At 54.2% G+C, this 115,343-nt stretch carries 102 protein-coding genes, 1 tRNA gene, 1 pseudogene, 3 riboswitches and 2 other annotated features; of the genes and pseudogenes, 31 read left to right on the plus strand and 73 right to left on the minus strand.

Going from position 1 to position 115,343, the window contains the following annotated elements:
- Positions 1-150 precede the first annotated feature (150 nt).
- The 7 genes from AC58P5_RS23405 to AC58P5_RS23435 all read right to left on the minus strand — a co-directional run bounded on the left by AC58P5_RS23405 (position 151) and on the right by AC58P5_RS23435 (position 6,881).
- The gene (locus AC58P5_RS23405; RefSeq protein ID WP_497390896.1) at positions 151-795 is read right to left on the minus strand and encodes a DUF4352 domain-containing protein; all 645 of its coding nucleotides are present in this window, start codon (positions 793-795) and stop codon (positions 151-153) included.
- 167 nt (positions 796-962) lie between these two features.
- Positions 963-1,094: a hypothetical protein gene (locus AC58P5_RS23410; protein ID WP_497390898.1), complete on the minus strand. Its 132-nt coding sequence runs from the start codon at positions 1,092-1,094 to the stop codon at positions 963-965.
- Between the two features lie 346 nt (positions 1,095-1,440).
- Positions 1,441-2,634 (minus strand): metal-dependent hydrolase family protein, encoded by a 1,194-nt coding sequence (locus tag AC58P5_RS23415; RefSeq protein ID WP_497390900.1) that lies wholly within the window; start codon positions 2,632-2,634, stop codon positions 1,441-1,443.
- A gap of 1 nt (position 2,635) precedes the next feature.
- Positions 2,636-4,117 (minus strand): sodium:solute symporter family protein, encoded by a 1,482-nt coding sequence (locus AC58P5_RS23420; RefSeq protein WP_497390902.1) that lies wholly within the window; start codon positions 4,115-4,117, stop codon positions 2,636-2,638.
- Positions 4,117-4,326 carry a DUF3311 domain-containing protein gene (locus AC58P5_RS23425; protein WP_009675199.1) on the minus strand — a complete coding sequence of 70 codons (210 nt, stop codon included), beginning with the start codon at positions 4,324-4,326 and terminating at the stop codon, positions 4,117-4,119. The genes AC58P5_RS23420 and AC58P5_RS23425 overlap by 1 nt, the downstream gene beginning before the upstream one ends.
- A 37-nt stretch (positions 4,327-4,363) precedes the next feature.
- The gene (locus AC58P5_RS23430; RefSeq protein WP_497390904.1) at positions 4,364-5,605 is read right to left on the minus strand and encodes a metal-dependent hydrolase family protein; all 1,242 of its coding nucleotides are present in this window, start codon (positions 5,603-5,605) and stop codon (positions 4,364-4,366) included.
- A 142-nt stretch (positions 5,606-5,747) separates the two neighbouring features.
- On the minus strand, positions 5,748-6,881 hold the full coding sequence (locus AC58P5_RS23435) for an aminotransferase class V-fold PLP-dependent enzyme (RefSeq protein ID WP_497390906.1): 1,134 nt from the start codon (positions 6,879-6,881) through the stop codon (positions 5,748-5,750).
- A gap of 41 nt (positions 6,882-6,922) precedes the next feature.
- Between AC58P5_RS23435 and AC58P5_RS23440 the strand changes: the two genes are divergently transcribed.
- Complete coding sequence (locus AC58P5_RS23440) at positions 6,923-7,627, plus strand: Crp/Fnr family transcriptional regulator (RefSeq protein WP_497390908.1); 705 nt, start codon at positions 6,923-6,925, stop codon at positions 7,625-7,627.
- Between the two features lie 230 nt (positions 7,628-7,857).
- Here the strand turns inward: AC58P5_RS23440 and AC58P5_RS23445 are convergent, their stop codons facing one another.
- From AC58P5_RS23445 to AC58P5_RS23500, 12 genes and pseudogenes are all read right to left on the minus strand, one after another.
- On the minus strand, positions 7,858-8,241 hold the full coding sequence (locus AC58P5_RS23445; RefSeq protein ID WP_497390910.1) for a hypothetical protein: 384 nt from the start codon (positions 8,239-8,241) through the stop codon (positions 7,858-7,860).
- Between the two features lie 88 nt (positions 8,242-8,329).
- Entirely contained in the window at positions 8,330-8,530 is a 201-nt protein-coding gene (locus tag AC58P5_RS23450) for a hypothetical protein (protein WP_497390912.1), read from the minus strand.
- 84 nt (positions 8,531-8,614) lie between these two features.
- Positions 8,615-9,229 (minus strand): suppressor of fused domain protein, encoded by a 615-nt coding sequence (locus tag AC58P5_RS23455; protein ID WP_497390914.1) that lies wholly within the window; start codon positions 9,227-9,229, stop codon positions 8,615-8,617.
- Between the two features lie 76 nt (positions 9,230-9,305).
- Positions 9,306-9,887: a hypothetical protein gene (locus AC58P5_RS23460; protein WP_497390916.1), complete on the minus strand. Its 582-nt coding sequence runs from the start codon at positions 9,885-9,887 to the stop codon at positions 9,306-9,308.
- A gap of 325 nt (positions 9,888-10,212) precedes the next feature.
- Positions 10,213-11,841, minus strand: a complete 1,629-nt coding sequence (groL, locus tag AC58P5_RS23465; RefSeq protein WP_497390918.1) for a chaperonin GroEL — start codon at positions 11,839-11,841, stop codon at positions 10,213-10,215.
- A gap of 137 nt (positions 11,842-11,978) precedes the next feature.
- Positions 11,979-12,260: a co-chaperone GroES gene (gene groES / locus AC58P5_RS23470; RefSeq protein WP_009675186.1), complete on the minus strand. Its 282-nt coding sequence runs from the start codon at positions 12,258-12,260 to the stop codon at positions 11,979-11,981.
- A gap of 409 nt (positions 12,261-12,669) precedes the next feature.
- Complete coding sequence (gene tatC, locus AC58P5_RS23475; RefSeq protein WP_497390920.1) at positions 12,670-13,425, minus strand: twin-arginine translocase subunit TatC; 756 nt, start codon at positions 13,423-13,425, stop codon at positions 12,670-12,672.
- A 43-nt stretch (positions 13,426-13,468) separates the two neighbouring features.
- Positions 13,469-13,774: a twin-arginine translocase TatA/TatE family subunit gene (locus tag AC58P5_RS23480; RefSeq protein ID WP_497390922.1), complete on the minus strand. Its 306-nt coding sequence runs from the start codon at positions 13,772-13,774 to the stop codon at positions 13,469-13,471.
- 30 nt (positions 13,775-13,804) lie between these two features.
- Positions 13,805-14,866, minus strand: coding sequence for a molybdopterin-binding protein (locus AC58P5_RS23485; protein ID WP_497391296.1), 1,062 nt, complete (start codon positions 14,864-14,866; stop codon positions 13,805-13,807).
- Entirely contained in the window at positions 14,856-15,356 is a 501-nt protein-coding gene (gene mog, locus AC58P5_RS23490) for a molybdopterin adenylyltransferase (protein WP_497390924.1), read from the minus strand. The genes AC58P5_RS23485 and mog overlap by 11 nt, the downstream gene beginning before the upstream one ends.
- A gap of 37 nt (positions 15,357-15,393) precedes the next feature.
- Positions 15,394-15,888: a cyclic pyranopterin monophosphate synthase MoaC gene (gene moaC / locus AC58P5_RS23495; RefSeq protein WP_497391298.1), complete on the minus strand. Its 495-nt coding sequence runs from the start codon at positions 15,886-15,888 to the stop codon at positions 15,394-15,396.
- Positions 15,889-16,002: 114 nt separating this feature from the next.
- Positions 16,003-16,686: pseudogene (locus AC58P5_RS23500) on the minus strand (5-formyltetrahydrofolate cyclo-ligase); the annotation flags it as partial.
- A gap of 330 nt (positions 16,687-17,016) precedes the next feature.
- Between AC58P5_RS23500 and abc-f the strand changes: the two are divergent.
- Positions 17,017-18,972, plus strand: coding sequence for a ribosomal protection-like ABC-F family protein (gene abc-f, locus AC58P5_RS23505; RefSeq protein WP_497390926.1), 1,956 nt, complete (start codon positions 17,017-17,019; stop codon positions 18,970-18,972).
- A gap of 182 nt (positions 18,973-19,154) precedes the next feature.
- On the opposite strand, the gene AC58P5_RS23510 is transcribed toward abc-f, so the two are convergent.
- The 3 genes from AC58P5_RS23510 to AC58P5_RS23520 form a co-directional block, all read right to left on the minus strand.
- Positions 19,155-20,906: a methyl-accepting chemotaxis protein gene (locus tag AC58P5_RS23510; RefSeq protein ID WP_497390928.1), complete on the minus strand. Its 1,752-nt coding sequence runs from the start codon at positions 20,904-20,906 to the stop codon at positions 19,155-19,157.
- A gap of 46 nt (positions 20,907-20,952) precedes the next feature.
- Positions 20,953-22,704: an alpha-glycosidase gene (locus tag AC58P5_RS23515; protein ID WP_497390930.1), complete on the minus strand. Its 1,752-nt coding sequence runs from the start codon at positions 22,702-22,704 to the stop codon at positions 20,953-20,955.
- 305 nt (positions 22,705-23,009) lie between these two features.
- Positions 23,010-24,560 carry a 2-isopropylmalate synthase gene (locus AC58P5_RS23520; protein ID WP_497390932.1) on the minus strand — a complete coding sequence of 517 codons (1,551 nt, stop codon included), beginning with the start codon at positions 24,558-24,560 and terminating at the stop codon, positions 23,010-23,012.
- A 114-nt stretch (positions 24,561-24,674) separates the two neighbouring features.
- Positions 24,675-24,962, minus strand: a binding site (T-box leader).
- A 254-nt stretch (positions 24,963-25,216) separates the two neighbouring features.
- Positions 25,217-25,564, minus strand: a binding site (T-box leader).
- Between the two features lie 348 nt (positions 25,565-25,912).
- Here AC58P5_RS23520 and AC58P5_RS23525 point away from each other — a divergent pair.
- Positions 25,913-26,869 (plus strand): macrolide 2'-phosphotransferase, encoded by a 957-nt coding sequence (locus AC58P5_RS23525; protein ID WP_497390934.1) that lies wholly within the window; start codon positions 25,913-25,915, stop codon positions 26,867-26,869.
- A 219-nt stretch (positions 26,870-27,088) separates the two neighbouring features.
- Here AC58P5_RS23525 and tsaD read toward each other — a convergent pair whose 3' ends face one another.
- The 6 genes from tsaD to AC58P5_RS23555 all read right to left on the minus strand — a co-directional run bounded on the left by tsaD (position 27,089) and on the right by AC58P5_RS23555 (position 31,566).
- Positions 27,089-28,114: a tRNA (adenosine(37)-N6)-threonylcarbamoyltransferase complex transferase subunit TsaD gene (gene tsaD, locus AC58P5_RS23530; protein WP_497390936.1), complete on the minus strand. Its 1,026-nt coding sequence runs from the start codon at positions 28,112-28,114 to the stop codon at positions 27,089-27,091.
- Between the two features lie 51 nt (positions 28,115-28,165).
- Positions 28,166-28,609, minus strand: coding sequence for a ribosomal protein S18-alanine N-acetyltransferase (rimI, locus tag AC58P5_RS23535; protein ID WP_497391299.1), 444 nt, complete (start codon positions 28,607-28,609; stop codon positions 28,166-28,168).
- A 70-nt stretch (positions 28,610-28,679) separates the two neighbouring features.
- Complete coding sequence (gene tsaB / locus AC58P5_RS23540; RefSeq protein ID WP_497390938.1) at positions 28,680-29,687, minus strand: tRNA (adenosine(37)-N6)-threonylcarbamoyltransferase complex dimerization subunit type 1 TsaB; 1,008 nt, start codon at positions 29,685-29,687, stop codon at positions 28,680-28,682.
- On the minus strand, positions 29,684-30,157 hold the full coding sequence (gene tsaE / locus AC58P5_RS23545) for a tRNA (adenosine(37)-N6)-threonylcarbamoyltransferase complex ATPase subunit type 1 TsaE (RefSeq protein WP_497390940.1): 474 nt from the start codon (positions 30,155-30,157) through the stop codon (positions 29,684-29,686). Before tsaE ends, tsaB begins: the two co-directional genes overlap by 4 nt.
- A gap of 15 nt (positions 30,158-30,172) precedes the next feature.
- Positions 30,173-31,204: a thiamine-phosphate kinase gene (gene thiL / locus AC58P5_RS23550; RefSeq protein ID WP_497390942.1), complete on the minus strand. Its 1,032-nt coding sequence runs from the start codon at positions 31,202-31,204 to the stop codon at positions 30,173-30,175.
- Positions 31,205-31,368: 164 nt separating this feature from the next.
- Entirely contained in the window at positions 31,369-31,566 is a 198-nt protein-coding gene (locus AC58P5_RS23555; RefSeq protein ID WP_497391301.1) for a hypothetical protein, read from the minus strand.
- Between the two features lie 191 nt (positions 31,567-31,757).
- On the opposite strand from AC58P5_RS23555, the gene ku reads away from it, so the two are divergent.
- Positions 31,758-32,624 (plus strand): non-homologous end joining protein Ku, encoded by an 867-nt coding sequence (ku, locus tag AC58P5_RS23560; RefSeq protein ID WP_497390944.1) that lies wholly within the window; start codon positions 31,758-31,760, stop codon positions 32,622-32,624.
- Positions 32,625-32,691: 67 nt separating this feature from the next.
- Here the strand turns inward: ku and AC58P5_RS23565 are convergent, their stop codons facing one another.
- Positions 32,692-33,108, minus strand: a complete 417-nt coding sequence (locus AC58P5_RS23565; protein ID WP_497390946.1) for an ATP dependent DNA ligase — start codon at positions 33,106-33,108, stop codon at positions 32,692-32,694.
- A 146-nt stretch (positions 33,109-33,254) separates the two neighbouring features.
- The gene (locus AC58P5_RS23570) at positions 33,255-34,205 is read right to left on the minus strand and encodes an ATP-dependent DNA ligase (RefSeq protein WP_497390948.1); all 951 of its coding nucleotides are present in this window, start codon (positions 34,203-34,205) and stop codon (positions 33,255-33,257) included.
- A gap of 697 nt (positions 34,206-34,902) precedes the next feature.
- Here AC58P5_RS23570 and AC58P5_RS23575 point away from each other — a divergent pair.
- Together AC58P5_RS23575 and AC58P5_RS23580 are read left to right on the plus strand one after the other, a co-directional pair.
- Complete coding sequence (locus tag AC58P5_RS23575) at positions 34,903-35,817, plus strand: phosphotransferase (RefSeq protein WP_068531634.1); 915 nt, start codon at positions 34,903-34,905, stop codon at positions 35,815-35,817.
- 544 nt (positions 35,818-36,361) lie between these two features.
- A complete protein-coding gene (locus AC58P5_RS23580; protein ID WP_497390951.1) occupies positions 36,362-36,742 on the plus strand; it encodes a hypothetical protein in 381 nt (126 codons plus the stop codon).
- A 125-nt stretch (positions 36,743-36,867) separates the two neighbouring features.
- Here AC58P5_RS23580 and AC58P5_RS23585 read toward each other — a convergent pair whose 3' ends face one another.
- Positions 36,868-37,071: a hypothetical protein gene (locus AC58P5_RS23585; protein WP_497390953.1), complete on the minus strand. Its 204-nt coding sequence runs from the start codon at positions 37,069-37,071 to the stop codon at positions 36,868-36,870.
- Between the two features lie 183 nt (positions 37,072-37,254).
- On the opposite strand from AC58P5_RS23585, the gene ligD reads away from it, so the two are divergent.
- On the plus strand, positions 37,255-38,148 hold the full coding sequence (ligD, locus tag AC58P5_RS23590; RefSeq protein WP_497390955.1) for a non-homologous end-joining DNA ligase: 894 nt from the start codon (positions 37,255-37,257) through the stop codon (positions 38,146-38,148).
- Between the two features lie 203 nt (positions 38,149-38,351).
- Complete coding sequence (locus AC58P5_RS23595; RefSeq protein ID WP_497390957.1) at positions 38,352-38,759, plus strand: hypothetical protein; 408 nt, start codon at positions 38,352-38,354, stop codon at positions 38,757-38,759.
- Positions 38,760-38,837: 78 nt separating this feature from the next.
- Here the strand turns inward: AC58P5_RS23595 and cls are convergent, their stop codons facing one another.
- The gene (gene cls, locus AC58P5_RS23600) at positions 38,838-40,268 is read right to left on the minus strand and encodes a cardiolipin synthase (protein WP_497390959.1); all 1,431 of its coding nucleotides are present in this window, start codon (positions 40,266-40,268) and stop codon (positions 38,838-38,840) included.
- 203 nt (positions 40,269-40,471) lie between these two features.
- Here cls and AC58P5_RS23605 point away from each other — a divergent pair, with 203 nt between their 5' ends.
- Positions 40,472-41,218 (plus strand): HAD family hydrolase, encoded by a 747-nt coding sequence (locus tag AC58P5_RS23605; RefSeq protein WP_497390961.1) that lies wholly within the window; start codon positions 40,472-40,474, stop codon positions 41,216-41,218.
- A 42-nt stretch (positions 41,219-41,260) separates the two neighbouring features.
- Here the strand turns inward: AC58P5_RS23605 and AC58P5_RS23610 are convergent, their stop codons facing one another.
- The 3 genes from AC58P5_RS23610 to AC58P5_RS23620 form a co-directional block, all read right to left on the minus strand.
- Complete coding sequence (locus tag AC58P5_RS23610) at positions 41,261-42,745, minus strand: glutamate synthase subunit beta (protein ID WP_497390963.1); 1,485 nt, start codon at positions 42,743-42,745, stop codon at positions 41,261-41,263.
- A 43-nt stretch (positions 42,746-42,788) separates the two neighbouring features.
- Entirely contained in the window at positions 42,789-47,378 is a 4,590-nt protein-coding gene (gene gltB, locus AC58P5_RS23615; RefSeq protein ID WP_497390965.1) for a glutamate synthase large subunit, read from the minus strand.
- A gap of 383 nt (positions 47,379-47,761) precedes the next feature.
- Complete coding sequence (locus AC58P5_RS23620) at positions 47,762-48,391, minus strand: YdcF family protein (RefSeq protein WP_497390967.1); 630 nt, start codon at positions 48,389-48,391, stop codon at positions 47,762-47,764.
- Positions 48,392-48,641: 250 nt separating this feature from the next.
- Here AC58P5_RS23620 and AC58P5_RS23625 point away from each other — a divergent pair, with 250 nt between their 5' ends.
- The 6 genes from AC58P5_RS23625 (at position 48,642) to AC58P5_RS23650 (ending at position 54,499) form a co-directional block, all read left to right on the plus strand.
- Positions 48,642-49,220: a thymidine kinase gene (locus AC58P5_RS23625; RefSeq protein ID WP_497390969.1), complete on the plus strand. Its 579-nt coding sequence runs from the start codon at positions 48,642-48,644 to the stop codon at positions 49,218-49,220.
- A gap of 106 nt (positions 49,221-49,326) precedes the next feature.
- Complete coding sequence (locus AC58P5_RS23630; protein WP_497390971.1) at positions 49,327-50,427, plus strand: MGDG synthase family glycosyltransferase; 1,101 nt, start codon at positions 49,327-49,329, stop codon at positions 50,425-50,427.
- Between the two features lie 249 nt (positions 50,428-50,676).
- Complete coding sequence (locus AC58P5_RS23635; protein WP_497390973.1) at positions 50,677-51,660, plus strand: peptidoglycan DD-metalloendopeptidase family protein; 984 nt, start codon at positions 50,677-50,679, stop codon at positions 51,658-51,660.
- Between the two features lies 1 nt (position 51,661).
- Positions 51,662-52,102, plus strand: coding sequence for a bactofilin family protein (locus AC58P5_RS23640; protein WP_497390975.1), 441 nt, complete (start codon positions 51,662-51,664; stop codon positions 52,100-52,102).
- A gap of 84 nt (positions 52,103-52,186) precedes the next feature.
- Positions 52,187-53,065 carry a DUF2935 domain-containing protein gene (locus tag AC58P5_RS23645; protein WP_497390977.1) on the plus strand — a complete coding sequence of 293 codons (879 nt, stop codon included), beginning with the start codon at positions 52,187-52,189 and terminating at the stop codon, positions 53,063-53,065.
- Positions 53,066-53,149: 84 nt separating this feature from the next.
- Entirely contained in the window at positions 53,150-54,499 is a 1,350-nt protein-coding gene (locus tag AC58P5_RS23650; protein WP_497390979.1) for a hydroxysqualene dehydroxylase, read from the plus strand.
- Between the two features lie 397 nt (positions 54,500-54,896).
- On the opposite strand, the gene AC58P5_RS23655 is transcribed toward AC58P5_RS23650, so the two are convergent.
- The 9 genes from AC58P5_RS23655 to AC58P5_RS23695 form a co-directional block, all read right to left on the minus strand.
- Positions 54,897-55,946, minus strand: a complete 1,050-nt coding sequence (locus AC58P5_RS23655) for an ABC transporter substrate-binding protein (protein ID WP_497390981.1) — start codon at positions 55,944-55,946, stop codon at positions 54,897-54,899.
- A 36-nt stretch (positions 55,947-55,982) separates the two neighbouring features.
- A complete protein-coding gene (locus AC58P5_RS23660; RefSeq protein ID WP_497390983.1) occupies positions 55,983-56,747 on the minus strand; it encodes an ABC transporter permease in 765 nt (254 codons plus the stop codon).
- Complete coding sequence (locus AC58P5_RS23665; RefSeq protein ID WP_497390985.1) at positions 56,680-57,519, minus strand: ABC transporter ATP-binding protein; 840 nt, start codon at positions 57,517-57,519, stop codon at positions 56,680-56,682. Before AC58P5_RS23665 ends, AC58P5_RS23660 begins: the two co-directional genes overlap by 68 nt.
- Positions 57,520-57,931: 412 nt before the next feature.
- On the minus strand, positions 57,932-60,289 hold the full coding sequence (locus AC58P5_RS23670; protein ID WP_497390987.1) for a histidine kinase: 2,358 nt from the start codon (positions 60,287-60,289) through the stop codon (positions 57,932-57,934).
- Between the two features lie 498 nt (positions 60,290-60,787).
- Positions 60,788-61,405: a potassium-transporting ATPase subunit KdpC gene (gene kdpC / locus AC58P5_RS23675; protein WP_497390989.1), complete on the minus strand. Its 618-nt coding sequence runs from the start codon at positions 61,403-61,405 to the stop codon at positions 60,788-60,790.
- Between the two features lie 111 nt (positions 61,406-61,516).
- Positions 61,517-63,562, minus strand: a complete 2,046-nt coding sequence (kdpB, locus tag AC58P5_RS23680) for a potassium-transporting ATPase subunit KdpB (RefSeq protein ID WP_497390991.1) — start codon at positions 63,560-63,562, stop codon at positions 61,517-61,519.
- 20 nt (positions 63,563-63,582) lie between these two features.
- A complete protein-coding gene (gene kdpA / locus AC58P5_RS23685) occupies positions 63,583-65,262 on the minus strand; it encodes a potassium-transporting ATPase subunit KdpA (protein ID WP_497390993.1) in 1,680 nt (559 codons plus the stop codon).
- Positions 65,263-65,322: 60 nt separating this feature from the next.
- A complete protein-coding gene (gene kdpF, locus AC58P5_RS23690; protein ID WP_103997486.1) occupies positions 65,323-65,400 on the minus strand; it encodes a K(+)-transporting ATPase subunit F in 78 nt (25 codons plus the stop codon).
- A 187-nt stretch (positions 65,401-65,587) separates the two neighbouring features.
- Positions 65,588-66,028: a hypothetical protein gene (locus AC58P5_RS23695; RefSeq protein WP_497390995.1), complete on the minus strand. Its 441-nt coding sequence runs from the start codon at positions 66,026-66,028 to the stop codon at positions 65,588-65,590.
- A gap of 117 nt (positions 66,029-66,145) precedes the next feature.
- Positions 66,146-66,325: riboswitch (cyclic di-AMP (ydaO/yuaA leader) on the minus strand.
- Between the two features lie 108 nt (positions 66,326-66,433).
- Positions 66,434-66,627, minus strand: a riboswitch (cyclic di-AMP (ydaO/yuaA leader).
- Positions 66,628-66,889: 262 nt separating this feature from the next.
- Here AC58P5_RS23695 and AC58P5_RS23700 point away from each other — a divergent pair.
- Complete coding sequence (locus AC58P5_RS23700) at positions 66,890-68,980, plus strand: carbon starvation CstA family protein (protein WP_497390997.1); 2,091 nt, start codon at positions 66,890-66,892, stop codon at positions 68,978-68,980.
- Positions 68,973-69,176, plus strand: coding sequence for a YbdD/YjiX family protein (locus AC58P5_RS23705; RefSeq protein ID WP_497390999.1), 204 nt, complete (start codon positions 68,973-68,975; stop codon positions 69,174-69,176). The genes AC58P5_RS23700 and AC58P5_RS23705 overlap by 8 nt, the downstream gene beginning before the upstream one ends.
- Before the next feature lie 103 nt (positions 69,177-69,279).
- Here AC58P5_RS23705 and AC58P5_RS23710 read toward each other — a convergent pair whose 3' ends face one another.
- From AC58P5_RS23710 to AC58P5_RS23790, 17 genes are all read right to left on the minus strand, one after another.
- Entirely contained in the window at positions 69,280-70,170 is an 891-nt protein-coding gene (locus AC58P5_RS23710) for a YitT family protein (protein WP_497391303.1), read from the minus strand.
- 268 nt (positions 70,171-70,438) lie between these two features.
- Positions 70,439-70,828, minus strand: coding sequence for an MmcQ/YjbR family DNA-binding protein (locus AC58P5_RS23715; RefSeq protein ID WP_497391001.1), 390 nt, complete (start codon positions 70,826-70,828; stop codon positions 70,439-70,441).
- 183 nt (positions 70,829-71,011) lie between these two features.
- A complete protein-coding gene (gene ptsP, locus AC58P5_RS23720) occupies positions 71,012-72,730 on the minus strand; it encodes a phosphoenolpyruvate--protein phosphotransferase (RefSeq protein WP_497391003.1) in 1,719 nt (572 codons plus the stop codon).
- Complete coding sequence (locus tag AC58P5_RS23725) at positions 72,723-72,995, minus strand: phosphocarrier protein HPr (protein ID WP_217560415.1); 273 nt, start codon at positions 72,993-72,995, stop codon at positions 72,723-72,725. Before AC58P5_RS23725 ends, ptsP begins: the two co-directional genes overlap by 8 nt.
- A gap of 95 nt (positions 72,996-73,090) precedes the next feature.
- Positions 73,091-75,151: a glucose-specific PTS transporter subunit IIBC gene (gene ptsG / locus AC58P5_RS23730; protein ID WP_497391005.1), complete on the minus strand. Its 2,061-nt coding sequence runs from the start codon at positions 75,149-75,151 to the stop codon at positions 73,091-73,093.
- 577 nt (positions 75,152-75,728) lie between these two features.
- On the minus strand, positions 75,729-76,130 hold the full coding sequence (locus AC58P5_RS23735; RefSeq protein WP_497391007.1) for a 4Fe-4S binding protein: 402 nt from the start codon (positions 76,128-76,130) through the stop codon (positions 75,729-75,731).
- Entirely contained in the window at positions 76,127-77,827 is a 1,701-nt protein-coding gene (locus AC58P5_RS23740; RefSeq protein ID WP_497391009.1) for an FAD-dependent oxidoreductase, read from the minus strand. Before AC58P5_RS23740 ends, AC58P5_RS23735 begins: the two co-directional genes overlap by 4 nt.
- Before the next feature lie 56 nt (positions 77,828-77,883).
- The gene (locus AC58P5_RS23745) at positions 77,884-78,900 is read right to left on the minus strand and encodes an ABC transporter substrate-binding protein (RefSeq protein ID WP_497391011.1); all 1,017 of its coding nucleotides are present in this window, start codon (positions 78,898-78,900) and stop codon (positions 77,884-77,886) included.
- 85 nt (positions 78,901-78,985) lie between these two features.
- Positions 78,986-79,837: an ABC transporter permease gene (locus tag AC58P5_RS23750; protein ID WP_497391013.1), complete on the minus strand. Its 852-nt coding sequence runs from the start codon at positions 79,835-79,837 to the stop codon at positions 78,986-78,988.
- A gap of 15 nt (positions 79,838-79,852) precedes the next feature.
- The gene (locus AC58P5_RS23755; RefSeq protein WP_497391015.1) at positions 79,853-80,725 is read right to left on the minus strand and encodes an ABC transporter permease; all 873 of its coding nucleotides are present in this window, start codon (positions 80,723-80,725) and stop codon (positions 79,853-79,855) included.
- Positions 80,726-80,743: 18 nt separating this feature from the next.
- The gene (locus AC58P5_RS23760) at positions 80,744-81,520 is read right to left on the minus strand and encodes an ABC transporter ATP-binding protein (protein ID WP_497391017.1); all 777 of its coding nucleotides are present in this window, start codon (positions 81,518-81,520) and stop codon (positions 80,744-80,746) included.
- A gap of 351 nt (positions 81,521-81,871) precedes the next feature.
- Positions 81,872-82,774, minus strand: a complete 903-nt coding sequence (glcT, locus tag AC58P5_RS23765; RefSeq protein WP_497391018.1) for a glucose PTS transporter transcription antiterminator GlcT — start codon at positions 82,772-82,774, stop codon at positions 81,872-81,874.
- Between the two features lie 88 nt (positions 82,775-82,862).
- Positions 82,863-84,530, minus strand: coding sequence for a polysaccharide deacetylase family protein (locus tag AC58P5_RS23770; RefSeq protein WP_497391019.1), 1,668 nt, complete (start codon positions 84,528-84,530; stop codon positions 82,863-82,865).
- Positions 84,523-85,737 carry an MFS transporter gene (locus AC58P5_RS23775; RefSeq protein ID WP_497391020.1) on the minus strand — a complete coding sequence of 405 codons (1,215 nt, stop codon included), beginning with the start codon at positions 85,735-85,737 and terminating at the stop codon, positions 84,523-84,525. The genes AC58P5_RS23770 and AC58P5_RS23775 overlap by 8 nt, the downstream gene beginning before the upstream one ends.
- Before the next feature lie 5 nt (positions 85,738-85,742).
- A complete protein-coding gene (locus AC58P5_RS23780; RefSeq protein ID WP_497391022.1) occupies positions 85,743-86,891 on the minus strand; it encodes an MGDG synthase family glycosyltransferase in 1,149 nt (382 codons plus the stop codon).
- A 64-nt stretch (positions 86,892-86,955) separates the two neighbouring features.
- Entirely contained in the window at positions 86,956-88,125 is a 1,170-nt protein-coding gene (locus AC58P5_RS23785) for an MGDG synthase family glycosyltransferase (protein WP_497391024.1), read from the minus strand.
- 281 nt (positions 88,126-88,406) lie between these two features.
- Entirely contained in the window at positions 88,407-89,264 is an 858-nt protein-coding gene (locus AC58P5_RS23790; protein ID WP_497391026.1) for a glycosyltransferase family 2 protein, read from the minus strand.
- 337 nt (positions 89,265-89,601) lie between these two features.
- Between AC58P5_RS23790 and AC58P5_RS23795 the strand changes: the two genes are divergently transcribed.
- Positions 89,602-90,300: a response regulator gene (locus AC58P5_RS23795; protein WP_497391028.1), complete on the plus strand. Its 699-nt coding sequence runs from the start codon at positions 89,602-89,604 to the stop codon at positions 90,298-90,300.
- A gap of 79 nt (positions 90,301-90,379) precedes the next feature.
- On the opposite strand, the gene AC58P5_RS23800 is transcribed toward AC58P5_RS23795, so the two are convergent.
- Positions 90,380-92,230: an ATP-binding protein gene (locus AC58P5_RS23800; protein ID WP_497391030.1), complete on the minus strand. Its 1,851-nt coding sequence runs from the start codon at positions 92,228-92,230 to the stop codon at positions 90,380-90,382.
- 234 nt (positions 92,231-92,464) lie between these two features.
- On the opposite strand from AC58P5_RS23800, the gene AC58P5_RS23805 reads away from it, so the two are divergent.
- Positions 92,465-92,704: a hypothetical protein gene (locus AC58P5_RS23805; protein WP_497391032.1), complete on the plus strand. Its 240-nt coding sequence runs from the start codon at positions 92,465-92,467 to the stop codon at positions 92,702-92,704.
- A 333-nt stretch (positions 92,705-93,037) separates the two neighbouring features.
- A complete protein-coding gene (locus AC58P5_RS23810) occupies positions 93,038-93,697 on the plus strand; it encodes a thiamine diphosphokinase (protein ID WP_497391034.1) in 660 nt (219 codons plus the stop codon).
- Between the two features lie 250 nt (positions 93,698-93,947).
- Here AC58P5_RS23810 and AC58P5_RS23815 read toward each other — a convergent pair whose 3' ends face one another.
- The gene (locus tag AC58P5_RS23815; RefSeq protein WP_497391036.1) at positions 93,948-94,478 is read right to left on the minus strand and encodes a YfiT family bacillithiol transferase; all 531 of its coding nucleotides are present in this window, start codon (positions 94,476-94,478) and stop codon (positions 93,948-93,950) included.
- A 233-nt stretch (positions 94,479-94,711) separates the two neighbouring features.
- Positions 94,712-94,812: riboswitch (purine riboswitch) on the plus strand.
- Positions 94,813-94,998: 186 nt separating this feature from the next.
- Here AC58P5_RS23815 and AC58P5_RS23820 point away from each other — a divergent pair.
- Positions 94,999-95,610 (plus strand): xanthine phosphoribosyltransferase, encoded by a 612-nt coding sequence (locus AC58P5_RS23820; RefSeq protein ID WP_497391038.1) that lies wholly within the window; start codon positions 94,999-95,001, stop codon positions 95,608-95,610.
- Positions 95,594-96,928, plus strand: a complete 1,335-nt coding sequence (locus AC58P5_RS23825; protein ID WP_497391040.1) for a nucleobase:cation symporter-2 family protein — start codon at positions 95,594-95,596, stop codon at positions 96,926-96,928. Before AC58P5_RS23820 ends, AC58P5_RS23825 begins: the two co-directional genes overlap by 17 nt.
- A 42-nt stretch (positions 96,929-96,970) precedes the next feature.
- On the opposite strand, the gene AC58P5_RS23830 is transcribed toward AC58P5_RS23825, so the two are convergent.
- Positions 96,971-97,231, minus strand: a complete 261-nt coding sequence (locus AC58P5_RS23830; RefSeq protein WP_497391042.1) for a hypothetical protein — start codon at positions 97,229-97,231, stop codon at positions 96,971-96,973.
- Between the two features lie 117 nt (positions 97,232-97,348).
- On the opposite strand from AC58P5_RS23830, the gene AC58P5_RS23835 reads away from it, so the two are divergent.
- Positions 97,349-98,932: an S-layer homology domain-containing protein gene (locus AC58P5_RS23835; RefSeq protein ID WP_497391044.1), complete on the plus strand. Its 1,584-nt coding sequence runs from the start codon at positions 97,349-97,351 to the stop codon at positions 98,930-98,932.
- 236 nt (positions 98,933-99,168) lie between these two features.
- Here the strand turns inward: AC58P5_RS23835 and AC58P5_RS23840 are convergent, their stop codons facing one another.
- The 4 genes from AC58P5_RS23840 to AC58P5_RS23855 form a co-directional block, all read right to left on the minus strand.
- Entirely contained in the window at positions 99,169-99,624 is a 456-nt protein-coding gene (locus AC58P5_RS23840) for a MarR family winged helix-turn-helix transcriptional regulator (RefSeq protein ID WP_497391046.1), read from the minus strand.
- A 22-nt stretch (positions 99,625-99,646) separates the two neighbouring features.
- The gene (locus AC58P5_RS23845; protein WP_497391048.1) at positions 99,647-100,126 is read right to left on the minus strand and encodes a glutathione peroxidase; all 480 of its coding nucleotides are present in this window, start codon (positions 100,124-100,126) and stop codon (positions 99,647-99,649) included.
- A 246-nt stretch (positions 100,127-100,372) separates the two neighbouring features.
- Positions 100,373-101,110, minus strand: a complete 738-nt coding sequence (gene pyrH / locus AC58P5_RS23850; protein WP_497391050.1) for a UMP kinase — start codon at positions 101,108-101,110, stop codon at positions 100,373-100,375.
- 210 nt (positions 101,111-101,320) lie between these two features.
- On the minus strand, positions 101,321-101,764 hold the full coding sequence (locus AC58P5_RS23855) for an Lrp/AsnC family transcriptional regulator (protein WP_497391052.1): 444 nt from the start codon (positions 101,762-101,764) through the stop codon (positions 101,321-101,323).
- Positions 101,765-101,917: 153 nt separating this feature from the next.
- Here AC58P5_RS23855 and AC58P5_RS23860 point away from each other — a divergent pair, with 153 nt between their 5' ends.
- Both AC58P5_RS23860 and AC58P5_RS23865 read left to right on the plus strand, forming a co-directional pair.
- The gene (locus AC58P5_RS23860; RefSeq protein ID WP_497391054.1) at positions 101,918-102,478 is read left to right on the plus strand and encodes a cysteine hydrolase family protein; all 561 of its coding nucleotides are present in this window, start codon (positions 101,918-101,920) and stop codon (positions 102,476-102,478) included.
- 208 nt (positions 102,479-102,686) lie between these two features.
- Positions 102,687-103,154: a DUF2691 family protein gene (locus AC58P5_RS23865; protein WP_497391056.1), complete on the plus strand. Its 468-nt coding sequence runs from the start codon at positions 102,687-102,689 to the stop codon at positions 103,152-103,154.
- Between the two features lie 180 nt (positions 103,155-103,334).
- On the opposite strand, the gene AC58P5_RS23870 is transcribed toward AC58P5_RS23865, so the two are convergent.
- Positions 103,335-104,528 carry an MFS transporter gene (locus AC58P5_RS23870; protein WP_497391058.1) on the minus strand — a complete coding sequence of 398 codons (1,194 nt, stop codon included), beginning with the start codon at positions 104,526-104,528 and terminating at the stop codon, positions 103,335-103,337.
- A 135-nt stretch (positions 104,529-104,663) separates the two neighbouring features.
- Positions 104,664-104,735 (minus strand) — tRNA-Thr (locus tag AC58P5_RS23875).
- A gap of 249 nt (positions 104,736-104,984) precedes the next feature.
- Between AC58P5_RS23875 and AC58P5_RS23880 the strand changes: the two genes are divergently transcribed.
- The 4 genes from AC58P5_RS23880 (at position 104,985) to AC58P5_RS23895 (ending at position 109,777) form a co-directional block, all read left to right on the plus strand.
- On the plus strand, positions 104,985-106,217 hold the full coding sequence (locus AC58P5_RS23880) for an SPL family radical SAM protein (RefSeq protein WP_497391060.1): 1,233 nt from the start codon (positions 104,985-104,987) through the stop codon (positions 106,215-106,217).
- A 305-nt stretch (positions 106,218-106,522) separates the two neighbouring features.
- Positions 106,523-107,185: an NUDIX hydrolase gene (locus AC58P5_RS23885; protein WP_497391062.1), complete on the plus strand. Its 663-nt coding sequence runs from the start codon at positions 106,523-106,525 to the stop codon at positions 107,183-107,185.
- A gap of 72 nt (positions 107,186-107,257) precedes the next feature.
- Positions 107,258-108,157 carry an SDR family oxidoreductase gene (locus tag AC58P5_RS23890; RefSeq protein ID WP_497391064.1) on the plus strand — a complete coding sequence of 300 codons (900 nt, stop codon included), beginning with the start codon at positions 107,258-107,260 and terminating at the stop codon, positions 108,155-108,157.
- Between the two features lie 147 nt (positions 108,158-108,304).
- Positions 108,305-109,777 (plus strand): basic amino acid/polyamine antiporter, encoded by a 1,473-nt coding sequence (locus AC58P5_RS23895; protein ID WP_497391066.1) that lies wholly within the window; start codon positions 108,305-108,307, stop codon positions 109,775-109,777.
- A gap of 380 nt (positions 109,778-110,157) precedes the next feature.
- Here AC58P5_RS23895 and AC58P5_RS23900 read toward each other — a convergent pair whose 3' ends face one another.
- The 3 genes from AC58P5_RS23900 to AC58P5_RS23910 all read right to left on the minus strand — a co-directional run bounded on the left by AC58P5_RS23900 (position 110,158) and on the right by AC58P5_RS23910 (position 113,828).
- On the minus strand, positions 110,158-112,161 hold the full coding sequence (locus AC58P5_RS23900; protein WP_497391068.1) for a methyl-accepting chemotaxis protein: 2,004 nt from the start codon (positions 112,159-112,161) through the stop codon (positions 110,158-110,160).
- Positions 112,162-112,366: 205 nt separating this feature from the next.
- Complete coding sequence (locus AC58P5_RS23905; RefSeq protein ID WP_217560384.1) at positions 112,367-112,693, minus strand: DMT family transporter; 327 nt, start codon at positions 112,691-112,693, stop codon at positions 112,367-112,369.
- A 139-nt stretch (positions 112,694-112,832) separates the two neighbouring features.
- Positions 112,833-113,828, minus strand: coding sequence for a metallophosphoesterase family protein (locus AC58P5_RS23910; RefSeq protein ID WP_497391070.1), 996 nt, complete (start codon positions 113,826-113,828; stop codon positions 112,833-112,835).
- 882 nt (positions 113,829-114,710) lie between these two features.
- Between AC58P5_RS23910 and AC58P5_RS23915 the strand changes: the two genes are divergently transcribed.
- Both AC58P5_RS23915 and AC58P5_RS23920 read left to right on the plus strand, forming a co-directional pair.
- A complete protein-coding gene (locus tag AC58P5_RS23915) occupies positions 114,711-114,911 on the plus strand; it encodes a cold-shock protein (RefSeq protein ID WP_372009506.1) in 201 nt (66 codons plus the stop codon).
- Between the two features lie 128 nt (positions 114,912-115,039).
- Complete coding sequence (locus AC58P5_RS23920; protein ID WP_009674668.1) at positions 115,040-115,246, plus strand: cold-shock protein; 207 nt, start codon at positions 115,040-115,042, stop codon at positions 115,244-115,246.
- The last annotated feature ends 97 nt before the right edge of the window (positions 115,247-115,343 follow it).

Consider the following 115,343-nt stretch of genomic DNA (forward strand, 5'->3'; position numbering starts at 1 on the left):
ACCAACACCGTCCGTTCTAAAAAGAGATACCTATATTATACAACATTAACGCGGTGTCGCATTAAATGTATTCCATATAAAAATAGCTGTCGAGACTTTCTCGACAGCCTGCAGTTCCTGAAAAGGAACTGTCTTTCACTTTTTCTACGACTACTCCACTTTCAACTTGATTTTCTTGCCGGTAAACCCGCCGCTTGCTTCCAGAACAAAGCCTTTGGCATCTGCAGGTACGTCAAACACTACATAACCGGTAGCGGAAAGACCCGGGTTCAGCTTTTTCAAAAAGAAAGAGTCTTTTTTATCTTTAAGGGAAGATTCCAAAGCAATTAGTGCTTCCGTGGAGTAAGAAAACTCACGTTTTTGATCATCAATCAGTTTAAAGCTGTTGCCATCGATCGTAATGGCGTCTTTTTGATTATTTGTAAGGGTAACTTTCACAATTTTAAAAGCACCTTGCGCTTTAGCTTTACTGAATTCGTTATCCCCAACTTCAGCTTTCGATTCGAAACCGTCTACTACGATTTTGACATCAGAAGAAACGCCCTCTTTGGACAATTCCTGCTGAGCCGGTGCAGCATCCTTTTTAGTCTCTGTGCCCGTTTTCGTAGCGGCTTCCGTAGCCGGCTTATCCTTACCCATATTTGCAAAGATCGCTATGACGATAATAAAACCTACTACACCAAGGATAGCCTTCTTAAAAAAACCGGCCTTTAATTTCGCACCGCATCCCGGACAAACCTTCGCCGAATTTGCAACCTCTTTCGAACATGTCTTGCAAGTAACCATCTTTGCCATTTCTTTACGCCCCTTTTGTACAGTTAAAATTTACCTCCTTCATTATAACACTTACAAAATATTACACCATTCTTTTTTTTACGACTTTAAGGCACATAATAGGTTCTCGAAAGTCATTTTTATAGGTCTATAGACACAAAAAAAAGACCGCCTCTTTATCCGGCAGTCTAACTCGCGTTTTCTTCTCGCTGGGGCACTTTCCAATCGGTCTTGTCGATCTTCTTCTGCAAAAAGAAATGGCCTACGGCCAGAAGCAGATTACTAATCAAGGGAATCATTCCTTTGATGATTTCCGTCATCCTTAAGCGCCTCCTTTGCTTTCTTATTCTTTTATTATACCAGAAAAAACCAGATAAAATTCAATGAAAAGCTGCTGTCTGCTTTAAGCTCTTTTATTCCATACGAGAAATCTCCCGTTTTCGTTCCGTTTTCGGCGACGAAGAACCGCGAGCTTAACAAAAAAACAGACTTCCCGATTCCTCGGAAAGTCTGCTCCGGACCTCAACCCATAATTCAGCGGAAGGCTGAATTACCTCCTGCCGCCCAAGAGGTACACGAATGCCGCAATCATGGGCACAGAAATAAATGGATACGTCCGATGGGTTCGTGATCAAATGTTGGCCAAAGTGTGATCAGCCTCTATCACTAAACTCCCCTAGCAAGCATGTACATGCTTTCTCCGCTTTTAAAAACATGGGTCACTCGACGAAAAGCAGAGAAATCTGCTTCGGGATCACCATCGAGGAGAATGACATCTGCCCATTTCCCGATCTCTAAGCTGCCGGTCTCCTGTTCGATGCCGAGCGCTTCGGCAGCCATGTAGGTAGCGGCGTATATGACTTCCTGCAGGGACATGCCTTCTTCTTTCATGAGCTCAAGCTCCGTTGCAAAATCTCCATGCAGGTTAAACGGGGTACCCGCATCCGTACCGGCAGCAATTTTCACTTTCTCCTTATGTGCCTTGCGAAAGCTCTCACGATGGGGAATCATGGCTTCCTCATTTTTTTTTACCGCGAACTCCGGTATGCCGGCAGCCGTTCCATTCTTTACAATCTGATAGGGAGCGGCCAGTGTCGGGACGAGATACGTGTTTCGGTCTTTCATTAATCGGATCGCTTCATCATCCAGCTCGACTCCGTGCTCAATCGTTGTCACGCCTGCACGAATCGCATTTTTGATCCCCTCGCCGCCTTGGGCATGTGCGGCTGTCCGTTTTCCGGCCTCTCTGGCAACTTGGCAAGCGACAGTTAATTCCTCTTCAGTTAGCTGGGAAGCTCCTGCCTTTACCCCGGGCGTTAATCCACCGCCTGTAGCCATGAGCTTAAGAAAGTCGGCCCCTTCTTTTATCTTGCTCCTCGCTGCTTTTCGAACTTCCTCGATGCCATCTACCTCTGTACCGAACATATGGCAGTGGCCGCCTGTCATGGTAATCGGTTGACCGCAAGCAAAGATCCGTGGGCCTTTTACAATCCCATCTGCAATCGCTTTGCGCAGTTCAATATCCACGTTGTATTTCGAACCGCAATTTCTAACGGTGACTACGCCTGATTGAATCTGTTTCATTGCACTAGCAAGTGCGCGATAGGCGGCAACACCAGCCGAATCCGCTATTGTTTTGCCCATGGAATCGGGACTGCCATCCATTGTCAAATGAACATGCAAGTCAATGAGACCAGGTAGTGCGGTTAATCCTGTGCCATCAATGACCCGATCAGCTTGACTCGTCAGATCATAGGTACCTAATCCAAGAATTCCGGTTTCATCAAAAAGGATATTGGCGCCTTCCGTTTTGTTGCCTCGTCCGTTATATAAAGTAACGTTCCGAATGTAGGTTTTCATGTTAAGCCCCCTTCTCTAATCCAGCGTTATTCATATGAATAGTTTGTTTGCGTGTAAACATACTGACGAGGATTAACGCTGCAGTATTTAGAAGTACGGCGATGAACCCGATATTTAATTCTTGAATGGCTTGCGGCAGACCCGGGAATAGCTGAGCTATCGTAAGGTCGTTCAGTGTAATAACGATGACAGTGAGAACACCGACGAGCATTCCAGCTGCAGCGCCTTGCTTGGTGAAGAATCTCTTATTGACCAGAGAAGCGAGTAAGGGCGGGAATAATTGGGTTACAAAATTATAGCCCATCAGGAGCAGGGTCATGATCGTGCTGCTGTTGAAAATGGCGTAAAACATGCAAACGAGAGCGATAATGGGAACGATCAGCTTGGCAACCCTGCTAAGCCCCGCATCTGTGGTTGCAGGAAAGATTACTTGGTAGATGTTTTTCGCGATAGCTGTAGAAGCGGCCATGAGCAGCAAGGAGCCGGGAACGACCCCTGTTAACAATCCTGCAGCTCCGATTAACCCAACGAGCCAAGGGTCGAAAGTTTGGATCGATATTTTTAACAACGCCAAATCTCCATTGGGACCGGTTAATCCGGGGACCTGTAAGATAGCCGTGAACCCAACGATTAATACGAATGGCAGCATCAGTGTATAAAGAGGCATGATGATCGTATTTTTCTTAAATACGTTCGTGCTTTTCGCGGAAAAATAAGCTGCGAAAGTATGGGGCCACATGCTGAAGCCGATCACAGTGAGCAAGGTTGTCGAAATGAACCAAGAGAAGGATAACCCCTTTTCAGGAACGAGCAGAAAGTTCGGTTTCGCTTCATTCACTGCCTCAAACATCGATTGAATACCGCCATAATAGTGGTAAGGGAGATAAATACCTAAAAAGAGAACGATTATAAAGATTAATATATCTTTGATGACTGCCGTCCAAGCCGATCCATGAATACCGGAAACGCTTACATAAACCGTGATGACGAGGGTAGAGATGACAATGGCAAGAGAGGGCGAAATTGAACCATATGAAGCTGCGGATACGATAATCCCCAATCCTTTAAATTGCAAGATCAGATACGGTATGAGTGCCAAGACTCCTACAATCGCTACCAATACACCTAAGCCTTTGCTTTTGTATTTGATAGCAAAGAAATCAGATTGTGAAACGAGTTTGTGCTCTTTTGCATATCTCCAAATCGGCGGCAGCAGCCAGTACCCAATTAAATAGCTTAAGGAAGAGGTACATAGAATATAAAATGCGGGTCCGCCTTTGGAGTAGGACCAACCGCTTGTCCCAAGGAAAGTAGAAGTGGTGTAAATCTCCCCGGCGAGCAATAGAAAAACGAATACGGTGCCAAATCCTCGTCCGCCTACAGCCCATTGTTCCATATTCATATCTTTTCCTCTTCTCGCCATTAACCCGAGAAAGAGACACAGCAAAAGAAACCCAAGCATAATGAACAGAGCCGTATTCATTAGTCATCGCCCTCCTTATCGAGCAATCCGTTTGATTTATCCAGCTGATAAATAACCAACATCGTAAGCGAAGAGAGAACAATCCACAGCAAAATCCAAAAGAGCAGGAAAGGCAATCCTAATACGTAAGGAGTAACTTGATTAAAGACAACGGCACCTCCGAGCATTCCAATAAACGGAATGATAACCAGCCAATAATAATTTCTCATTCTAGTTAACCCCCTCAAGCTTTTTCCATGATCCGAATCAGCATTCCGCAGAATTGGTATGAACGAGTTGTCCTCCTTTATAGACCCGCTTGATTCTCGCTTTATCTTGAAGGATTTTGATATCATGCAGCGGATTTCCGTCGACGACGATCATATCTGCGATTTTCCCCGTCTCAATGACCCCTAGCTCCGTTAAACGAAGGGCTTCTGCGGCTACTTGCGTAGCACTTTTAATCGCATCCATTTCAGATAACCCATTTCTCACGAGACATTCCAGTTCATACGCATTTTCCCCGTGATAATTAAAAGGAGTTCCCGCATCCGTACCGGCGACAATCTTGACGCCTGCTGCAATCGCCTTTTGTAAATTGGCTTCATGGGCAGTTTGGTAGTATTCCACTTTTTTAATATGGTGTTCAGGGACTCCACCCGCTCTGCCGTATTTAATCGTTTTAAAAGCAGACAGAGTAGGAACGAGATAAGCGTTTTTCTCCAAAAAGAGTTCAATCCCTTGATCATCTAAGAACGTTCCATGCTCAATGGTTCGAACACCGGCTTTCAAAGCATTATGAATTCCCTCTACACCAATGGCATGGGCGGCTGTGACTTTCTCGAATTTCACCGCTTCTTCTACGGCAGCTTGCATTTCCTGAACGGTTAATTGGGCGATCGTTCCCGGACCAGGCGACATTCCTCCGCCTGTAGCCATCATTTTAATGTTGTCGGCACCCAGCTTTAACTGCTCTCGAGCAGCTCTTCTTGCTTGGTCAACACCGTCCAAGACGATGCCGATTCCATCTATATTTACGCCTTCGGGAAACATATCTCCGTGTCCGCCTGTTATGGTCAAGGCTTTTCCGCTGGCAAAAATGGTCGGTCCGACGATGATTCCTTGTTCGACTGCCTTTTTAATGGCGATATCAATATGTCCCTTTTCGCCCATGGTGCGAAGTGTCGTAAATCCTGCTTCGAGCGAGCGTTTGGCTCTTTCTACACCTTTAATTGCGGCGAACGCCGGTGTATCCATGACCATGTCGGTGAAGGTGCTCGGCTCACCTGCCATACACAGATGGACGTGTGTATCAATCATTCCCGGCATCAAGGTCATGCCTTTTAGATCGAACAGCTCCGCATCACCGGCTTGCTGCACGATGGTTTCATCGTATAAGCCGACATACGTGATTCTCTCGTTTTCCACAATGATTAGAGCTTCTTTTTGTACAGTGTTACTTTTTCCATCTATGAGCAAGGCGTTCTTGAAAATTTTCTTGTTAGCCATCTAGCCATTCTCCCTTTTTCTCTATCATTAAGATTGGATTGTTTTTTAAAAGTAAGCGCATACAATTTAGAAATAAATGACTTTTCTCAGCCTGATTGACCCCACAGGCAATAGCCGTTGCACCTGTTGAGCCGCCTGCAAATTACGATTTTAGTTCAACCAGCATATCAATTGCAAGGGCCACTTCTTCTTTTGTATTATAAAAATGAGGTGCCATCCGAATGACGTCATTGCGCGCTGACACAATAACTCCTCTTTCCCTCATTTTCATTTCGATCCGTGAGGCGTTCGGGCATTGAAATGCCGTATTAGCTGCTTTTCGCTTGAGATCTAGCGGGCTTGCGATGGTTAGTCCCTTTTCTTGTCCATAAGAAATGGCAAAGCTTGATAATTCCTTAAGATAGGATTCAATTCGATTTACACCTATCTGATTAATCAGTTCCAGCGCCGCATGAGCGGCGTAAGCGTTGATCATTGGAGGAGTTCCCGTATCAAAACGCCTTGTTCCTTCCGCATAATCCAGTGATTTAACATCAAACGAAAAAGGATCTATTCGGCCGAACCAGCCGGTAATGGAAGGCTGCAATTCATTGGCAAGTTCTTTCTTCACATATAGGAAGGCGATTCCCGGTATCCCGAGCAAATACTTTTGAGCTCCTGCTGCAAGAAAATCTACGTCCATCTCCTTAACATCTATAGCAACACAACCGGCTGACTGATACGCATCAACAAATAGCCGTGCCCCTTTATCGTGCACAAGGGAGGAAATTTGTTTTAAATCTTGTTGAAGTCCATTATAATAAGCAACATGCGACATGGAGACGATCAAAGTTTGTTCATCCACACATTGATCGTAAAATTCAATGGGAATCTCGTTGTTTTCACTCGGAACGAATGCGATTTGGGCCCCCCGAGATTGTTGAGCCAACCAGACGTGCCCGATTGAAGGGAAATCCATTTCGGTGGTCACGATTTTATTCCTGCGAGATGTAAATTGCAGCGCCGATGCAACTGCCGCCGCCGCTAATGAAACGGACGGAAGCACCGCAATTTCATCGGGTGACGCATTAATCAGTGTGGCAAAAGATTGTTTAGCCATCTCTACCCGGTCCACCCAGGCCGTCCAGTCCATGCCTTCTGTTAACCAACCGTCGGTATACTCTTTCATGGCCGCTTCCACTTGAAGGCTCATCGCGCTTTGCGAACAACTGGACAGCTGAATCTTATTTTTCAATATCGGAAAATATTGTCTTTCCTTAGCAAAAGGATATTCCACAAAAATCGCTCGCTTTCAATTTATATTTGAGGAGAATGACTATGACCAAGATAGAAAGCGCTATCAATTCTTCGGTAACCTCTTCATCTTGGCTGGAGAGCTTGGCTTTTCATTGGCATCCGCTCCCTCAACTTGGACAAAAACTCGTTTTACAAAAAAATGCTTTTATCTTTCTTGAAAATCAACCGAATGATTTTGTCTATCTGGTTCTGAACGGACGTATTCGATTATATGCGACCTCCCTTAATGGCGTCGAAAAAACGATCGCAATCATTGGAAAAAACGGAATGATTGGTGAAAACGGCATTTTTGAACACGTTGCCTCGTACAACCATAGCGCTATTGCTGCCAGTAAAGCCACATTAATTAAAATTGATCGAAAAAAATTGGAAGAAACGTTGAAAGACAATTTTGAACTCATGCGACAAGTTTTGCTTTTGGTAAACTTAAAAATGAGAATAATGTCCTCCCAATTGCTGCAACTAAGCTCTTCTTCTGCCATCCAGCGAATTTGTCACACGCTTTTACAGTTAGTTGATACGTATGGGTTAAAAAGCGGCGAAAAAGAGTTCATTGGAATCGGCTTTACACACCAAGAATTGGCCAATCTAGTGAGCACATCGAGGGTGACAGCGGCAAACACCCTAAAAAAATTGGAACTAACCGGCGTCATTTCCAAACAAAACGGCAAGTACGTGATTGAAGACAAGGCGCGCCTGATTTCATTGGGAACCAATCACAATTAATTGGGTATGCATTCATTTTATTAATTGCTTGCTAAATATTCTGTAAAGTACTTTACAATCTATAAAATTTCTCACATCTGATAAACATTTTTTAAAACCTTATCCATACAGGATGAAAAAGACGCACGCAAAAGGCCTCTCAGATATGAACTCTGAGAGGCCTTATTAACAGATCTGGTCAAACGGTCTTCCCCTTTACGGGAAACCTTAATGCACAAGGCTTTGAAGTATTAGATTTTGGGTATGTCGAGACATAATCGTAGACCTGCTAACTGGCCAGGCATATTTTTTAGAGGTAATTGCAGCTCGGTCAATAGCATGGCCCATTGCGAAGGGTGTTGAAACGGGTAAAATCCGGCAACGCCTCCACGAACGATTATTTCATCGCTCGCTCCTCCAATGCGGGTGAATGCCGCAATGGCGAGACCTGCTATGCCAAAAATATTGGAAGCTGCATGATTTAGCCTGTTATCACCAAATTGTGTAAGGCAGATATCATCGGATAAATCTCGTGATGGAATTTCTTCTCCACAAATGAATAAATTATTCTTGAACTCCTTGGAGACATACTCCCACTCGAAATCCCATGGCATTCTATACCCGGTTTTTTCCAAAAAAGACTTTGCTTCTTGTAAGTTAACATAGGCGGGGAATGGGCCGTCTTCGCTATAAAAATCAGGCCGTTCTTCATCGTTTGATAGATTAATATTCTCCTCTAATACCCACTCGTAAACAGGGTATTTCTATTTCTTTACCATTTTGAGGATTTTTTATTAGATATGGTTTAGCGAGTTTGAATCTTCCCGGTAACTTATTGATTATCGAATGGCAAATATCTTCGCGGCGTTCACGTGAAGCATTTTGCCAATTTTCTAGGCTATTGATTTCCGGAATGTTGGTCATTGGGTGCACCATCCTCTTCAGCTTATTTTCCTCGACCCCTTATTGCCGTTCACTGGCGCTGGAGACCGAAATATATGGAACTGCTTATGAATAAGGACGAGTGGGATCTATTATTGAATACGGAGACTTTTCTATGTACATATCAAAAGCATCTATACCTTCTTGTAAAATTATATGTGCTTCTTTATGAGTAATGGGTACAACCCACAAGACACTAATTGTTTCTTCGCCTATTTTTATTTCTTCTAAATCCTCGCTCTCTCCTCTTAGTTCATCAATCAAAAGGGCTTTTGTAGTCCAGTTCTCTGGTGCGAGTGCGCTCTCTGTCATTACTCGCGGGGCTTCCGAAGATTTTATATTTTCAATATTATGGGCAATCAGGTCGCAGAAATAGGAGAATATACGATCCATGCTTTCTTGTCCCAAATCGGGTTCTAAAGCTAGCATCCATTCAGTCTCAGTAGGTTTTCCGGTTTTTCGAATGGAATTAGATAGGCCGACTGTTGCGAATCTTGCAGGAATTTTATCATTAATTGATGGGAAATAATAGATCTCAATATATAGGCCAATCTCCGGTTTTGTCATTATGACTCTATATTCTGGCATAGACCATTCTTTAATATATAAATTAAGAATGATTGTTCTTCTGATGTCGAAGTTCAGAATTTTTTCTTTGCTTGACTCTCTATTGATTTGCACATCCATCACCTCTTTTTTTATTGGTTTTCTCGGTTTAAAGTTTGGGCCGGTCTAGAGTGTTTATATACGAAGTTACTTAGTTTCCTTTCGATGATTGGTGCTTCCTAACAGCTTCTTTTGCTCTAAGGACAACATCATCCACATCGGAAAACTGACGCTCAATAGATGCTAGCGCCTTCAGTAAAAAAAGGCCAAGATTTTTATCTCCTAAGCATAATTCCGTTTCGGCGAAAAATTCGATGTCTTCGAGTTTTTCTATATTTTTTTTATTATTGATGTTTTCAGGGAATTCGATGTATTTATAGAGGGTTAAGACTGCATCTTCGCCCTTGGTTTTAAAATCGCAAACAATTCCATTGAATAGGGTGTCTTTGAATCCTTCCTTGAGCCTGCCTTTTTCATTCAATACATCCGGATGAAAGGTCGCCAAATATTTTTCGTTTCTTATGGCTTGATCATTAACGATGTAGGATATTTTTTCTTCGTCAAGAATCTTTATTATTTCATCAATTGACTTAAACTTTAGTCTTGCAAATCTTGCCGGAGAAAATTGCTTGCGCAAAGAATCTTCATTTTTTGAAAGATATGCCCTAAAAGAAATTTGAGAGTTTCCTTCCAAGAGTTCTTTGAAATAAACAAGATGCCTTTCATCTACCATATCTGCCTCCTGCAATGAGCTTTTGGGTAATAGTATGGTCACGCATCATTTTTTTGATCTGGGATTGGGGATCTGATTGAAAAAGTCGGGGGGCGCACTAAGTTAATAAAATAGGCTTTTCACAAGTTCGATTTGAACTCGTGAGAAGCCTATTTTTATTTCTATGTGGTCAAAATGTGGTCAAACGGCGTTTCCGCAAGCGGAAACCCTTGATGTTACAAGCTTTCGCCTGATTACCGCACTGGACGCTCTCCGTCCAGTCGGCAACGAAATCTACGGTTTAAGCGCGGTTGTTCATCATCGAATTACTTCGACAATGATTTCATTACATCATGCCGCCCATACCGCCCATGCCGCCCATGTCAGGCATAGCAGGTTTGTCTTTTTCAGGCTTGTCGGCGATAACCGCTTCGGTTGTCAGGAACATAGCCGCAACGGATGCCGCGTTTTGCAGGGCGGAACGCGTTACTTTCGCCGGATCGACGATACCGGCTTCGATCATGTTCACCCACTCGCCAGTAGCGGCGTTGTAGCCGATACCGATTGTTTCTTTCTTCAGACGCTCGACGATTACGGAGCCCTCTTGGCCGGCATTCGCGGCGATCGTGCGAACCGGCTCTTCCAGAGCGCGCAGAACGATGTTGACGCCTGTTTTCTCGTCGCCATCGGAGCCTACAGCGGCAACGGCATTGTACACGCTCACGAGAGCTGTACCGCCGCCTGCTACGATACCTTCTTCAACCGCGGCGCGAGTAGCGTTCAGTGCGTCTTCGATACGCAATTTGCGCTCTTTCAGCTCGGTTTCGGTAGCGGCGCCGACTTTGATTACCGCAACACCGCCGGCAAGTTTAGCCAGACGCTCTTGCAGTTTTTCTTTATCGAACTCGGAAGTGGTTTCTTCCAGCTGTGCTTTGATTTGGGAAACACGCGCATTGATGTCTTCTTTAGCGCCAGCGCCGTCGACTACGATCGTGTTTTCTTTGGTTACACGGATTTGACGAGCCGTACCCAGTTGTTGTACCGTAGCGGATTTCAGCTCAAGGCCGAGTTCCTCGGTGATCACTTGGCCGCCTGTCAGGGCAGCGATGTCCTGCAGCATAGCTTTGCGGCGGTCGCCGAAGCCAGGAGCTTTGACAGCCACGCAAGTGAACGTACCGCGCAGACGGTTAACGACCAGCGTAGCCAGCGCTTCGCCTTCTACGTCTTCAGCGATGATCAGGAGCTGTTTGCCTTGTTGGACCACTTTTTCAAGAACCGGAAGGATTTCTTGGATGTTCGTGATCTTCTTGTCTGTGATCAGAACGTAAGGGTTCTCCAGAACGGCTTCCATTTTGTCCGTGTCCGTGATCATGTACGGGGAGATGTATCCGCGGTCGAACTGCATGCCTTCAACCACTTCAAGCTCAGTCGCGAATCCTTTGGATTCTTCAACGGTGATAACGCCGTCTTTGCCGACTTTCTCCATCGCTTCGGCGATCAGTTCGCCAACTTCGTCGTCAGCAGCGGAGATAGCCGCTACTTGAGCGATGCTTTGCTTGCCTTCGATAGGCTTCGCAATGCTTGCAAGCTCTTCGACAGCCGCGCGAACGGCTTTGTCGATGCCTTTGCGGATAACCATCGGGTTAGCGCCCGCGGTTACGTTTTTCAGACCTTCGCGAATCATCGCTTGAGCCAGAACCGTAGCCGTAGTCGTACCGTCACCGGCAACATCGTTAGTTTTGGTCGCGACTTCTTTTACAAGCTGTGCGCCCATGTTCTCGAAAGCGTCTTCGAGTTCGATTTCTTTCGCGATCGTCACACCGTCATTGGTGATGAGCGGGCTTCCGAATTTTTTCTCAAGTACTACGTTGCGGCCTTTTGGTCCGAGTGTTACTTTAACTGCGTTCGCCAGAGCGTCCACACCACGAAGCATTGCGCGGCGCGCGTCTTCACTAAACATAATGTCTTTTGCCATCGTTAAAACCCTCCCTGAAATGTTGATTCTGCTTACCTGTTTATGTGCATCTATATCGATTCCGATAACCGGCCTTCAGCCGAGGCGTCAGGCGGTAAGTATTCAAATGAGTCGCTTAAGTATGTGAATCCGCTAAATTAGGCTAAGATAGCGAGGATATCGCTCTCACGCATAATCAACAGCTCGCGGCCTTCGTATTTCACTTCAGTCCCTGCGTATTTGGAGAAAATAACGCGGTCGCCTTCTTTAACTTCCAGCTCAACGCGCTCGCCGTCTTTCAGCGTGCCGCTTCCAACTGCTACAACTTTGCCTTCCTGCGGCTTTTCTTTAGCTGTGTCCGGAAGCACGATGCCACTAGCAGTCGTCTCCTCTTTCGCAATGGCTTCAATGATAACGCGATCACCCAACGGTTTGATCATGGATAAATAGCCTCCTTCAGTTTGTAGTCAATGGATTTTTAGATTTTAGCACTCAAACATCTTAAGTGCTAACAACACTTTTAATGATAATGATTTTGCCATCGTTTTGCAAGTGGGTTTTGTTAAATTTTATTGTTTTTGCCGCAAAAAGCAGAATGGAAGACATTCCCAAGGAAGCGCCTCCCCCATTGTTCCCCGGCCAGCGGAATTTCATTCGTCTTGCAATCCATTTTCCCGGCTCCGGGCGAAAAAACGGTTTCAACTCCGTATCCTATGCGCTGCAGTCTCTCTTAAGACGAGGCGTTCGACACTTTCAAGCGGCAGCATACGGTCTTTTTCTAAGAACAGCCCAAGCTATCTGTCTCATTGCCCGTTCCGAAAAAAAAAGGGGCCGTCTTCCGACAGCCCGTTACTTTGGTTCCCCGTATTCCGCTTCCCAGGCCGCATCCTGGACAAGCTGTTTGCGATAAATAAACCCCGAAAGCAGCACGCTGAACTCATACAGCACAATCATCGGTACCGCCACAAGAATAGCGGATATCGCATCCGGCGGCGTGATGACGGTCGAGAGGATGACCAGAACCATATAAGCGTAACGCCGCATTTTGGCCAGCCGCTTGGGGTTCAGAATGCGCAGTTTAGTCAGAAACATCACCACGATCGGAAGCTCGAACAGAACCGAAAGCGGCAAAATAATGTTAAACATGAACGAAAAATACTGGGCTGCCCCGTAGAGCTCGGTAATTCCCATGGAGCGGCTGATAGCCGTCGTAAAGTAAAAAGCCATCGGAAACACGACAAAATAGCCGAAAGCAAGACCCGCCAGGAACAAGACAACCGCTCCCGGAATGTAAAGAATCGACGCTTTCTGCTCGGTTTCCCGGAGACCCGGACTTACAAACGCCCAAATGTGGTAAAGGATCACCGGCAGTGTAATAAGCAGAGCGACGACAAAGCCGAAATTCATGTATAGACGGAGCGCATCCCACGGTGAAAATACATGCCAAGCGATTGTATCGGCCGGAGGCACGGATTTCAGAAAGAGGATGACGTTCTTGGCGAAAACAAGGCCGATGACGAGGCCGATGATCAGGACTCCCAGCACCCAGAAGATCCGCTTGCGCAGCTCCGCCAGATGCTCGACCAAAGGTTGTTCTTTATCCATGCAGCACCAACCTATCTACGTATAGCTTCACTGAACCGGAACCTTAGTCCGGAAGCCGGCGGGGGTTGTCCGAAACCGCCCGTTCACTGCTCGCCGCCGGCGCGGGAGGGGCTTGCGTCAAAGAGGCCGGCGCCGGAACTTCTTCGGGCGCTGCGGCGGCATGTTTGACCTCGGGTGCTTTCTTGTCCGCCTGGTCATGCTCGGACATCATATCGCGCGCACCCTTCTTGAACTCGCTCAAAGTACGTCCGAAAGCTCTCCCGAGTTCGGGAAGCTTGCTCGGTCCGAACAGCAGCAGACACACGACCGCAACCAGCAAAATTTCGGTAAAACCTATATTTTGAAACATCGGGAATGTTCCCTCCTTCAAAATTTGTAATCAGCAGCCGAGCAGGCCGCCGTATCCCATCTCCGTAATGTCTTCGCGGAAAATCTCTTCTCCGGCGCAGATACGCGGGAGAAGCACATCGAAGGACGTGTACGGGTCATGCATCACGCAGCCCGGCAGCCCCATGACAGGGACGCTGCCGATATAAGCCATCATCAGCATCGATCCGGGCAGCATCGGCGTCCCGTAGCTGACGATGCGGGCTCCCGCCCGGGATATGGCCCCGGGCGTGCGGTCGTCGGGATCGACCGACATGCCGCCGGTGACCAGGATGAGATCCGCACCGAGTCCGAGGAAATGCCGGATCTCGGTTACGATCGCATCCATGTCGTCCGGCGTGAACCGCTGGTCGATCACCCGCGAGCCAAGCGCCTCGACTTTGGCTCGCACGACAGGGCCGAATTTGTCTTGGATTCGGCCCTTGAACACTTCGCTGCCGGTGGTGATCAGCCCCACCCGCAGGCTGCGGAACGGCTTCACGGCGACAAGCCCCGTTTCCGCAGCCGGGCTGCCGCCGGGCGGCTCCAGGCCCCCGGCATGGCTGGCCGGACCGCTTCCGCGCAGGGCAGCCAGCCGCTCCACGCGGGCTACGGGCTCTTCCTCAATGACGAGCGGAATGACCCGGGTGCCTGCCAGAGGCTGCCCGGGTTTTACGACCGCATTCGTTCGTATGGTCGATAAGACGATGCGGCCTATGCCGTTGACTTGATCGACGAACGTTCTGTCGATCTTGGCCAGGCCGTGAATCGCCGATTTCAGCGTCACCTTGCCTTCATGCGGTTCCGTCCGTTCGGTATTCGCCCCGCGCACCGCGCGGGCCAGACGAAGAGCCGCCTCATCCTCGTGAAGGTAGCCTTCGGCAAGCTCCAGCACGTAAATATGCTCCTTGCCGATGCTCAGCAAAGCGGGAATATCCTCTTCCGAAATCTGGTGGCCTTTGCGGAACAAGCGGCCCTTGAACTCCCCCGGGATAATCTGGGTCATGTCGTGAGCGAGGACCAGACCGACCGCATCCTCCACTTTCACTTCACGAAGCATGGGGTCAGCTTTCATCCGCATGCTCCTGCTCCCGGCCCGTTAGGATCGACAACGCATGAGGAAGCACGTCAATAATGGCCATGAGATTTTCATGGACACCCTTGGGGCTTCCCGGCAGGTTAATGATCAGCGTAGAGCCCCGGATTCCGGTCACGGCTCGGGAAAGCATAGCCCGAGGAGACTTCTCGATCGATTTCATCCGCATGGCTTCGGCAAAACCGGGTGCCGAACGGTCGATGACGCTCAAGGTCGCTTCCGGGGTAACGTCCCGGGCCGCAAGACCCGTTCCGCCTGTCGTCAAGATGAGATCCGCCTGAAAGTAGTCGGTCATTTCTATAAGAGCCGCCATAATTTCGTCCATTTCATCCGGTACGACGCGGTATTCAATGATATCTCCTTGAATCTCTTCCTCTACCAGCTCGCGTATGACTTGGGCGCTCGTATCTTCCCGTTCTCCCCTCGATCCGCGGTCACTGGCAGTTAGAATCGCAACTTTCCAGCGCATTTCCTCTCACCTCTTCCTCTACTGTAACAAAATTTGATTAAGAATGGGTATCAAATCTGTGAAAATCTCCATTTTTACCGCCGGTTTTGGATACGAGCATCGTAGGCCCGATCACCATGTCCTTCTGGAGGGCTTTGCACATATCATACACGGTCAGGGCCGCGGCGGATACGGCCGTCAGCGCCTCCATTTCCACGCCGGTAGGACCGGTTGTCCGCACTTCGGCTTCGATGCCGAGCTCCGTCCCGCTTTCGTATACGAAGCGGATGTCCACCCCGGACAGCGCAAGCGGATGACACATCGGAATCCAGTCGGCGGTTTTCTTCGCCGCCATGATGCCGGCCACCTGGGCGACAGCTAGCACATCGCCTTTGGCGAGACGGCCTTCACGGATGCGCAGCAGCGTTTCCGGCAGCATCGTGACGCTGGTACGGGCGACCGCCGTCCGTCGGGTTTCCTTTTTTTCGCCGATATCGACCATTCTGGCCCGGCCTTGTTCATTAAAATGAGTCAGTTTGTCCGACTGCTCCATCCGATCCTCTCCCCTCTTCCGGTCCGCTGCCGGATCCCGGATATATGCGGCGCTCTCCGTAATCAGCACGTCCAGACGGATATCGTGCGGTTCCACGGGAAGGCGCTCTGCAAGCTGCACGTCAAAAGCCGCCGCCGCAAAAAGGGGCGCATCCCGCCCTTCCTCGCGGGCGGTTCTCAACAGTTTTTCAAGAAAGCGGTCGTAATAGCCGCCCCCGTATCCGAGCCTTCCGCAAGCGGTATCAAAAGCAAGCCCGGGCACGAGAACAGCGAAAGCGGCAAGGGGATCCTGCAAAGCTGGGCTCAGGGGGTCCGGCTCCATTATGCCGTGCATCCCTTTCTGCAGGTCTTCCCATTGTCTTATCTCGTGAAAAAGAAGCTCTCTCGACGCATGCAGCGAACGCGGCACGTAAACGCGGATGCCCGATTCCCAGCAGGATTCGATGGTCCTGTGAATCCCGCATTCCGTGCGAAAGGGAACATAAGCCAAAATAATCGGGCTGTCCGAAGTGCCGCAGCTTCCGGCCGCTTCCCGGCTCGCGGACAATCTTGTGCCGGTATATTCGTGACCCGGACAGTCTTCTTCTGAAAGAGCCGTTTCTTGCGGCTGTTTCAACGGCAAAGGCGCCGTGCCGCCGGAGGTATCGGGTGAAAGCTCCCGGCTGGCGATTACGCCTTTCAACCAGGCGGTCAGTCTTTCGTTGACTCGGCGCTCACGGCTAGCTCTTTCCTCAGGCGTTAATTCCGCCCGGAGCCGTTCGATGTGCCGGCGGATTTCTTGTTTATCGGAACCGTTCATGTATGAAGCTGCAACCTCTTTCCGGCTGGGGCTGTTATTTTGGACTGACTGGCAGGAATTCGTAGATGTTTGTCTGCCTGCGGGGCAAAGGGCCTTTTTTATATAGAAGGCATGTGCAGACAGTAGTATACATTATTTTATCACATTGCCGGGAAGTTTGAAAAAAATGTGTTCAGTTTTCCTCGAGGCGTTTTTCCTGTACACTAAAAAGAGCCTTTCTTATCCGCGGCAGAACCCGCTTGCAGAAATTCCGCCAGGTTATTTGCCGGGACTTTACGAAGCAGCCGTATAATGAAGAAAATCGTGCAATCATGGAGGTAATAACGAAAGATGCTTCTCCAAGTGAACGGAATCGGTAAAAGCTACGGCACCTCGTCCGTGCTTTCTAACATATCCCTGCAAATCGAAGACCGCGAAAGAATCGGACTCGTCGGGGTGAACGGAGCCGGCAAGTCTACTCTGCTGCAAATTGTTGCAGGCGACCTTTCTTACGATGAAGGCGACATTTTTAAAGCCAAAGAAACCCGGATCGGCTATCTCCGCCAGAACGGCGGCCTTCAGACGGACAAAACGATCATCGAGGAAATGCGCACGGTCTTTACGGCGCTTTATGCCGTCGAGAGAGAATTACGCGAGCTGGAGCAGCAAATGGCGGATCCGAAGCTGATCGATAACGCCAAGGCGTACGAGGACACGATGAACCGGTATGCCGCCAGGTCCGAGTGGTTCCGTGAGCGCGGCGGTTACGAAATCGAAGCCAGAATACGCGGAATCCTGCACGGTATGGGTTTTGGGGAGTTCCCGCCCGATACGCTGATCCAGACGCTGAGCGGCGGTCAGAAAACCCGTCTCGCGCTCGCCAAAATGCTTCTGGAAGAGCCGGACCTGCTTCTTCTCGACGAGCCGACCAACCATTTGGACATCCGCACGCTGACATGGCTGGAGTCCTACCTGCGCGGGTATCCCGGCGCTATTCTGGTCGTATCCCACGACCGCTATTTCCTCGACTCGCTCGTAACGGCGATTTACGAAATCGAGCGGACGTCCTCCAGGCGCTACACGGGCAACTATTCCCGTTTCGTCGAACTGAAGGAGGCGGACTACGAAATCCGCATGAAGCAGTTTGAGAAGCAGCAGGAAGAGATTGCCCGCATGGAGGACTTCGTGCAGAAAAACATCGTCCGCGCCACGACGACCAAACGCGCGCAGAGCCGCCGCAAAGCGCTGGATCGGATGGAACGGATCGACAAGCCTCTCGGCGATCTCAAGCGAGCCAGCTTCTCCTTCCAGATCGATCAGACATCCGGCAAGGAAGTTTTGCAGGTCAGGGATCTGGCGCTGTCCGTGGGAGAAGGCAAACGCCTTCTCGATTCCGTCTCGTTCGAGTTGAGGCGCGGCGAAACGGCCGCTCTGATCGGCCCGAACGGAATAGGCAAGACGACCCTGCTGAAAACTCTGATCGGCAAGCTGCCCCCCGATACCGGAACCATCCGCTGGGGAACCAACGTCAAGATCGGCTACTACGATCAGGAACAAACGACCCTGAACCCGCAGAAAACGATCCTGGAAGAGGTCTGGGACACGTTCCCTACTATTGAAGAAGCGCGCATCCGCTCCGTGCTCGGCAACTTTCTTTTCAGCGGCGAGGATGTGTTCAAAAAGATCGCGTCCCTAAGCGGCGGTGAGAAAGCGCGCGTAGCGCTTGCCAAGCTTATGCTGCTCAACGCGAATATGCTCATTCTCGATGAGCCGACCAACCATCTGGACTTGTACAGCAAGGAAGTGCTCGAATCGGCTCTGCTCGATTACGAAGGCACCCTGCTCTTCATTTCCCATGACCGTTATTTCCTGAACAAAATGGCGGAAAGCATGCTGGAACTGGAGCGCCGCGGCGTGACCCATTATCTCGGCAATTACGACGATTATGTCGAGAAGAAAGCGGAACTCGCCGAAATGGAAGCCGAGCGCGCCCGTGAACAGGCGGCCCGCGACAGCAAGGCTAAAGCCTCCTCCGCATCTTCCGCGGCGCAGCAGGCCGACAAACCTTCGTCTTACGAAGCGGACAAGCAGGCCAAGCGGGAAGAGCGCAACCGTCAGCGGCGGGTCGAGCAACTCGAGGAGGATATCGCCCGGCTGGAAGAGGAAGTGACGGCTCTTGAGGAGGAGCTGGCCGATCCGGCTGTCTACAACGATTATGTGCTCGTCCAGGAGAAGAACGGCCTCATCGATCAGAAAAAAGGCAGCCTGCAGGCGTGCTACGAGGAATGGGAGACTCTTGTGGGCTGAAATCAGCCCCGGACGGCTCTAAAGTGAATACATGCAAAAAAGAGGCCAAACGGCCTCTTTTTTTGTACCTGTGGTTAGGATTCTTAACCTAAGCTTTATAAGCGGTGATTCGCTCCCCGTTACCGCGCCAGGCGAATCCGATGAATCCTTCGGTCAACCATCTTCCGCCCGAGCCCCGCCGATTACAGCTTAAACCGGCTGATGCTCTGCTTAAGCTCCCGGGACATATCGCTCAGCGCACCGGCCGAAGCGGAAATATCCTCCATGGAAGCGAGCTGCTCTTCCGAAGAAGCGGCGACGGTCTGGGAGCTTTCCACCGTCTGCTGGTTCGTGTGGGACAGCTCCGAGATGGACGCGGCTACTTCTTCCGTTCCCGCGGACATCTGCTGCGAGGACGAGGAAACCTCCAAAATCTGCTTCGCCAGCTCGTCCATATGATTGACAATGCGCTGGAAAGCTTCCCCGCTCTCGGACACGAGCTTCGTCATCTCCGTCACTTCTTCGGCCGTATGGTTCATCGCGCCCACGGCTTGACCCGTACCGGTGCGGATCGTGACGACCAGCTCGGCGATTTTATCCGAGGACTGCTTGGACTGCTCGGCAAGCTTGCGGATTTCATCGGATACGACCGAGAAGCCGCGTCCGTGTTCCCCTGCCCGCGCAGCTTCGATTGCCGCATTCAGCGCCAGCAGGTTCGTCTGATTCGCAATATCCGAGATCAGCGCCGTAATGCCGCCGATCTCCTCGGACAGCTGCGCAAGCTGGTTCATCGATTCCACCGAATGCTGCACCGTTTCGTTCATCCGGCTCATCTGCTTCACGTTGTGCTGAATCATCCCGTTGCCGCGCGCCGCCTCTTCGGAAGCGGATTCGGAAGACTGCGCCGCATAGCCCGCGGATTCGGCAATCCGCTGAATGCCCGTCGCCATCTCTTCCATGGCGTTCGAGCTTTCCTGCGTGCTCTGCAGCTGGCGCTCCGCTCCGGACGCTACCTGCTCGATCGCCGTTGCGATTTGATGCGTGGCCTGCGTCGTCTGTTTCGCGTTGGTGTCCAGCACCTCCGCGGCATGACTAACCTGGTCGGAAGACTCCCGGATGCCCAGGATAAGGCTGTGGATGCTTGCGGTCATCGCGTTGAAGTTCCGGGCAAGAATACCGAACTCGTCTTCGCTGCGGACCGGAATGGAGACCGCCAGATTGCCTTCCGCCACTTCCAGCGACAAACGGGAAAGCTCCCCGATCGGCTTGAGAATCCTGCGGGTGAATAAACCCAGGAGAAAGGCGAACAGCAGAGCGGCGCCCAAATAAAAGGCCAGGCTCATGAGCAGTCTTTTGTTCAAATCCCAGGATAGCGTATCATAGTCGAAGTCAATCCCGACATAAGCCATTGTTTTGCCGGCCTCGTCCGCAATGGGGCTCAGAATGGTCACCCATTCCCCCGCCTGATCGGCATATACCGGCGTTACGCCCTGGCCTCCGGTCTTTTTAACTTCCTCGAAGGCTTTCGTGTACTGCTCGGTGAAAACGTAATCCGACAAAGGCTTCAGCCCCGCCTTATCCAACGTCTCGTTCGCGGCGATAACCGTCAGAGCCTTTTTGCCGTCCGCCGTTTTTTCTTCCGGGTAGTATAAAGCGACGTTCGCCATATCCCCTTCTTTTACGTAATGTTCCAACATCGTGCGGAGCGCTTGAAGCTCAGTGGCCGCAGCATCGGGTTTTCCTGCGCTTTTCATTTGATCCATCGCTTTTGTAAGGAGAGGGAGCTGCTGCTCCCATCCCAGTTCCACGGCCCGCTCAATCGATTTGAGCTGGGCAAAGTAATCGCTTCTCTGCGATAAATACGTCAAGGTCATGATCAAGGCGCAAAGGACCACCACCATTGCTGCCATCATCGCGATCATTTTCACCGTCACGCTTCGTTTTAAGTATTTCATAGTTCCCCCCAAATAGTTAGATAGGAACTATATCGACAGCATTCGACTATTTTTTTAACGTTCTATACAAAATTCTATAGCCAAGCTCCTCCAGCTCGATATGCATCACGCCGTCCACCGGCTTGACCTCTTCCTGCGAAAGCGCATCGCGCCAATCTTCCGCCACCATAGGGTGCTGCAGCGTAATCCGCTCCTCGGTATTGTTCATCCAGATCGTAAAATGCGTATGGGCGTCGATCCGCTCGTAAATGATGCAGGGATCGCCGTGATCCGCTTTCAGAAACCGGAAGCTGCCTTCCCGGAGCGCCCGGTTTTCCTTCCGCAGGTGGATCAGCAGTTTGTAGAAATCCAGCAGCTCACGGTCCTGCATATCGGGATGCCATTCCATACACTGGCGGCAGTCCGGATCACCTTCTCCCTGAATCCCCACTTCGTCGCCGTAAAAAATACACGGCGTCCCCATGTACGTCATCAGGAAGACTACACACAGTTTCAGTCTTCTTTTGTCGCCGCCTACTCTCGTCAAAACACGCGGAGTGTCGTGGCTGCACAGCAGGTTGAAAACGACCTCGTTGGCCTGCTTCGGATACCGCATCAGCAGGAAGCCCATGCTGCTCGCGAAGGAGTAGCCGTCCATGCCCGGACCCGAGAAGAATTCCAGCACTTTGTCCGAGAACGGATAGTTCATGACGGAATCGAACTGGTCGCCCAGCAGCCACATCAGGGAATCGTTCCATACCTCCCCGACAATGTAAGCTTCCGGATTGGCTGTTTTGACCACCTGCCTGAATTCACGCCAAAAGCGGTGATCGATTTCATCGGCGACATCCAGCCGCCAGCCGTCGATTCCAATCTCCTCGATCCAGTACTTGGCTACATCGAGCAGATACTTTTTCACTTCGGGATGGGCGGTATTGAACTTCGGCATGCCTTCGAAAAAGCCGAACGTATCGTACGTGGGAACCCCGTCTTTTACGGCAACCGGGTATTCGTTGATATGGAACCAGTCGGCAAAGGCGGACTGCTCCCCTTTCTCCTTCACATCCTGAAAAGCGGGAAATTCCAGTGCGCTGTGGTTGAAAACCGCATCCAGCATGACCCGGATTCCACGCTCGTGGCAGGTCGCGACCACTTTCTTCAGCAGAGCGTTATCGCCGAAATGAGGGTCCACCTGCGTATAATCCAGCGTATCGTACTTGTGGTTGGAAGGAGACTTGAACACCGGCGTGAAATAGATCGCATTGATGCCGAGGTCTACGAGATAATCGAGATGATCGAGCACTCCCTGCAGGTCTCCGCCGAAAAAGTTTTCCCGCTCCGGCTTTCCGCCCCACGGCTGCACGCCTTCGGGATCGTTACCCGGGTCTCCGTTGGCAAAGCGCTCCGGGAAGATCTGATAAAAGATCGCATCCTTCGCCCAGGCAGGAGGACTGAAAAGGTCTATTTCATGAATATACGGGAACGCGTAATAGCCGCCGGGCGGATAAGGCTGCTCGGAATGAATACCGGTTTCCGTCATCCACAGCCGCTCGTCTCCGGCACTCAGCCTGAAGCAGTAGGACAGGCGTTTGTAGCTAGGCACCACTTCCGCCTCCCAATAATCGAACAGAGAATCCGAAGCGTTTTTAGTCATGGAAATTTCCTGGTAAAAGGTGTCCCAATCGTATTTATCGCTGGCGATCACCGTAACTTCATCCACGTCGTCCCTTTGTGTACGGACTCTCAAGTGAATCGTTTTGTTGTCATACGCATAAGCCCAGTTGCTTCTCGTCCCATGATAGAAGGCTTCTCTATTCATTCAGGCTCACTCCCTGCGGATAAGTTTTGCCTTTTATATACACATTTTTTTCCACCGCCGAACCATATTTTTTATCCACACATTCATCCACAATTAAAATATAAAAAAGCGCCGGATTTTCGGCGCTTTAAGCACTTATGAACAGGTTTATCCACATTATCCACAGTTTCCTTTAAAAATGTTATCCGAGAGTTATACGGAAAAGCGAGAAAAAGCGGGAGCCTGAAAAATACGGAGTTTTTCGAGTTATGCACATTATCCACAGGGGGTGTGCATAAGTTCTTCACACCCACCCTGTTAATAATTTAAGCCATTAAGGGTACACCTTGTGAAGCATTCGGATTGGCCCGCACGGCCTGGTTGCAGGCCGAAAGGTAAGCTTTGGCCGCCGCAAATAATATATCTACATCCAGGCCTGAGCTTTTATAAGTCTGCGTGCCGCAGGATACCGTCACTGTCGCTTCGCCGGTCGCTTTTTCGCTGGCGGACAAGGAGTACAGCTCCAGATCGGCGAAGGTCACATCCATCGGCACCGCTTGGCGGATGCAGTTGACGATCGCTTCGATCGGTCCGTCGCCGGTACCCGACCAGGTTGCCTCTGCTCCGCTCTCGTTATCGCGGATGGTGGCCGATGCCACCCGGCTGCGGTCGCTGGAGCTGACGACTTGGAGCTGCACCAGCGAGAAGCGCTCTGCCGCGGAAGCTCCCGCGTCACCGACCAGACTCAGCAGCTCGTCGTCCGTGACGTGCTTCTGCTCGTCGGCCATGTCCTTGAAGCGGGCGTACACGTCTTCTAAGGATTGGGCGTCCAGATCGACACCGTACTGGCCGATCCGGTGCTTGAGCGCGTGACGGCCGGAATGCTTGCCCAGAATGATCATCGAACGAGGAATTCCCAGCTTTTCAGGCTCCATGATTTCGTAGGTGCTGCGGTTTTTCAGCAATCCGTCCTGATGGATGCCCGACTCGTGCTGGAAGGCATTGCGGCCGACGACCGGCTTGTTGAACGCGATCGGCATATTCATCATCCGGCTGACCATCGTCGATGTATTGTAGATTTCCTCCAAAGCGATGCCGGTTTCCATGTTCAGCGTGTCTTTGTGCGTTTCGATCGCCATAACGATCTCTTCCAGTGAACAGTTGCCCGCCCGCTCTCCGATGCCATTGACGGATACTTCCACATAGTTCGCCCCGTTGCGGATGGCCGCCAGACTGTTCGCAACCGCAAGCCCCAGGTCGTTGTGGCAGTGGGTGCTGAATTCCACCTTGTCGGCGCCTCTCGCATGCTTCCGTACATCCGAGAACATCTTGCCGTAATCCTCCGGCATGGCGTAACCGACGGTATCCGGCAGGTTGATGATCGTTGCGCCCTCGGCGATGACCGCTTCCACCAGCTCATACAAATACTCCCGGCCCGTACGGCTGGAATCCATGGCCGTAAATTCGATCCGCTCGCAGAACTGCTTCGCGTAGGCAACCATCTGGCGCGCTTCCGCCAGCACCTGCTCGCGCGATTTGCGGAGCTGGAAGTCCAGGTGAATATCCGACGAGGAGATAAACATATGGATGCGGCGCAAAGCCGCGTCCTGAGTCGCCTTCACCGCGGCGTCGATGTCGATCTTGACCGCACGCGCGAAGCCGCAGATTTCCACCCCCTGCAGCTCTCGGGAAATCTGCTGAACCGCGGCGAAGTCGCCAGGACTCGAGATCGGGAAGCCCGGTTCGATCGTATCCACGCCCATTTTCACAAGCTGCCGCGCGATACGGACCTTTTCTTCGGGATACAAGGAACATCCCGGCGCCTGCTCGCCGTCTCTCAAAGTCGTGTCAAAAATTTTAATTTGCCGTTTCGTCATTTTCGTTATCCTCCTGATTACCCGTTTCGGGTTTATTAAAAACTCCTTGCGGGAGTTTTATAAGAACATGCCGGCCTCGGTCGCCCTGAGCATGCAAAAAAGCCGCCGTCTCCAGAAAGAGACGACGGCTGTGCCGGCGCGGTACCACTCTTGTTGACTCTCCACACGGGAAAGTCCGCTTACGGCAGCGAATACGAAAGGGTCTTACCCTTCATCCGCTGCGCGCCCGATAACGGAGGCCAACCGTTTGCAAGCTTGAGTCACGGCCGCCGCTCAAGCGGCATTCGTAACGTTCGGCTCCCGGCTCCCAAGCGAGTTCCCATCCCTTACGGACTGCGTCGCACCTTCCCGCAGCTCTCTGTACCGTTACCGGATCGTACTACTCTTGTTCATTGCCTTTGTGAATATACTTTTGGGCTATACAAGTGATGCAATTTCCCGGGCATCCTGCTGCTAACCGGCTGTCCCGCTCTGTTCTGCTTGCGATGCTCGCCAGGCTGTGCCTGCAGCATTCTTGCTTCGCTCGTACGATCGACAGGTGATCACCGTCGTTCCGCCTTGCTCAGCCTATGTCCATCTATCTCACTGTTGTTTATCGAAGCTGTCTGCACATCCGTATTCTTCCAAGGATGCAAAAAAGACCTGCCGTCTCTAACTTAAGAGACGACAGGCCGTTAGCCTTCCGCGTTACCACTCTCATTGATCCGCCGTAAGGCGAATCCACTCGATGCTTTTGGAATCAAGTCGGCCGGTATCCGGATACCGGGACGTTCCAATCGCTGCCCGATCACGGGGGCCAGCCGTTAAAACTTACTTCGCCGGATGCTTCGAAGACTTCGGACCTGACCGATGGGACATCTGTCTCACGGATTCAGGACGGCTTGCCGGCGTTGTTCAGTTTTACCGCTCCCGGGCGAGTTCAGGGTTCATCCGGCTGCGTTGCACCAACCCGCAGCTCTCTGTGCGACATGAATGACCTTACTTTTCCCGTTCGTTGCGTGTACGGTTTGAACTTGTTGTGATTATAATATGCGCGAAAACACAAAGTCAATACTCAATGTCAAAATGTTCAAAATTTTAAGCGAGGGCGGAAACAATTCGCTAACTAAAACTCGCCCGTTGCCGGGGCTTCATCCCAATGGTAAGGTTAACATGGGGATTTCCCCTAAGATCGATAGGAGGGCGTTTAACATGGTTATCCACTTCATGCGAATCAGGTAAATGCGAGTCACACTGACACACCACACCTGCTCTTTTTTCAAAACGAGAGATCAGGCTTATTTGTGCTGCCCCGTAAGGATGCTTTCATAAGATTCGATTACTTGATTAAAGATGAAGAGGTGCTATCCGATATGAACGACTCCGTAAAAAAATCAATACCGTTAACGGAACAAGAACAACTCAACCAATTCCGCCTCCTGGCGGCAAAATATAATCTGGAACTGGACCTCTCGCAGCCTGTGGAACTGAACGATTCCGGTCTGGACTTTCTGGCGGCGACCGCCCGCTCGACAGACGGCGCATCCTGGATACTTCGTATTCCTAGGAGACCGGACGTTATACAATCAGCCGCTTACGAAGCTAACGTGCTGCAGCTTGTAGGCCGTTTGCTGCCCGTTGCCGTTCCCGGCTGGCAAATCAACCGGCCTGACCTCATTGCCTACCGCAGACTGCCCGGAACGCCCGCGGCCACCGTGGATGCCGCTGCCAAAACCTATACGTGGCACATAGATCCCGGGGCACTTCCCCCCGAGTTCGTTCAATCCCTTGCCGCAGCAATGGCCGTCCTGCACCGGATAGACGGCCGTAGCGCCGAACAAGCGGGCCTGTTAGCCGTAGAAGCCGTTGACCTGAGAGCAGCCGCTGCGGCACGCATGGAAATCGTCCGGCAGGCCTTCGGCGTTTCGGACGAACTTTGGGAACGCTGGCAGGCTTGGCTCGCGGATGCTTCCTACTGGCCGCAGCATACCTCGCTAATCCACGGCGACCTTCATCCCGGCCACATCCTGGTCGACGAAAACCAACGGGTTTGCGGACTGCTGGACTGGACGGAAGCGGAGTGCGGAGACCCCGCTACGGACTTTGCCCTGTATTCCGCCGTTTTCGGCGAAGAAGCCTTGTCCCGTCTGCTGGAGGAATATGAAAAAGCAGGCGGACGCATCTGGCCGAGAATGAAGGAGCACATTGCCGAAGTGCTCGGGTCCTACGCCGTCACCATCGGCTTGTTCGCCCTTAAATCCGGTCTTGAAGAATATGCCGACATGGCACGCGAAGCTCTGGGAGTGCCTGTTCATACGTCGGCGGATTAAAATCCAGTTGATGCTGCATCAAGAGTTTTACGATAGGTGAAATTCTGAATGGCTTCTAACTTTCCATCCATAGCGCACACCAAAATGGCGCGATGAATAAACAAAGACAGCCCCGGATGCTTAAAGCTTATCTCGGAGGCTGTCTTTGTTTGTTTATTTTGTTAACCCGCTAAACGAAGCAGGGGTAAACTTTCCAACTATCCGTGAGAGAGCCTAAGCTCAGTATCCCCACTTCTCCAGGCTCAGCACCGGCTCCGCCTTAAACTCCGGCCCCGTGATATCCCCGCGGTTCCATTTGAGGAACGCAGCGGCCCCGATCATGGCGGCATTGTCGGAGCAGAGGTCCATCGGCGGCAGCAGCAGGGGCACGCCAAGCTCCGCGCAGCGCTTCGTCAGCCCTTCGCGGAGTCCGCGGTTGGCCGCCACTCCCCCTGCCAGCAGAAGCTGCTTGGCGCCGTATTCCCGGACGGCCCGCGCGGCCTTCTCTACCAGCACGTCCACCACGGAGGACTGAAAGCCTTTGGCGACATGGGCCGCCACGGGCTCCTCTCCGCGCATACGCGACTGGTTAAGGACGTTAAGTACCGCGGATTTCAAGCCGCTGAAGCTGAAATCATAGGAGTCGTCCAGCCAGGCACGGGGCATCGGAATTTCCCCGTCCGCTTCCTGGGCGAGGCGGTCAATGTGCGGACCGCCCGGATAAGGAAGCTTCAAGGCTCGCGCCACTTTGTCGTACGCTTCGCCGGCCGCGTCGTCACGCGTCTGGCCGATGATCTTGAAGCTACCTTCGCTCTCCATATACACAAGCTCGGTGTGGCCGCCGGAAACGACAAGCGAAACCAGCGGATATTCCAGCTTGTGGACAAGCTGATTCGCATAAATATGCCCGGCGATATGATGCACGCCGATCAGAGGCAGACCGAGCGAGAAAGCCAGCGCTTTACTCGCCACTACGCCGACAAGCAGAGAGCCGACCAGACCGGGCCCCTGGGTGACCGCGATAGCGGACATGTCTTTCATCGCAAGGCCCGCCTGATCGAGCGCTTCCTGCAAAATCCAGGTAATGCTCTCGACATGCTGCCGGGAAGCGATTTCGGGCACAACGCCGCCGAAGCGCCGGTGGGTTTCGATCTGGCTTGAAACCACATTGGACCGGATAACGGTCCCGTTCTCTATCACCGCTGCGGATGTCTCGTCGCAGCTTGTTTCAATGGCCAGAATGTACACAGGCTTTGTAGTGTTCATGAGGTTTTTTCATTCCCTTTTATCGAGTGCGAATAGGACGCTGCCGCCGCTTTAGGCGGGTTGATTCGTGTCGGGCAAATCCGCCCACATGATGATCGCGTCTTCGTTATTGTCGGTGTAATAGCCTTTGCGGACGCCGACGTACCGGAAGCCCATTTTATCGTAAAGGCGCTGAGCGATGTGATTCGACGCGCGGACTTCCAGGGTCATGCGGACCGCCCCCAGCGATTTTGCCTTGGATTGCAGCTGGTGCACGAGCGGAACTCCCAGCTTGCGGCCGCGGAACCGGCTGGATATCGCGATGTTGGTCACATGGGCCTCATCCATAATGAGCCACATGCCCCCGTATCCCGCAATGACGCCGTCTACCATCATCACCGTATAATGGGCAAAATGATTGCTCGTCAGCTCGTTGTGAAAAGCGCCCGCCGACCAGGGCGTCGTAAAGGCTTCCTGCTCAATTTCGCAAATGTGCGGGATGTCGTCCAGCCTCATCACACGGAAAATCGGGGTTGAAGCAGGCTGCTCCCATCTTCGTTCGTCCAAAGAACCCCTCCCCTTTCCGTCAGGATTTGGCCTTAGCCATCAGATTCACTTCAGCCTCCGTAAGCTGGGTGTAGTTCGGAACGAACGTATACTTGTCGATCGTTTCCCCGCGTTTTAACCGGGGCAAGCCAAGCAACCCTACCTCGGCCGCCGTCAAATCGTAAGGGAGGACGCGCACAGGGATGTTCAGCTCTGCCGCCGCCTGCGCAATCGTCTCTTCGAAAAAGGAAGTCTCCCCGACGAAAACGATCTCCTGAGGTTTTGCAAAACCCGAAGGCACCCTAAAAGTTCCGCCTTCGCCCGCGATTTGCGCCTCAGCCGTCCCGGAGGCTTCCGCTCCCCTCGCAGCGTCCCCAATGTGCCGCGTAAACTCCGTCACGAGGCGGATGCCGTCGGGCTGAAGCCGGGCCCATCTGTCGCCCGTGTTGCCCGATGCCAAGCTGCCGCTTACGCCTTCCGAGCCCGCAAGCTCAATGGCCGGCTCATTCCCCGCCGATGCGTAAAGCGCGGTAAAAGCCTGCCCCCGCCGGGCATTCATCAGGGGCACGAACCAGCGCACGGCACCGTCCGTACCGCCCCCGGCCGCATCGGCGAGCAAAGCGGTCCGCCCGCCCAGCGCCAGCGCCTCCAGACTGGAGACGGCGGCCGCCGGAATGCCGAGCGACCAGGCGAAGGTTTTCGCAACGGTTACCGCAATCCGTACTCCGGTATAAGATCCCGGCCCCTGGCCTGCCACGACCGCGGCAAGATCCTTCGGCCGAATACCGCGTGACGCGAGCAGCTCCTGCAAATGAGGCATGAGGTGAATCGAATGATTGCGTTCCACGATCGTGTGCTTTTCGCCGACTACGCGGCCGTCTCGAAGCAGGGCAACGGCCAGCGAAGCCGTGGACGTATCCAGCGCAAGCACATACCCGTTTCCGTCAAATACGGACCGGCTGCCGTCGCGGCCTTCACTATCTCCGGCCAGCGTAGAGTGCGTCACCTTTTCCCGCTCCTGCGTACTTTTTCCGTTCCCGCTGCTCATACCAACCATCCGTTCTCTTTCAAATTTGCGCACCAGCTCTCGTAAGGCTGTCCGGTCGGTTTCAAGCGGAACACCCGCTTGTCTTCCCCGCTGTGCTCGATATAAATTTCAAGCCGGTTCGGCGGCAATAATTCTTCCACCAGACTCGCCCATTCAATCAAAGTCAGGCCCTCTCCGTAAAAATATTCGTCCAGCCCCAAATCTTCGGCTTCTTCCAAAGAGATCCGGTAAACATCCATATGATAGAGAGGGAACTCTCGTCCCTCGTATTCTTTAATCAGCGTAAAAGTCGGGGAGTTGACAACGCCCTGCACCCCGATCGATTTAGCCACCGCCTGCGAAAAACGCGTTTTGCCCGCGCCAAGATCGCCGTCCAGCGCGATTACGGCGCCGGGACCCGCCAGCATTGCAAGCTGAGCTGCCAATGCTTCCGTGTCCCGTTCGTCTGCGGCTTTATATTGGTAAGCCATTTCCGTCGCTTCCTCTCATTTCGCAGCAAAGTGATTGTAGCCCCGCTTCGGCAGGGGCTGCACCGTCCCGTCCGGTCGTTGCAGCCGGACCCCTTCATCGGCGGTCGTCACACGTCCGATGACGTGCAGGGGCAGCCCCTCGCGCGCAAACGCTTCGCGGAGGGATGCCAGATCCGCTTCTGCGGCCGTGCCCAGAAGCTGGTAGTCCTCGCCGCCGTACAGCACCCACTCCAGCGGGTCGGCGGCCAGCTTCTCCGCGCAGGCGAGGAGCCCCTCCGCCAGCGGCAGCTTCTCCTCCGCGATGAGGAGCCCGACTCCCGAAGCCTCGGCGATTTCGCCGGCTTCGCTCGCGAGTCCATCGCTGATGTCGTTCAGCGCCCGGCATAGGCCCGTGCGCTGAAGCAGCTCCCCGGCCGCAGCCTGCGGCAGAGGCCGGGTGTGGGCGCGGACGAGCTCCGCCGCTTCGGCGGGCAGCTCGCCCCAATGCGCCGCGTTCGTGCCGCGGTGCAGGAGGTAGCTCAGCCCCGCGGCCGAGCCGCCGAGCGGCCCGGTCACGAAGACGGCGTCGCCCGGCTTCGCGCCGCTGCGCAGCAGAGCCCGGCCTGCGGGGACTTCGCCCAGAATCGTGACGGTCAGCACGATTCCGCCGCGCGTGGACGTCGTGTCGCCGCCGATGACGGCCACACCGAACAAGTCCGCGCACTCATACAATCCGGCGTAAATGCGCCGGATCTGTTCCGTGTCGGCATCCTTCGGCAAAGATAGCGCGACAAGCGCATAACGCGCCTTCGCGCCCATCGCGGCCATATCGCTGATGTTCGAAGCCATCGCTTTAAATCCGATGTCCTCATCCCGCATCGTCACAGGCAGGAAATGAATCCCTTCGGTCATCGTGTCGCAAGAGGCGACAAGCTGCATGCCGGGAGACAAAGCCGTAACGGCCGCATCGTCTCCGATGCCGACGACAACTCCTTGCGAACGCATTCCGTCCGCCTGCTGTCTGTCCCCCGTCAGCAGGCGGATCAGGCCGAATTCGTCATGCTGCATAGATGCCGCTCCTCCGGTTTGGTTTGCCTCCTATTATAGCCCTCTCTCCTTCCTCTAGCAACCGGGATATGCGGGTTCCGCCAAGGCACCGCCGCCCTTCCGACTCCTTCCCGTCCCGCAAAAAAAAGCGCCTGCATGTACTTTCCTTCATGCAGGCGCCGTCCTCACTCTTCCTTGTCATCCGTTACGGATTCGGGATATCCCATCGTATCCGTGGTGGATTCCTCGATCAGACCGTTGTGAACCGTAACCTGGCCGCCGCCAAGCCCTTCATTGATCATCCGGTCGATGTCCATGTAATAGTCGTCCCGGCCCTGATGGTTGCCGTCTTTGACTTCTTTTTGCTGATTGTCGTCTCCCATTTCATTCACCTCCACTCTCCGGAGTAAACCTGGCTCCGGTTAGCGTGGCACAAATCCGCCTAAAGCATTCATATCCGGCGAATTTTTTGGACATACTGATCCTAAAAAGAAGTTTGGTCACTGAGCGGCCGGTCCCATGCGGATCCATACAATAAGCCCGTTACGCGGGTACCCTTAGGAGGTTTCCCCTCATGCATACGGTCTGGAAAGGCGCCATCAGCTTCGGTCTGGTGCACGTTCCCGTCAAAATGTTCTCGGCTACGGAAGAGAAAGACATCTCCATGCGTTACATTCATAAACGCTGCACCACCCCGCTTTCTTACGTAAGAAAATGCACCACCTGCGACACGGAAGTGGAGTGGGCGGAAATTACGAAGGGCTACGAATACGAGCCCGGCCGCTTCGTTCTTTTTGAGAAAGAAGAACTGGAGCAAATCTCCGGAGAAGCGACTAAAGAAATTAAAATCCTGGATTTTGTCAATTTGACCGACATCGATCCCATTTATTTTCAGAAGACTTACTACCTCTCTCCGGGAGATACGGGGGCCAACGCCTACAATCTGCTGCTCGAATCGATCAAACAGACCGGCAAAATCGGGATCGCCACCATTTCCATCCGTTCCAAAAGCAGTCTCGCCGCCGTCCGGGTTATCGATAACTGCATCGCTTTGGAGACGATTTTCTACCCGGATGAGATTCGCGCAATCGGTCAGGTTCCCAATCTTCCGGAAGCCTCGAACGTGAATGACAAAGAGCTTACGATGGCAAAAATGCTGATCGAACAGCTGTCTACGCCGTTCGAGCCGGAGAAGTACCAGGACGATTACCGGAGCGCTTTGATGGAAGCGATCCAGCAGAAAGTCGCCGGCGAAGAGGTCCAGGTCGCTCCGGAGCAGAAACGCACCAACGTGATCGACCTGATGTCCGCGCTGCAAGCGAGCCTCGAAGCAGTCAAGCCCGTCGCGGCGGACAAGTCGGACGCCAAGGCCAAAGCGAAGCCCAAAGCCGCGGCCAAACCGCGCAAGCCGAAGGAGAAGGCGAAGGAAACGGTGTCCTGAGCCCGCACACAGGAAACAACAGCAGAAACGAGCCGCCTATTCGGGGGCTCGTTTTTGTTGTGCCGGCTTACTTTTCCCGCAGGAACGTACATTCCTCGGGAGCAACGGATAGAAAAGCCTGGATACTCGGCTGCCGCAGGGTCAGATACCGGGTCCATTCCATGAACTGGATCTTAACGGTTAACCGCGGCTGCAGCCAGGCGGCCTCCCTGCTCCGTTCCGGTTCGTTAATAAACGGCCTCTCCGGCACGATAAGAGGCTTCGTTAAAGCCGTCAGGTCGATCCAATCCTGGCGGCTCAGCTTGCCGGTCCCCGCGTGTCCGATGTATACCAGCTGCCCCTCTTCGTTATACAGACCGAGCAGAATCGCATTCACGACACCTGAGCGATACGTCACTCCGCCGATAACCGCATTCACATCCAGGTAGTTTTTATGTTTGCGCCAGCGGTGATCTTTGCCTTTGAGCGCATAAGTACTCCCCAAATCTTATTGAAGTATCTACATAAAAGTTATGGACATTAATCGTAAAAATTTATATCTTTTCTTGTTTTATAAGGGTAACAAATGTTAATAAATACATGTACATAAATAATGCGTTGTACATTAAGTCATGAATTATGTACACTCACTTACTTGTGTATTTGATTTATTGTGCATTCATTTTTATCAATATCAACAATAGTTTGAATACTTGGGTGTCTCATTGAACCACCGGGAGTAAATTCAAGATATTCAACCTTCACGGTTAACTCTGGCTTCACCCAAATAACATCTTTGGATTTCTCAGGATCATTTGAGAATGGACATTTTGTTGAAACAATCTTATTCGTTTGTTCAGTGAGGAATGCCCAATCATGACGTGTTAATTTCCCTGTACCTGCACTACCGATATAAATAAAGTCATCTTTAGAGGTATACAGACCTAATAAAAGTGAATTAACAATGTGATTAGTTCGTGTTACCCCACCTACAACTGCAAATAAATCATTCACAATCTTATGTTTTCTCCATCGATCATCTTTACCATTTATTCTGTATCTACTGGAGAGGTCCTTATAAACTACACCCTCCATTTGATATTGACCCATAAGATTAAAAAGAGCTGGTCCATCGCTGAAGTTTTGTACAATTTGTATATTATTTCTGGGTACGATAATTTGATCAAGCAGTTGTTGTCTGTATTCTAATGATTTATCAGTAACCCAGGTGCCGTTGTAAAACAAGATGTCAAAAATCATATAGGTCACAGGTGTTATGTTTAAGGAATGACTTATACTTTGTTCTTGTTTCAAACGATCCCTTTTCATAACTTCATGAAAGGAAGGCTTAGTGTTGTCAAAGGCAATGACCTCTCCATCAAGAATGACAGAATCAGCTTTGCAGAAGGAGTTAGTGTCAAGTAACTCAGGATACTGTACTGTACGATTATTCAATCTCCGATTGAATAATCGAGATTCATTTCCATCACAGTAGTGTAAAAGTCTTACCCCATCCCATTTTACTTGGGCCACCCAGTTAGTTCCTGATGGAGGATTCTGCATCCTAGTTGGTTCAAATGGAATGACTGGATCTAGTACCATAACTTATCCCGCCCCCTTGTATTCTTAAATTTCATTCTTTCCATTTTTAGAATTTTTATGGATAGGACCATTTAAACTCACAAAAATAGTAAAAAGAAATACCGAAGGACTACCACTTCAGTGGAACAGTCCTTCGGTATTTCAAGTTAGGAAGAAGGTAATTCAATGTGGTATTTAACATATTGGGATGTTAACTTGGTTAAAATTAGACCAAATAGTGATCGTTATCATAGAGACAGTAAAAGTTACTATGAGCCATTTATAGAGAAATTTAAAACTGGAGGAAGCAGAAATCGGACACTTTCTAATATGATTTTCCTAAATAGTTATTTATAGGAAAAACTGCTGTACTCCTTCAAATATAAGCACTCTTCGCCAACGCCTCTATGTTTTCTTATCCAAAGTACGAATATTCTGAGCTTAAAATTTGTTTTGGAAATGACAGTGATGAAAAGAGAGCGACCGAAGACTGTTAAAATGATTTTGACGAGAGGGTCTTATTGGCTAAAGGGTAGATAATATTCATTTTAATACTTAGAAACAAGACTAAGCTAACAGGAAACGATAGCTCAATAATACGAAGAAAGCAGCTGATCAATTTGATCGGCTGCTTTTGTTCAACTAACGGGCAGTTATGCGTAACTTCCAGGGAATGTAAACGTCTAAATAAAGTAAGGAACGAGGAGGCAGACATTTCATGGGAGGAACGAATGTATGGGATGCGGAGTGGGAGGTTAACGAAGAGCAGGCGCGGACGCTGATCGGCAGACAATTCCCTCAGCTGTCATCGAAGCAAGTGAAGCGATTGGGCTGGGGCTGGGACAATACGGTTTTTCTCATCGGTGACGAGTACGTGTTCCGGTTTCCAAGAAGAACGATTGCAGTTGGCTCGATTCGCATGGAAGGGAAGCTGCTGCCGAAGCTGGAGGCATATATGACCATCCCCTATCCGAAACCGTTGTTTTATGGCGAAGCAAGTGACGAATACCCGGCACCATTTCTTGGCTATGCCTACGTGCCAGGAGATTTCCCCATCGGTTTGACGGAAGAACGCCGGGCTTTATCGGCAGAGACGCTGGCGAAATTTTTGCGGAGATTGCATGAGTTTCCGGTGCAGGCGGCGCTGAAGTGCGGAGTTCAGCAAGATCATCGAAGCTTGACGGACATAGCATCGCGCAAAGTGAAATTGGAGGGCTTTCTATCGAAGGTGGTTGAACACTTGTCGCCGGAGGAGTCCGGTGTGATCGAAGCGTATATTAGCAGGCTGCAAACGGACCGTGTCGAGGCGGTGAATGCACTGCTACATGGCGATCTTCATTTCAAAAATATGCTTGTGAATGAGAACGGGATCGTTTCCGGCATCATTGATTGGGGCGATCTGAGCGTAGGCCATCCGGCTTGCGATTTGAGCGTTGCTTACAGCTTTTTACCACCTTACGCTCGCGGCGTGTTTTTCGAAACTTACGGAGGAGCGGACGAGGAAACGAAGCTGCTGGCGCGGCTGATCGCGGTATACATCCCCGTACTGATCTTGATGCAAGCGGTCGATGACGGGAATGAAGCGATTGCGGCAGAGGCGAAATCCAACATCATGCGAGCACTGTCGGATTAGGCTCATTATTTCGTTGCAGCTATGGGGCTATGGCTATCGGTACCATTTTGTCGTTTAAAGGCCGCGATAAGGTACGATTCGCCTTCTCTGATGCCGCTTTATGTTGAGGAACACGAAATTCAACAGAGTAAGTCGTTGCGCTAACGGGGAACGATAGTTGAACCCCAAGTTCATTCAGGCCGCCGATTTTCTTCAGTGGCTTTCGTGCATTAGTATAGTTTTGATTATGATCCTCTTGGAAGGTTGGCCAACACACACCGCAGCATGCTCCTTCGCATTTTTCGCCGATAGACCCGTTAACCTTATCACAAGTGACGGCGAAAATTGAGTTTTATGGGATCATTTAATCCAAACCTGCTCAAACTAACGGGCAGAATGCAAAAAATCGGAAGAAATCCTCTTTTGCATCAAGATCAACAATGGTAAAATTGGCACATGAATATAAAAAGAGCAGTATGATGCTTGTACTTCTTAATGGTTCACTTAAATCCGGTAAAACGTATAGTCTAGTTTGTTAGTATACTGTAACCAGAGGTGATGCTGAATGATTGACATGCATTATATATACGATCTTGAGGCAGAGATGGATATAATGAAGCTTGTAGATAATTATAATGAAATAAAATCAATCCTGCAGCAGTACCCTCAGGAACAATGGTCATATGAAATGATTTTAGCATATGCAAGGGCACTGAATTATCTGCAAGATTATTCCGACCAGACCAATCCATTTGAGCAAGCATATGGGCTGCTACAAACTGTTTCTGATACGGGAATTACGGACGCTGAATGGCATTTAATAATGGCTTCTGTTAGTTTTAATCTACAACTTTACGCTGAGGCAGTAAAACATGCTGAACAAGCAAATACGATCATAGCTGGCTGTGCTGATGATATGCTTGAGCTATACTCACAATATTACTAGTAGAAGGCTTCTGAAATAACGTTCTTGTTCAACTTCGCCCCAACCTATGTTTTCATCGAAAAGAGACCGGAATTAAGAGAGATACGCTAACGGGGAACGTTAGTTCAATTAGTTCAATGCACCGCTCAACATGAGCGGTGTTTATTTTTGACGAAAATCAAAAGCACACAATGGTTAGACTGATCGCACCGTCCGTTCATTAAAACAGTGGTGCAGTTGGCGGAACGGGTGGTGACTCCGTCCCACTTAAACTGCGCAATCCATTCCTCGCCCGAAGGCGCCTGATCCGTGGAAACCGGCTCGAATGGAACAACCGGTGGTAGATTCATGTAAGGGTGCCTCGCTTCCGGTACTTTTTACCCTCCATTATTGCCAAAAGCTCTCCGCGGAATCCCGCTTCTGGCCTTGTTCTTTGCGATCTCCGGAAAGACGCCGCTCTTGCAAAGAATAGACCGCCTCTTTTTCGTCCACAATGGGTATAAATGCTTGTACGTCCGGAAGGAGTGCGCGGGATGCCCACAGGGTACAAGAAGACCAAAGGCACGATCATAGTCGAGGGGCAGGAACTGACGATTACCAACCCCGAAAAGCCCCTCTGGCCCGAGGCGGGAATTACGAAGCTCGATTTCCTCCAAAAGCTGATTGAGCTGTCCCCCTATTTGCTGCGCTATTGCCGGGACCGGCATCTGACGACGATCCGTTTCCCTCACGGCATTCACGACAAATCGTTTTACCAGAAAAACACCCCGGAGCCCGTTCCGGATTTCGTGAATCTCGCTCCGCTAGACGGCATTCGGTATGTGAACTTGGATTCGCTTCCGACGCTGATCTGGCTCGGCAACCTCGCCTGCCTGGAATTTCATCCTTCGTTTCACCGCATCGGGGAGACGCTGCCGGCCGAGTGGCTCATAGACATCGACCCCAGCCTGGAAGTCGAACCGCGGATTATGGAAGCCGCTCACTTGATCGGAGAGGTGCTGGATTCCCTCCATATCCAGTCCGTGCCCAAAACGTCCGGAGCGACCGGCGTACAAATCTACGTCCCCATCCAGCACGGGTACACCTTCGAGCAGCTTCGCAAAATCGGCTATTTTATCGGGTCCTTCGTCGTCAAAAAATATCCGAAGCTGTTTACGATCGAGCGCTTGAAAAAGAACCGCGGCGATCTCATCTACTTCGATTACCTGCAGCACTGGTACGGCAAAACGCTGTCCGCTCCCTATACGCCGCGGGCTAAAATGCCCGGCACCGTCTCCACCCCGCTTCTGTGGAAAGAAGTCGAGCAGCGCTCTGATCCGAGGGATTTTACCCTGCATATTATCGTCGATCGAATCAAGCGGATGGGAGACCTGATCGAGAAGGTGCCTCCGCAGAACCTGGATGCCGTTCTTTCTCATCTGGAATAGCGCGGCGGTCCGTCTGGACCGAGTTAGACCTCTCTCTGTTTGGCGGGAGGTCTTTTTGGCATGAATGTAGAATTTCCAAACTTTCTTTTCCAATGGCTGCGATTATGAGGTAAAATAATAACATACATTAACTGCTAATTATGGATTTCGACAATAGTGTTTTATTGATTTAAACAACCTTTAATATGGAGGCGATGGCTGCCATGAACTTTAAAGAGGCACTAAAGGGCAGAACGTTCATGCTGTTTGGCTTGTTCTTTTCGCTGCTGATATTGACTAGAATGTTCCCTCTGCTTGATGCCGATCAACCTACCTTTTGGCCCACCATAATCTTCGTTATATGCATTCTGATGAACATGTCATGCAGCATTTATTTATCCCCCTTCCTTAAAAAACCGGATGAACGGATGAAAGCGATCCGGTCTAAAGCTTTTTTCTATTCCTATTTCGCCACTCTGATTTATATGGCTGCGGCTGCGGTTCTTGTTCTAATGGAAATGACTCCGATTCCCGTTCCCCTGATTTTCTTGAACCTGGTCGCTTTTGCGGGCCTGACTCCCAACCTCCTCCTGATTCTGTTATCCAAATTGCCTGTAAAGCTCTCGTCGTAATGCCCAATCTCCATACACACCAAAAAAGCCACGCTTCACTTTTAAGTGAAACAGGGCTTTTTACATGTGCCTTGCCTCTTAGAACAAAGGCGACAGCAATCTTCCCAGCACTTCTTTGCCGCGCTGGAAGCGGGAGCGTTTTTCGAACTCCGACAGGATGATGCGCTTGCTGTTTTTTAGGTCCTCCAGGAAATCATGCTCCAGCCGCTCGATCGATTCTTTGTCGTACAGGATGGCATTCAGCTCGAAATTACTGTAAAAGCTGCGCATATCCATATTGGCGGTCCCCACGGTGGCGAACAAATCGTCAATGATGGTGACTTTCGCATGGACGAATCCGGGCTGGTACTGATAGAACCTCACTCCCGTCTGCATGAGCTCATGAATATAGGACAGGGAAGCGTAATGGACAATCCAGGAATCGGGAATTTGCGGAAAAATGATTTTCACATCCACGCCGCTTATGGCCGCCGTTTTAAGCCCCATCATCAGACTGGCATCGGGGATAAAGTAAGGGGTCGTAATATAGATTCGCTTCTTTGCCGTCGTAATTCCGCCGAAATAGGATTCCAGAATCGAGTCCCAATGGGCATCGGGCCCGCTCGCCACGATTTGAACGGGTTTCTGGCCAATACACGTGTGTTCCGGAAAAAAATTCGTATCCACCAGCTTCTGGCGGCAAACAAATTCCCAATCGGACAGGAAGGTACTCTGCAAATAGTACACCGAATCCCCTACCAGCTTCAGATGTGTATCCCTCCAAAACCCGAGGACCGGATGCTTCCCGAGGTATTCGTCCCCTATGTTGATGCCGCCTACGAAACCGACCGTCCCGTCCACCACAATAATTTTGCGGTGATTGCGGTAGTTCATCCGTTTATCGAAAAAAGCGATAAAGGCCGGAAGAAAACAGTAGGTATCGATTCCGGCTTCGACCAATTCGCGTATATACGAGGAGGCAAGCTTGTAGCTGCCGATTCCGTCATAAATGACGCGCACTTTAACGCCCTCGCGCGCTTTGCGGATAAGCAGTTCCTGAAATTTTTTACCGGTGTCGTCGTGCCGCACGATATAAAATTCAAAATGAATATGGTGCTTCGCATTCTCCATCGCCTCGAACATAGCCTCGTAAGCCGCCTCTGCGTTGGTCAGCACCTCCACCTCGTTGTTACGGGTGATCGGCGAGCTGGGAATGTTGCTCAGCAGCCCGAACAGCCGCGGTTCTTTGACAATGCTGGGGACGGGATAATCCCGGCCTTTTTTCGTGTTCTCCAGCTCCCGGCGCATTTCCCGCTGCATTTCCCCGAGCACCCGCCGGTTTTTACGTCTTACGTTGCGCCGCTGCGAGTATTCTTTGGCCAGAAAATAGTACATAATAAATCCGATGACCGGCAGGATAAACAATATCATCAGCCAGGCGACCGTCTTGGTCGGGTTGCGGAATTCCACCACCACGATCGTGACGATTTGGAAAATAAATAACAGCAGCGCAATGACAACCCACAGCATTGGCCGGTTCTCCCCCTTCTCTATTCCATGACCGGCCCTTGCCGGCCGGGATTGCCGTATCTTTAGGTTTTACGTACTCTTAATCCACTATTCGGACCCTATAAACATAAGCCGATCACGTTGCCTTGTAAAGCTGGGTTATCTAATCCGGACATGGTATAATAATCGTTAAACCTATCTACAGAGACCAGGAGAGAAGGCACATGAGACAAACCATTTTGTTCGATCTGGATGACACCCTCATTCACTGCAACAAATATTTTAATGTCGTGATTCAGCAGTTCGTGGATACGATGCTGACCTGGTTCGCCGGTCATCGCCTTACGGATGAAGACATTAAACACAAACAGCTTGAAATAGATTTGGCGGGTGTGGAAATCCATGGTTTCAAAGCGGAACGTTTTCCGCAGTCATTTATCGAAACGTATCATTTTTACTCCGATTTTTACGCCAGAACTCCTCAGAAAGAAGAAGAAAAGTGGCTTTATCAGCTCGGCAACAGCGTTTACGAACATTCGATCGAACCGTATCCGATGATGGACACGACTCTTCAGTCCCTGACGGATCAGGGGCATGAGCTGTACCTGTACACGGGCGGCGACGCAACGATCCAGATGCGCAAGATCCAGGAAGCCGGGCTTCACCGCTACTTCGGTGAACGGATTTTCGTAGCGCTGCACAAAACCCGCGAATTTATGGAAACTCTTATTCATACCCAGCAATTCGAGCGCGCACGCACCTGGATGATCGGCAACTCCGTACGGACCGACGTCCTCCCTGCCATCGAGGCGGGAATCAATGCCATACACATTCCGGCCCAGCTGGAGTGGAAATATAACATCGTCGATATTACCGCAACGCCGCAAGGCGCCTTCTTCACGCTGCCTTCCCTGACGGAAGTTCCGCAGGTCATATCCGACTACAGCGGCAAACAGGCCGTTAACCTGTAAACGCAAAAAAAGGAGCCGAATGGCTCCTTTTTTTATTTTTCCTTACGGAAGGTTCGAACTGCCCATCAGGAAACGGTCCACTTCGCGTGCCGCTTCCCGTCCTTCGTTAATGGCCCAGACGACAAGGCTCTGTCCGCGGCGTACGTCACCTGCGGCGAAGATGCCTTCCACGTTCGTTTTGTACTTGCCGTACTGTGCTTTCGCATTCGAACGCACGTCTCTTTCAATGCCAAGCCGGTCAAGCAAATTCTGCTCGGGTCCCGCAAATCCCATTGCCAGGAAAACGAGCTGAGCCGGGTAAACCTTCTCGCTGCCTTCCACTTCCTCAGGCACGAGACGGCCTTGGTCATCGCTTCTCCAGCGGACTTTGACGGTTTTGAGCCCCGTTAGGTTGCCGTTCTCGTCGCCGACAAAGTTTTCGCTCAGCGTCAGGTACTCACGCGGATCTTTGCCGTGGACGGCTTTCGCTTCCTCGTGACCATACTCCAGCTTGTAAACCTTCGGCCATTCCGGCCAAGGGTTGCTCACCGCACGTGTTTCCGGCGGCTTCTCGCGGTATTGGAACTGCACAACGCTTTTCGCTTTGTGGCGCACAGCGGTCGCAACGCAGTCGGTACCGGTATCGCCGCCGCCGATGACGATCACGTCTTTGCCTTCGGCATTGATGTACTCGCCGTCGGCCAGGTTGGAATCGAGCAGACTCTTGGTGTTCTTATACAGGAACTCCATCGCCGGGTAGATGCCTTTAAGCTCGCGTCCTTTAATATCCAGTTCACGGGGACGTGTAGCGCCGATAGCCAGAATAACGGCATCGAACTCGTCCTTCAGCTGATCGACCGGCACATTTTTGCCGATTTCCGCATTTGTGACGAAGTTAACGCCTTCCGCCGCCAGCAGGTCAACCCGGCGCTGCACGAGATGCTTCTCGAGCTTCATGTTCGGGATGCCGTAGGTCAGCAGTCCGCCGATCCGGTCGTCACGCTCGTAAACGGTCACGGTGTGACCCGCTTTGTTGAGCTGCGCCGCCGCCGCGAGTCCGGTCGGACCGGAGCCGATGACGGCGACTTTCTTGCCCGTACGCGTTTTCGGCGGTTCCGGTACGATCCAGCCTTCTTCGAAACCGCGGTCAACGATCGTTTTTTCGATGTCCTTGATCGTAACCGGAGAATCGATCAGCCCCACCGTACATGAGCCTTCGCATGGAGCGGGACAGACCCGGCCGGTGAATTCCGGGAAGTTGTTCGTCTTGTGGAGCCGGTCAAGGGCTTCGCGCCATTGACCGCGGTAGACGAGGTCATTCCATTCCGGAATGAGGTTGTTTACCGGACACCCCGTCGTTGATCCGGCAATAATTTTGCCTGTATGACAATACGGAATGCCGCAGTCCATACAGCGTGCTCCCTGAACCTGCAGTTTCTCTTCGGAATTTTTATTGTAAAATTCCTTCCAGTCCTGAATCCGCTGCAGAGGGGCGCGCTCGGTGGGCAGCTCGCGTTGAAACTCGATAAATCCGGTAGGTTTTCCCATTGCGCTTCCTCCATCGTTTAGAATCTGTCCTGCTCGTTATGAATTAGTTGCCGCCGACACGGGCCAGATCGCGCGTGTTTTCTTCGAACGCCTTCATAACGGCATCCTGCTGGCTCAGTCCGGATCTCTTCATCCGCTCGATAGCATCGAACATCCGTTTATAATCCTTCGGAATGACTTTCACGAATTTCCAGATATATTCATCCCAACGGCTCAGCACGCGGTGTGCGATCGAGCTGTCGGTAAAGGTTGCATGATGCTGAATCATCAGCTTCAGTTCGTTGATTTCATAGCTTTCTTCTACCTGCTCCAGCGACACCATTTCGGTGTTGCAGCGGCTGGCCATCGTACCGTCCTCGTCGAGAACGTAAGCTACGCCGCCGGACATACCTGCCGCGAAGTTGCGGCCGGTCTTGCCGAGGATGACGACGCGTCCGCCGGTCATATACTCGCAGCCGTGGTCGCCCACGCCTTCGACAACGACGCGCACGCCGGAGTTGCGGACAGCGAAGCGTTCGCCCGCGATACCGCGGATGTACGCTTCCCCGTCGGTAGCGCCGTAGAAGCCCACGTTGCCGATGACGATGTTGTCTTCCGGCACGAACGTCGATTCGCTCGGCGGGAAGATGACGATTTTACCGCCGGACAATCCCTTGCCGACGTAATCGTTGGCGTCGCCTTCCAGCGACAGCGTCACGCCCTTCGGCACGAATGCGCCGAAGCTTTGACCTGCGGAGCCGTTGAAATGCAGGCGGATCGTGTCGTGCGGGAGCCCCTTCGCGCCGTAACGGCGGGTCACTTCGCTGCCGAGAATCGTGCCAACAACACGGTTCGTGTTGTTGATCGGCAGCTCGATGCGGACGTGATCCTGGTACTCCAGCGCCGGCTTGCAGAGCGGAAGAATCTCGCGCATGTCGAGCGATTTCTCCAGGCCGTGATCCTGCTGCATCTGGTTGTAGCGGCCGACCTCTTCCGGCATCTCCGGCTGGTGAAGCAGCGGGCTCAGATCGAGGCCTTCGAGCTTCCAGTGGCCCGCTTCTTCTTCCTGGGCCAGGAATTCGGTACGGCCGATCATCTCTTCCAGCGTGCGGAAGCCGAGTTCCGCCATCGTTTCGCGGACATCCTGCGCGATGAAGTGCATGAAGTTCACGACATGCTCCGGCTCGCCCATGAAATGCTTGCGAAGCTCCGGATTCTGCGTCGCTACGCCGACCGGACACGTGTCGAGGTGACACACGCGCATCATGATGCAGCCCAGCGAGATGAGCGGAGCCGTGGAGAAGCCGTATTCCTCGGCTCCCAGCAGCGCTGCGACGATCACGTCGCGGCCGGTCATCATTTTGCCGTCGGATTCCAGCACGACGCGGCTTCTCAGGTTATTCAGGATGAGCGTCTGGTGAGCTTCGGCCAGGCCCAGCTCCCAAGGAAGTCCCGCGTGGCGGATACTCGTCTGCGGCGAAGCGCCCGTACCGCCGTCGTAGCCGCTGATCAGGATAACGTCCGCCTTGCCCTTGGCCACGCCGGCCGCGATCGTGCCGACACCGACTTCGGAAACGAGCTTCACGCTGATGCGGGCCTGAGGGTTTGCATTCTTGAGATCGTGGATCAGTTCCGCCAGATCCTCGATGGAATAGATGTCATGGTGCGGAGGCGGGGAAATCAAGCCGACGCCGGCCGTCGTTCCGCGCACTTCCGCTACCCAAGGATATACTTTCTTGCCCGGCAGCTGCCCGCCTTCTCCCGGCTTGGCGCCTTGGGCCATCTTGATTTGAATCTCGTCGGCATTGACGAGGTAATTGCTCGTTACGCCGAACCGGCCGGAAGCTACCTGCTTGATGGAGCTTCTGCGCAGATCGCCGTTCTCATCGGGCGTGAAGCGGTTCGGATGCTCCCCGCCTTCGCCGGTGTTGCTGCGGCCGCCGATACGGTTCATGGCGATGGCGAGCGCTTCGTGCGCTTCCTTGCTGATGGAACCGAAAGACATGGCGCCGGTCTTGAACCGCTTGAAGATCGCTTCGATCGGCTCGACTTCCGACACCGGAACCGGCGAGCGGTCCGATTTCAGCTTCAGCAGGCCGCGCAGCGAAGCCGCTTTCTTGGACTCACGATTGATGAGCTCGGCGAATTTTTTGTACATGGAATAGTCATTGTTCCGCACCGCGGTCTGCAGCGAGTGAATCGTTTCCGGCGTGAACACGTGATCCTCGCCGTCCTGACGCCACTGCAGTTCGCCGCCGGCATCCAGAACGCGGTCGCGTCCGTCACGCGGAGAATAAGCCCGCTGATGGCGCTGCAGCGTCTCCTGAGCCACTCCGTCGAGGCCGATGCCTTCGACAGGCGTATAGGTCCAGGTGAAGTACCGGTCCACGAATTCCTGGCTGAGGCCGACCGCTTCGAAAATCTGCGCGCCCCGGTAACTCTGGATGGTCGAAATCCCCATTTTCGCAAGGACTTTGACAACCCCTTTGGTTGAGGCCTTGATATAGTTATAGGAAGCTTTCTCTTCCGTGATATCTCTCATTTGACCGCTGCCGATCATATCTTTAAGCGTCTCGAAAGCGAGATACGGGTTGATCGCGCCCGCTCCATAGCCCAGCAACAGAGCGAAATGATGCACTTCGCGCGGTTCGCCGGACTCGACGATCAGGCTTGCTTTGGTTCGGGTTCCCTGACGGATCAGATGATGATGCAGGCCGGCAACGGCCAGCAGGGCCGGAATGGCCGCCTGTTCCCCGTCCATGCCTCTATCCGAGAGGATCAGGAAGGTAGCTCCGTCCGCAATCGCTTCATCGGCAGCCGTATAGAGCTCTTCCATCGCCCGCTCAAGCCCTTGGCTTCCCGACGATGCCTGGAAGATCGTCTTGAGAATGACGGATTTAAAGCCTTCACGCTTGATGTAACGCAGCTTCGCCAGTTCCTCGTTGGAAATGATCGGAGTCGGAATACGGATCTGACGGCAGCTCTCCGCTTCCGGACGGATCAGGTTGCGCTCCGGACCGATCGTCGTTTCCTGCGCCGTGACGATTTCCTCGAAATTGGAGTCGATCGGCGGGTTCGTTACTTGAGCGAACAGCTGCTTGAAGTAGCTGTAAAGAAGCTGCGGGCGTTCCGACAGAACGGCCAGAGGCGCGTCGTAGCCCATGGAACCGATCGGATCGACGCCGGTTTTGGCCATCGGCTCCAAGAACTTGCGGAGGTATTCGAAGGTGTATCCGAATGCCTGCTGGCGCTGAACGAGCAGGTCGTGAGCCGGCTGCGGCTCGGAAGCGGCTTCCGGCAGTTCCCCGATGGAAACGAGATGCTTCTTGAGCCATTCCTGGTAAGGCTGCTCGTTAATGATCTGTCCTTTGATCTCTTCATCGGTCAGAATGCGCCCCGCCACCGTATCGACGACAAGCATGCGCCCCGGCTGCAGGCGTTCTTTGCGTGCAATGCGCTCCGGCTCGATGCTGAGCACGCCGACTTCGGACGATAGGACGATGAGATCGTCATGCGTGATGTAATAACGGGCCGGGCGCAGACCGTTGCGGTCAAGCAGGGCGCCGATAATGCGGCCGTCCGTGAAAGAAATCGCGGCAGGACCGTCCCACGGCTCCATCAGGGTGCTGTGGTATTCGTAGAAGGCGCGTTTTGCCGGATCCATCGTTTCGTGCTTGGACCACGGCTCCGGTACCATCATCATGGCCGCGTGCGGCAAAGAACGTCCGGAAAGCGTAAGGAATTCGAGCGTGTTATCGAGAATTTGAGAATCGGAACCGTCGGTATCGACAATCGGGAGCAGACTTGGGAAATTTTCACCGAACAAATCAGTTTGGATCATTGCTTGGCGGGCGTGCATCCAGTTAACGTTACCCCTCAGGGTATTGATTTCACCGTTGTGGATGACGTAGCGGTAAGGGTGGGCGCGTTCCCAGCTTGGAAAAGTGTTGGTACTGAAACGGGAGTGAACGAGGGCCATAGCCGTCTCGAAGGACGGATCTTGCAGTTCCGTGTAATAAGCGTCTACCTGCTCGGGCGTGAGCATGCCTTTGTATACGATGGTTCGGCTGGATAAGCTGGGGAAGTAAAGCTGTGCGTTATCCAGAGCGCGGGTTTCATTCTCGATCCGTTTGCGGATGACATACAGTTTGCGTTCGAAGTTCAGTTCGTCCTGGATATCTCCGCTGCGGGCGATGAACAACTGACGCACGAAAGGCTCGGAAGCTTTGGCCGATTCGCCGAGGGTGGCGTTGTCGGTAGGCACCGTTCTCCAGCCCAGGAACTGCTGGCCTTCTTCCTTGATAATCCGCTCCGCGATGCGCTCGCACTGCTGTCTGGCTTCCAGCTCCTGCGGGAGGAAAGCCATGCCGACCCCGTAAGTTCCGGCTTCCGGCAGAGAAATGTTTTCCTCGGAGCAAACCTTGGTCAGAAAACCGTGCGGAATCTGCAGCAGGATACCGGCTCCGTCACCCGTATTGGCTTCGCTGCCTTGGCCGCCCCGGTGGTCCAGATTGCAAAGTACATTCAACGCCTGCCCGACGATTTCGTGGGAAGGCCTGCCTTTTATATTCGCAACAAAACCAATCCCGCAGGCATCATGCTCGAACCGCGGATCGTACAAACCTTGTTTGGAAGGGGAAGCGTTTCTGTTCATGATTGTGCAACCTTTCCTCTTGTTTATTTGGGTACAGCATCGTTTCCATGCCTGCATTAAAGGGGTGAAGTCCGGAAATACGCGCGTAACTTGCCAAATTCGCCTGTATTTGCCCAAAAACCGAATCTTTTAGCGATTCGCCTCGATATTTTTCTATTATATTAACATTAGACTTTCTAGAGTGCAATTTAAAAAAAGGTTATGGGTTGAAAAAAAATTTTGATGGGAAACACTGGACAGGGCTTGAAACTCAGAGATTCCGCGGAAAAATTTCGATTTTTACGAATCTACAAATCTACCATTTAATGTTAGTTTACAATATTTTCAAATCCGAAAGTTAACATGGACTTACCCTTAAAATGTTTGTGTTTGGACAAGGAGATTTAGCCGATCCCTATCGTCTTTAACAGGCGTTCGCCCATAAAATAAGTAATTCCGGCGCATTCGCGCAGCGTATAATAGTAGATCGCCACCGGTTTGATCCGGACCGGCTCAGCCGTTACGTTCATGTTTAGACTCTTTGCCATAAGCAGGGACCGGTAGGTATGAAAGCCGTGCGTCACGATAATCGCCGTCTCCCACTTCTCCCTCTCCATGATCTTGCGGCTGTTGTCCAGATTCTCTATCGTGGAAGTAGATTCATCCTCCAGAAAGACCGCCGATTCTGGGATGCCTTTGCCGACAAGGTAGCTTCGCATTACACTGGCCTCCGTCGGTTCGCTTGTCGTCGTTCCGCCCGTTGCGATAATGTTCTTGGCCAGCCCGCCGCGGTAGGCTTCGACCGCGATATCCAGCCGCTCTTTCATCGCGTTGCTGGGCTTTCCGTTCCAGACGGCCGCACCCAGAACAATGATCGCGTCACTCTCGGTACCGCGGGAATTCTCTCCCACATAATGAATCCATCCGCTCATTCCTACTATATATAATAGAATAGCTCCCATGCAGAACATGGCGCCGTACAACCGTCTTTTCCACCGTTTGCTCTTCCGTCTGCCTTCCCGTACGGCCTTCATTCCGCCTTCATCCTGCCTCTCTTTTCCGGTACCGCTCCGCTGAACGGAGGCCCGCCCGTCCCGAGCGGCCGTGTCTTTATTGTTCTATCATAACTTGCCGCAAGGAAGTTATCTACACAAAAAGACAGGTTTTTCCACTTTCCTCCAGCGCTTGGATCCGGCTTCCATCCATGCCCTTTTTTCTGACGCATAAAACATGCTATGATAGCATATACCTGATGGTTTATTGGTAACAGAGAGGACGACACCTGTGGCTAAATTATATTTCCGGTACGGAACCATGAACAGCGGCAAATCCATTGAAGTGCTCCGCACTGTTCACAACTACGAAGAACAGGGTAAGAAAGTATTACTCTTCACCCCCTCGGTGGATGACCGGAGCGGAGTCGGCACCGTCGCCTCCCGCATCGGCATGCAGAAAAGCGCCATCGTTATTCAAGACGGGGTAAATATGAAAGAACTGGCGGCCAAAGAACGGCCGAACTGCATTTTGATCGACGAAGCTCAGTTTCTGAATGCCGGACAGATCCAGCAGCTTGCCGAAATCGCGGACGACCTTAATATACCGGTTATCGCCTACGGGCTGCGGGCGGATTTTATGGGTCAGCTTTTCGAAGGCAGCGCCAGCTTGTTCGCCATCGCCGATAAAATCGAGGAAATCAAAACCGTGTGCTGGTATTGCGATAAAAAAGCTACGATGAACATGCGCTGCAAGGATGGCGTTCCTATTTTTCACGGGGAGCAAATCCAGATCGGCGGCAACGAGAGCTACATTCCCGTCTGCCGGAAATGCTACACAGATAAGAAAAGAGAGGCGGAGCAACGCTGACCTCCGAATACAGAATGCCCGATCCGGTGCCAGACTTCCATCCAGAATTCAGAGCCTGCACGCGCGCTTCCCGGCTATTTTGTCGATTAAGGAAAGGTGAGGTTTCTTGAGAAAAAAACGAATTCTGCTCCTTTCGGAAGGATTCGGATCCGGACATACCCAGGCGGCTCACGCATTAGCGTCCGCTCTGCGCAGCACGAATCCCGGGCTGATCATCCGCGTGCTGGAACTCGGTGCGTTTCTTCATCCGACGATAGCACCCTGGATCTTTACAGCTTATCGCAAAACAGTCGTTTCCCAGCCGAAGCTGTACGGGAAGCTTTACCGCTCCCAGTCGAAAAAGCCGCTGAACTGTTTTTTACAGCTTGCCCTGCACCGGATTTTCTACCGGAAGGCGGAAGCCGTGATCGAACAGCTGCGGCCGGATATTATCATCTGTACCCATCCTTTTCCGAACCTGATCGTGTCGCGCCTGAAAAAACAGCATGGGCTTAATATCCCGCTCTGCACGCTGCTGACGGACTATGATGCCCACGGATCGTGGATCAACGAGGAAGTGGACAGGTATTTCGTCTCGGCTCCCGACGTCAAACGCAGACTTGTGGCGAAAGGCGTTTCCTCCCGCAGAATTAAAGTGACGGGCCTGCCCGTTCACCCGAGCATCAGCGAGCAGTATTCGGTCGATGAGATTTACCTGGAGTTCGGACTCCGGGATATGCCGACCGTGATGCTGATGGGCGGCGGCTGGGGGCTGCTCGACGAGAAGCTGCTGAAGCGCATCGTACAGTGGCGCGACCGCGTCCAGCTGCTTTTCTGCCTCGGCACGAACGAGAAGGCGCGCCAGCAGCTTCAGTCGAACGACCTGTACCGGCATCCGAACATCCATTTGTTCGGGTACACCCGGGAGATCGGCAAGCTCATGGAGGTGTCCGACCTCCTGATCACCAAGCCGGGCGGTATGACCTGCACGGAGGCCATGATCAAAGGCGTGCCGATGCTCTTCTATAATCCGATTCCGGGCCAGGAGGAAGAGAACTGCCACTACTTCACGGAGCACGGCTACGGGGAAGAATTGACTTCTCTGAGCGAGCTGGACGGCTATTTTACCCGTTTTATGGAAAAAAGGCGCGATAAAAACACCCGCAAAGGCAGCGGCCGGCGTCTGTCCAGCCTGTTTGCCAAAAGCGTCATGCAGTTGCTCCGCTGACGCACTTCTATCCTGGACTTCACACTATACTCACATCATATGAAAGAGCCATGTCTTCTCCTTCAGAAGGGGAGGGCAGGGGCTCTTTTTCGTTTATCCTCAATTTTTTTCAGATTCTGTTTTTAGCGTAAGAACAGGCATTTCAGCCTCTTTGCCCGTTATTTGTCCGAATTTATGCGGCATGTACGCCAAAAGTCCTGAATACAATTCGGTAGGGGTTCGGTTTCGCGCGAAAGGAAGGTTCATCGCATGAAGACCAAAGAGGACAAGAAAGAACTGACGCTCATGTTCATCCCCGGCGCCGACAAGCGGGTCGTCCGTTTCAGGGTTCCCCGCATCAGCCTGTATGCCGTTCCATCCGCCGCCGCCCTTGTCATCCTAGGCTTCTCCCTGACCGTCTACGTACAGAACACCAGCCACCGGAGCACGACGGAGCAGCTTACCGAAACGTTTAGCGGTCAGGAAAAACAGCTTAACGAACAGTTGATGCTGAAAGATTCGGAGCTAGAAAAGCTGCAGATCGAACTGATCGATTTATCGAAACAGGCCGAGCAATTCAAAAGCAAGCTGGAGGAAATCCGCAAGCTGGAGAACAAGATAAGTCCGGGCACTGCGGTTTCTTCCGGAAAAAGCACCGCTCTCCCGCCTTCGCCCGCTTCCGATGTCGGCGGCACGGAAGTACCGGTCGGCGCCCGCGAGATGAATGAACTGGCGGCGCAAACGCGGTCCAGCCTCTCCGGAATGATCGGCGATATCGACGGTCTGCTTGTCCAGTTGACGGAGAGCGAGCGCAAGCTGCAGGAAGCGCGCCGGCTGAAACGAATCACCCCCACCATCTGGCCGGCGGATTCCCGCACGGTCACCTCGGGTTTCGGGGTGAGGCAGGATCCTTTCACCGGACGGCCTAATGCGCACACCGGTCTCGACATCGACGGCGAGCTGAACGATCCCGTCTATGCCGCTGCCGACGGCACGGTCACTGCCGCCGGATACGATTCCCAGCACGGGAATCACATCCTCATCGATCATACGAGAGGCATCGAGACCGAATACCTCCATCTGAACAAAATGGAGGTACAGACAGGCAGCACCGTCCGGAAAGGGCAAATTATCGGACGCATCGGAACGACCGGGCGAAGCACCGGGACTCATCTGCATTACGAAGTCCACAAAAACGGCACGAAAATCAACCCCTCTCCTTACCTCATTTCCGATCGAAAGGATGATAACTGACATGGTATTCGATAAAAAACGGAATACGGACAACAAAACGACCGACACAATCATCGGAGAAAGCACGGTCTGCGAAGGAAAGATTCTTTCGGAAGCCAGTCTTCGTATCGAAGGACAGGTGCTTGGCGACATCGAGTGCGCGGGCGATATTGTCATCGGGGAAAATGCCGTCGTTCATTCGTCCATCCAGGCACGGGACGTCACGATAGCGGGCAAAGTCAAAGGCAATGTGGCGACTAAAGGCAAACTGACCGTGATGAGCACCGGCGAGCTGATCGGGAACATTCAGGTCCGGGCTTTCATCATGCAGGAAGGCGGCGTTTTCCAGGGAACCAGCACCATGACGGCTTCCGGGCAGGATGACAAAGCGCCGAGCCCGATCTCCAACGCTCCTTCGGCCAAGAACCGCAAAGAAGAGCAGTCACTGGCCAGCGCCAATTAATAGAAGGAAGACATCTTAAGGCGCAGCGGTGTGCGCGCATATACATTCATAGATCAGGCATACAGAAGAACGGGAGGTTTTACGGTGGCCCAAACACCCAAGCTCAGCGTATGGACGGAGCACCGTTTCTGGCTAGGCATTCTTTATGACCATGCGACCTTCGTATGGCAGGCCCTCGCACCGAGCGAGCAGCCTCTTATCCAGACGGCGAACGGATTCCGCCAGGCCTTCGCCGGCCTTATCAAACAAGTCGAGCTGACTCCGCAGGATCTTCCGGTATCATCACCGGTGATGATCAAGCTGGCCCAGGATATTCTTCCGGTCGCAAGCGGCTACTACCAGTTCGAAGGACATATCCAAAGCCTGCGGATAAGCAACAAAATCGTACTGGAGCTGACTCCCTCTTACTTTAACGGAACGTTAATCGAGAACGAGGAATATCTCCGGCTGCTCTCGTTCTGGACCCGGGGCGTCGAAGCGGAAGAATTGACGCTGTACGGACTGCTGGATATGTGGCTGGAAGATCAGCTCGGTCATGCCGTTCTGCTCTGGGACCATCTGGATCCCGTAGAAATCGAATTGTCGGAACAAGCCCGACGGTATTCCAACACCTTCCAGGCTTATATGGTCAAAAACCGCGCCATGGGAGGCTATCTCCGCTTTACTCCTCCGGGCTTCCCGGCTCAGCGCCGTTTCGCGGCCGATGTGGCGGTGGCCATCGTCAACTTCTACGATTTTGTCGTGAAAGTAATCGACATCTATGTCGATGAAGAGCTTCTCAGCCGGCTGACACTGCGGTTTCTGGATCATCATCTGCCGGAAAGTTGTTATTTCCTCAATAAATTAGCCGTTTACGAGCCCAATCTCACGATTCCCGGTAACTGTTTTCTTTATAAGCCGATAGCGCCCAATGAAAATATCCCGTACCCGGAGCTTACGCCGCCGCAGCCCAGGGAGGATTAATCCGCTCTTCCCCTGGGTAAAGGGGTATAGATGCGGGTTTGGCAAGGTCCCCCGCTTACTTACAGAAAAGAGGCGGTGGAGATCGTGAACGATTCACAATTCGATACGCTTATTGTCGGTTCGGGCCTCGCGGGCCTCAGCTGCGCGTTTGAGCTCGCCGAACAAGGGCAGCGCGTACATATTATAGAAGCGGCGCCTTTCGCCGGAGGCCGCACATCGAACTGGGCGGATTCCGGCATGGAAGTCGAGTCGGGTTTTCATAAATTTATCGGATTTTATGAAGCCCTCCCGAGTCTGCTGAAAAGAGCACGGATTAAGCCGAACAGCATGCTGACTTGGGAAAAAACGTTCGAAATCCGGCTCCCCGACGGGGAAACGGCCGGAGAATTCGGAATCGCCCCTTTGAAGTCCCCCATTAAAACGATTGCGGGAGCTTTCACCAATAACGATATTATTTCTCCGGCCGACAAAGCTTCCCTGATGCCCTTTGTGGCAGAAGGTCTCAAACTGCTGTCGGAGGACCGAATGGAGCTGGATACGTACAGCGTAACCGAATTCGCCCGCAAGCACGGCGTCAAGGACGAGGCGCTGCGCCATGTGCTGGGGCCGCTTACGTCCGGCGTCCTGTTCCTCCCGCCGGAGAACTATTCCGCGCTCGTCTTCTTCGGGCTGTTTGCGCCGGGGGTGCCGAAGTTTTACAAGATGCAGATCGGCGGATTCAACGGCGGCATGACCGACGTGATGATCAATCCTCTGCTCGCCGCACTTGAAAAAAGAGGCTGCCGGATCAGCCTGAGCACTCCGGCCGAGGGACTCAGCCTTGAAGACGGCCGGGTCACGGGCGTCTCCCTGCAGGAAGGCGGGACCCTGAGCGCCGCTCACGTCGTCATCGCCACGGAAATCTCGGCGGCCAAGCGGCTGCTCCAGCCGCCTTTCGGAGGAGAGGCATGGTATCAGCCTCTCCAGGAACTGCCGACGATGCCCGACGTGACGATTCAGCTGGAGCTCAGCGAGCCGCTCCTTCCTCAGGACCGGGTAACCTTCGGGCCGGGCACGTGCATCGGCAGCTTTAGCGAGCAGTCGCGCACGACGTTCCCTCACCTGCCCGGCCGCGTCTCCATGATCCTCTCACCCCCGGACGAGTTCATCGATATGCCGGATGATCTCGTTTTCGAGCGGGTGTGCGCGGATGCGGACAAGCTCGGCCTCGACCTGCGCGCGAAGGCCAAGGATTACCGGGTGATCCGCAGACCGGATCACTTCTACTCCGTCCGGCCCGGAAGCGAGAGGCTCCGCCCCGAACAGCGCACGCCTGTGCCGGGCCTCGCCCTTGCCGGCGACTATACGCGCCAGCCGATGTTCGCGACGATGGAAGGCGCTGTCATCTCGGGCCGCAAGGCGGCCGAGGCCGTGCTGGGCCGGGAGCTGGGCTGAGCTTGGTTGGCGGCCGCTTTGGTTGACGAGCCAAGCTTGGTTGACGGGGCCGAGCTTGTTGGCGGGCCAGCTTATTAGCGGGCCAAGCATGGCGGATCCTAAGCTTGCCGCCGTTGTGCCCGGCTGTGTTATGCGATGCTGCCAGTTCGACTAATCGGCATAGCACTACGCTGCACCGCGCCGTGCTATGCTGTACCGGCTTTGCTGTGCTGTTACGCGCTTTATCGTACTGTCCTTACTGTTCCTTACGTTCCGAACTGTGCCCATGCTATGCTTAGCTCTGTTAAGCTTGTTGAACTAAGCCGTTTGAGCGTCACGGAGCGGACTCCCGCCCCCATATCAAAAAGGACAGCCGGATAACCGGCTGTCCTTTTTCCAAACTCTTTTTTCACAAGAATTACTTTTTCTCTTTTTTCACTTCGTCCAGAAGCGACAGATCCAGGAACTTGCTCAGATCCAGCTCTTCTTTCTTCACGTTCTTGATGAAGCCGGCGTCGATCGACACTTTTGCCATTTCTTCAATCGCTTCCTTGCTCACATCCGGAGTCAGATTGAGACGGGAGAGCGCCGCTTTGATCAGTTCGTTATCCAGACCTTTGCCGCTCAGCTTTTTAAGCTGGTTGTTGATGAGATCGTAAGACTGATCCTGACTGTTTTTGATGAAGTTAATCGCATCGATATTCGCCTGGATCGCACCTTTGGCCATATCGCGGTGATCTTTCAGGAATTTATCGCTCGCGACCAGGATCGTCAGCGGGTAGTTGCCGTTGTTCGGCGGGATTTTGTCCCAATCCACAAGGATTTGTCCGATGCCTTCCTTCTCCATCTGCGTTCCCCACGGTTCCGGAATAAGCGTAGCGTCGACTTCTTTCTGGCGCATGGCGATCAGCGTATCCGCCGGAGCGCGGGCGATAATTTCCACGCCGGATTTATCCGTCGTCACTTTCAGCCCTTCCTGCTGGAGAAGCAGGCGCAGCGAAATCTCGTTCGTACTGCCGCGTGTCGGGATGGCGACGGTTTTGCCTACAAGGTCTTTCACGCTTGAAATTCCCGCGTCTTTACGGACAGCCAGTACGGCGCCGCCGTTGTTGGAACCGGAGATCACTTTGAAGTTTTTGCTTTTCAGGTATTGGTTGGTGGACGGTCCGGGACCGACGAAGCCGAGGTCAATCTGGTCCGTAGCCAGAGCGGTCGAAAAGTCCGAACCGTTATCGAAAGCCGTGACTTCCACTTTGACGCCTTCGCCCCAATATTTTTCGAAATATTTATTTTCGAGCGCCACATAACCCGCGGCATGCGTAACGTTTTTGAAAATACCGACGCGGACCGTTTCCGGCTTTTTGCCGTCGCCGCTTCCGCCAGAGCTTTTGGAATCCCCGCCGCCGCATGCGGTGAGCACCGTACCGACCAGCAGAATGAGCGCAAGCAGCCAAGCTGTTTTTTTCATTGTAAACTCCCCTTTATGTGTTCTTCTATTTCTCGCTTATTTACCGCTTGAGGCAAGACCGTAGCGGAGCAAAATTTTATCCTCCAGCTTTTTGAAGCAGAGATGGTCGGAAATCGTACCGAGCACGGCGATGATAATGACAATACAGAGCATAAGTGCCGTATCCGCAATATCGCGGCCCTGTTGAAGCAATTGACCCAAGCCGACGCCTTTGGCGATCAGTTCCCCGGCTACCAGTGCCCGCCAAGCGAAAGCCCAGGCTACCCGCACCCCGTTGATGAGATGAGGGAAAGCCGCCGGCACCATGATCTGCCAGAACATCCGCAGCCCGTTGCCCGTTCCCATGGTCTGGGCCGCTTTCAGGTAGATCGGCGGGATGTTCATAATCCCCGTGCGGCTCGACATGGCCATCGTCCAGGTGGCCCCGAGCGCCGTGATGAAAATAACGGAGGTGTCCGTCAAGCCGAACCAGATGATCGCGAACGGCAGCCAGGCGATACTCGGCACCGTCTGCAGGGCAACGACGACAAACCCGAGCGTGTCGTCCAGAAACCGGAAGCGTGCGAAAAGGAAACCGAGCAGTGTACCTACGACGAGTGATATGCAGAACCCGGTCAGAAGCCGTCCGAGCGATCTCAGCGTCGCCTCCAGAAGCTGCCCGTCCATAAACCCGAGACGGAAGGCATCCAGTGTCTGGAACAGAGACGGAAATTTCCATCCCCAGTCGAAGATTCTATATCCCGCCTCCCACGCTATCAGCAGAATTACGAGAAAAATCGTTCTTCTTAAGGCTGTACTCATCGCCCATCTCCTCCTTTACCACTTTCTCGAGTTCCTCGGCAAGAACGTCCATGATCGCGCTCTCGACATGATGGATAACGGAGTCGGCATTGTCGCGCGGGCGCGCGGCTTGTACGGCGAATTCCTTCTTGATCGTTCCGGGGCGGGTCGACATGACGACAACGCGGTCGGACAAAATAACGGCTTCACGGATGTTGTGGGTAATAAACAGGATCGTTTTTCCCGTTTTCATCCAGATTTCTTCCAATTCTTTATGCAAAATGAGGCGAGTCTGTTCATCGAGCGCTGCGAAAGGTTCGTCCATGAGAAGAATTTCCGGGTCCATGGCAAGGGCACGTGCAATAGCGGCACGCTGTTTCATGCCTCCGGACAGTTCGTGCGGATAACGGTCGGTAAATTTGCTGAGGTGGACCGTCTTTATCTGCTCCATCGCCCGCTCGTACCGTTCTTTCTTCGGAATGCCCTTCTGCTTAAGGCCGAAGGCGACATTGTCGAGCACGGTCAGCCAAGGAAACAGCGCATGCTCCTGAAAAACGACGACGCGGTCGGAGCCCGGTCCGGTCACTTTCGTCCCGTTCACTTCAATCGTACCTTCATCATAGCCTTCCAACCCGGCCACCATGTTGAGCACCGTCGACTTGCCGCAGCCCGAGGGGCCGAGCAGAGACACGAACTCGCCTTTTCTGATGGTCAGCGAAACATCGTCAATAGCGGTAAATGATCCGCTGCTGCGCTGCTTGAAGGTTTTGCGAACATGCTTGATTTGTATCATCGCTTGATCTCTCCTTCAGGCTCGGACGAAAGCAGAAGCTTCGTATATCCCGTTCCTATTCTTATACCAACTTATTTTATCGGAATTATGTTATTTGTCAACCATTAATTGCATAAAGTTCTAATAAAAAAAGCCCCTGTGAGGGGCTTAAAGGGCTGATATTAGCCGATTGAACGGGGTACGAAAAAGAGCAGAACCCGAGTTTTCGGAGTGCCGGCGATTCGGGGCACCGTCGCTCTTGCTCATTGCGGCATTTCAAACGGTCAGATGGAGATACGCGGCTGATTACCACGGTTGCATGGCTAGCGCTGCACGATATCTGCTCGCCGAATGGGACAGAGGTGCTACCGCCGACACTGCCCGCGTTCCGCGCGGTGCTTGCTTTCGGCAGCCGCACCGGCGAAAGGCAAGCTCATCCGCGTGCTTGGCGGCCCCGCCGGACTTTGGCGGACTCGGACTCCGCCACGACGAGCACGTCCATGCTGCGCGCCCCGCGCATGATCCGTTTCACGATGGAGCCGTGAAACAGGCGCTCCCACAGCGACTCGCGCGCCTGGCCGATGATGAGCTGCGTAGCGCTCAGCTCCAATGCCCGCGCGAGCAGCCCGTCCGCGGTGCGCCTCCGCCCCGCGGCTTCCAGCACTTCGAAGCGGCCGCCGAGCCGCTCCGTCAAGGTCTGCAGCGCGGCGATCCGCGCTTCCTCTCCTTCGGCGGCGCTCGAGCCGCGGCGGATGTAAGCGACGTGCCAGCGTGCCTTCAGCCGGTAAGCGATGCGGAAGCCGCGGCGGATGATGCGCTCTGCGTGCCGGTTCAGCTTCACGCAGACGAAGATCACTTCCTCGCGCCGCCAAGGTCCGCGCAGGGAGCCGACGCGTTCCCACGCCTCCAGGCGTTCGTCCACGTCGTCGGCGATTTCGCGCAGCGCGAGCTCCCGCAGGGCAATCAGATTGACGGTTTTGAAAAAGTGGCCGAGTGCCTGGTCCACTTTGTCCATTCCGTAAATCTTGCCCTCCTTCATGCGCTGCTGCAGCGTTTGCGGCGTGACGTCGATGAGCTCTACCTCATCGGCAAGCCGCAGGATGCTGTCCGGGACCGTTTCCCGGACCCGCACGCCCGTCAGCTGCTCGACGGAGTCGTTCAAGCTTTCGAGATGCTGGACGTTAACGGTCGATATGACCGAGATGCCCGCATTGAGGATCTCCAGTATATCTTCGTATCTCTTCTTGTTGACACTCTGCGGCACATTCGTGTGAGCCAGCTCATCCACAAGAACCAGATCCGGCATCCGGCGGATCACCGCCTCGGTATCCATTTCCTGCAGATCGGTTCCCCGGTAGGTAATGATTTTGCGTGGAATCAGCTCCAGGTCGCCGACCTGATCCGCTGTCTCTTTACGGCCGTGCAGTTCGAGAAGCCCGATGACCACATCTATATTTTTACGCAGCAGATCGTTCCCTTCCCGCAGCATGCTGTAGGTTTTGCCGACACCCGGCGCGGCTCCGATATAAACCTTGAAGCGTCCGCGCCTTGCTTTACGGATCTGCCGCTCCATCTCCTGGGGACTCGGGCGGCGGTAGAGCTCAACCGGCTGAAGGGCATCGCTCTTTCGTTTAACCGGAAGGATTCGCTCTCCGTCCCGCTCCGCCCGGTCGGCAACCACGAACAGATCGATCCCTTGCAGACGGCTTACCGCATCGTTAAGCACCGAGCCCTGCCAGAACTCCTGCCAGCGGCTGTGCTTGGAGTGTCCCAGCACGATCCGGGTCACTTTACGGTCGATTCCGTAACGAATGAGCGCCTGCGCAAGCTTCCGCCTTCCCGGGAAAGGAAGCTCATCGAAAGTGCCGCCGACTTTCTCGGCCAGCTTGATGATCGAACGGCGGAACGTAGCCGCATCCTTGGGTAAAGCTTTTCTCAGGTCGGTAAAAGAAACGATGAACAAATCGCCGCTCAGCCGGTCCGCTATCTGTTGGCCCCGCCGGACATAGATCGACCCGTTCCAATGGTACTGGACGGAAACCAGAATCCGCTCGTCGGCCCCCGAAGGTCCGGTCATCCCCATTTCTCCCCGGTGCTTTTCCAGGGATTCGTTGACTCCTTCAGCCACGAGCCGAAGGGCCAGCTCCCGCAGCACGCCGATATTGCCCCGCTCCAGCACCTTGCGCTCGTGCCACTGGCAGCCCCTCATCCCGCCCTCCTCAAGCCGGTTGAGGATCGTTTCGGGCGTGGCGTCGATAAGCCTCACTTCATCGGCCAGCTCCAGGGTATCCGTCGGCACCGTATGCTGCACTTCGATGCCCGTCATTTTACGGGCAAGCTCCCGGACTCCCTCCAATTCATATACATTCACGGTTGCGAGCACGCTGATCCCTTTGCCCAGCAGAAATTTAATGTCCTCCAGCCTCGTCGGATAAAGAGCCCCCGGCCGGTTGCGATGAGCAAGACCATCGGTCAGCACCACTTCCGGATTACGGGCAACGAGGTCATCGAGCGGTAAATCCTGCTGCCTCACTCCGTCCTTCATCCATTCGATGCTTTCATGCCGTTCCAGCCCGCCGGCCTGTTCCAGCGTTTCGGGTCTTCCCTCCATGGAAACCGCGCACAGCACGACATCAATCCCCTGTTCACGGAGTGTCTGTCCTTCCCGCAGCATATGATACGTTTTCCCCGAACCGCTGACAGCCCCGATATAGATTTTCAGCCGACCCCGGTGGATTTCCGAAATCGACAGCAAAATTTCTTCGGGCGTTTTTCTCCGGAAATTATCCATCCTCCGGCTCCTTTCCCGTCCTTTGTCCCGCATACTTAAGATTGTTCCGGGATCACAATTGAGTTCTTATACCTCACATTATTCTCCCACGTATTTCCCGTTGTCTTGTAAGCATCATCCAAGCCTTCAGAGTACGAAAACATGGGTCCGGGTGCTCTGGCTGCAAAGGAGCCATATATAATAGTAGAAACATATTTTTCACAAAGGTGAATTCCGCTTTTTGCAGCTTCGAAAACCTGCAAAACGCATGCCCTCCTGACCGGATCGGGCATGCGTTATTTAATGGCTGCCGGCTTTTGACATCCTGTCCGGTCAGGCAGTCCGATTGTTGCCTTATAATAGTTACGTTAACCTTGCAGCAGGATTGCCGATTTTGGTTTCCAGTCTACTTTTTTTCTGGGTTCTGGGTTCTGGGTTCTGGGTTCTGGGTTCTGGGTTCTGGGTTCTGGGTTCTGGGTTCTGGGTTTTCGATACAATGTCCGGCATACCGGTTTCCCGCTATTTTCCGGTTAACTTTTTCAAATCCAGATTCAATGCCAGCACATTCACACGAGGCTCGCCGAATACGCCCAGATCCCGGCCGTCCGTGTGCTTTTTCACCAGTTCCTGAAGCTGGGCAGTGGATACTCCCGTCACTTTGGCAATGCGGGGAATCTGGACCAGAGCCGATTCCGGCGTAATATGAGGGTCGAGACCCGAAGCGGAATTAGTGAGCAAAGATACCGGAACCTGATTGACGGGCACGTCCGGATTTTCCTTTTTCCATGTATCGATGGATTCCTGTGTGCGTTTTACCAGTTCCGGATTGGACGGCGCATAGTTGTTGGAGCCCGAGGCTTCCGCTTTATACTCGATGGAAGAAACGCGGCCGTGGAAATACTTCGGATCCGCAAACAATTGGCCGATCAGCTCCGAGCCGACGATTTCCCCCTGTTCGTTTTTGATGACGCTGCCGTTAGCCTGTTTGGGGAAAATGACCTGCGCCAGGCCTGTCGACACAAGCGGATAAATAATCCCGCACAGGACGATTAACAACACACTGACACGAACGGCGATAGACAAGACGGATCCGTTCCACTCGCCGCTTTCTTTAGTTACCGAAGCGCCTGGATTCATCCTTTTTCAATCCTCTCTGTAAACCGGGGGAAGCCTCCTAAGGGTATCCCCGGCATATGTTGTTCTTTAGTTACATGCGTTTATATGATTCTTTATCTCCGAACCGGGAACCTAAATCCAGACATGAACGACCAGATCAATAATCTTGATTCCGATAAAAGGAACGATAACCCCGCCCAGCCCATAAATAAAGAGATTGCGGCTGAGCAGCTTTGTCGAGCTCATCGGGCGGTACTTGACCCCCTTCATCGCAAGCGGAATGAGCAGCGGAATGATGACCGCATTAAAAATGAGAGCGGACAGTACCGCCGATAGAGGCGACCCCAGCTTCATAATGTTGAGGGCTTCCATCTGTGGAATCGCGAGCATGAACATTGCCGGAATGATCGCGAAATATTTGGCGATATCGTTGGCGATCGAGAAGGTCGTCAGCGCTCCGCGTGTCATCAGAAGCTGCTTGCCGATGCCGACCACTTCAATGATCTTGGACGGATCGGAGTCCAGATCGACCATGTTGGCCGCCTCTTTGGCTGCGATGGTGCCGGTGTTCATCGCCAGGCCCACATCGGCCTGGGCAAGCGCAGGAGCGTCGTTCGTGCCGTCGCCGGTCATCGCGACCAACTTTCCCTCCGCCTGCTCTTTGCGGATCACGGCGATCTTATCCTCCGGCTTGCTCTCGGCGATAAAGCCGTCCACGCCGGCTTCTTTGGCGATAGTAGCCGCCGTAAGCGGGTTATCGCCGGTACACATGATCGTTTTGATGCCCATTTGGCGCAAAGTATCGAAGCGTTCCTTCATGCCGGGCTTCACGGTATCCTTCAAGTAAATCAGGCCGTATACTCTTCCGTCCACGGCAACGGCAAGCGGAGTCCCGCCTTCCGTGGCGATTGCGTCCCCGTTAGTCTTAAGATCGGCAGGAACCGTTCCGCCCTGCTCCTGCACCCAGCGGACGACGGCGTCTACGGCGCCTTTGCGCACTTTTCTGCCGTCTTTCAGGTCGATGCCGCTCATCCGGGTTTCCGCTTTAAAATCGATGAACTCCCCGCCTTCCGCGAGAGATGCCTCGTAAACCAGGTTTTGCTTCTTCATCAGCTCCAGCACGGAGCGTCCTTCCGGCGTTTCGTCTTTAACCGAGCCGACGGCCGCCCAGGCAGCCGCTTCGCTCGTGGAGACGCCGCCTACCGGGATAAATTCGCTGGCCATCCGGTTTCCGAACGTGATGGTCCCCGTTTTATCCAAAATAATCGTATTGATGTCTCCGGCCGCTTCGACCGCTTTACCCGACATTGCCAGAACGTTGAACTGGGTGACCCGGTCCATCCCCGCAATACCGATCGCAGACAGCAGAGCGCCTATTGTTGTAGGAATAAGGCAGACGAGCAGAGCGATCAGGACGGCCGTATCCAGCTCTACATTCACGAACCCCGCGATCGGCTTCAGCGTAACGACGACGATCAGAAAAATAAGCGTCAGCGTGATAAGCAGCGTGTTCAGCGCGATTTCGTTCGGCGTCTTCTGACGGGACGCTCCCTCGACGAGAGAAATCATCCGGTCGATGAAAGATTCGCCGGGATCGCTCGTAATCCGTACCCGGATCGCGTCGCTCACGACCCGCGTGCCGCCCGTAACGGAGCTGAAATCGCCGCCCGCTTCTTTAATGACCGGCGCGGATTCCCCCGTGATCGCGGATTCATCGACAGAGGCCAGCCCTTCTATTACTTCCCCGTCGCCGGGGATCATTTCTCCCTGGGCGACGGTAACGATATCGCCCTTGCGGAGTTCCGTGGACGGAACGACTTTGATGCCGCTGCCGACCACCTTGTTGGCTTGAATTTCCTGCTTGGACTTCTTCAGCGAATCCGCCTGGGCTTTCCCCCTGCCTTCCGCCAGCGCCTCGGCAAAGTTGGCGAACAGCACCGTGAAGAGCAAAATCAGAAACACGGTCAAGTTAAAACCGATCCGGTCCTGCGTTCCGAAGTAGCCCGGCAGTACCGTCATCAGAAGTACCATGAAGGTTCCGATTTCTACCACGAACATAACGGGATTTTTCATCATCGTAACCGGATTTAATTTAAGAAAGCTTTGCGCGACCGCCTGTGTGACGATGTCTCCGCTCAGCATCGATTTTCGTTTCGTTTGAGAAGCATTTGAGCTCATCCGTTTTCACCCCATCGTTTCTAACGCAATGTCAAATATTCGGCCACCGGACCGAGCGCGATTACCGGCAGGAAGGTGAGCGCCCCAATGATGACGACCGTACCTACCACGATTCCGGTAAACAAGGCATTATCCGTACGGAACGTACCGATTGTTTCCGGAACCCACTGCTTGCGGCCCAGTGAGCCGGCCACACCCAGAAGGGCGATGATCGACACGTAACGGCCAAGCAGCATCACAATTCCCGTGGAAATGTTCCAGAACGGCGTATTGTCCGCAAGTCCTTCGAAGCCGGAGCCGTTGTTGGCCGCCGACGACGTGAACTCGTACAGCACCTGGGAGATTCCGTGGAATCCCGGATTGGTGACGGCTCCTTTGCCAAGCTCCGTCATAAACGCGATCGCCGTCGGAGCCAGAATGATAAGCGGATGCGCCAGAATCGCAACGGCGATCAGTTTCATCTCGCGGGACTCGATTTTGCGACCCAGAAATTCCGGCGTCCGGCCGACCATGAGGCCCGCCAGAAAGACCGCCAGAATCGCGTACATGAGCATATTGACCAGTCCGACTCCGTCGCCGCCGAATACGCAGTTCAGCATCATTTGAGCCAGCGGAACCATTCCGCCCAGCGGGGTGAGCGTATCGTGCATATTGTTGACCGTACCCGTCGTCGCCGCCGTCGTTACCGTGGTGAACAACGCGGACTGCGCTATGCCGAAGCGCACCTCTTTGCCCTCCATACTGCCGATGGACGAGTCCGCGCCAAGGGCGTTCAGGGCGGGGTTGCCGGCCTTTTCCGAGAAGAAGGCGACCGACAGGAAGACCAGGAACAAAGTCATCATCGCGGTGAAAATGACCCAGCCCTGCTTCCGGTTCTTCGCAAACCGTCCGAAGGTATACGTCAAGGAGGCCGGAATGCACCACATGGACAGCATTTCGATTACGTTGGTCAGCGGAGACGGATTTTCAAACGGATGGGAAGAATTCACCCCGAAGAAGCCGCCCCCGTTCGTACCCAAATGCTTGATGGACACAAGCGACGCTACCGGTCCGATGGCGATTTGCTGTTCTCCGCCTTCAAGCGGCTTTGCGGCCAGCGACGGGTCCAGCGTTTGCGGCACTTTCAGGCCGACAAGCAGCAGCGTAACCACGATAGCCAGCGGCAGCAGCAGACGCGTATGTCCTTTTACAAAATCCGCAAAAAAGTTGCCGATGGTGTTGCCTTTAGACGTCAGCCCGCGGATAAACGCAATCGCGACCACGATCCCCGTTACGGCGGACGTGAACATCATCATCATAATGACGGCCATCTGCGAGAAATAGGACAAGCCCGTTTCCCCGCTGTAGTGCTGCAGATTCGTGTTGGTCATAAAGCTGATGATCGTATTGAACGACAGCGTCGCTTCCATATTGTCGATCCCGTTCGGGTTCAAAGGAAGAGCATGCTGCAGGCGAAGGATCAAATACCCGACCGCCACAAGCACAACGTTGGTCAGCACGAGGCTGCCCGCATATCTTTTCCACGTCATGCCGTTCTCGCTGCGGATGCCCGCAAGCTTGTAAATGGGCCGCTCCAGCCAGCCGAACCATTGGTCCGTCCGGTTTTTCTCATTCGAAAAAACATGATAGATATAAGTTCCAAGCGGTTTCACCAGCAGGCAAAGGACCGCGATTACGATTAAAATTTGCACGATCTCCATAGATTCCTATCCTCCTCAAACAACTCCGCGCAAGCAGTTCACCGGCTGCCCGAAGGCGCCTTAAAATTTCTCAGGATGTATGAGCGCGTAAATCAGATACAGAAAAAGCCCAGCCGTAAAAAGCGCGATAATCATCATGAACGGCCGCCTTCCGAGCCTTCCACCACATGGTCACACCAGATCAAAAAACCGTAAAAGATGAAATAAACGACTGCCAGCAGCAGAATCATATAAAGGTCCGTCATGCGTGTCGGCTCCTTTCTTTCCTATTTAAAGGTTCATATTATAGGTTCATTCATTATCGTTCGGTTAGTGAATTTAAACGTTAGCGCAAAACTTCTTCGGGCACTTGGCCCGGTGCTGCTCCAAGCAGGAAAGAGACCTGACGGGTATTCGTATGCACCACATGGTCGGCGCCGAGCGCTTTATAAATCAACCGCGGTGTGGCATTCGTTTTCACCACGAAAATCGTTCCGGTTGTCCAGCTGCGGACCATCTGAAGATACCGGCAGCAGAGCGGCAGGCTGTCTTCGAAAAGATAAACGTCACCGACCGGAAGCCCGGGGACTTCCCAGGCTTCGTGGCGCACGGTATCCACTTCCACGATATGCCGGACTCCCAGCTTCTTCATCCGCTGTCCTTCCGCCGGGTTGTTTACAAGCGCCGCGAAGGGTCTGCGGTAAATATTCAGCAGTTTAATAAAGTTCTCGCCGGTGACATTCGGTGCGGAAACCAACGTATAGGTTTGGATCTTTCTCTCGTCCACTTTTTATCCCTCTTTCATGTTTTGGGCAGCAAAAAAAGAAGCCTGCGGAAGAGGAACTCTTCACGCGGCTTCTTGACGGTCACAGCCTAAAAAGACTATAGCCGAAGCGCGATAGCAGTCGCCTCTCTCGGTACGCTTACGAGGTTAGCTGTCGGATTCGGGCGTGAGAGTCGCCCTACCATGACGGCACGGATGCCGCTTCTGGATTCACCCCATGAGGACCGGGCCGTTAGGCCTGCAGGTCCTCGTTGGTTCCCCCGTTTTCCGCTTCATACGGAAACTCAGCGATAAAAACGCATGTTCATTTATTTGGCACATTTTTCTTTTTCGGATGTTTTTGAACATAACAAAACCACAGCGAAACGAAGTCCCTGTGGTCGATGCCGATCACAAGCTTCTTCAACCCCTCCCGAACTCATGCGCTTACGAGGTTAGCTGTCGGATTCGGGCGGTGAGAGTCGCCCTACCTGACTGCCGGGTCCATGGATTCCGGCGCTTCAGGATTCACCCCTGCAGACATGGCCCCGGCTCTCACACCGGATCAATGCTGCGATGGTTCCCCCGCTTCCCCGGATGGGGAAATTCAGCGAAAGCAAGAAACTGTTTTTTTCAATTGATGGAATGAATATTACACCTCCGTACGTGCTTTGTAAAGATATGGGGAGATTGGTTTTAAACCGATTTAAGCCAAAGAAATCGCCTAATGCGCTTACATTTCCTCTTTTTGTGCGCTAGCTTGTTAATGCGTCGAAAATCTCGCGTTTTTGAAAACGGTTTGGACATCCAGCCTCTTCCCACAACGGAAAAACCTGCTATACTACTTGTAAACGTTCCCATATTAACCAGTTAGGAGGAAAATTTATGAAAAACGGATGGAAATCAATCTTGCTCTGGGGGGTGATTTCCATTGTCGGCGCGTTCGCTTTCGGGCTTGTCGCACTTAATCGCGGAGAAACGATCAATGCCGCCTGGCTCGTCATTGCAGCCGTAAGCTGTTATGCGGTCGCCTACCGGTTCTACAGCCGCTTTCTCGCCCGCAAAGTCTTCGTGCTCGACGACAACCGGAAAACACCCGCAGAGCTGAACAACGACGGCAAGGACTATGTGCCGACGAACAAATGGGTGCTGTTCGGGCACCATTTCGCGGCCATTGCCGGCGCGGGTCCCCTCGTAGGGCCCGTACTTGCCGCCCAGATGGGCTATCTGCCCGGAACGCTGTGGATCATTCTCGGCGTTATTCTGGGAGGCGCCGTCCAGGACTTCGTCATTCTTTTCGCTTCAACACGCAGAAACGGTAAATCGCTCGGCGATATGATCAAGGATGAAATCGGCAAGGTGACGGGTACGATCGCCATGCTTGGCATTCTCGGCATTATGATCATTCTTCTCGCCGTGCTCGGGCTCGTCGTCGTCAAAGCGCTGATCGGCAGCCCGTGGGGCATGTTCACGATTGCCGCCACCATTCCGATCGCCCTCCTGATGGGCGTGTATATGCGCTACATACGGCCCGGCCGCGTCGGGGAAGCGTCCCTCATCGGCGTCATTCTGCTGATTCTGTCCCTCATCGGAGGCAAATTCGTCGCCGAGAGCGCAGCGCTGGCCCCTCTCTTCTCCTTCAGCGGAGAAACCATCGCTCTGATGATGATCGCCTACGGCTTTTTCGCTTCCGTCATGCCGGTCTGGCTGCTTCTCGCTCCCCGCGACTATCTCAGCACGTTCCTGAAAGTCGGAACGATCATCGGCCTCGCGCTCGGCATCATTTTCGTCCTGCCGGATCTGTCCATGCCGGCCACGACCCGGTTCATCGACGGAACCGGACCCGTCTTCGCCGGGAACTTGTTCCCGTTCCTGTTTATCACCATCGCCTGCGGCTCCGTGTCGGGCTTCCATGCGCTGATTTCCTCCGGAACGACGCCCAAAATGCTGGAGCGCGAATCCCACGCGCGTCCGATCGGCTACGGCGCGATGCTGGTCGAATCCTTCGTCGCCATCATGGCGCTGATCGCCGCCTGCATTATCACGCCCGGCACTTACTTCGCGATTAACTCGTCGGCGGCGGCGCTGGGCGGTACCGATGTGGCGACCGCGGCGGCGACCATCACGAACTGGGGCTTCACTATCACGCCGGAACAGTTGACTACGCTGTCCAAAGATATCGGCGAGAGTACCATTCTCTCGCGGACGGGCGGCGCGCCGACCTTCGCCATCGGCATGGCGCAAATCTTGTCCGGCGTGATCGGCGGCAAGACGATGATGGCGTTCTGGTATCACTTCGCCATCCTGTTCGAAGCCCTGTTCATCCTGACGACGATCGACGCGGGCACCCGGGTGGGGCGTTTCCTCATCCAGGATTTGCTCGGTTATGCCAGCAAGTCGCTGGGGGATACCCGGTCCACGGTCGGCAATCTTATCGCTACGGCTCTCTGCGTAGCGGGCTGGGGGTATTTCCTCTACCAAGGCGTTGTGGACCCTCTGGGGGGCATCAACTCCTTGTGGGCGCTCTTCGGCATCGCCAATCAGATGCTGGCCGGCATCGCGCTTGTACTGGGTACGACCATTTTGTTCAAAATGGGCAAAAAGGCGTACGCCTGGGTCACGCTCCTGCCCACGACGTGGCTGCTTATCGTGACCATGTCCGCCGGTTGGCAGAAGCTGTTCCACGAGAAAGCGAACATTGGCTTCCTTTCTCACGCCAAACAGTTCCAGAGCGCGCTGGACAGCGGGAAAATCGTGGCCCCGGCCAAATCGGCCGCGCAGATGAAGCAGATCGTGATGAACGATTACATCGACGCGGCCTTGTGCGGATTTTTCATGATCGTGGTGCTGATCGTGTTTATCTCGGCCATCCGCGTCTGGCTGAAGGCGATTTCGAACAAACCGCTGGATCTTTACGAAGCCCCGTATATCCCGCGCGGCGGGCAGGGCAGATCCGAGGCGACGAAATATGTTTAAGCGCCTGAAACTCATCTGGAGCTACCGCAGCCAGTTTATTCATCTGATGGTGGGCGTCCCCCACTACGAAACATATGTGGCCCATATGAAAAGCGCCCACAAAGACCAGCCCGTCATGAGCCGTGCGGACTTTTTCCGGCAGGCCCAGGACAACCGCTATGACGCCAAGGACGGGAAAATCTCCCGCTGCTGTTAGGTGTTTACGGCAGCACGCCACGGCAGCACAAAAAAAAACCAGCATAGCCTTCGGGCTGCTGGTTTTTTTTACCCTGCGTTTGTAGAGGAGCTTTTTGCAAGGGTCAGTGGATATCCTTTTTCTTGAATTGTCCGCCCTTCACATCGTGAATGTTGCCGACGGCAATAAAGGCGTTTTCGTCCCATTCTTCGACGATGGATTTCAGCTTCGCTTCTTCCAGACGCGTAATGACGGTGAAAATCACCTTCTTGTCGTCGCCGGTATAGGCCCCTTCCCCATGAAGGTAAGTCACGCCACGGCCCAGGCGCTGGGTGAGCGCATCGCCGATTTCTTTATAATTTTCACTGATGATCCATACGGATTTCGACTGATCGAGACCTTCGATCGTCACATCAATCATTTTCATCGCAATGTAATAAGCAATCAGGGAATACATCGCATGATCCCAACCGAACACGAAGCCGGCGCTGCCGAGAATGAACAGGTTGACGAACAAGACGATTTCACCGACGGAAAACGGTGATTTCTTATTGATCAGAATAGCCACGATCTCCGTACCGTCAAGGGAACCTCCCGAACGGATAACAAGCCCGATCCCGACGCCGAGTATAACCCCGCCGAAAACGGCTGCCAGCAGCGGATCGATGGTGAAAGCTGGTACCGGATGAAGAAAGGAAGTGCCGACTGACATCGCGATAACACCGAACAACGTCGAGAAAGCGAACGTTTTACCGATTTGTTTGTAACCCAGAAACAGAAAAGGAAGATTTAAAAGGGTTAAGAAAATACCGAGAGGGAGATGGAAGAAGTGGGACAGCATAATCGAAATACCGGTTATACCGCCGTCGATAATATTATTGGGAACGAGAAAAACTTCCAACCCGACCGAAAATAAAGCCGCACCTAGCGAAATAAATATGATTCTTTGCAGAAGCTTTACCGCAGTAGCCGTACGTTTACCTGTTTTTTCTCCTTGAAAAGTCGATTTTTCCACACTCAATGGCCGACACCCCTTTTATTTGTATTTATCTAAAGTTTGCCTTAACCCGAAAAAGGAGCCTGTTTGCGACAGACTCCAGAGCAGCAACCGGCAAACAAACATCGAATACATGTATTATACCATATTATTCGCCTAGGATCACTGAATTTACCGAAATACGGTCAAAAACGGCGATCGGCATTCTTGACAAGCCTTACGGGAGTCTAACCGAAGCCTCTCGCCATCCAGCCAGCCGCAAGCTTCACTTAGCTTTCCCGCGGGTTCAGCTTTCATTCCAGTCCGCATTGCCGTACTGCTGAATGTGCTGCTGCATTTTCTTGCTTAAACTGCCTCGCACCAGCAGATAGGAAACGTCCACCATATCCATGATTTCCTGCGGATCCAAGCTTCCGTCCAGCCGGACGGTATTCCAATGGCGCTTGTTCATGTGATAACCGGGCTTTACGGTCTCCGGATACTGCATACGAAGCAGCTCCGCTTCCTCCGGCGGGCATTTTAACGTCACACTTCCCTCACCCGGAGCGGCACCCGAAGGCAGTAAAGCGAACATTTTTCCTCCTACGCGGAGTACATCGGTCTCATTGTCGAAGGGACGGTCCGCGGCAGCGCCCGGTTTGGATAAAGCATAGTCCATAACCTCATTTGTATTCATAGCATGGGTGACCCCTTTCATCCTAAAATGTTTTGTTTAAACCGGATTCGCTCCGTAACGCGAAATTCCTTTGCGGCCAAAAAAAAGAACACCCCGTCGGTTCGCTTAGGCTTATGCCTTTCGACTTATTGGGGGTGTTCTTAACTTCAGCAGCTCTCAAACTGCCGTATTAACTTTGAGCCTTTACGCTTTCGGCTGATGGCCGTTTACGAGCGCCACGACTTCTTCGGCCGTCGAAAGCTCGATCGCACGGGCGGCGAGCTGCCGCATCTCCGACAGGGAGAGCTTCACAATCTGGCTGCGTGCAGGCAGAATGGAAGTGGCGCTCATGCTGAACTCATCGAGACCGAGTCCGAGCAGAAGCGGAATAGCGGTCGTATCTCCCGCCATCTCCCCGCACATACCGGCCCATTTGCCTTCGCGGTGAGCCGCGTCGATCACCATTTTAACCAGCCGCAGAATGGCCGGATTATAAGGCTGATACAGATAAGAGACACGTTCGTTCATCCGGTCGGCCGCCATCGTATATTGAATGAGGTCATTTGTTCCGATGCTGAAAAAATCGACTTCTTTGGCAAACTGGTCGGCCATGACAGCCGTTGACGGGATTTCCACCATGATACCGAGCTGGATCTCGTCGGAAGCCGGTGTTCCCTCCTCCGCAAGCTTCGCCTTCTCTTCGAGAAGAAGCGCCTTCGCCTGACGGAACTCATCCAGCGTAGCGATCATAGGGAACATGATCCGCAGAGAACCGTGTACGCTGGCACGCAGCAGGGCGCGAAGCTGGGTGCGGAAGATATCCTCGCGTTCCAGACACAAGCGGATAGCACGGAAGCCGAGGAACGGATTCATCTCCTTCGGAAGCTGCAGATAAGGCAGCTCCTTGTCCCCGCCGATATCCAGGGTACGGACCACAACCGGCTTGCCCTCCATCTTCTCGAGGACCGCCTTGTAGGCCTTGTACTGCTCTTCCTCGGTCGGCAGCTGGTCGCGCCCCATGTACAGGAACTCCGTCCGGTACAGGCCGACAGCCTCGCCGCCGTTCTCCAGTACGCCGGCTACGTCGGCGGGTGTGCCGATGTTTGCCGCAAGCTCGACATGGTGACCGTCCGGGGTCACCGTCGGCTCGTTGCGCAGCTTGGCCCACTCGGCGCGCTGCTCCGCGTAGCGCCGCTGCTTCGCGCGGTATTCTTCGACCACTGCGGGCTCCGGATTGATCAGGACGTCGCCGTCCAATCCGTCCACAATCAGCAGGTCTCCGTCCTTGACAAGATCCAGCACGTTCTTCGTCCCGACGACGGCCGGGATTTCAAGCGAGCGCGCCATAATCGCGGAATGGGACGTGCGTCCGCCGATATTGGTCGTAAAGCCTTTCACGTACGTGCGGTTAAGCTGGGCCGTATCCGATGGAGTCAAATCCTCGGCCACGACAACCGTCTCCTCGGAGATCGACGACGGGCTCACGAACTTGACGCCGAGCAGATGAGCGAGCACCCGCTTCGTCACATCGCGCATATCCGCCGCACGTTCTTTCAGATAGTCGCTGTTCATGTTCTCGAACATTTCAACGAATGTCATCGCAACTTCGTTCATCGCAAATTCCGCGTTGACCTTCTCGTCGCGGATTTTCGCTTTCACCGGATCGACCAGCTCGGGATCACCGAGCACAAGCAGGTGAGATTCGAATATTTCCGCTTTCTCTTCTCCCATCTCCCGAAACGTCTGTTCCTTGATAGCCTCGAGCTCGGCGCTGGATTTCTCCAGAGCCATGTCGAATTTGGCAACCTCGGCTTCCGTATCCTCCACGGTTTTGCGGATGACGGTCAAGTCGGGGTGTTCCAGACGGAACGCCCGGGCGATGGCAATTCCCGCCGAAGCGGCAATGCCACGGATATTAGCCATGAAGCTCGCCCAGCCCTTCTTTAGTCATGATTTCTTCCAAAGCGGCGATCGCTTCCGCTGCGTCTTCACCTTCTGCGGAGAACGTAATTACATCGTTTTCTTCCAGTCCCAGGGAAAGCACGCCCAGAATGGATTTCATGGTCACTTTCTTGCCTTTGCTCTCGGCGAATACGTCCGCTTTGAATTTGTTGGACGTGTTGACAAGTGCTGTAGCCGGACGTGCGTGAATTCCTGTATCGCTGGTCACTTTAAATGTTTTTTGCATAGTTGATCATCTCCACTCGATAATTTAGTTGTTTACTCTATCTTAACCGAAAAGGAGGGGGTTAGAAAAACAAGGCCCTTCTCCCCCATTCCTTTTTACTTAATCGTAATAATATTTTTATCGCCCGATTTAACGTCGCCCTGTTTATTCAAACGAATTTCCGTGCCTTCCGGCAGGTTCGTAAAGATAATCGGCGAGATAATGGAAGGAGCATGCTCTTTCACATAATCGAGATCGACTTTCATGATCGGCTGGCCGGCTTCCACGATATCCCCTTCGGAAACAAGCACTTCAAAGCCTTGTCCTTTCAGTTTCACCGTGTTGACGCCGATATGAACCAGCAGTTCTTTACCCGCATCGGACTGAATGCCGATGGCATGCTTGCTCGGGAATACGTTGAAAATTTTGCCGTTTACCGGAGATACGATCGTTCCGTTTTTCGGCAGGATAGCGAATCCGTCACCCGTCATTTTCTGGGAAAAGACTTCGTCCGGAACGAGCGTGATATCCATCAGTTCGCCGTCTGCGGGAGCTACGATCGTTTCTTCTTTCATCAGCTCGCTGCCGCCCGTATCGGGAGATTCCACAACCGGCACGCTCGCCGTGGAAGGAATGCGGCCCGCCATAACATCCTGGATCTGATTTTTCAAAGAATCGGAACGGGTTCCGAAAATAGCTTGTACATTGTTGCCGACTTCAAGCACGCCGGAAGCGCCCAGTTTTTTGAGACGCTCTTTATCCACCGCGCCTTTGTCCTTCACCTGAACACGCAGACGCGTGATACAAGCGTCAAGGTTGGAAATGTTCGGCGCGCCGCCCAATGCCGCGAGAATGCTGCTCGGCAGGTCGCCCGTACCGCCGGCATTGCTTGCGCCGCTGACGGGAGCATCGTCCGCATCGGCTTCCGTTTGAGCTTCTTCGCGTCCCGGTGTCTTCAGATTGAACTTGGTAATCGCGAAGCGGAACACCACATAGTAGATGACCGCGAAGACAAGGCCGACCAGAATCGCGAGCCACCATGGCGTACGGTTCGGCAGGACACCGAGCAGCAGGAAATCGATCGAGCCGCCGGAGAACGTAAAGCCGAGCTTAACCTGCAGCAGCGTCATGATCGCGAAGGAAAGACCTGCGAGCAGGGCATGGAATACGTAGAGAAGCGGTGCTACGAACAAGAATGAGAACTCGATCGGCTCCGTAATCCCCGTAAGGAAAGCCGTCAAAGCGGCGGAGCCCATAATACCGGCAATCAGCTTTTTGTTCTCGGGACGTGCCGTATGGTAAATGGCCAGACACGCGGCCGGCAGACCGAACATCATGAACGGGAAGTTCCCGCTCATAAACGTACCCGCCGTAAGCGGTACGCCGTCTTTCAGCTGAGCGAAGAAAATTTTCATATCCCCGCGCACCAGAACGCCCGATTTATCGATATATTCACCGAACTCGTACCAGAACGGCGCATTCCAGATGTGATGCAGACCGAACGGAATGAGAGAGCGGACACCGACCCCGAACAAGAAAGAAGCCAGAACCGGATTCGCATCGAGCACGGAACGGGAGAAAGCGCTCAGTCCATGCTGTACCGGAGGCCAGATAAAGATCAGGATAAGCCCGGTCAGCAGCGCGGCAAGGGAGGTAATGATCGGAACGAACCGCTTGCCCGCAAAAAAGCCGAGGTACGACGGAAGCTCGATTTTATGGTACCTCTTGTAGAGGAGCGCCGCTATCACACCCATGATAATCCCGCCGAAAACGCCCGTTTGCAGAGTCGGTATCCCCAGCACGCTCGCGTAAGAAGGATCTTTCAGCGTCAGCGAGAAAGGGGTTACACCCGCCAGAACGCCCATAGTTACGTTCATAATCAAGTAACCGATCGTGGCTGCGATACCGGCAACGCCGTCTCCGCCCGCCAGACCGATCGCTACCCCGATTGCGAAAAGCAATGCCAGGTTCGCGAAAATAATGTCGCCTGCGCTCGACATGAGGTGAGCCGCAACCTGAAACCCGTTTCCGCTGAGGAAAGGCATAAGCTCAATCGTATCCGGGTTTTGCATGGCCGAACCGAACGCCAGCAGAAGGCCCGCGGCAGGAAGAATGGAAACCGGAAGCATGAGCGCCTTGCCTACTTGCTGGAGCGCGCCGAAAACGCCTTTTAACATGTGCTTCACTTCCTTTATCTGGTCATAGTGTCTATGGATTATTCAACCCCACAGGCAAGGCCGAAACAGCAAAAAAGGCATAAGCAATCAAGGAATGCCGGAAATAGCTGCCGGATAAGGGTTAATATAACCCAACTCGGAGCGTTTCCATTCATTCTCTTTCTTGCTCATGCCTGATCGTATCAGTCACACGCGCATATCGCCTGTTCAGTTGTATAATTCCTAAGCACCGTCATTATAGCATGACAATTCTCAACAGACAATACCATTTTTCGCACTTTCGCACGTTAAAAAGGAGACCTCCCGAACGGGAAATCTCCGGTTAAAAAACGGAAGTGGGTGCGTTCCGTGAAAGGAACGTCGCCCCTTCCAAAGGGGATATCGTTTTATAAGATACCCGCAGGATATCTGCAAGATATCTGAAAGGCAGCTGCTTAAGTCGTCCGTGGAAGTTGACTGCCCGAACAAAAGCGGAGGGCCTTTCGGGTTGGTCGGATCGGTCGGGTCACTCGGATCGCTTGGATCACTCGGCCCGAGAGCCGCCTTAGACGGCCCGGCGGATTCGGGTGGCATGAGCCTACCCGGCCGGTTTGGGGGGATAGTCCGGAGTCAGAATAAACGCCGTCTCCTCCGCATCGAGGGGAGGCTGCTGGGGAAGCACGCGGTCGATAAACGGGGTCGTATCCAGCTTGGCAAGCTTGACGCGCCCCGGTCCCCAACCGATCTTCTCTCTCCAGCTGCCGAGCACGCCGGATTCCGCAAGCTCCCGCTCATTGACGCTTACCGCTTCATCACCGTATGGAGACACGTAAAGCGCATCGACCGGGCAGTAAACCTCGCAGATAAAGCAGGTTTGGCAGTCGTCCTGCCGTGCGATAACCGGTACCCGGCCCGGGCCTTCGTCGAACACGTTCGTGGGGCAGACCTTGACGCACATGCTGCAGCCTACGCAGCGGGCGGAACTGACCAGCTCGATCATGCCAGCGTCACCTCCTTCCGCACGGCATCTCCGCCGGAAGGTTGAAACGGATCTTGCCCCGGCTGCCCGGGATGCCCAGGATGCGACGCCGGGGTGATCGCCGGCCGGGGCGGGACTTCCCCGCCGCCCTCGAACTTGACGCGGATGTCGTCCAGCCCCGACACGAGCAGGCGGCGCTGGTAGGCCGGATCGGTATGCGGGTATTCCGCGAGCGTGTGCATGCCGCGGGTTTCCCGCCTCGCCAGTCCGGCGGTATGAATCCAGCGGGCCGCCGCCGCCATGGCGGCCGCTTCTCTGGCACGGACCCGCTCCCTCGCATCCCCGCCGGGGATACCGCCCTGAACGAGCGGCCACAGTCCGTGCAGTCTTTGAAGAGACTCCCGGAGCACGGGCTCGCTCCGGAAGTAGTTGATCTCCAGCGGGAACACTTCCCGCTGGACCGCCCTTACAATCCCGGGGACATCCGTCGTCATCGCGGATGTCCCCGGTGCCCCTGCCAGCCCGGCGCCGCCTGCCGGGCGGAGATGGCGCTGGCCTGCCCGGCCGCCCAGGGCAAGCGCATATCCCGCAGCGGCTCTTCCGGACCAGGTCCCGGACGAGATCGCCCACGAGGCGTTGAAAGCGCCGCCTCCGGATTGAGCGCCCGTGACCCGCTCCCGGGTGGCCGCATCGCCGGCGGCATAGAGCCCGGCCACGGTCGTCGAGCAGTCTTCGCCGACGAGCCGGATGCCGCCCGTTCCCCGCACGGTTCCCTCGTACCGGAGGGTCAGCGGGAACGGCTGCGTGAACGGGTCAATGCCCGCACGGTCGAGCGGCAGGAAGAAAATCGCGTGCGAGCTGCGAAGAATCGCCCGCTTCTCCGGGGTGTCCGCCTTGTCCATGACGGCGTACACGGGCCCTTTGCTCAGCATCTTCGGAAGGAAATCGTGCGGCCGGGGCCCCTCTGAATGCAGAGGCGTGCCGTCCTCGGCATAGAAGGTCGCCCAGTTCAGCAGACGTCCGCGCGTGTTCGTGCCGAAGGCCGCGCTGGGGGCGTACTGGCGGCTGAACTCCATGCCGGAGAGCTCCACGCCAAGCTCGGCGGCCATCAGCAGGCCGTCGCCGGTCAGGACGTTGCAGCCGAGACCCTTGCTCAGGAAGGCGCAGCCTCCCGTGGCGATCACGACGGCGCCCGCCCGCACTTCCCAATCCCGGTTATCGAGCCGGGATACGCCTCTGGCTCCGCCGGCGCCATGCTCGTCGACGAGCAGCTCCAGGGCCGGAGACTGGTCCAGGATGCGGGCCCCCGCCTTGATGACGGCCCGGCGCATAAGCTTCATGTACTCCGGCCCCTGCAGATGATCCCTCATAGGGACTCCGTTCTCGTCTCTGCGGAACGGATACCCCCAGGATTCCACCAGCTCCAGGCTTTCGTACACCTGATCGAGCACGCCGTGAATCCAGGAAGGTTCGGACAGGAAGCCGCCTCCCTTCATCCGCTTCCTAACCGCTTCTTCCCTCAAAACGGGATCCGGCGGCAGGTAGAGCAGATTGGTTCCTCCCGGCGCCGTCGCTCCGCTGGAACCGAGAAATCCTTTGTCGGCCACGACTACTCTGGCTCCGCGGGAAGCCGCGCTCCATGCCGCCCAGGCGCCAGCGGGTCCGCCGCCGATTACCAGGACATCGGCCGTTAATTGAAGCGGCTGTTTCTGACTCATGGTTCTCCCTCCCTGTTCTGCCGCTTATTTTACTGCAGCCGGTTTTTGTGACCGGTTTATTTCACCAGCCATTCGTCGATGTTGAAGTCCGTGTCGGCCAATTTATCCCCGACCAGAAAATCTTTGGTCGCCTTTAGAGCCACAATGCCGCTGTCTGTGAACGACTCTCTCTGAATACGGGAGACGGCGCTCGTTTTTTTAACTAAATCCAGCGGAGTTCCGGTATTCTCGACGACAAACGCATAATAAGCGTCTTCCTGCGTTGTCAGATCGTCCAGCGCTTTGATTCTCAGATCGTTCCACACTTTTGCGATATCCGGCACTTTCTTCAAATAACTCTCGGATACAACGGTTACCCCCGCGCCTACGAGAGCGGGATGATCCTTGGCCGCTTCGTCCAGAACGGGAAAGCCTTGAGGAATCAGCTTGAGCCCGCGTACTTCCGTAGTGGCGATAGCGTCCACTTCTCCTCTGACCAGAGCGGCATCCGCGTCTTCATCCAGCAGATGGATCAGTTGCACGTCTTTAATGCTCTGCTCTTTGAGAAGACCCGCCAGATAGCGGTGCATGTAGGAGCCTTTCTTCACGGACACTTTCTTGCCTTTCAATTCGGCCAACGCTGCGGGACCGTTCTTCTTCCCGAGAATAAACGCGTTGCTCCCGGAGGAATTCAAGGTAATGACTTTGGACGGCGCCCCTGCCGAACGGGCCAATATAGCCGGCGTATCGCCAAGAGAGCCGATATCGATCCGTCCGCTGATCAGCGACTCGCTCAAGTCCGGGCCGTTGGGAAATCCGACGAACTGCACGTCCGTGATCCCCAATTTTTTCAGTTCCTCCCTGGCCCCGCCTTTGTGGAATCCCCAGCCTTCGGCGCCGCTCGGAAGGTTCAGCTTGTTCGCGCCGATATAGCCGATGCGCAGCACGGAAGGCGTCTTGCCTCCCGGGTCCGCTCCCCCCGACGGATCGGCTTCCGCCCGGCCGCAGGCCGAAGCCAGCAGCACCAGCGCGACAAGAATGAGCAGCAATCCGATAAGACGAGTATGTTTTTGGATAAATGGCGAACGTGTCATGCTAATCCCCCTCTGTATGTAGAAAATCTTCTCCGGAAAGCTTTGTTCCCGTCCCCCTTTCCTTTTCAAGCGCAAACGTCCTTTCTCAGCCTTCAAAACTGTCCCTCCACTGCAGCAGCTTCCCCTCCAGCAGCCGGACGAATGTATCCACAAGCTTGCCCACGACCGCAAACAGGATGACCCCGACAAAAATAATTTCCGTCGCCGAGTTCTGCTTCGCAAAGTTGATCAGGAAGCCGATGCCCGACTGGGAACCGATCAGCTCCGCTACGACGAGCCCCAGCCACGAAACGGCCAACGAAAGCCGCAGCCCGAGCAGGATGTTGGGCAGGGAAGCGGGAATGATCAGCCGGATCAGCTGTTTGTAAGGGCTGAACTGCAGCACCTTGGCAACATCGAACAGTTTGTTATCCACGCTCCGGATGCCCAGGTAAGTGTGGACATAGAGCGGAAAGAAAGCTCCGTTCGCGATAATGAGCGTTTTGGACGTTTCTCCGAATCCAAACCAGAGGATAATGAGCGGAGCCGCCGCCAGATGCGGCACGAGACGAATCATCTGCAGCGTCGGGTCGAGCAGCTGCTCGGCTTTGCGGAAATACCCGGTCAACAGGCCGAACAACAGCCCGAGACTGCCGCCGAGCAGGAAGCCCGTTAAAGCCCTCCACAGCGAAATTCCCACATGCCCCGTCAGTTCGCCGCTCATGGCCAGTTCTTTGAGTGCGGCGCCGATCATCAGCGGAGTCGGCAGAAAAAACGTCGAAATCCAGCCGAGATCGCCTGCCGCCTGCCACACTATGAGCACAAGCACCGGAAGAACGGCACCCAGGGCAAAATCGCCCGTCTTCGCTTTCAGCAGCGTTTGCCCGTATTTGCGCAAGCTTCCGGGCTGTTCATGTGTTCCGGTGAGCCGTCGAAGCGCTTCCCCGCTACCGTTCATAGTCGCTCCCTCCTTTTACTTGCCTACGTAGCTGTCCTGCCATTGCAGAAGGCGCCTTTCCAGCAGCCGGACCCCCGAATCCGCCGCCTTGCCGATCACGGCAAACAAGATAATGCCCACGTACACCACGGCGGTTTTGTTGAACTGCCGGGCTTCCGACATCAGATAACCGAGCCCCGACGAAGCCCCCATCAATTCGGCGACGACCAGTCCGAGCCAGGCGATGCCGAGCGAAACTCTTATGCCGAGAAAAATATTCGGGAGCGCCGACGGCACAATAAGACGCACCAGTTGTTTGTAAGTACTGAACCCCAGCACCCTCGTAACTTCAAATAATTTTCTGTCCGCGCCCCGTATCCCCAGAAAGGTATTGATGTAAAGCGGGAAAAAAGCTCCTTTGGCAATCAGCAGCACTTTCGAGGGCTCGCCGAATCCGAACCAGAGAATAAACAAGGGCGCAATGGCCAAATGGGGAATCATGCGGATCATCTGCACGGAGGGATCAAGCACTTTTTCCGTTCTGCGGAAAAAGCCGACCAGCATGCCCAGCAGAAGACCGAGTCCTCCTCCAAGCGCGAAACCTGCGGCTGCCCTCAACATGCTGATGCCCACATTCTCCGCAAGCACGCCGGACTCCAGCAGGCTGCGAAACGATTTGGCGATGGTCCAGGGAGTCGGAAAAAGCAGCCGGGATATATAGCCCGCGTCACCCAGCACCTGCCACAAGATGAGCGCGGCCGCAGGTACGATCGCTCCCAGCCAGAACGATTCCAGCCGCGGTTTCCGCTTGGAAGAGCCGGCGGGCGCAGGTTCTGCCGGGACAAAGTCAGGAGTAGCGACCGATAAGGTTGAGCCTGTACCTTGCAGAAGATTTGACGGCTTGCCCACGATGCTGCACCTCCTTCATCAGATTCCTGCGCTTTCAACGAGTTCAAGTTCATCCAGCTTCTCGAATTCATTTAAAATTTTGTAGCGGATTTCCTGAAACGAGGTACTCGTTTTCTTTCTCGGGAAAGGCAGATCCACCGGAACGATATTCCGGATCGCACCCGGACGCGGTTTGAGGATCACAACGCGGTTCGCAAGGAAAATCGCTTCGTCGATATCGTGGGTGACGAACACCATGGTCGTCCGGTTGGCCTGCCAAATATCCAGCAGCACCTCCTGCATATGCGCTCTTGTAAAAGCATCCAGCGCCCCGAAAGGTTCATCCAGCAGCAAAATTTTCGGATTTCGGAGCAGGGCGCGGGCAATGGAAACACGCTGGGCCATCCCGCCGGAAAGCTCCCGCGGATAAGACTTCTCGAAGCCCTGAAGCTTAACCAGCTCGATCAGATTATCCACCTTGGCGCGCACCTGCGGGTCTTTGAGCGAGAGATCGGCCGCGATATTCTTCTCGACCGTCAGCCACGGGAACAGGCGCGGTTCCTGAAAAATAAACCCTTTATCGATTCCGGGACCCGTCACTTTCTCGCCTCCAAGCCGGACGTTCCCGTTGTGATCGGTATCCAGACCCGCCACGATTTTCAGCAGCGTGCTTTTTCCGCATCCGCTCGGGCCGATGACCGTGATGAACTCGCCCTCTTTTATATCCAGATTGATATCGTGCAAGGCGTGGACAAGCCCCTTCTTCGTCTCAAAAGCCTTGTTCAGCCTTCCGACTTCAAGCAGCAGATTCCCCATCGTGCATCCCCCTTCGTTTTAACGAAAATAAAAAAAGCGCATGCCGTACGGACGTCTTCTCGCATCCGGATCGCAGGCGCTTCTAGTTAACTAGTCAGCAACTTTTAAATTATGGATTTCCACATTTAAGCAGGTAAACAATTCGTAGGATATACAAGCGTTTCTTTATTTCATACTATTCTTATAGGATTAGACAAATATTATCACCATCGCCCGGATCGGTCAAGACCGTTTTTCAAATAAAAAAGACCGCAAAAAAACGAGCCTCGCGCAGCTGCGCCGACCCGTTTTAATCACTCCGTTTTTTTTGAGGAGAAGCGATCTTGCCGGAAAATGCGGGCATTCCGGAAATCAACGGTCTCCTGCAGGCTTCCCCTTCTCGAGGGAATCGTCTTTCTCCATAAGGCGAATCAGGTGCATGGTCAGATAAACCGCCTCCGCTTCGTAAACCGGCTGCCGCAGCCGGCGCTGCATGACTTTCATCAAAGTCCAGGCGATGGAGTAGATCTCCGGGTACTGCTGTTTAAGCAGCTCGCCGAGCTTGTCCGGCTCGTGGACCGCCTCTTTCCGCTTTACCCGTTCAATGGCAAAACGGAGATGGCGCAGAAGCCGCGAGTACGCGATGGTGCTGCGGTCGATCGTAATATGCATCTGCCGCTCGATCAGACCGATAAGCTCTCCGATGAGGCGGGAATATTCATTGACCTCCGATACCGGACGGTTCGTGATCGCGCCGTGAATATGGAGCGTAACGAATCCGACCTCGGCCGGCGGCAGATGCACCTTCATTTTATCGTTAATCGTCCGGATGACATAATCGGCTATGACGTATTCCTTGGGATAGAGTTCACGGGTTTCGAGTAAAAACGGATTCTGCAGCACGATGCCCTGCTCCAGCCGTTTGATCGCAAACGCGATATGGTCCGTCAAGGCAATATGAATATGTTCATTCAGCGGCGCCCCGGCATGCTCCGAGATATATAAAATGACCTCGTTCATGACCTCGATCAGCTTCTCGTCGATTTGGGGAATCAGCTGCTGGTATTGTTCTTTTTCTTTTTCATTGGTCAAAATGAACAGCTTCTCGACCGCTTCCGAAGGAATGAGATCTTTGGCCTTCCGGTTAAACCCGATGCCTTTGCCGATCACCACAACTTCGCGATAAACGGGATGCGCTGCAATGATCACATTGTTATTCAGCACCTTGACCACTTCTATGCTGCTGTTCTTCACTTCCGCACCTCTTCCGTGCACCCTGTTGATTCCTCCAGATTACTAGAAAAAGGCGCTTACATCAAGTTGACGAAATAAAAGCAGGCAGGCAATCCCCGGTCTTCCGGAATTACCCGCCTTTTCCCGCCATTCCTTCCGGAAGCTCCTGAAGAACCGCACCGTAAGCTTCCTCCGGATAATAGGCGCCGGAGGAAGGCTCCGCCGTGCTCAATCCGGGAGCATAGCGTTTTTTCATCTGGCTGACCGACATCGCGATAATGCGCGGATTCAGCCGGGCGCTGTTCTCCTGCAGGCGTCCGAATCCTCCGGGATGAAGCATCCCCAGCAGAATACGCAGGTACAGCGTCGAGGACCAGCGCCACAGGGGGTTTTGCAGCGGCAGGACGGTAAATCCGAACTGCTTTGTACCGCGGTGGATCATTGAGATTCCGTACACGCCCTTAAGATCGGCAAGAGCCGGGTCCGCCAGCAGGCGGCGCGCCAATCTGGGCATGGAATTGCCCATGGCCCGGATCATCTGCACGGCCAGCTTCATCGCGGAGGAGCTTTGCGATCCGGCCCGGCGAAGCCATTCGTTGTCGAGATGAAGCTCCGCCACTTTGTCGCCCGGACGGATGATCTCCCCGTCGTCGAGCACCAGCTCCTGCCCGTGGTACGTCCGGATGCGATAGTGGAGGAAGCGGTGCTCGGGATCTCCGGGCTGCACCCGGTACAGCCGGTGAAACAGCCGCTCCCACAGCATCCATGCGCGCAGGGCCACGCCCCGCTGCTTCTCAGGGGGCGGAGACGGCTGGTTTTGCGGCGCCTCAAGGGCGGGCGCCGCTTCCACGGGCTGCGGGAGCGGCGCGCTCGCGGCCTCCCCCTTGGCCCGCGAGCTGTGCAAGACCGCCGCCCCGCCGGCTGCCTGCGGGTCCCGCACGGTCGCAGCCGTTTGGTCCGCGCCCTGCGGATGCTGCACGGTTGCCGCTGCCCCGGTCGCCGACGCTTCCACCGCGGTCTGCGCGTGCTGCGATTTCGCCGTCGGCAGAACGGTCATCTTCTCGGCCCTGCGGCGGACGAGACGGTCCGGAAGCCTCCGGCCCGGGAGATGCTCGTCAATACGCGCAAAACGGATGCCCCGCCGGCGGGCATCCTCCAGCACATCCGCGAGCGCCTCGATCATATAACCCGGCGCATCGGGGTTCGCGCCCAGTGTGTCTCCGCTGTCGTGCAGGAGAATGACGGCTCCGTCTTTCACTTTGCCGATCAGCTTCCGTTTGATCTTGTCGGTCCCCCCTCTGCTGCGCCAGTCAAAAGCGGCCATGGACCACAAGACGATACGGAATTTGCGGATCAGCAGAAAGTCGAACACGTTGAAAACGCCCCACGGGGGACGGTAATGAACAGGGCGTATCCCCGTAATACGTTCGATAACGTCGGCCGAATGCTCCAATGTACGGCGCACCTTCCAAGGTGTCATGAGAGCATTGGAATGGTGCATATAGTTGTGCAGCCCGACCAGATGCCCCTCCTCGTGCATACGCCGGATCAGATCCGGGTGATGCTCCGCTTTGGCGCCCAGCACGAAAAAAGTGGCTCTCGTGCCTTTCCGGGCAAGCAGGTCCAGCAGCTGCGGAGTATACTGCGGATCGGGACCGTCGTCAAAAGTCAATGCGGCGGACGGTCCTCCGCTTGTACTTTTAAACACGCCGTATCCAAAGCGCCGGATCAGGAATGTCGGCACAAGTGTGTAGATCAGATAGAAAATAAAAACGACCCGGATAATTCCTTCAACCACGGTACGTCACCCCCTTTACGGCGGCTTCGCCGTCTTTCTTACCCGAAGGCTGAAGCGGTACCAGTATGTACCACAGCGCGATGGCCCCCAGAAGGACCGCGCTTGCCGCGATCACGAAAACCTCGCTGTATCTGTCGGCCAGCCATCCCCCGAGGACCGGCCCTATAAAAGCGCCCAGCCCCTCGACACTGGAAAGCGTCCCCCAGCCCATCTCCTGGTGCCCTTTGGGAACGTAGAGAGCCATCAGGGCATTCCAGGCCGGCAGCACGCAGGCGTAGGAAACGCCAAGCAGCGCGGCCGTCAGCAGCGCAAACTCCAGTTCTTTTATAAACGTCATGCCGTAGAGGGCCGCCGCCAGAAACGCAAACCCGAGGATCAGGAAACCACGGATCCCGAAGCGGTCGGAGAGCTTTCCCATCGGCATTAAACAAATGACCGTGCACAGCCCGCCGGCCAGCAGTACCATGGAGTATTCCGCATACTGCAGGCCCATGACCCCGGATGCGAACCCCGGAAGAACAGGAACAAGCAGCCCCGCCGCAAGAGTCTGCAGCATCATCGGAGGCAGGAGCGGTCTCGCTGCGCCGAGCTGTTTTTTGAGAACGCCCGCCTGAACTTTCCACGTGACGGTTTTCGTCCGCGTCCCTTCCGCCCTGCCCCCCATTCCCAGAGAAAGCAGGCAGCCCAGCACCCACAGTCCGAGCAGAATAAAATACGTGACCGACAGACTGTAGTCCAGCACAAAATTTATAACGACGGGGCCGGCACCGAGTCCGGTCAGCCAGACGGTATACAGGACACCCATTTGAAAAGCGCGCTGTTCGGCCGTTACCCGGCTCAGGCAAACGAGCCAGATCGGGGAAATTCCGACCCCGAATAAAGCCGCCGACAGGAGAAAAATAAACACGTTGTGCGGCCCCTGCAGCAGAATAAGCCCGATCAGAGAGAAGAACATCCCTCCGCCGACGATAACCCGGGCGGGAAACCGGTCGAGAAGAAGCCCCGCCAGCCCTTTTACAACCATATCGATTACATAGTGAATGGAAATCGCCAGGCCGACAATCGTCACGGGATAATGAAGCACATTCGCCGCATATACGGGCAGGTAGGATAGCAGGTAAGCGCCCCGGACGAATTCCACGACAAAAAGAATGAGTGCGTACCCGATTAATCGGGCGGAAAGCCGGCGCTGTTTGTTCTCATCCATCGTTCTCACCTCGCTCGTTCGCTGCTGCGGGCAGGATGATGCCCGATCTCTTCTAGAATATGCGAGACAATCGTCTGGCCCGCATTTTTTTTGTACAGATTGCGGACGGATGTGCGGGCCGATTCCGGCGGCCATTCACTGCGGATAACCCGCCCGACCTGCCGGACAAGCTCATCCGGGTTAAAAGCGGCCAGCGCCGCGCCCTTTTTCACGAAATAATCGGCGTTTTCTTTCTCCTGCCCCAAGAACGGACGGTAAACGATAACGGGTACGTCCAGCGCCAGGGCCTCGGACAAAGTAACTCCGCCCGCTTTCGTAATCATGCAGGCGGAAGCGGCCATCAACTGGTGGATGTCCTCCACAAAACCGTGCACGCACACGCGCTCCTGTCCGGCGAAAGCCGTTTCAAAATACCGCTTCAAGCGCTCATTACGGCCGCATACGAGAACGATTCTCACGTCCGGAATCTCTCTCAGGAGCTTGGCGCAGAGCCCTCGCAGACCTTTCAGCACGCCGTACGCACCGGCCATCAGAAGCACAAAAGGAGCCGCCTGTCCGGCCTCTCCGCTTGTTAATTCGGCGTTCCCCTCTCCTGTATCCTGAAAGGAAGGCCGCAGCGGGATACCGCTGACTTTGATGTTATCCGCCGGTACGCCTTTCGCGACCAGCAAGGTTTTCAACTCTTCCGAAGGAACGAAATAATGCCTTACATCCGGGTGAATCCACCGGGAATGAAGATCGTAATCCGTCACGATCGAGAATGTCGGAATCGTCCCGCCGCAGTGCGTTCCCGTATCGGGCATCCCCTTGAGGGGGAAGGTGTTCACCACCGCCGCCGGCTGATGTTCGCGGATCATTTGGCGGAGCTTGCGGTCTCCGAGGGAGTGGAGCCATCTGGAAAGCAGGGCATCCGCCCGCATATCCTGCGTCAGGTAGTAGCTAAGGCCGTACAGGCCGATGGAAGATGTTTTCAGATACACGAAGCGGGTGAAGGAATTGAACCAGGGATGCGCCTGGGCGAACAAGTCCACAAGCTCTACGTTGCTGACGCCTTGAGTTTCAAAGCTCTGCCGCAGGGCCCGGGATACTTGCAGGTGGCCGTCTCCGTAACTGGCATAGAGGATGAGTATTTTGGCATCGGGGTTCATGGGCATAACCACGCTTCCTGTTATGGAATAGGGTTATTATACGAAGTTTGCGTAAACATTATTGGCGCTTTTACCAAATTTCTTGTAAAGCCGCCGCATAGCGCCGTTCGCTGCGGGTTTCCAGCACGATGCGCACCGCTTCGGCCGAAGCGTTGGACCGGCGTGTTCTTCCCAGGTTCTCCCGCATGGTATAAAGCAGCGCCGGACTTCTCAGCAGAACGCCCAGTTGACCGATCAAGTCGTTCATGTTCTTCGCTTTCACGGCGATCCCCGCCTGCAGCAGGAAACGGGCATTGTCCTCTTCCTGTCCCGGAAGGGACTTGTAGATCACGATCGGCAGCTTCATGGCCATCGCTTCCGAGATGGTAAGGCCCCCCGGCTTCGTGACGAGCAAATCCGCCGCGGCCATCCATTCGTGTACGTTGTTCACGTAACCGGTAGCGAGGATCCGGTGGCGGGAATGAGCCGCCAGCTCCGTAATCTGCGCGCGGAGTTTCTCGTTGTTCCCGCAGACGACGACCATCTGCGTCCGGACCGGCAGCGCTTCGAAAGCTTCGAGCTTGCTCGCCATCTCGCCGCCCATCATCCCGCAGCCTCCTCCCATGAAAAGGATCGTCGGCAGCTCGGGGTCGAGTCCGAGCAGGCGGCGTGTCTGGGCACTCTCGTAGGTGCCCTGAAATTCCGGCCGGATGGGGATGCCCGTTACCTCGATGCGCCCTGCAGGCACGCCCGCCTGGATCAGCCCATCCCTGACGGTGTCGGAACCGACCAGGTATTTGTCGGTCTCCGGGTAAACCCAGTAGCTGTGGTCCGTGTGATCCGTTATGACCGTTGCCGTAGGCACATCGTACAGCCCGTAAGCCCGGACCGCGGACATCGCTCCCGCAGCCGGAGGGAAGGTGGAGACGACCACCGTCGGCTCCACTTCACGGAGCAGCTTCATCATGCGGCCGAGGCCGAACCGATTGAACTGCTTTAAAATATACGAGAAAAAGTTGGCTTCTCTCGTTTTGTTGTATACATATCCGTACGCCGACGGGAACGTCTGGAGTCCTTTTAAAAACATGTACCGCCCGATGGAATTCATGAAGGGATGCGTCCACTCCATAAAATCGAGCAGGACCGTCTCCGCTCCCGGATACCTCTGAGCGATCTCGCGGCGGATCGCTTCCGCCGCCTGTTTATGCCCGTCTCCATAGCTTCCCGAGAGAATCAATACTTTATGTCCGTTCTTTTTCATGGTCCGCAACCCTTTCCGTTAACCTTGTTCTTGTCACTATTCTACTCGGTCGGGAGGGGGAATCAGAACCGACTCACGACGGTTTTTATACCTGGTCTTAGGTCCAGGTAGCCCATTTCCCCGCCGACTCTTCGGACATCCGGCAAGGCAAAACAACAAAAAGCCTCCGGGCAGCAGCGGCTGCAGAAGGCTTCTGTTCTAAGAGGTTGCGCTTGGTTGAGTGAGCTTCTGCGCCGTCAATCCGTTATCCGTACCGTACGGGGGTAAACACGGATGCTTCGTTAAACAGACTCGGTTTGTTCCGCCAGGCGTGAGATCACCGGCTCGCCGTCCCATATAATCGAGGATGGGGCTTCTCTTTGACGCATGTGCGGTTTATCCAGCAGGGTAAAAAAGTTTTCCGAAGGCAGTTCACCCAGACCGTGCTTGGCGCACAGCCTGCCGAGGTACGGGTTTCCTTCCTGCCGGTTTCCCGAAACATTGTCCCCTTTCGGCGAGAAAGCGTAAAGAACGCTCGCAACGGGCACTCTGGCAATTTTATAAGAACCGGCGGTTCGGAGGAAGAAATCCCAGTCCCAGTAATGATGCACATCGGGATCGTAAGCGCCCAGGGTGTCGTGAATCGCCCTCCGGTACAGGGTGCCCGACGGGACATACGTCGAAAATTTCCTCATCTCCGCGAGATCGAACTCGTAAGCGAACAACCGGCGGCTGACCGGGATACGCGTGCGGCCTTCCACCCGGTAATCAAACAATTCCGCGTCGGAATAGGCGAAGTCCGCTCCCGTCTCTTCGAGAGCGGCAAGCATGCGCCTGATATGCCCCGGCGTCAGGAGATCGTCGTCGTCGCACAGCAGGATCAGCTCCCCCCGGGCAATACGGAGCGCTTCATTGCGGGCATGCACATGCTTCAAATTGACCGGCTGGTTAATAACCGTAATAGCCAGCTCCGGATAAGCTTCCGCCACAAAATCCACGGACACGCCCGCATCGTTCACAACCAGGACTTCCAGGTTCGTGTAGTTCTGCGCCGCCAGCGTCTCCAGCAGCTCGCCCAATACGTAAGGGCGGTTATATGTAGGAATAACAGCCGATATAAACGGCTCTTTGGGTGTTTTCGGTGCTTGCGGTTCTCTCACTTGGCGATCGTTCCTTTCCTTTTGCAGCAAGAGTCATCAAATCGTTTCCTCTCTACTATACATGATGATGCCCGTCCGCGTCTGTATGTTCATAAGCCTGTTGATAAGTATGCTTTTCTATGTCATTATGAATAAAGATTTTCAAAAATAGGACTATGTGCCTACACATAATACCTAGTCATTTACGAAACCAAGGATTTTTTCTTTCATTTTAGACAAAAAAAGGATAGAATGTAGGGTATAAACCTTTTTTGTTAGGAAAAAAGTAACGGATTGTCAAGTTACACCTGGAGTTTTTTTCCTTTTAAAGCACGGGCAGCAACTAGGAGGTTTCTTCATGCAGGCAAGTAAAATTCTTGTTGTCGACGATGATCACCATATTTTGGAGATCGTTTCCCTGTATTTACGGCGTGAGGGCTTCGAAGTCATCACCGCCGATCACGGGGATCATGTGCTACAACTGGTCACGGAACAACGTCCCGACCTTATTCTTTTGGACATTCTGCTTCCCGGCATGGACGGTATAGAACTGTGCCGCCAACTGCGGAAAACAAGCGACATCCCGGTTATTTTCCTGTCGGCGAAGAGCGAAGACATCGACATCATTCTCGGTCTGAGCATAGGAGGAGACGACTACGTCACGAAACCGTTCAGCCCCGCGCAGCTTGTCGCCCGCGTGAAAGCGCTGCTTCGGCGTTGCTCTCCGTCCCGCAATCCGGCGGATCAGCACGTGCTGAAATTTCCGGATCTGGAGATCGATCTGCACAGTCATATCGTCAAGGCTCAGGGGCGTCCTATCGCCTTGTCCGCCAAAGAATTCGATCTGCTCAGCCTGCTGGCGCAGAATCCGAACCGCGTCTACCGGATTGAGCAGCTTTTCGAGCAGGTCTGGAGCCTGGAGAGCTTCGGCGATCCACGGACTCTCATCGTTCACATCAGCAACCTGCGCAAAAAAATCGAGCCCAACCCGTCGGACCCCCGGTATATCATTACCGTACGCGGAGTCGGCTACAAATTCAACGGTAATCCGGTCTGACCGGATGCCGGAACGGTAACGGAAGGGTACGGCACCCTGGCACGGCGGCACGGCACGAAAAAACGGCGTAACCAGACGGTTACGCCGTTTTGATATGGACGGGCAGTATGATATCAATGGTCGTTCCGAGGCCCAGACGGCTGGACACCCGCAGGGTACCGGCATGGTTCTCGATAATTTTGTTGCTCACCATGAGGCCCAGCCCCGTCCCGCTTTCTTTCGTCGTAAAGAACGGTTCGCCGATCCTCCCAAGGTGGCCGGGCTCGATTCCTTTTCCCTGATCGGCGAAACGGATTCCCACCCTATTCTTAGGCAGAGCGGCCACCGTAATATGCAGCAGCCCTCCTTCCGGCATCGCTTCGATCGCATTTTTCACCATATTAATGAAAACCTGCTTGAGCTGGTTCGGATCGCAGTCTATCTTCGGAATCGCGCCTTCTTCCTCAAGAATGGCGCTCACTCCCGCCTCTTTGCGCTGGTTATCGAAAAGCTGGAGCGTTTCCTTGAGCAGAGGCAGCACTTCGTGCCGGTCGAAACGGCTGTTCACAGGCTTGGACAGCAGCAGAAAGTCGTCGATGATCTCGTTCATCCGGTGCACTTCCGAGCTCATCATGCCGAGATAAGGCGCATCCGGCGCCTGCTTCCGCGAAAGCTGCAGAAAGCCCGAGATGATCGTTAGCGGATTGCGGAGCTCGTGAGCCATGCCCGCGGCCATCTGACCGACGAGCGAAAGCTTCTCCGAACGTTTAAGCTGGAGCATGATGTCCGCAAACTGGCGGATGAGCAGCACGATCAGCAGCAGGATAAAGACCGAGACGCCCAGGTACGTCATAGGCGAAAACCGGATCATAATGTTCAGCCGGTTCTGGAAAATATCGATCAGGCCGGTCAGGGAAATAACCCCGATTCCGACCAAGAGCAGCTTGGCCCCCCGGTTTCCCTTCATCGCGCAGACCGCCGCCCGGACGATCACAAGGGGCATGCTTACAATCAGCAGCAGTTGGTACCAATCAACGATTTCCACGACGGAGATTACACGGCAGGCGAGCAAAAGCAGAGCTCCCGCACTGTAAGCAAAATGCAGCTGCCAGGCTCTTCTTATGTAAGCGCCTCTGCCGGAACCGAGCAGCTCCTCCACAAATAGCAGGATACCGATTACGCCTCCGAACAAAGCGACCAGTTCCGCATAGGTCAGTATGGCCGGGTGATCGAATACGAGGTAGACGACCGATGACCGGCAGATGCTGTAAATGCCGAAAGAGACGGAAAATAGGCTGAAATTAAGAAAAACTTTGTGGCTTCGCAAACCGAGAAAAACACTAAATGCTACGATGCCGGCCAGTATGTAGCTGACACCCAGCACGGCCCGGAAAAATTCCTGCCGGACCATCTGCTTGACAAAACCGCTTTCGGAGCCGTACATGGCCCCGTCCTCTATCCCGATATTCCGCGACTCCGACTGGAGATGTATATACAGCATCCCCTGCGAATTTTCCGGCAGCGGGACAATTCTTCTGGGCGTCCCGTAATAGCGATACTTCCGCCCTTCCTGCCAATCTCCGAAGCGGTAGGCGAGCCCTTTTTCCGTATACACTTCAACATTGTCGAAGGCGCGGACAAGCAGGCTCGGATCGTCCGCTTTATAGGAAGGGAGCGGGACTCGCAGCCACAGATGGCTGCGGCCCATCCGGTCCTGCGGATTGAGCAGCTGCCCGGCGCTTTTCCAGTCCCCCGTGCTGTGCGGGGGCACTCCCGTTCGTCCGGTCCCCTCTTCTTCCGCCCAGCAGTACTCCCAGTTTTCCAGAAGGACCGGCGGGGCACTCACGCGCATAGGCGGAGAAGGTTCAGCCCCGACGTCTTTCACCCCGACGAATAAGAAAAGAGCCGCAAATACGAGCCCTAATGCAATAGCTTGAATAAACTTAGTCATGTTCTACCCTCTTGCCAACCTCAATTGCCGATTTTTCAACAATTCTTGGTTTTTCTGTAAGTAGATGTGGTTCTTTACCTACTTTTCGATTCGGAGGGACCGTTTCCTGTCCCTCTATCAAATTTTTATGATTTTCAACAATTATCGACATTTTATGCGAAAAAGATTAGAACTCAACCGAAATTTTTTGTCGAAATAAGGACCATATTATAAGAAGAGAAAGGAGGGTGAGTCATGTCCAAAGACAAAACCATGGACCCTATGAGCCACGAAACAGTTGAAACGGACGGCATTTATGCGGACGAAGCCGGCCGGGAAGTCACGTTAAAACGAGGCGATAAGTTCCCCGCCGATCTTGTACTGGGCGAAACGACTTGGGAGATGAAAGGCTTCTCCCTGAACGAAGCGGAAATCGATCACCAGCAGACAGAAAATACGCCGCCGCGTCTTCATGTTAAAACCGGCGACCGGTAATTGCCGAAAAGCGGGCCTCCGGGCCCGTTTTTTTCCGCACCTCTACCCCCTTACGCACCAACCCGGAATAGGTCTCAAGCTTCCGTTTCCGCATCGTGATCGTAGATGAGGCTCTTGACGAGTATCGGCCGGCCGGGGGTTAATTTCCTGCCTTGCCGCCGGGTTGACCTTCCGCCATGCGAGGCTGCAAGGAACCGCCCGGAATTCGCACATGCCGGAAAATTGTATGCCTTCGCCCGCTGCTTCGTGTTCTTCCCGTTCGTTTCCGGTTATCGGAAGCTGTGGTATAATGAAGCTTCCATTTTAATGAACGGAAGGAGCCGTTGTGCCGTTATGACGCTTACGCAGCAGCGGATTTTCATTGTCACGGGGGGAGCTTTCGGCCCGTGGGCGGACGAGCATCTGAAAACACTGAACCCCGGTACGGATCTTCTCGTCGGAGCCGACCGCGGCGCTCTCCGTCTGATCCGCAGCGGTTACCGCCCCCGGCTCTCGCTCGGGGATTTTGATTCCGTCACGCCAGAGGAACTCGCCGAAATCCGCCGCGGCAGCGAGGAATTTATAGCCTGCGATCCCGTGGACAAAAACTGGACGGATACGGAGCTGGCTTATAACTGGGCATTGGACCGCAGTCCATCGGAAATCATTCTTCTTGGCGCCCTGGGCACCCGCCTCGATCATACCTTGGCGAATATCCACCTGCTCCGCAAAGGAACGGAGGCCGGAATCCGCTCCCGGATCATCGATGATCACAACGATATCGAGCTGGTGCAGGACAGGATCGAGATTACCGCCGGTCCTTACGCCCAGGTTTCTCTTCTCCCCTTGACGACCGAAGTAACCGGCATTACGCTGACCGGCTTTCAGTATCCGCTGGAAAATGCGACTCTCCAGATCGGACAGTCGCTCGGAATCAGCAATGTGCTTCAAGCCGGACAAGGATCGATCTCCATCGGCTCGGGACTTCTCCTCGTGATCAGAAGCAGGGATTAAAGGCCGGACCGAACCGGCGCCGAATTTACCGCCCTTCAATTGGAATCATATGTAAGTTATTTGATGACGATTGATTCTCAAACACTTATGTAACAAGACTCCGGCACGATCCCAATTGGAACATTTTAGTACGTACCGGCTTAAAAATCAAACAAGCCCCGGAGCGGAAGGGAGTTTCCCGCCGTTTCCGGGGCTTGTTTGTGCAGGCTGAGCCTCCCGAAGGAGCCCCTGCGCTTACCCGCCGCGCCATTTACTGCCAATTCATCCGCTCTCTAAGCGAGGTAATATGAGCGGTATGATGCTTGCCGTGCCAGACATACAAGCCGAGACCGCGCGCCAGCGTAGTCGGCCCGTTCACCGGATGCAGGAACGTCCGGGCCCAGCCCGCTTCATCCACCGTGCGGAGCCACCGCACCCACCGGTCGTGCAGCGCATCCAGCAGCGCCAGCGAAATCTCCGGCGGAGCCGTCTTTCCGTCTTCGAGTTCCGCCCACAACTGCTCTTCATAGGGCTTGATGACAGGCTCCCGCTCCGTCGCGCCCAGCTTGAAGCGGACATAGCTGTTCATATGGCTGTCCGCCACATGGTGGATAACTTGACGCACGGTCCAGCCGCCGGGGCGGTAAGGCGTATCGAGCTGCTTCTCGGTCAGTCCGGAAGCGGCCCTGCGCAGCCGGGAGGGAGCGGCCGCAAGTTCGTCGAGCCAGGCCTGAATTTGTTCCGGGGAAATCTCTCCCTCGTAAGTAAAAGTTCCGATCGGATAACGCAAATCTTCTCCCATATCGTTAACGCCTCCTCCGCTTTTGGGCCATTATAGCACAAGCCCCTGCCGCCGCCGAAACACTTTTCCCCTTTCCTTGGACATGACAAGGGTCAATTCCCTCCTCGTCTGCCATGAACTGGCATATAAGCGAACAAAGGAAAGCCGTTTCCACCAAAAAGTTCGGGTTTTCGACATTTTCTTCTTTTCAATCCTCCGTTCTCTGGAGTATAATGAAGCCATCATTCAACAAGCCAACCGAAAATCAGCCAGCTCGTATAAAGGCAGGAATAGGCCTGCCAGTCTCTACCCGGTCACCGTAAATGACCGGACTACGGGTGATGACAAATTCCGGATCCACGGACGGTTTTTTACCGCAGGAAGACCTTTGCGTCCTCTCTGGGGAAAACCCCATTCCGCGGCATGTGCGGTTATTTGCCTTTGTCACTCGATGAACACGGCCCTATGGGGTCCGGTGCAGATTCGGGTTTTTTGCGTTTTTCGTTTCAGCTCATTATTTCATTTTATGGGGGATGCCAGCATGGAGCTATTAAAAAGAAAAATCGAAGATGAAGGAACGGTCCTGTCCGGACAAGTTCTCAAAGTGGACGCTTTCCTGAATCACCAGATCGACCCGGTTCTGATGTTTGAAATCGGCAAAGAATTCAGCCGTCTCTTCGCCGGCGAAGGCGTAACCAAGGTTCTGACGCTGGAATCCTCCGGCATTGCCCCGTCCGTGATGGCGGCGCTCGAAATGAAGGTGCCCGTCGTGTTCGCCCGCAAGCAGAAATCGCTCACGCTGACCGACAATCTGTATGTAGAACGCGTCTATTCCTTCACCAAACAGCAAACGAACGAAGTCACTGTGGCCAAAAAGTTCCTGTCCGCCGATGACCGCGTCCTTATTATCGACGACTTCCTCGCCAACGGCGAAGCCGCTCTCGGCCTGGCCAACATCGTCAAAGCGGCCGGCGCCGAAGTAGCCGGTATCGGCATCGTGATCGAAAAGTCGTTCCAGCCGGGCGCGGACAAGCTCAAGGCCGCCGGCTACCGCGTCGAGTCGCTCGCTCGCATAGCTTCGCTGGATAACGGGGAAGTCACCTTTATGAACAACAATATCTCCGAGGAGGATACTCATGCTCAACTGGTTTAAGACCGGCTCTCTCGGACTCCAGCACGTTCTCGCCATGTACGCGGGCGCCGTGATCGTACCGATCATCGTAGCGGGCCAGCTTCATCTCCCGCCCGAGCAGCTCTCCTACCTCATCTCGATCGACCTCCTCACCTGCGGGATCGCGACCCTCCTCCAGGTTTGGGGCAACCGGATCTTCGGCATCAAGCTGCCGGTGATGCTCGGCTGCGCGTTCCAGGCTGTCGCTCCGATGATCGCCATCGGCGGCCAGCACGGCATGACGGCGATTTACGGCTCCATCATCGCATCCGGGCTGATCATCTTCGTGTTCGGCGGCCTGCTCGGCAAGCTCGCCCGCTTCTTCCCGCCGGTCGTCACCGGCTCTGTCGTCACCATCATCGGCCTGACGCTCATCCCCGTCGCCATTCAAGACATGGGCGGCGGCCCGAACAGCGCCGATTTCGGCAGCCTGCAAAATCTGGCCCTGTCTTTCGGGGTTCTGCTCTTCATCCTGCTCATGAACCGCTTCTTCGGCGGCTTCATCCGGGCCGTCTCCATTCTGCTCGGCCTGATCTTCGGCACGATTGCCGCCGGCTTCATGGGCAAAGTCAGCTTCCAGGGCGTGCTTGACGCCTCGTGGTTCCATATGGTCCAGCCGTTTTATTTCGGCGTCCCGACCTTCCATCTCACGTCCATTCTGACCATGACGCTTGTGGCCATCGTATCCGTTATGGAATCGACCGGCGTGTTCATGGCGCTCAGCAAAATCTGCGACAAAGACCTGACGGACCGGGACCTCGCAAGAGGCTACCGCGCGGAAGGACTCGCAAGCATCATCGGAGGCCTGTTCAACTCCTTCCCTTACACGACTTACTCGCAAAACGTCGGGCTTGTCCAGCTGACGAAAGTCAAAAAGAGAAGCGTGATCGCCTCTGCCGGCGTTATCCTTATCCTGCTCGGCTCCGTGCCCAAAATCGCGGCGCTCACGATGCTGATCCCGACTGCCGTACTCGGCGGAGCTACGATTGCCATGTTCGGGATGGTCGTGTCCTCCGGCATCAAAATGCTTGGCTCGGTAGACCTGAACCAGCATGATAATCTGCTGGTCGTGGCCTGCTCCGTGGGCATGGGCCTCGGCGTAACGGTAGCGCCGACGCTGTTCAGCCACCTTCCCGAGAGCGTGCAGATTCTGACCGGCAACGGCATCGTAGCCGGAAGCTTCACGGCGATTGTGCTGAACCTGATTTTTTCCATCGGCAAATCCCGCTCCAAAGCTCCGGCAGACCACAACGCTCCGGGCCAGGAAAAACATGAATTCAGTCTGAAGGCGTCCAGCTGACACTGGCTGAATTAACCGATCCCGCTTAGAGTTTCTCGAACCCTAAGCGGGATCGGCTCCGGAAACCGCTTCGCTCCACAGAGCCGAAGCGGTTTTTTGGCGTTTAATCCGACGTTCGCCCTTTTGCTGCTGCTTTAGCGCCCGGTCCTGACGTTCGCCCTTCTGCCGCGGCTGCGACGCCCGGTCCCGACGTTCGCCTCTCTGCTGCGGCTTTGGCGACCGGTCCCGCTGCATCCCTCTTTCCGGCGTCCGCTCCCGGCTGCGCGGCTCTTGGGCAGGAGTCGAATCTCGCCGGCCGTGCACCCTTCTAATAATTGCGGATGCTTCAGCCGATATAAACGATAAGTGAAACGGACCGCCGTGTCCGTCGCTTATACGTCTTTATACGCACCCATCACTCGAAATGAAGAGGAACCCGATATGAACACTAAACTTTTATCTTTGAAAATCATCCTGGCGATTTTACTCATTCTGCCGTTGTTTCCGGCAGGGCCTGCGCGGGCGGGCTTAACCTCCACCCCGTTCCCGGATGTGGACAGCGCGAAATACAGCTGGGCGGTCCAGTCCATCACCTTTATGGCTCAAAGCGGTATTTTGCAGGGATATCCCGACGGAACCTTCCAACCCGGCCGCTACGTAAGCAAGGCGGAATGGGCGGTGATGGTTTACCGGCTGTTCGACAAATACCGGCCGAGCTTAAGAACGGACATATTGAATTACAGCAGGGCATCATACGCGGACGTCCCCTCTTCTCACTGGGCTTACCGGGAAATCAGCGATACGTTCGTCGGAGTCGCGGATACGACCGTCACCTCCCGTAACGGCAATCCCCTGTTCAATCCCGAATATGCGTTTACGCGCTGGGACCTGGCTCTGATGCTGTACGGGCTATACGGGATAAACGGAGGACCGGAATCCACCAACGTATGCGGCGACATGAACCGGTTCAAGGATATTACGACCCGTCTGTTTAATACCGAGAACGAGCTGGAATCTTTCCGGAAAACGGACACCCGCTACAACTCGGAACTGCCGCCGGGCGGGATTTACCCGATTCTTCTTCTGAAGGAAGCGGATGGTACGTGCGGAGCCAATTACGACGACTACAGCGCACTGGCCGCCAACTCGCTGCTTGAAGTCCACAAAACCGGGATTCTCACGGCGGATGCGAATGGGAAGTTTTATCCGTCGGCCAAGCTGACCCGCGCCGAGGCGGTGACGGTGCTTCACCGGATTCTCGATCACCTGAAGACGCAGGGAGTTCTCGGGAATTATTCCAGCATCAACCCTTCCGGCATTCTCCGTCCGGTTCCCATGCCGGCTCCTAAGCCCGGGGAAGCGGCGGAAGGACCGGGACCGTTCGATCGCGACCTCCAGCGGGACGGCGAGTTCAACACGATCGTTTACCCGAACGGGAAAAAGTACATGCGGCTCGAGCTGACATCCAAAGATGCCGCAGATCTGTACCTGTACATGAACGGAGACATTGCGTTCCTCCGTCAGGAAGAGCTGCCCCGGTACGTCCAGGTAGACCGCGTCAGCCAGATCGGGATCAAGTCCCAGAGCCGCAATCCCGAGAAGCGGTCGCCGCTGGCCGCCTACCCGGCTACGCTTAAGGTGACGTTCCACGACGAGATTTCCTCGACGGGAACCGGCACGGGCAAGCCGGGCAAAGACAACGGCAACGGCGGACAAACCGGCGGCGTGACGGCACCGCCCGGAGCGGCGGCCGTGCAGGACCTGAAGAGCCAGGGCGAGATCAATCAGACTTTTGCCCCGAACGGATCGAAGTACATGAATGTTAACCTGATCTCCCAGGATAAAGTCGATCTTTATGTGCAGCTCGGGACGGGCACCGCTTTCCTGAAGCAGGAGGAACTGCCGGCCAAGATCAACGTGCAGGGCATGTCTTCCGTTACGGTCAGAACCCAGAGCCGCAATCCGGAGAAACGCACCAGCCAGCAGACCTACAACGCTTACCTGTATGTAACTTTCTCCAACTGACAGCAGGTCCGGTAGGAGCGTTTGCCGGGAACGAGATTGCTCACCTGCCCAATATGAGGCAGTCATAAGGAAATCAAGAAAATAAAATCCAAAAAACGCAAGGTTCTCTTTTCGAGATCCTTGCGTTTTTCATAGCTGGATTCAGGTTACGGCTGTCTCCAGATACCACGCCCCTAACCCGTCCGGTGAACGGATCGAAAAGAGCGCGGATTCGTGAAACGTTCGGCGTCATCCGCCTATTCCCCGCTGTTGCGGTTAGCGTGGTTCACCGCCGCAAGTAGCTGCTTCACCTGCTCCAGCAGTTCGCCGGCCTGTTCTTCCGTTCCGCCCGCGCGGGTCATAAGCTGAGCCGGAATGCACGTGCTGGGCTGCTCCAGCGCGCGTCCTTTGTCCGTCAGCGTGATGACGACACTCCGCTCGTCGCGGCTGGAGCGGGTGCGCTTCAGTAGGCCGGAAGCTTCCATTCTTTTGAGCATCGGAGTCAGGGTGCCGGAATCGAGAAAGAGCCGTTCGCCGAGCTCTTTTACGGTCGATTCGTCTTTTTCCCACAGCACGAGCAGCACCAGATACTGAGGGTACGTCAAGCCCAGCTCTTCAAGCATGGGGTGGTACATCCGCGTGATCTCACGCGAACAGGCATATAACGCAAAGCAAAGCTGATTCTCAAGCTTAAGCTTAGATGGTGAATTCATAGGGCCTCAATCCTTATTCTGCTTATTCCGCCAGCAGCTTCTCGATATCTCCGGAAATTTTGGACGGAGCGGTCGTAGGCGCATATCGGCTGACCACGTCACCCGAACGGTTAACGAGAAACTTGGAGAAATTCCATTTGACCTCTTTGGACAAAATTCCTGCCGTATGGCGGGTTAAATATTGGAACAGCGGGTGCGCGCCGTTTCCTTTGACATCAATTTTAGAGTACATCGGAAACGTAACGCCGTAATTGACCTGGCAGAACTGCTCGATCTCCTCATCGGATCCCGGTTCCTGCTCCATAAACTGGTTGCTCGGAAAACCAAGTACGACAAGACCTTGGTCCTTGTAGGCGTCATAAAGCTCCTGCAGTCCTTGATACTGCGGGGTGAAGCCGCACTTGCTCGCCGTGTTGACGATGAGCAGCACTTTGCCCTTATAGTCTTCAAGCGGTTGTTCTTCTCCGTTAATCCGTTGAGCCGTAAACTCATACACACCCATCTTCATAACCTCCCGGGTTTATTCGACTGTTTCCATTAAATTGTGCAAAATTAAAACATCTAAAATTAATATACGTCTGCGGGAAGAAAAAGTCAAATCACCTTGGGAATGGATGCGCCTAGAGCCGCTGCCGGCTCCTTCCCCTTCGGCTTTTGTTTCACGCCGGAACCGGCACCCGTGTCGTTCATTCGAAATCCGGACCGGCATGTCCGTGCGCCGGTGTTCCGGTGTTCCGCACTGCGGCTTCTACACGCTGAAAGTCAGCTTCGCGGCTTCATGGATCGTGGTGCCCGAATGAATGCCGGTCACGATCTTTTTCATGGAACCCGGCTTGTCGAAGTTAAACACGTGAATGGGCATCCCGTAGTCCCTCGCGAGAATAAAAGCGGACTGGTCCATCACCCGCAGATCGCGCTGAAGCACATCGTTGTAATGCAGCGATTCGTACATGCGGGCATCCCCATATACGTTCGGGTCCTTGTCGAAAACGCCGTCCGTCCCCTGCTTCGCTACCAGAATGGCATCGCAGTTGACTTCGATGGCCCTCTGGACCGAGGGATAATCCGTCGTAACGAAAGGCTGGCCGTTACCGCCCGCGAAGATGACGATGTAACCTTTTTCCAGATGGTGGATCGCTCTCAAACGTATATACGGCTCCGCCACCGACGAAACGGGAATCGCGGTCATCACGCGCACTTCGGCATTCGTTCTCGCTTTCAACACGCCGCGGAGCATAAGGCTGTTAATGACCGTAGCAAGCGTGCCGATGTTATCGGCCTCCGCCCGCTCGATGCCCCAGTTCTCTCCCATATTCCCGCGGAAAATATTGCCTCCGCCGATAACCAGCGACACTTCAACGCCTAGCTCCAGCACCGACAAAATTTCACGGGCGATGTGTTCCAACCTCTCCGGGTCGAATCCGAAATCTCCGCTTCCGGCTACCGCTCCTCCGCTCAGCTTGATCAACACGCGTTTGTACTTCATCCCTTCACCTCCGGAAAAATAAAAAACACCAAAGCCTGAACGGCCTCAGTGTTCCAAATAGGAAATAGGAAACGATGCAAGCTTCTGAACATCCCGGTTCCACCGCTTCATATCCCCCACACCTTTCCCAATGTCTCAAGAAACTATTATAAGCGTATGAGCAAAGATTGCAAACATGAACGCGGCCCGCCGGATTTCTTCATGAAAACTTTACAGGACCGATTCCTTCACAGGCAGAATCGGAGCCTGAGCGAGCGGCGAGGACAAGACCACGAGCGTGGAAGGCTTGCCGAATTCCATAGACGCGTCGATAAAAGTCTCCAGCTCGCGGACGGTGCTTGTCACCAGTTTGGTCAAATAGCTGTAAGGTCCCGCGATGCGGTGGCACTCGGCAACCTCCGGAACCTGACGGACAAATTCCACATACCTGCGGCAGTGCTCCGTCTCCATCAGGATATAAGCGATGACCGCTTTACCTACGGCTTCCGGAGATACGACAGCCCGATATCCCGTCAAAACTCCCTTATCTTCCAGGCGCCGGACCCGTTCGGCGGCCGCAGGCGACGTAAGACCCACCTGCTTGCCGAGCTCCGTCATACTCATTCTCCCGTTCTCCTGAAGCAGCGCGAGTATGCTGCGGTCTGTCTGATCCAACTCTTTCTCCCCCTGCTCTTTCTTTTTTAAAACGCAGCCGTTCAAAAGCTTTCAAAGTCAAGGCGAACGGATTCTTTTCCTTTCAGTATAACCTGTAATCCGAGTGCTCTGACAAGTAAAATGAATACCAACTACGAAAGGAGCTGTTAACCGATGCAATTAACCGATAAAGCGGTTCTGCTTGTTATTGATGTCCAGAAGGCGTTTGACGATCCGCGCTGGGGCAGGCGGAACAACCCCGAAGCGGAGAGCAACATCGCCCTTCTGCTGAAAGCCTGGAGAGAGACCGGACGGCCGGTTATCCATGTGCAGCATATCGGGGTGACGCCGCAGTCCTTGTTCCGAGCCGGCAGCGCTTCGGTAGAGCCTAAGCCCGAGGCGCTGCCTATGCCTTACGAAGCCGTTATCCGCAAGTCGGTGAACAGCGCCTTCATCGGCACGGACCTGGAGGCGCGTCTCCGCGTGCTCGGCTGTACCGAGGTGGTCGTCACCGGCCTCACGACCAACCACTGCGTGGAGACGACCGTCCGCATGTCCGGGAACCTCGGGTTCCGTACGATTCTCGCAGCCGACGCTGCGGCGACTTTCGATCGTACGGGCCCGGACGGACGCCTTCATGCGGCCGAGGACATCCACGCGATGACGCTGGCGAACCTGCACGGGGAGTTCGCCGAGATCGCGGATACCCGCATCTTGCTGGATGCGGTGAAGTGAGCGGGGCTGCGGCGGACGGACGGCGAAGCCTGTTTTTCTTTTAGGTGACAAAAAGTCCATGGCGTGTATGATTAAAGCAGCGAATGTTTTGCGGGGCTGATGACTCGCATCTTCAACCATTTACAGGGTGAGATACAAACACGCGATTCCCGAGTAAATACCGGCTTCTTACAGCCGTTACATCCTTTATTCCAAAGAAGGTGAACGTGTGAAAAGAGGGATCAGCTTTCTGCTGCCCAATCTTTACGGAACTCCGCTTGCCGACTTGCTATCTCCCGTTGAGCTTACCGCGTACAATTGGCTGGTTGATGGCGTAGAATCCTATGTCCTTGAGGAAGACAGGCTAGGGGAGCTACTTTTTCCAAATCCCATCGAAACGATGGACGGCAGCCGTTTCAAGGAACGGATCTGCACCGGCAGGCATTACCTGATTTTCGTGGACATCAAAGCTTTCCCCGCAGGATCGACGGTGCAGGAGGTTACAAATTACGGGCAGTTTACGTCCTCCGGCTGCGAGCTTGCACTGATTATCGTGGATTCGGTTTATACCGCTCTCTACTGTAAAGATCGGGAGCTTCTGGCCCGTCTTAAGGAAAATGCCGTCCGGCAGGGCTACACAGATGTCGCTTACATAACGGACGACAACGATTGCCGGACCGGATTGGTGGCGTTTTAATTCCCGAAGGGTTGAGCTTCTCTCAACTGGCCGTGATACAGGGAACCGGCGGCAGGGCTGCTATTCGTCGAAGCGGCGGTGTGCCGAATATTCCTTGGCCGACGGCCCCCTCCCCCTGCACAAAAAAGCGGTTCCGGATAGCCCGGAACCGCTTTTTCTTTTATATGGAAAGCACACGAACTATGCCGTATGGACGGTCTTGGACGTTTTGCCGCCCATTGCCTGAAGCGCCTGGAGCCCGATAAATCCGCACATCCCGATGGCCCCGTATATCACCCACGGCCAGACCGTGCCGCCATACTCGCCGATGAGCCACGTCCCCAAATAGTTGCCGATCGACCCGCCGATGGCGTAAGAGAGCCCGAAAGCCCCGTAGAAGGCGCCCGTATCCTCGTTCATGCTGTACTCCGCAATTGCGATGTCCACCCCCGGCAGCACAAGCGTTTCGCCCGAGGTAAACAGCAGCACGCAAAGCAGGACCCAGAGTACCGAGGGAACCCACGGAACCGCGAGAAGGCCGAGCCCGATAATAAGCATCCCGTATTTGACGATCACGGCAGCGGAATTTCTCTGAAAAACGCCCCGCAGCAGAAACATAAACAGAACCGCATACAATCCGTTGAAAAACACAACGCTGCTGACCAGCCGCGCGTTTTCGCTCAGCCGGTAAACTTCGAGAGGCAGCGAGACGGATAACTGCGTGAACAGGATCCAGAACATCACCATCGCACCGGAAAAAGCGAGAAACGGTCTGTTTCGCAGCACTTTTTTGTAGCTGTCGAGCATTTTGGCCGAGTGCCGGCCTTTCGGAAAGCTTTTGGCCTGTGTCAGAAGCAGCAGCGAAACCAGGAGAAACAGAACGCTTCCGAAAAGCATCGGATACGACGTTTGAAAACTGACAAGAATGCCTCCCGTTACGGCTCCAAGAACCGCACCCGCGTTCAGCGCCTGATTGAAGTAGGTGAACGCCCGTCTTCTTAGAGCATGCGGCAGGTTGCCGAACAGCGATTTGATGGACGGCTCGTACATGGCCGGGCCAATGCCGATAAAACACGCAGCGAGCACAAGTCCGCCGAAGCTGTCCAGCGCGTAAATCCCCAGATACCCCACCGCAGCCAGAAAAGTCCCGGCTACCAGCATCGTGCTGTAGCCGATCCGGTCCCCGATCATGCCGGAGAAGAACGGGACCACCTGGTTGATCAGCAGGGCAACCGTCAGGACGGTTCCCGACTGCCAGGCGGGAAACTGCAGCGTATGGGTCAGGTAGACGGTCAGAAACGTAAACACGGAAAACCGGCCCATGTTAATGAAGACGGTAGCCGCTATGATTTTCCGGGCAAACCCCGGCAGGGTCGTGTTGTGCGTATTTGGCATCGTGATAACGTCTCCTTACGTCATGAATTCTGCCGTATGCGGCCGTGCGGTCCGGGAAATCGGCATATCCGGGCAATATAAAAACGCGACCCCTCGAAAGCGAGAAACCGCGTTATTCCAATGGTTGTATAAAGATGCTGGTGAAGGGAATTGAACCCCCGGCCTACGCATTACGAGTGCGTTGCTCTACCCCTGAGCTACACCAGCATATTCCGAAGTAAATCATGCCGGGCCAAACCGACATGTATAAGAATATACCCGCCCGCAAAAATTGTCAAGACTCTTTCCGACCTCTTTCGGCTGACAAAAACAAGATCCGACAAAGCTCGTCCCAACCCGGTATAACAAGGAAAAATCAGTCAGGTTTCTCCTCGTATGAAGTCCGCGTCAGATATGATATACTAAACGCAAACATACGTTCTTATTCACTATTCTGAAACGGGAAGGTAACCAGCTATGAACCCTGTCCGCTATGAAAAGATTACGGCCAAACAAGTGCTGAACCCGGTGAAAACCCCGGCGATGCCTTTCGAACATTCCATCAATCCGTACCGCGGCTGCCAGCACGGATGCAGCTTCTGTTACGCACGGGCGATGCACGCATTCCTCGGGCTGAACGGCGACGATACATTCCGGACGAATATCCTGATGAAAGAGAACGCGCCCGAAGCGCTGCGGGAGCAGCTCCGCAAAGCCGCACGTTCCCGCAAAGGGCTGGCCGGGATCGGCCGTATCGCCATCGGAACGGCAACCGATCCGTACCAGCAGGCGGAAGGCCGCGCCAAGCTGACGCGCGGCTGCCTCGAGGTGCTCACGGAATATCCCGTGCCGCTGACGATTACGACCCGATCCCCGCTGATCCTGCGGGATTTGGACCTGCTCCGTAAGCTGCCCGTATACGCCGCGAATATCAGCCTGAACACGCTGAATCGGACGACCTGGCGCAACTTCGAGCCGGGCGCCCCTTCCCCGGCGAAGCGGCTGGAGACGGTGCGCGCACTGACCGATGCCGGGATACCGACCGGCATCTTCATGGCCCCCATGCTCCCTTACATTACCGATGGCCGGGATGAGCTCGAAGAGCTTATTGCGGCCGCGGCGGAGCATGGCGCGCAGTTTGTGATGGCGTCGTACCTGCGCCTGAGCGCCTCGGACGTCAAGGTGTGGTTTTTCGAGACGATCCGGCGGCACTACCCGCAGCTCGTCGGCAAGTATGCCAGGTTGTATGCCGCCTCCGCCTATGCGCCTCGCGAATACCGCGATCCCGTCCGCACGTACATCGACGGGCTGCTGGAGGGGTACGGGCTGCGCGACATGGACGACGAGGAAGAAGCGCCTCGTCCGGAGGAGCGGGCCGCCGCAAGCGCCGCTGTCCCAGCACCCGGCCGTTCAAGCGGGAAGCCGCTTGAAATCGCCTGGGAGCCGCCTGCGGCCGATCCCGCCAGTGCCTGCGGCGGTTGTGCTGCGGCTAACGCGGATCCTGCCGGGGACGGCGGATTCGCCGGCGCAGCCGAAGACAGCGCAGGCCGCAGGGAATTCGCCGGCGGTTCAGGCATGGCGCGGCGGGGCGCCGGTACACCCGGCGCAGCTCAGGCAGGCGTGGCCGCGGCCGGCACGGCAGCCGCGGCGGGGAAGCTCTTGCCGCTTGCGCCCGACTCGCCCCCGGCGCAGCTCGTTTTCTCCTTCTGAGCTACTGCGCTCTCAAGGAGTTCTCCCTTCGCGCTCCATTAGAGTCCGGGTTGCTCCGGGCTCTTTTTTCGTTTACGCTTCAAGATAAGACATAGGCTGGAGCCGCGTTCCGGGTAAAGCCGGATCGAAACTCCTCCAAGACACGGAGCTTATTTTACCGGAAAACGGGGCCCGGCTGCCCAACTGCCTTTCCCAACCTGACGAGGCCTGCAGAATCCTCCGGACAGCCGCAGCCCGCAGGATTATAACCCGGTTATGCGCAGCGGCTTTAGCCTGCCTACTTTTTAATAGAAAGAAGGAATTCCATGACGCCCGAAATGTTCGATATTTACGACGAAAACGCCAACCGGATCGGGACCGCTTCACGCGAGGAAGTCCATACGGCCGGGTACTGGCACCAGACCTTTCACTGCTGGCTTGTCCGGCCCGAGGGAGAACGCCGCATGGTGCTGTTTCAGCTCCGCTCGTCTTCCAAGGATACGTTTCCGGACCGTTTCGATATTACGGCGGCAGGCCATTTGACCGCAGGCGAAACGATCCAGGGAGCGTCCCGCGAGCTTCAGGAGGAGCTGGGCCTCTGCATTCCGTTCGACAGGCTCTCTCTTCTGTTTACCGTGCGCACCGATGAGCGGGGAACCGTTCGCGGCAAACCGTTTATCGACCGCGAAATCAGCCACGTCTTCGGTTATGCCAGCGATTGGCCCCTGGAGGCGTACACGCTTCAAGAGGAAGAAGTCTCCGGGTTGTACGAGGCCGAGCTTCACCGGCTGGCCGCTCTTTTCGAAGGCACGATCGACTCCCTGGAAGTCAGCGGCGTTTTGGCGCAGCCTGCGAATCGGCCCGGGGACGGCAGCTTGCCGCGTTCCGTTCTGACCCGTGAATCGGTCCGCGCCGTTACCAAGAAAGATTTCGTCTCCCATCCGGACGACTACTATCTGCGCGTGTTTGAGCTGCTCGCGAAGATCTAGGCACTCGAACGGGCACGGAGGAATACGATGGAGCATGATAATCGCCTATCCTTATTATTCAGGAGGTTCAGCATGTATCCCATCTATCCTTATGTCGGCAAAGAAACGAAATGCGAGGAACAGCCGATTCCGTTTCCCGCGCAGCATCAGCCCCGCCAGCCCGGCATCGAATCGGAAATGGTTCCCCGGCCGATTGCCGAGAACCCCTATTACACCGGCAGCGGCAAGCTGCTGGACCGCGTGGCCCTCATTACGGGCGGAGACAGCGGCATCGGCCGCGCGACGGCCATTTCTTTCGCCAAGGAAGGCGCGGCGGTGGCTATCGTGTTTCTGTACGAATGGAGCGACGCCGAGGAGACACGGGCCCGGATCGAGCAGCTCGGCGGACGTTGTCTCCTCATTCAAGCGGATCTGCGTGCGAAAGCCGCCAGCTGCGAGGTCGTCGCCAGAACGTTATCGGCGTTCGGCCGACTGGATATTCTGGTGAATAACCATGCCGTTCAATTTCCGCAGCAAAGCATTCTGGATATTTCCGAGGAGCAGCTTTACGATACGTACCGGACCAATATATTTCCGTTCTTCTTCATGACCCAGGCGGCTCTGCCCCACCTGTGCTGCGGGTCTTCCATCATCAATACCGCCTCCATTACGGCTTACAGAGGCCAGAAGGATCTTATCGACTACTCGTCCACCAAAGGCGCGGTCGTCTCTTTCACGCGCTCTCTCGCCCTGTCGCTCGTGGACGAAGGCATCCGGGTAAACGCGGTCGCGCCGGGCCCTATCTGGACGCCTCTTATTCCCTCCAGCTTCTCGGCGGAAGAAGTCCGTACTTTCGGGACGGAAGTGCCGATGAAGCGGGCCGGTCAGCCGTTCGAGCTGGCTCCCGCGTACGTGTACCTGGCAAGCGACGACTCCAGCTACGTGACCGGGCAGACCATTCACGTCAACGGCGGAGGGATGGTCACGTCCTAAGCGGATCGGTAAAGCCGCCTTCTCCTGCGGTAAGGCGGCCGGTCAGCCAATACCCAGGAATCCTTTATTGCTTTATCAGGGTAAAAGACCTATAATACTTCCCTACACTAAATTTCATGCACTTAAGCAATAAAGGAGTCCTCATTTATGTCTAACGAGCCGCGCAAACTCGGTTTGCTCCCTCTCATTTCCCTTGTCGTAGGTTCCATGATCGGCGGAGGGATTTTCAGCATGCCTGCAGATATGGCGCAGGGTGCGGGAAGCGGCGCCGCCCTGATCGGCTGGGCGCTGACCGGTATCGGAGTCATCATGCTTGCCCTGACCTTCCAAAGTCTCGCCAACCGGCTGCCAAGCCTGGACAACGGCATCGTCCGTTACGCCGAAACCGGCTTCGGCCGTTTTGTCGGCTTTATCAGCGCATGGGGCTACTGGCTCGCCAATATGATCACGATCGTGGCAAGCTCGGTGCTGCTGTTCGGCGCTCTGGATTACTTCGTTCCCGTATTCGACGGCGGCAATAATGTCCTTGCCATCGTATGCGCTTCGCTGCTCGTATGGCTGCTCCATAGTTTACAGCTCTCGGGAATCCGGGAAGCGACTCTCGTCCATATCGTCACGACGATGGCCAAGCTTATCCCGATCCTGGTCTTTATAGCGGCGCTGACGACTGTCTTTCATGCGCCCACTTTTATCGCGGATTTGTGGAAAGCCGCGACCGAAACCGCCGGGTCTCCCGTCAGGTTTACGGATATAGGAAGCCAGGTCAAACAGGCCATGTTTATTACCGTTTGGGCGTTCCTCGGCGTAGAAGGCGCCGTCGTGCTTTCCGGCCGCGCCAAGCGCAAATCGGACGTCGGCAAAGCGACAGTCATCGGCCTCATCGGTACGCTGGTCCTGTATATGCTCGTGTCGCTGCTCTCTTACGGGGCAATGAGCAGGGCGGCTCTCGCTTCGCTTCCTACCCCGTCTGCCGCCTACGTACTGGAAGCGGCTGTCGGCAAGTGGGGCGCCGTCCTGATCAACGCCGGCCTCATCGTCTCTCTGCTCGGGCTTCTGCTCGGCATGTCTCTGCTTTCCGCGGAAACGCTCTACGTAGCCGGGAAGCAGAAACTCATGCCGGCCTGGCTGTCCGGCGAAAACAAGAACGGCGCCCCCAAAGGCGCACTCTGGATGACGACGGGGTCCGTCCAGCTTTTTCTGATCCTGGTCGTCACCGCCTCGTCCACCTACCATGCGCTTTACCTTGTCGCGACAACGGCGGCGCTTATGCCTTATCTGCTGTCTTCCCTCTTTCTCGTTAAAACGGCGATTGGCGGAAAAGCCTATATCCCGCAGGATACGCCCGGCGGCTCCCTACTCTGGAACGGACCGCGCAAGCGCGAGCTGGCTTACGGAGCGGCAGCCACGCTCTACTCGCTGTTTCTGCTTTATGCGGCAGGGCTGACGAACCTGCTCTATGTGTGCATGCTTTACACGCTGGGCCTTGCCTTCTACTCCTTCTCGGGAAGGGAAAAAGGCATCCGGGCGATGTACGAGCCCGCCGAGGCTTTCGCCGCCGCAGCGATCGTCGTGCTGGGACTCTACTCGGCTTTCCAGTTCATATCCGGACATGCCGGATAAGCTCTTGCGGCGTGCATTTGGAGAAGCAAGGCCCAAGTCGTGGCACGATAACCGAAAAAACAACGCAGGCCCCTTAATCGGGGCCTTTTTTTGAACCGGCAGCTTACGGAAAGGTTGGCGGCGCACCCTCACGTGGTACCAAGTGCCCCGGAGGTATTGCGCAAGGTTCGACCGACCGACGCGCAGCGTCTCAACGCGTGCGTCGAGATCGCGGAGCAAGCGACGGTGTTCTGATAGCGTATACGGATCGCACAGCTCTCTGGCGTGATAAGTCCGGCCGCATGATATCAGCCGACCGCATGCCAAAAAACCGCGCGGCCTCCGTAGAAGTTCGCGCGGTTATCCAGGCAAGCCGCTGCGGCCCGCCTTTTTGTAAGTGTCTACTTAATCGTAAAAGCGGAAGCCAGCTTCTGCATCTCTTCCGCCATGGAGCTGAGCGATTCGGCCGACGAGGAAATGTCGTTCATCGAATGAAGCTGCCCGTTCATGCTCTGGGCGACCTGCTGCATCTGATTCAGCGTCTGCTTCGAAATATCGACCATTTCCTGCGAAGAAGCGGACACTTCTTCCGTGCCTGCCGAGATTTCCTGGGTGGCTGCGGACACTTCTTCGATCTGAGCGGACACATCCAGGATGGCCGTCTGGATGGAACGGAACGACTGCGCCATCGCGTTCATCAGGTCTTCGCCCTGGGCGACTTCTTCCAGACTGCTCTCGATGGACTGCGTGCTTTTGCCCGTGGCCGCGACGATTTCATCCAGAATCTCTTGAATCTCCACGGTCGAATGGCTTGTCTGCTCCGCGAGCTTCTTGACCTCACCCGCCACGACGGCAAAACCCCGGCCGTGTTCGCCGGCTCTCGCCGCTTCAATGGACGCGTTAAGGGACAGCAGATTCGTCTGTCGGGCAATATCGGAAATCGTGTTCGCGATCTTCTGGATTTCCGCGGATTTCTCCTGCAGCGAATAAATCGTACCCGCCGAATCCCGCACGTTGCTTCCTACGACCTTCATCTGGTTCAGCGTCTGCTCAACCGTCTCGCTGCCCCGGTTTACCTCGGAGCGTACGCTGTCCGTCGTTTCGGCCACCTGGGTGGAGGAAGCCGCAATCTTCTGGATGCCGATCGCCATCTCCTCCATTGCCTGGGCAGTCTGCTGAGCCGCGTCATGCTGGGTTTCGGCTCCCACGGCCGTGGAATTGGCCGTCTGGGACGTGCGGGAAGCAACGCCCGCCGATTCGGCTGAAATAGCCGTCAGCTCTTCGCTGGACGATGCCATATGGTCGATCGCGTTTTTCATCCGGTCCAAGATGGAGCTGAAGGAATCCATCATGCCGTTGATATCCGCGTTGAGCAGGCCCATTTCGTCTTTCCCCTTCACGTTGAGCCTTCCGGTCAGATCGCCGGCGGCGGCTTTGCGCATCATCCCCGAAATGTTCATCAGCGGGCGCAAGATGGTGCGGGAAGCGAGGATCGAAATCAGAATAACGAGAAGAACTGAGACCGCGATAATAATCCCGGCCAGTGTTTTCGCCTTGGTCACCGTACTGTAAACCTCGGCTTTCGGAGCGCTGATGAACAGCCTCCAGCCCGTTTTCTGCACTTCGGAGTAAGCGACGGCCGCCTCTCCTACCGTCCCGTCGTCGGCGTATAAATAGCCCGTTTTGTCCGCAGAAGCTTCCAGCTTGCTGTCCAGATCCGGCGCGATATCCTTGACGGGTTTTCCGATATCCGCCGCGTCCGGGTGCAGAAGAATATTGCGGTTGCCGGACAGCAGGAAGGCATAGCCTTTTTCCCCGAAATGAATCCGCGACACGAGCGAAACGATCTGCTTCGGACTCACGATCGCTTGAATAAGTCCGGCATATTCGCCGTTCTTGTCCAAAATTGGCTGATCGATGATGATAATATCTTCTTTGGAGCCGACATCTTTCAGAATATCCGTGATGGCCAGCTTTTTGGACGTTTTCGCGTTTTTAATGTTTTGGAAAGCGGACACGTCCGTTACCCCGCCTTTTGTATCGTGGGAAACGTCTTTGCGGTCGATGTAGGCAAAAAAGAACATTTCCGGATCGCTGTCCTGCAAATTTTTCAGATAAGGCAGCACTTCTTTCTCGGAAGCTGCAGACGCAAATTCAGGATGCGCCTTTACGAGTCCTTCCACGGCGTTTATTTTCTGCCCCATCCACAAGTCGAGATCGGCCGCACCCATTTCCGCCCGTATTCTCATGTTTTCTTGGGTTTGCTTAGAAATGTAACCGTTGGAATTCGACATCAGGATAAGGGTCGCCGCTATTAAGGGAACCGAGGTAATCACAAGCAAAAGCAGAGAAATCTTGATCCGCAAAGACAGGTCGCGGAATTTTAAGGAAAAACGGGGTTTCATCAATTTCACTCCTTGACAGGTTTCAATTTCTATGTCACTAATCCCCACTTTCGACAACTTTCTACACGCCTCCTCCGCAATAAGTTCCATTTCTTAAATTTGGATAAAATTTTCAGCCGCAGACGGCCCACAGACACGAAAAAACGGAAAGCCGTAAAGGCTTCCCGTTTCCATACTTTCGTAATTCATAGATGAACCGCCCGGTTCAGGCGTGCCCCTTGTTAGTCAAGTTCAGCAGCGCCACACCGGCAATGATGAGAATAATTCCGATCACACCGGCCACGCTCAGTTTCTCTCTCCAGACCAGAAAACCGAGGATGGCGGTAAAAGCGGTTCCCACTCCCGACCATATCGCGTAGCTGAGGCCCAGCGGCAATGTTTTGAGCGCCAGGGACAAGCAATAAAACGCCGTTCCGTAGCCGAGAATGACACCCGCGCTCGGAAGCCATTTTGTAAAGCCTTCTGAAGATTTCAGCAGGCTGGTCGCAAAAATTTCCCCGATAATGGCAATGGCCAGATACACATATCCCATTCCTGTAAAACTCCCCTGCCAAATTCATCTAGTTCCTAACCCCTTCATTATACCGCAAACTCACGCAAAAAATAAAAACGGCACCGGCCGGTTAGGCCGATGCCGATACAAACCGGAAAAATTCCGGTTGTCTTTTACACTAATTCCGTACGGGTATTTTATATCGAACCTCCGGAATCCACTTCTTGGCGTAGAAATCCCGGCCTTGAATCGATACTCTGTCTTCGTACACTTCTACATATAAGCCTTCGCTCTCCTTGGCGTCCTTAAGCTTCTCCCCGCCTTGGCCGTCTGAAGTCCACGGACGTTCCACGGAAGAGGAATTGACCATCGTAAACTTGTCCTTCACGAGGGTGTTGGGTTGGCGAAGCTCCCAGTGCGTGTGTCCGCTGAAAAAGATCACCTGCGGATACTTCGACAAAATGCTTTTCAACTCCTCATGCTGGACGACCGGACGCTTGTTGGAAGCTACCGACGTCCCGGCTACCGTTCCGGGAAGCGGCTGATGCAGGAAGACGAAAATCGGCTTCCCCGACTCCTGGCCGTGCTTAGCGAGCGACTGCTCCAGCCAGTTCAGCTGCTCCTTGGAAAGGTAAGCGTCCTCCATATTATCGGGATTGGTCTGGCGATACTGCTCCGAGCCCAGGAATATAAACGGGTAACCCTTGACTTCCTCTTCATAGTAAACTTTCTTCTCTCCGGTATAAGATAAAAACCTGCCGATGGATGCCGCTTCGGTTTCTTTATTGGGGAAGCTGTTCGGACTCCAGTTTCCTTTGGCGTTCAGCCAGGCGGAATAAAATTCATGGTTGCCGATGGTTGCAAATGTTTTTGCGGGGTGCGGGGCGCTTTTCATCAGTTCCTTAAGCCGCGTATAATCGCGGGCGGAACCGCCGGTCAAATCCCCGTTGATTACCAGAGCATCGGCGCTCGGATTAACCCGGTTAAGGTCTTCCAGAGCTTCCGTAAATTTACGCTGGGACTCTTTCTTGGAGGCGTCGACATGCACATCGCTGATTACCGGAAAAGTCAGAACCGGCTTGTCCGCTCTCTCCTGGATCGCACCCGCGGGAACGGTGGAAAGTACGAGCAAACTCGCCGACAACAGAAGCGTCAAACCTGCTTTATTCTTCATACACATTCCCTCCATTTCATCTCAGGACGGGGAGAAAAGGTCAAGTCAGGAGGGGCAGAAACGTTTTACGGCGGAAAAGAAAGAAGCACGTTCCAAAGAGACCGTGCCCCCATCCGGTTGTGCCTACGGCGTCTGAACAGCGTTGTAAGAACAGTCCGCGCCGTCTTCTATATCGTGAGACAATCGTTCTGTCTGACTCTGGTCCCGGTTCGTTTCTCTATCTCATTCTCTCTACACTCTCCGACTCGTCCAATCTGCTTAGGTCTCTCTCCTACGAAAAAGCAGCGGCAAAGATCCGCTAAACTTGTGTCAGGCTTGACCTTTTCTCCCTTATAATTGGAAATTCATAATTTTTAATACCCGTTACGATTGAAAGATAAACCCTTATGTTCCGCGGGATGCGAACTTCCACGCCATCCAAATTGTGCCTTTTCTGATTATATAGATTCCGGACAAAAAAAGACACCCTTGCTGGTACCTTTCGGAAAAGAATCTTTCCAACAGCCGATTATTGGCGGTAGTAATCTCCATAGGAGCCGTCCGGATTCAGTTTAGAGCGAGGCCCGAGTTCAGCGAGCCGCTGTTTTTACTTGGAATAGTCGGCGTCTATTTTCCCAGCACAAAAGCGCGGATTTCCCGACAGGAAAACCCGCGCCAATAAGCCGTAAACCGCCAAATATCAGGTTTGAAATCCAGGATTTGGGCGCCCCTAAAGTTGCTATAGCGGAAAATATATGGTAAAATGAGTTATACGTATATTTTTAGTTCTTAGTTCACATATTACAAAGGATATCACGGAATGGGTGCACTTTGTAATGTGTGAACTTTTTTCCTAAAAGGATATGGGTAAAAATCTTTAAATTTCCGGGAGGTTTTACAAGCATGGAAACAGGAACAGTTAAGTGGTTTAACGCTGAGAAAGGCTTCGGCTTCATTGAAATTGAAGGCGGCAAAGACGTTTTCGTCCATTTCTCCGCGATCCAAGGCGATGGCTTCAAGTCCCTTGACGAAGGCCAACGCGTCCAATTCGACATCGCTCAAGGCAACCGTGGTCCACAAGCCGAGAACGTTGTAAAACTGTAAGCAACTACACAAACTTATAGAAGGAACTGCCTTTCCTAGGATTAGGCAGTTCTTTTTCATGAACTTCTATAACCTATACGGTCTTGCGTAGACTATAGAGAAGGCCGACTATCTGAAGGAGGGTCACTATGCATTATTCCAAAAAGAACATGGAACCTGTTCCAGAAGAAGAGATCACCGTTTGGGCGTGCAGCCAAGAAAGCTGCGTATGCTGGATGCGGGAAAATTTCTCGTTTAATCAAGTCCCTCTCTGTCCGATTTGCAAATCCGAAATGGTTAAGCAAGTCAAGATGCTTCCTGTGCTTACAAACCATAACCATAACGCTCTGGGTTAACACCGTCCCGTTTCATTAAATCAGCAAAAAAAGCCGAGACCTCACGGTCTGGGCTTTTTTTGCATGGTTTGGCCGCTGCGTTTGCCGGCCGAGCGAG

The organism is Paenibacillus sp. JT31N7, assembly GCF_059692095.1.

Excerpts from the sequence above, each read along its gene's own strand:
- AC58P5_RS23405 (WP_497390896.1), bottom strand. The coding sequence starts at position 795 with ATGGCAAAGATGGTTACTTGCAAGACATGTTCGAAAGAGGTTGCAAAT.
- AC58P5_RS23410 (WP_497390898.1), bottom strand. The coding sequence starts at position 1,094 with ATGACGGAAATCATCAAAGGAATGATTCCCTTGATTAGTAATCTGCTT.
- AC58P5_RS23415 (WP_497390900.1), bottom strand. The coding sequence starts at position 2,634 with ATGAAAACCTACATTCGGAACGTTACTTTATATAACGGACGAGGCAAC.
- AC58P5_RS23420 (WP_497390902.1), bottom strand. The coding sequence starts at position 4,117 with ATGAATACGGCTCTGTTCATTATGCTTGGGTTTCTTTTGCTGTGTCTC.
- AC58P5_RS23425 (WP_009675199.1), bottom strand. The coding sequence starts at position 4,326 with ATGAGAAATTATTATTGGCTGGTTATCATTCCGTTTATTGGAATGCTC.
- AC58P5_RS23430 (WP_497390904.1), bottom strand. The coding sequence starts at position 5,605 with ATGGCTAACAAGAAAATTTTCAAGAACGCCTTGCTCATAGATGGAAAA.
- AC58P5_RS23440 (WP_497390908.1), top strand. The coding sequence starts at position 6,923 with ATGACCAAGATAGAAAGCGCTATCAATTCTTCGGTAACCTCTTCATCT.
- AC58P5_RS23450 (WP_497390912.1), bottom strand. The coding sequence starts at position 8,530 with ATGACCAACATTCCGGAAATCAATAGCCTAGAAAATTGGCAAAATGCT.
- AC58P5_RS23460 (WP_497390916.1), bottom strand. The coding sequence starts at position 9,887 with ATGGTAGATGAAAGGCATCTTGTTTATTTCAAAGAACTCTTGGAAGGA.
- groL (WP_497390918.1), bottom strand. The coding sequence starts at position 11,841 with ATGGCAAAAGACATTATGTTTAGTGAAGACGCGCGCCGCGCAATGCTT.
- groES (WP_009675186.1), bottom strand. The coding sequence starts at position 12,260 with ATGATCAAACCGTTGGGTGATCGCGTTATCATTGAAGCCATTGCGAAA.
- tatC (WP_497390920.1), bottom strand. The coding sequence starts at position 13,425 with ATGGATAAAGAACAACCTTTGGTCGAGCATCTGGCGGAGCTGCGCAAG.
- AC58P5_RS23480 (WP_497390922.1), bottom strand. The coding sequence starts at position 13,774 with ATGTTTCAAAATATAGGTTTTACCGAAATTTTGCTGGTTGCGGTCGTG.
- AC58P5_RS23485 (WP_497391296.1), bottom strand. The coding sequence starts at position 14,866 with ATGAAAGCTGACCCCATGCTTCGTGAAGTGAAAGTGGAGGATGCGGTC.
- mog (WP_497390924.1), bottom strand. The coding sequence starts at position 15,356 with ATGCGCTGGAAAGTTGCGATTCTAACTGCCAGTGACCGCGGATCGAGG.
- moaC (WP_497391298.1), bottom strand. The coding sequence starts at position 15,888 with ATGGAGCAGTCGGACAAACTGACTCATTTTAATGAACAAGGCCGGGCC.
- abc-f (WP_497390926.1), top strand. The coding sequence starts at position 17,017 with ATGCTTCTCCAAGTGAACGGAATCGGTAAAAGCTACGGCACCTCGTCC.
- AC58P5_RS23510 (WP_497390928.1), bottom strand. The coding sequence starts at position 20,906 with ATGAAATACTTAAAACGAAGCGTGACGGTGAAAATGATCGCGATGATG.
- AC58P5_RS23515 (WP_497390930.1), bottom strand. The coding sequence starts at position 22,704 with ATGAATAGAGAAGCCTTCTATCATGGGACGAGAAGCAACTGGGCTTAT.
- AC58P5_RS23520 (WP_497390932.1), bottom strand. The coding sequence starts at position 24,560 with ATGACGAAACGGCAAATTAAAATTTTTGACACGACTTTGAGAGACGGC.
- AC58P5_RS23525 (WP_497390934.1), top strand. The coding sequence starts at position 25,913 with ATGAACGACTCCGTAAAAAAATCAATACCGTTAACGGAACAAGAACAA.
- tsaD (WP_497390936.1), bottom strand. The coding sequence starts at position 28,114 with ATGAACACTACAAAGCCTGTGTACATTCTGGCCATTGAAACAAGCTGC.
- rimI (WP_497391299.1), bottom strand. The coding sequence starts at position 28,609 with ATGAGGCTGGACGACATCCCGCACATTTGCGAAATTGAGCAGGAAGCC.
- tsaB (WP_497390938.1), bottom strand. The coding sequence starts at position 29,687 with ATGAGCAGCGGGAACGGAAAAAGTACGCAGGAGCGGGAAAAGGTGACG.
- tsaE (WP_497390940.1), bottom strand. The coding sequence starts at position 30,157 with ATGGCTTACCAATATAAAGCCGCAGACGAACGGGACACGGAAGCATTG.
- thiL (WP_497390942.1), bottom strand. The coding sequence starts at position 31,204 with ATGCAGCATGACGAATTCGGCCTGATCCGCCTGCTGACGGGGGACAGA.
- AC58P5_RS23555 (WP_497391301.1), bottom strand. The coding sequence starts at position 31,566 with ATGGGAGACGACAATCAGCAAAAAGAAGTCAAAGACGGCAACCATCAG.
- ku (WP_497390944.1), top strand. The coding sequence starts at position 31,758 with ATGCATACGGTCTGGAAAGGCGCCATCAGCTTCGGTCTGGTGCACGTT.
- AC58P5_RS23570 (WP_497390948.1), bottom strand. The coding sequence starts at position 34,205 with ATGGTACTAGATCCAGTCATTCCATTTGAACCAACTAGGATGCAGAAT.
- AC58P5_RS23575 (WP_068531634.1), top strand. The coding sequence starts at position 34,903 with ATGGGAGGAACGAATGTATGGGATGCGGAGTGGGAGGTTAACGAAGAG.
- AC58P5_RS23580 (WP_497390951.1), top strand. The coding sequence starts at position 36,362 with ATGATTGACATGCATTATATATACGATCTTGAGGCAGAGATGGATATA.
- AC58P5_RS23585 (WP_497390953.1), bottom strand. The coding sequence starts at position 37,071 with ATGAATCTACCACCGGTTGTTCCATTCGAGCCGGTTTCCACGGATCAG.
- ligD (WP_497390955.1), top strand. The coding sequence starts at position 37,255 with ATGCCCACAGGGTACAAGAAGACCAAAGGCACGATCATAGTCGAGGGG.
- AC58P5_RS23595 (WP_497390957.1), top strand. The coding sequence starts at position 38,352 with ATGAACTTTAAAGAGGCACTAAAGGGCAGAACGTTCATGCTGTTTGGC.
- cls (WP_497390959.1), bottom strand. The coding sequence starts at position 40,268 with ATGCTGTGGGTTGTCATTGCGCTGCTGTTATTTATTTTCCAAATCGTC.
- AC58P5_RS23605 (WP_497390961.1), top strand. The coding sequence starts at position 40,472 with ATGAGACAAACCATTTTGTTCGATCTGGATGACACCCTCATTCACTGC.
- AC58P5_RS23610 (WP_497390963.1), bottom strand. The coding sequence starts at position 42,745 with ATGGGAAAACCTACCGGATTTATCGAGTTTCAACGCGAGCTGCCCACC.
- gltB (WP_497390965.1), bottom strand. The coding sequence starts at position 47,378 with ATGAACAGAAACGCTTCCCCTTCCAAACAAGGTTTGTACGATCCGCGG.
- AC58P5_RS23620 (WP_497390967.1), bottom strand. The coding sequence starts at position 48,391 with ATGAAGGCCGTACGGGAAGGCAGACGGAAGAGCAAACGGTGGAAAAGA.
- AC58P5_RS23635 (WP_497390973.1), top strand. The coding sequence starts at position 50,677 with ATGAAGACCAAAGAGGACAAGAAAGAACTGACGCTCATGTTCATCCCC.
- AC58P5_RS23640 (WP_497390975.1), top strand. The coding sequence starts at position 51,662 with ATGGTATTCGATAAAAAACGGAATACGGACAACAAAACGACCGACACA.
- AC58P5_RS23655 (WP_497390981.1), bottom strand. The coding sequence starts at position 55,946 with ATGAAAAAAACAGCTTGGCTGCTTGCGCTCATTCTGCTGGTCGGTACG.
- AC58P5_RS23660 (WP_497390983.1), bottom strand. The coding sequence starts at position 56,747 with ATGAGTACAGCCTTAAGAAGAACGATTTTTCTCGTAATTCTGCTGATA.
- AC58P5_RS23665 (WP_497390985.1), bottom strand. The coding sequence starts at position 57,519 with ATGATACAAATCAAGCATGTTCGCAAAACCTTCAAGCAGCGCAGCAGC.
- AC58P5_RS23670 (WP_497390987.1), bottom strand. The coding sequence starts at position 60,289 with ATGGATAATTTCCGGAGAAAAACGCCCGAAGAAATTTTGCTGTCGATT.
- kdpC (WP_497390989.1), bottom strand. The coding sequence starts at position 61,405 with ATGAATCCAGGCGCTTCGGTAACTAAAGAAAGCGGCGAGTGGAACGGA.
- kdpB (WP_497390991.1), bottom strand. The coding sequence starts at position 63,562 with ATGAGCTCAAATGCTTCTCAAACGAAACGAAAATCGATGCTGAGCGGA.
- kdpA (WP_497390993.1), bottom strand. The coding sequence starts at position 65,262 with ATGGAGATCGTGCAAATTTTAATCGTAATCGCGGTCCTTTGCCTGCTG.
- kdpF (WP_103997486.1), bottom strand. The coding sequence starts at position 65,400 with ATGATGATTATCGCGCTTTTTACGGCTGGGCTTTTTCTGTATCTGATT.
- AC58P5_RS23700 (WP_497390997.1), top strand. The coding sequence starts at position 66,890 with ATGAAAAACGGATGGAAATCAATCTTGCTCTGGGGGGTGATTTCCATT.
- AC58P5_RS23705 (WP_497390999.1), top strand. The coding sequence starts at position 68,973 with ATGTTTAAGCGCCTGAAACTCATCTGGAGCTACCGCAGCCAGTTTATT.
- AC58P5_RS23715 (WP_497391001.1), bottom strand. The coding sequence starts at position 70,828 with ATGAATACAAATGAGGTTATGGACTATGCTTTATCCAAACCGGGCGCT.
- ptsP (WP_497391003.1), bottom strand. The coding sequence starts at position 72,730 with ATGGCTAATATCCGTGGCATTGCCGCTTCGGCGGGAATTGCCATCGCC.
- AC58P5_RS23725 (WP_217560415.1), bottom strand. The coding sequence starts at position 72,995 with ATGCAAAAAACATTTAAAGTGACCAGCGATACAGGAATTCACGCACGT.
- ptsG (WP_497391005.1), bottom strand. The coding sequence starts at position 75,151 with ATGTTAAAAGGCGTTTTCGGCGCGCTCCAGCAAGTAGGCAAGGCGCTC.
- AC58P5_RS23735 (WP_497391007.1), bottom strand. The coding sequence starts at position 76,130 with ATGATCGAGCTGGTCAGTTCCGCCCGCTGCGTAGGCTGCAGCATGTGC.
- AC58P5_RS23740 (WP_497391009.1), bottom strand. The coding sequence starts at position 77,827 with ATGAGTCAGAAACAGCCGCTTCAATTAACGGCCGATGTCCTGGTAATC.
- AC58P5_RS23745 (WP_497391011.1), bottom strand. The coding sequence starts at position 78,900 with ATGACACGTTCGCCATTTATCCAAAAACATACTCGTCTTATCGGATTG.
- AC58P5_RS23750 (WP_497391013.1), bottom strand. The coding sequence starts at position 79,837 with ATGAACGGTAGCGGGGAAGCGCTTCGACGGCTCACCGGAACACATGAA.
- AC58P5_RS23760 (WP_497391017.1), bottom strand. The coding sequence starts at position 81,520 with ATGGGGAATCTGCTGCTTGAAGTCGGAAGGCTGAACAAGGCTTTTGAG.
- AC58P5_RS23775 (WP_497391020.1), bottom strand. The coding sequence starts at position 85,737 with ATGGATGAGAACAAACAGCGCCGGCTTTCCGCCCGATTAATCGGGTAC.
- AC58P5_RS23780 (WP_497391022.1), bottom strand. The coding sequence starts at position 86,891 with ATGCCCATGAACCCCGATGCCAAAATACTCATCCTCTATGCCAGTTAC.
- AC58P5_RS23785 (WP_497391024.1), bottom strand. The coding sequence starts at position 88,125 with ATGAAAAAGAACGGACATAAAGTATTGATTCTCTCGGGAAGCTATGGA.
- AC58P5_RS23795 (WP_497391028.1), top strand. The coding sequence starts at position 89,602 with ATGCAGGCAAGTAAAATTCTTGTTGTCGACGATGATCACCATATTTTG.
- AC58P5_RS23800 (WP_497391030.1), bottom strand. The coding sequence starts at position 92,230 with ATGACTAAGTTTATTCAAGCTATTGCATTAGGGCTCGTATTTGCGGCT.
- AC58P5_RS23805 (WP_497391032.1), top strand. The coding sequence starts at position 92,465 with ATGTCCAAAGACAAAACCATGGACCCTATGAGCCACGAAACAGTTGAA.
- AC58P5_RS23810 (WP_497391034.1), top strand. The coding sequence starts at position 93,038 with ATGACGCTTACGCAGCAGCGGATTTTCATTGTCACGGGGGGAGCTTTC.
- AC58P5_RS23815 (WP_497391036.1), bottom strand. The coding sequence starts at position 94,478 with ATGGGAGAAGATTTGCGTTATCCGATCGGAACTTTTACTTACGAGGGA.
- AC58P5_RS23820 (WP_497391038.1), top strand. The coding sequence starts at position 94,999 with ATGGAGCTATTAAAAAGAAAAATCGAAGATGAAGGAACGGTCCTGTCC.
- AC58P5_RS23825 (WP_497391040.1), top strand. The coding sequence starts at position 95,594 with ATGCTCAACTGGTTTAAGACCGGCTCTCTCGGACTCCAGCACGTTCTC.
- AC58P5_RS23835 (WP_497391044.1), top strand. The coding sequence starts at position 97,349 with ATGAACACTAAACTTTTATCTTTGAAAATCATCCTGGCGATTTTACTC.
- AC58P5_RS23840 (WP_497391046.1), bottom strand. The coding sequence starts at position 99,624 with ATGAATTCACCATCTAAGCTTAAGCTTGAGAATCAGCTTTGCTTTGCG.
- AC58P5_RS23845 (WP_497391048.1), bottom strand. The coding sequence starts at position 100,126 with ATGGGTGTGTATGAGTTTACGGCTCAACGGATTAACGGAGAAGAACAA.
- pyrH (WP_497391050.1), bottom strand. The coding sequence starts at position 101,110 with ATGAAGTACAAACGCGTGTTGATCAAGCTGAGCGGAGGAGCGGTAGCC.
- AC58P5_RS23860 (WP_497391054.1), top strand. The coding sequence starts at position 101,918 with ATGCAATTAACCGATAAAGCGGTTCTGCTTGTTATTGATGTCCAGAAG.
- AC58P5_RS23870 (WP_497391058.1), bottom strand. The coding sequence starts at position 104,528 with ATGCCAAATACGCACAACACGACCCTGCCGGGGTTTGCCCGGAAAATC.
- AC58P5_RS23880 (WP_497391060.1), top strand. The coding sequence starts at position 104,985 with ATGAACCCTGTCCGCTATGAAAAGATTACGGCCAAACAAGTGCTGAAC.
- AC58P5_RS23885 (WP_497391062.1), top strand. The coding sequence starts at position 106,523 with ATGACGCCCGAAATGTTCGATATTTACGACGAAAACGCCAACCGGATC.
- AC58P5_RS23890 (WP_497391064.1), top strand. The coding sequence starts at position 107,258 with ATGTATCCCATCTATCCTTATGTCGGCAAAGAAACGAAATGCGAGGAA.
- AC58P5_RS23895 (WP_497391066.1), top strand. The coding sequence starts at position 108,305 with ATGTCTAACGAGCCGCGCAAACTCGGTTTGCTCCCTCTCATTTCCCTT.
- AC58P5_RS23900 (WP_497391068.1), bottom strand. The coding sequence starts at position 112,161 with ATGAAACCCCGTTTTTCCTTAAAATTCCGCGACCTGTCTTTGCGGATC.
- AC58P5_RS23905 (WP_217560384.1), bottom strand. The coding sequence starts at position 112,693 with ATGGGATATGTGTATCTGGCCATTGCCATTATCGGGGAAATTTTTGCG.
- AC58P5_RS23910 (WP_497391070.1), bottom strand. The coding sequence starts at position 113,828 with ATGAAGAATAAAGCAGGTTTGACGCTTCTGTTGTCGGCGAGTTTGCTC.
- AC58P5_RS23915 (WP_372009506.1), top strand. The coding sequence starts at position 114,711 with ATGGAAACAGGAACAGTTAAGTGGTTTAACGCTGAGAAAGGCTTCGGC.
- AC58P5_RS23920 (WP_009674668.1), top strand. The coding sequence starts at position 115,040 with ATGCATTATTCCAAAAAGAACATGGAACCTGTTCCAGAAGAAGAGATC.